Consider the following 93,251-nt stretch of genomic DNA (forward strand, 5'->3'; position numbering starts at 1 on the left):
TAATATTAACTGGTGCATCGCGTACAGCTAAGGCATTAATTACTACATCATTAGCCAAGAAAGTTAGTAATAAACTTCTAATAATTGTTCCAACTTTAGAAGAAGCAACAAGGTGGTTTCCATTAATTAAAGATTGTGGATGGTCTAAAACATGTTTATATCCAACTAGTGAGGTATCTCCATATGACTCTGTTAAGATAACATCAGAAATAATATGGGGTCAATTACAAGTTCTTAGCGATATATTAGAGTTAAATGATGATGATGATATAGCTATAATTGCCACTGAGAGATCACTACAACCTCATTTACCACCAATCGAATATCTAAAGTCTAAATGTATTAAATTAAAAGTAGGAGATGAAATTAATTTAGAATCTCTATCGTTAAAATTAAGTGAATGTGGTTATCAAAAAACAAATAACATAGATCAAGAAGGTACTTGGACCCGACGTGGAGATATTCTTGATATTTATCCAGTAAGTAGTGAACTTCCAATTAGATTAGAATTATTTGGTGACCAATTAGAGAAAATCAAAGAATTTGATCCACTTTCTCAAAGATCTTTAGACAAAATTGATAATGTATGTATTACTCCAACTGGATTTGATCCTATTATTCTTGACAGGCTTTTATCAATTAAAAATAAAGATATAAATAATATATTCTCTGAGCAAGAATATGATGAAATAACTAATTCAAAAACATTGTCTTCGGCAAAGAAATATCTAGGATTAGCATTTGAAAATCCGTCTTCCTTATTAAATTATTTAGATACTAATACCTTTATTGTAGTAGAAGAAAGAAATCAATCTATTTCTCACAGTAATGCTTGGAATAAAATTGTTAGTGAAAGTTTTGAAGAATCACTTAAATTACATAAAACCAAAGAATTTAAAAATATCAGATATGAACCAAATCTTCATAAAGATACGAAAACTCTTTTTGATAAACTAAATCTATATAAAGGTTTAGATACTTCTGATTTTGAAAACTATAGTTCGCAAAATAATATATTTAATCTTTCAAGTAAAACTCATAATTGGCTTCCTAATCAATACGGTAAAATCAGTTCAAATGTAAGGGAATATATTAATCAAAAATATTCAGTATGGATTATCTCGGCACAACCTACACGAGCCAAGTCACTATTAGATGAGCATGATTGTATTGCAAAATTTATCCCTGATAGTGATGATTTAAATGGTATAAAAAGCATTATAGATGACAATCTGCCAGTAGCTATTAAAAACAAGAATGATGGTGAAATAGAAGGGTTTCTTTTACAACCATGGAAAATAGCGTTGATTACCGATAAAGAATTTTTTGGTCAAATCAATATTACAACAACAGGTTATGTAAGAAGAAGAAAGCAAGCCATTAGTAAAAAGATCGACCCAAATAAAATGAAACCTGGTGATTATGTTGTTCATAGAAATCATGGAATAGGATTATTTCAAAAAATAGAAAAATTAAATATTAATGGTGAATCTCGTGATTATCTAGTAATAAAATATAGTGATGGAAAATTAAGTGTTGCAGCAGATCAATTAGGTAGTTTAGGCAGATATAGAAACTCAAATTCAAAGATACCCATAATAAACAAATTAGGAGGTAAAAACTGGAATAGAATTAAGGATAAAGCCAAAAAATCTGTTAAGAAAGTAGCTATAGATTTAATTAAGTTATATGCACAGAGATCTAAAGAGAAAGGATACAAATTTCCACATGATGGCCCCTGGCAAATAGAATTAGAAAATTCTTTTCCTTACGATTTAACCCCAGATCAAGCTAAAGCAACTAAACAGGTTAAATCAGATATGGAAAGTGATAAACCAATGGATAGATTAGTATGTGGAGATGTTGGCTTTGGTAAAACTGAAGTTGCAATAAGAGCAATATTTAAAGCTATTACTTCAGGCAAACAAATAGCTTTTTTAGCTCCAACCACAGTATTATCCCAACAACATTGGAGAACTATCTCTGATAGATTTGCACCATATCCAATTAAGGTTTCACTACTTAATAGATTTAAAACAAATAGCGAAAGAAAAGATATATTAAGTGGACTTAAAGAAGGAATAATTGATGCAGTTATTGGTACCCATCAACTTTTAAATAAAAATTTATCTTATAAGGATTTAGGGCTTTTAGTAATAGACGAAGAACAACGTTTTGGTGTTAATCAGAAAGAAAAAATCAAGGAATTAAAAAAAAGTGTTGATGTATTAACACTATCAGCTACACCAATACCACGAACTTTGTATATGAGTCTTTCTGGTGTTCGCGAAATGAGTTTAATAACTACACCACCGCCATTAAGAAGACCGATTAAAACACATTTAGCTCCACTCGATAATGAAATTATAAGAAGTGCAATTTCTCAAGAAATAGATAGAGGTGGACAGATTTTTTATATTGTTCCTCGCATAAAAGGTATAGAAGATGTAGCAGAAAAATTAAACATGATGATTCCAAATGTGAAATTACTTATTGCTCATGGTCAAATGGAGGAGGGTGTTCTAGAGAATGCAATGTTAGCTTTTAATGCTGGAGAGGCAGACATTTTACTCTGCACAACTATTGTTGAAAGTGGATTAGATATACCTAGAGTAAATACTATCTTAATTGAAGATTCTCACAAGTTTGGTTTATCTCAACTTTATCAATTAAGAGGAAGAGTCGGTAGAAGTGGGGTCCAAGCTCACGCATGGCTTTTTTATCCAAACAACGAAAAATTAAATGATGCCTCTAGGCAAAGATTAAAGGCTATTCAAGAATTCACCGACTTAGGTAGTGGTTATCAATTAGCAATGCGGGATATGGAAATCCGAGGAGTAGGAAATATTTTAGGAATTGAACAAAGCGGACAAATGGAAACAATAGGATTTGATTTATATATGGAACTATTGCAAGAAACTATTGCTGAGATTCAAGGACAAGACATACCATCTGTGGAAGACACTCAAATTGATTTACCAGTTACAGCCTTTATACCTGGTGATTGGATTACGGATCCAGATGAAAAAATAAATGCTTATAGACTTGCCACACAATGTGAAAGTAATGATGCTTTAGTTCAATTTGCTAGCAACTTAGTCGATAGATATGGAACATTACCTAAGGCGGTTGAGTCATTAATTGAAGTAATGAAGTTAAAAATAATCGCTAAAAAATGTGGTTTTTCAAGAATTAAGTTGAGCAAACCGAATATAGAGCTTGAAACGATAATGGATGAGCCAGCTTTTAAGTTATTACGAAAAGGTTTACCGAGCCATCTTCATGGCAGGTTTATATATAAGAAAGGTGATATGTATTCAACGGTAATTATTAGAGGTCTTGGTATTTTGGATAGCGATAAACTTCTAGATCAATTAATAGAATGGTTATCGACAATGAATTCTGAAATAAATAATCAATAAACGAAATTACAAATGAAGAATAAGAACACATGGCAATTTATCAATTGGTTGCTTGGTAAACCTCAAAAATAAATACTTGCTATAGTCTCCAAAATTTGGATTTTTTCAATTGGGAGAAGTAATAGAAATCAGCACAAACCAATATGGCCTAAGTTTATTTAGCGGATTTGTAAGTCTGTTAGCTCTAGGTGTATATACTCTATTAACCGTAGATACAGGGAATGATGATGATGACTCAGATTCAGGAAGTGGAGGTTTAATGCAACCTGTAAATTAATTAGCCCTTTAATCAGGTAATAATTTTGAAAGTCGCTCTCTATAATCACCTTTAGATATTCCCCCTTTCAGCTCACCGATAATTTCAAATTCCCCCTCAGGGTCGTTTACTAATAAATATGTTGGCCATCCCATCCCTTCTTTAGTGGGGTATTGCGTTAATAGTATTGGGCGATATTTTCTATAAACCAAAGTATCCTGAAGCTTCACACTAATAAATTCAAGACCTAATTCATTCGCAACTTTAGAATCAAAGAAGCTCATCCGGTGACAAGTGCCACAATCTTCAGAACTAAATTTAATTAGAGAATAGGTCATAAAAAAATAAAGTTATACACATATCCTAAATAAACAAATAAATAAAAACAACTTCAGTTGTTAGACTTATTGTTTCTAGCAACAACTGAGAAAAATGGATCACTCTCTGCATTATAAAAACCAAATAGCTTATTTACATATGTTTTTTCATTTAATACCTTTTCAATGTTCCATCCATTAGCATTTAGTACACTTTTTACATATTCGATTCTTTCCTCTTCTGATGAATTACACCAAATATTTGGAGCTTTTGACCAGAATGCACGATTAGTAAATGAAATAATTAATAAAGAGTGTGATTTAATAATTCTAGATAATTCTAGTGAAACTTTCTCTGGGTATTGAAGATATTGCCAACCAGCAACAATTAAACCTATATCAACTGATGAATCATCTAGAGGAATATTTTGTGATTGATTAAAATTTTGAACCCAAAAACAATCAAGTCTCTTATTAGCACTTAACTCGGATTTATTCATACCATGCCCGATGACTTTTTTAAATCTAATGTTGTATGGCAAATGACTAACCCAGCTACTCATTAAATCTAGAATAATATCTTCATTAGAGAGATATTCTGAATACAATTTTGTGAGCCTATTCCTAAATGGCTCACTAAGATGATGGACATATCTAGGATGTTGATAAAATATTTGATCATTATTAATATCCATTTTCATTCTATCAATACTTGAAAGTTGCATCTTAAAAAAATATTTTAATATATTTTATATGGTTATTGTCGGATATGAGAAATTCTATGAACTATAAAGTTATTAAAAAAATGTTTAGATTAACTATATATATTAGTAAATTTAATAAATTAAAATTACTAATAATGAATCGAATATATATTTAAGTCTTAGTTAATCTGTTCTGTTAAGCTAGATGAACTTTTTCTACCTTGCTCTGGTTCATAATTATTATTAATTGGAATCAATAGTAAAAGTGAACTACTTAATGTAAATATAATAAAAGCATATAATAAATTAAAGTTCTTCTTTACTTTGTTGGAATTATTTATGATAAACCTTTTCGTAAAAGGTCTATCAATATATATATCCCATTTAATACTCAATCTAGAATCAAATCTTAAAAGATCAAGGCATTGAGTAAGATCCGACAATTCTGAGTCATCTAAAAAAATTTCTAATGGCTTAACACCTTTTCTTGTACTTTTAAGTAATAGTTTATGGTTATTGCCACTAGGTGAAATTGAAACAATATTCTTTTCAGATACAAAAGTTTTTCGAATTCCAGAAATATAAGAACGGGAATATTGAAGAACAACTTGCATCAAGTTATCAAGATGAACTTTTTCTCCTTCCAATAAAGGTGAGCCAATAATTTTTAATGACCACGAAGATAAAATACCAATTGTAGTTGTTGAATCTCCATTAGAAACATCTGGCATACCAGAAATTTCTAACGAAGAAGAGTTCTGAGCAAATTTATAAGATAAATTAATCATTTATATAAACTAAGTTTGATAATACAAAGAAGCTTTTAAACGATCAGCTCCACCCTTTCCACATGATAGGGAGAGAATCAATAATAACTCTCTAAAAAATGTATTATTTTCATCACTCAAAAGTGATACAACATAACTTCTTTGCAAATTCATCCTTTCCCTAATAAGTGACTTAAGACGATTGCTAAACAAAAACCAACGTTCTTTATTCAGTGTCTCAGATTCTTTCGAAGAAAGAAGTTGTCTAATCAAGGGATAAAGATTATCAGCCATAGAAGAAATAAGTTTAACGAGCGAATCAATCTGATCAGTAGAAAGTGATGAAAATGCATAAGATTTTCTTAATGGGTTAGAACATCTTATTTTCCAGAATTCTACTCGACTGGAAAATTCATCTGATAATCCTATATTTTTTGCTTTCAAGAATAGAGTATCAGCGGCATTAATCTGTAGTGTTTCTATTACTAAAAACAAAAAATCAAGTTTTTTTGGCGTATCACTAGCTATTTCGCAATTTAAATAAGTAGTATCATCTACACGATTTACTAGAGAAGATTTTTTATTGTCGTTTTCTTTCTGGAAAGACACTAAAGAGTTGGATTTCATAAATTAAATAATGACAGGACTTTGAAGATTAGCTAGCTTTATTGTTGGTTTAATAAAATTGCACAACGCATAATTTGAATTTTTTATGGAAAATCTGAAAGATTATATACCTGAAATATACAATTTTCCCAATGAAGGGATAGTCTTTAAAGATATTAATCCGATATATAATCAGCCCAAATTATGGAATCAAATAACATTACCTATCCAAGAGCTAATAACTACTATCAAACCAGATTATATTGCTGGTGTAGAAGCTAGAGGATTTATAACTGCTTCAGCATTAGCCTTTAAAAATCAGATTGGTTTAATAACAATTAGAAAGCCTAATAAATTACCTGGAAAAGTAATAGGGGTTAACTATCAACTTGAGTATGGAGAAGATCGTTTGGAAATTCAGCAGGATTTAATAACTAAACAGAGCAAAATCCTCATAATTGACGACTTATTAGCTACTGGTGGAACAGCGTCTGCCGCAGGAGAATTAATAATTAAAGCTGGAGGTAACTTAATAGGATATGGATTTCTTGTTGAATTAACTAAACTAGAAGGGAGAAAAAGACTAGAAAATAACCTATATATTAAAAGTTCAGTTAAATATTAATGGTCTTTTTGCCAGGAAAGTATTATTTTTAATTGATCAAGATTAAGCAAACCATAACTCCACATAACTATTGGTAAGGGAGAATTTTCCAGAGAAGCCCTCTTAATTCCTAATTCCAAAGCGCTTCGACTTATTCCAAGTTTATGAATAATAAAATCGCAAAGTTCTTCTGAGGGAGGATTAATTTCTTTACTGCTGTTAATCATTTAAAATAATTAGATTCCATTTGTCATTATATTTATAATGATTTTTCTAGCAGTGATTGATTTTCGTAAAATAAAAAATATAAATAATCTAGGTATATAAAATAGATTACTATTTGATCTTGAATACCTAACTAGACAATCTGTTAAAATAGATATAGATAAGACATCAAATAGTCTTGATAATGAGTACATAATTGGAATAAGCCATTTATAATTAGTTAATATTGGAGACGAAGCTATTTTTGTGAGTGAATTTACATCTCGCCAGCATAAATTTAATCCTTGCCCTCCAACGGGATGAAATATATGAGATGTCTCGCCTAAGAAAATATATTTTCCAGAATGAAAAGAATAATTTAGTAGGAATTTTATTGGATAAGATTTAGTCTCATTAATAATCGTATCTGCAATTATACCGTCGGGTAGAATTGTTGATAAATAATCTAAAAATGATGATTTAGGAAGATTAAGAATTTGAGAAGCATTTTTTTTAGATTGACTACATATTATTTGAAATAAATCTCCTCCAAGAGGTAATACAGCAAATGGACCCTCAGAGCTTAATATCTCAAAGGCTTCGTTAGATTTGATACCTCTTAATAGAACCTTTGCAGTAATACATACTTGATCATAACTAAATTCAAAGGATGGTTTTTTTAAAATTTTTTTTGTAGTTGAATTAGAACCATCTGCCGCAACAATAAGATCATAGTTATTTTTATTAGGAATCACAGAGGTTGGGATTTTATTGATATTATCTAAAATTGAAATATAATCTAATATAGCTGACATTATTTTCTTATGATCTGCAATCCAACCTACTGCTATATACTTACTATCTTCAAGACTTAAGTCATCAGTTATAAATTGAACCTTATTATTTAGATCATAATCTATAACATTTAGATATTGAAAAGGAATTAAATGACTTACTATATTAGACCATATTCCATTTTTTTCTAAAATTTTTCTTGAAGAATGTGTAATAGCATAGCATCTATCTCTATCAACAAGTTCTTCGTAAGATAACCTCTCGTATAAATCAATATTGCAGCCCACTTTCGCTAATGAGATAGCAGCTAATGAACCAGTTAAACCAGAACCAATAATAGCTATATTCATTACTAAATTATATCATTTAATACATAAAAGAGTTAATTCAAAATTCTTCTATTTACAAATTCTTCAAAAGCTGGACGAAGAAGAAATGGATAAAAACCAACCCATAAATTAATTTCTGGACACCATGCATCGCTTATTGCCTGAATACTACTGAAATCTCTTCTATTACTAAAAACCACGCAATTAATTCTCATCCCTTTTGTTAGTATATTAAATTTGTTTTGTAATGGAAAACTTATATTGCCAATAAAACCGTCCTCATCTTCAATGTCTATGACTACCCAGGTCCTCTTTTTTTCTATAACCTGTAACCTACCATCCTTGTTTGCTTGCTCCTGTTGATTTTCCACTCTATCTTCTACATAAACATCTGAAATATAACCATCAACTAATGCTGAAAATGAATAACTTTTAAACTTAGAGTTCTTTCTACTAGCTTCAAGAATTGGCCCCCACAAAATGTATAAAAGGAAAATTACACCTAAAACCAACCACAAAGAATAAAACTGACTAGTGACCTGACTTTGACTAATTAGCAAAGTTATTACTCCTCCAATAGCTGAAATCATAATCCTTTGAAATATTTTCTGTGGATTACCTAAAGCCGAATTAAACTGCTTTCCAGTTGCTACAGATGGAATTAACTTATTAATTTCATTTTGCTTAATTGGAAATAACATTTTTATATAATTATAAAATTTTCTCTAATCCATAAACTAACTTGTTAAATAATCTGATTTTTTTTACAACTAAAAGCACTCCAGGCATGTAAGCGGATCTATCAATAGTGTTGTGAGACAATTCAAATGTTTCTCCATTAGATCCAAACATAACTTTTTGATGAGCAACAAGGCCAGGTAATCTAATTGAATGAAGTCTTAAACCACTAGATCTACATCCACCACGAGATCCTTTGATGAATTCTTCTTCGTTTACTAATGGTTTGTTAAAAGATGAGCGTTGTTCTTCAATCAATTCAGCAGTTTTAATACAAGTTCCACTAGGTGCATCAGCTTTTCTATTGTGATGCATTTCAGTTAATTCAGCGAACTCATAAAAACGAGCTGCAGCTGAAGCTGCTTGTTGCAATAACACCATCCCAACTGAAAAGTTTGGAATAATGGCTGAACCAAGACAAGCTTTTTCTGCAAATTTTGAGAGATCATCTAATTGTTCTGATGTTATTCCTGTAGTACCAATAACAGGGTGAACACCGTAAGCAATGGCTGTGCGGGTGTGGTTATAAGCAACCTTCGGATGTGTGAAATCAACTAAAACTGCGCCATTATTTGTTCCATCTTTAGGGACATTTTGACTAGCAGAACATAAAGAACCTTCGAAATCGCTTGAGATATAAACATCTAAAGGATCTAATCCAATAAGCGATCCTATATCTTGTCCCTCTTTGTCCTTCTGATTATCAATTGCGCCAACGAGTTGGTACTCATCGGAAGAATTAATTGCTCTAACAACTTCCGATCCCATTCGACCTAAGGCACCAGCGACCAAAACTGGTATTGGTTGATTATCAGAACTCATTGTTTTAGATTTTTTAGAATCATATTTGATATTCCTTGTAACAGGCATTAACTAAATAACACAGTAAAGGGCCAGAAAACACTAGGCTTGGTCGAATTCCGATAGAAGAAAAGATGTTTACACAGGTTCGCTCAGCCAATCGCAGAGTTTCACCTGTTGAGAATCACGAGCATAAGGCAGTGATGAAGGCTGTTTATGTGGTTCTTGAGCCTCAATACCAAAATGCTCTAACACAGGCTGCTAACTCATTAAATTCACAAAATGGTCCAATTGGAATCGAATTAAATGGATATCTAATTGAAGAACTTAGGGACAATGTTAATTATGAAAACTTTAAAAAAGATGTAGAAAATGCTGATTTATTTATTGCGTCATTGATTTTTATTGAAGATTTAGCTCAAAAAGTTGTTGAAGCAGTAGAGCCTCATAAAGAAAAACTCAAAGCAGCAGTAGTTTTTCCATCAATGCCAGAAGTGATGCGCTTGAACAAATTGGGTACATTCTCAATGTCTCAGTTAGGTCAAAGCAAAAGCATCATCGGTGATTTCATGAAGAAGAGAAAAGAGGCAGGAGGTGCTGGTTTTCAAGATTCAATGTTGAAGCTTCTTAATACTCTTCCCTCAATTCTTAAGTACTTGCCTGTTGATAAAGCTCAAGATGCAAGAAGCTTCATGCTTAGTTTTCAATATTGGTTAGGTGGAACCCCAGATAATCTTAAGAACTTTTTATTGATGCTTGGTGATAAATATGTTTTTCCCGAACTAAATAAAGAAGAAGAAAAAATTGAAGTCGCAGAGCCAGAAGTTTTTCCAGATTTAGGAATTTGGCACCCATTAGCGCCAAATATGTTTGAAGATAAAAAAGAATATTTAAATTGGACTGCTAGTAGGGATGATCTTTCAACTAAGGCAAAAGAAGGTCCTGTAATTGGACTTGTGCTCCAAAGGAGTCATATCGTGACAGGAGATGATGCACATTATGTAGCTGTAATTCAAGAGTTGGAATATAGGGGGGCAACAGTTATTCCAATTTTTTGTGGAGGATTAGATTTTTCAAAACCTGTAAACGAATATTATTACGACCCTATTGATCCTGAAAAACCAATTGTTGATGGGGTTGTATCTCTAACTGGATTTGCCCTTGTTGGTGGCCCAGCAAGACAAGATCATCCAAAAGCAATTGAGTCATTAAAGAAACTTAATCGACCTTATATGGTTGCTTTGCCATTAGTATTTCAAACAACTCAAGAATGGGAAGGGAGTGATTTAGGACTTCACCCTGTACAAGTAGCACTACAAATAGCTATCCCTGAATTAGATGGTGCAATAGAACCGATTGTTTTATCAGGTAGAGATGATGCAACAGGCAAAGCTCATACACTTCAGGATCGAGTAGATGCAATAGCGGAAAGAGCAATTAGATGGTCTTCTTTACGAATTAAAAAACGTGACCAAAAGAAATTGGCTATTACTGTATTTAGCTTTCCACCAGACAAAGGAAATGTTGGGACAGCTGCCTATTTAGATGTATTTGGTTCTATACATAGAGTTCTTGAAGAAATGAAAGATCAAGGGTACGAAATAAGGAATTTACCTAAGAATCCCAAAGAACTCATGGAGTCATTAATCAATGATCCAGAAGCTTTACAAGGGTCTCCAGAATTGTCGATAGCACATCGAATGAGTGTAAATGAATATGAAAAACTAACCCCATATTCTGAAAGATTAGAAGAGAACTGGGGCAAACCACCAGGGAATTTAAATAGTGATGGACAAAATCTTCTTATTTATGGAAAAGAATTTGGAAATGTATTTGTAGGAGTACAGCCAACTTTTGGATACGAAGGCGACCCTATGAGATTGCTTTATTCTAGAAGTGCAAGTCCTCACCATGGTTTTGCCGCTTATTACACTTATTTAGAAAAAGTTTGGAAAGCAGACGCAGTCTTACATTTTGGGACACATGGATCACTTGAATTCATGCCTGGCAAACAAATGGGTATGAGTGAGACTTGTTATCCGGATTCTTTAATAGGAGGGTTACCAAATCTCTATTACTACGCTGCAAATAACCCTTCGGAAGCAACAATCGCAAAAAGAAGAGGATATGCATCAACGATTAGCTATCTCACACCCCCTGCTGAAAATGCTGGACTTTATAAAGGCTTAAAGGAACTAGGAGAATTAGTCGGTTCTTATCAACAATTAAGGGAGAGTGGGCGAGGTATTCAAATTGTTAACGCAATTGTTGAAACATCTAAGAAATGTAATCTAGATGAGGATGTGAAACTTCCAAATCAAGATGCTTCTGAATTAGAAATAGATCAAAGAGATTTGATAGTTGGTAATGTTTACAAACAGTTAATGGAAATAGAAAGTAGATTATTGCCTTGTGGATTACATACTATCGGTAAGCCTGCTACGGCTGAAGAAGCAATAGCAACATTAGTAAGCATCGCATCGATAGAAAGAGAAGATGATGGAATACGATCTTTACCTGGCTTATTAGCTGAATCAAAAGGTAAAACAATAGAAGAAGTATACGAAGGAAATAACAAAGGAAAATTAGATGATGTTGAACTAAATAAGTTAATTACTGAAACATCTAGAGAAGCTGTTAGTTCAATGGTTAAGGCTTTAACTGGAAGAGATGGAAGAGTAAATATGAAGAAGAATATATGGACTTTATTTATTGAGTTCTTAAGAAGTATTGGTTTTTCTATTCCTTCTCCCTGGCTAGCTTCAGCTAAGAAAGCTGGTTTTAAAAATGTAAATTCAACTTCATTAGATAAATTATTTGATTATTTGAGATTTTGCTTAGAGCAAATATGTGCAGACAAGGAGATGGAGAGCCTGTTAAAAGCATTAGACGGTGACTATGTTCTACCAGGTCCTGGTGGAGATCCGATTAGAAACCCTGGAGTATTACCTAGTGGTAAAAATATTCATGCATTAGATCCTCAATCGATTCCAACTGTTGCTGCTGTGGCATCTGCTAAAGGTGTTGTTGACAAACTAATTGAAAGACAAAAAGAGGAGCAAGGTAAATGGCCTGAAACTATTGCATGTGTTCTATGGGGTACCGACAATATAAAAACTTATGGAGAATCATTAGCTCAAATTCTTTGGTTTGTAGGTGTAAAACCAAAGCCAGATTCAGTCGGTAGGGTGAATAAATTAGAACTAATACCACTTGAAGAATTAGGACGTCCAAGGATTGATGTTGTTGTTAACTGTTCAGGAGTTTTCAGGGACTTGTTTATAAATCAAATGGCATTAATTGATCAAGCAGTAAAAATGGCAGCTGAGGCAGAAGAGCCACTAGAGAAGAATTTCGTAAGAAAACATACACTTGAGCAAGCCGAAAAAGAAGGAAAAAGTATTAGAGAATCAGCTAGCAGAGTTTTCTCAAATGCAAGCGGAAGTTATAGCTCAAATGTAAATCTTGCTGTAGAAAATTCCACATGGGAGGAAGAAAACGAATTGCAAGAAATGTATCTATCAAGAAAAACATATGCATTCAATGCTGATAATCCTGGTGAGATGAATCAAAACAGAGATGTTTTTGAATCAGTTATGAAAACAGCTGACGTCACATTTCAAAATCTTGATTCTTCCGAAATATCCTTAACAGATGTAAGTCATTATTTCGATTCAGATCCAACAAACTTAATCAAGAACCTTAGAGATGATGGAAAAGCACCAAGTAGCTACATAGCTGATACAACTACAGCAAACGCACAGGTTAGATCATTAAGCGAAACTATCAGATTAGATTCAAGAACAAAATTACTTAATCCAAAGTGGTATGAAGGAATGCTCAAGTCTGGTTATGAAGGTGTAAGAGAGGTTTCTAATCGCCTTAATTACACATTAGGTTGGAGTGCTACAAGCGGACAAGTTGATAATTTTGTATACGAAGAGTCTAATGAAACATTTATAAACGATCCTGAAATGAGGAAAAGATTAATGGATTTAAATCCTCACAGCTTCAGAAGAATAGTTGGTACATTGCTAGAAGTTAATGGTAGAGGTTATTGGGAAACATCGGAAGAGAATATTGAGCAATTAAAAGAGCTATATCAAGAAGTAGAAGATAGAATCGAAGGAGTTAATACAGATAATTAGTAAGGTTTTTATATGATTGAATTAGTCATTTTTATAACTTGACTAATTTGTTTAACATCATGAACTCGTAGGAAATTAACACCAGCAATAACACATCTAGAGGCTATCGCCGCCATTCCAAATATACGTTTTATAGGATCAATTTCATTAATAACTGATCCTATAAATCTCTTCCTAGAAGCTCCAATTAATATTGGAAATTCCATTGAATCAAAAAGTTCTAAATTCCTAAGCAAAATTAAATTTTGCTCTACAGTCTTTGCGAATCCTATTCCTGGATCAATAATGATCTGTCTTCGATTAACACCTGAAGACAGAGCTGAATCAATTTGAATAGACAACTCATTTTTAACATCAATGACAATATTTTTGTAATTAGTCAAAGAATCCATTGTCTTACTATTTCCTCGACTATGCATCAAAATGTAAGGACAACTAAAGTCAGAGATGACTTTAAAAATTTCTGGATCATGACGACCACCACTAATATCATTAATGCAATCAGCACCAGCATTCAAAGCTTTTGATGCTACAGAATGATGATATGTATCAACAGAAATAGGAATATGAGGGTGCATTAATTTTAATTCCTTAATTAGTGGAATTAACCTATTAATCTCAACTTCAGCTCCAACCTCAGAGGCACCTGGCCTTGTACTTTGAGCTCCAATATCTAGGATTTGAGCACCTTTTTTGATACATAAACATGCGTGATTAATAGCAGATTCTAAATCGACAAAAAGTCCTCCATCACTAAAGGAATCATTAGTGATGTTTATAATAGCCATTACATTGGTATCTTTTTCCCAATATTCAGGCCAGTGAAAATTAGTTTGATTCGTAATTGGCAATTCTCGCAAAATTATTGGGATCTAATGAAGCACCTCCAACTAAAACACCATCTATATCTGACATAGACATAATTTCATCAATATTATTTGATTTAACTGAGCCACCATATTGAACAATCACGTCATCATAGCCAATCCATTTACGAATAAGTCCACAAATTCTATTTGCCTCATTAGCTTCGCAAGTTTTACCAGTTCCAATAGCCCAAATTGGTTCATAAGCGACTATTAACCTTTTAACATCAATACCTTCAAGTCCCTGATCAATCTGACGTCGTATAACTCTCTCTGCTTCGCCTAACTCTCTTTGCTGAAAAGTTTCACCAACACAAACGATTGGAATTAATTGATGGTCCTGGGCTGATTGTGCTCTTTTGTTAATTTGTTCATCACTTTCACTAAAGTATTTACGTGGTTCACTATGTCCAACAATTGCACATTTAATACAAAGTTCATTAAGCATTAGAGGAGAAACTTCTGCGGTATAAGCTCCACTGTCCTCCCAGTGGACATTTTGACTTGATAAAGAAAGATATTCACTTCTGCCCTTAATAAACTCAGAGAGAGGGTAGAGAGCTGTAAATGGAGGAGCAATAACTACCTCTCTGTCTTTAGGTATATCTTTTAATAATGGGATAAATACGCGCATGTACTCAATAGCTTCAGTACAAGTCATATTCATTTTCCAATTCCCTGCGATGACCGGTTTACGCACGCTAGTTCCTCATTTTTCGCTTCTTGCCAACTTACGGCCTAGAGGATCAGAATTTGGAACAATGTATGTTTCATTAGCAAAAATAATCTGATCTCCATTATTTAATTTCCTCCCTCTTCTAATCTCAATCATGCCATTTACTGATATTTTTCCTGACTTAATGATCATTTTGGCTTCTCCACCAGTTTGCACAACCCCAATAAACTTTAGAAATTGATCTAATTTCATTTACGTGCTTTTAAATTAAACATTGATAGTTTGATGGAATGAATCAAAAAAACAAAATTAATTTAAATTACCTCATAGGGAGGCTGAAGGGACATTTTGGAGTTTTGATGCTTGGTGGTATCAGCATGCTTGTTTACGTTAGTTGTTGGCCAATACTTGCTTGGTTAGCTGGGAAACTTATACCTGCTATTGGGCAAGGGAATACAAACAGAGTTTTATCAGTAATTGTTCTAGCTCTCTTTATTTTTATAATTCAAAAAACCGCTCAATACTTGCAAGACAGTTTGCTAGCAAAGCCAGCACTAGCACTAAGCCAAGATTTAAGAACAACCCTTTTCAGTAAACTTCAAAAGACAAATATTTTATTTATTGAAAAACTCTCCTCAGGAGATATTGCATATAGGCTCACGGAGGATGTAGACCGCGTAGGAGAAGTTATATATAAATCAATTCAAGATACAACACCATCAATATTTCAATTAATTGCAGTGCTTGGTTATATGATATTTATAGACTTGAATTTAGCGCTTGCAACTATAATACTAGCTCCTTTAATAGCATTATTAGTAAGTGATTTTGGTGGAAGAGTATTAAAAGCTGCAGACCAAAGTCAACACAAAATTAGTTCATTAGCAGGATTACTTTCAGAAGCAATACAAGGTCTTCCAATGGTTAAGGCATTTGCTGTTGAAGAATGGTTGCAAAAAGATTTTGATAAGCAAGTTAAATTACACAAAGAAGCTAAATATAAAATGCTTAGACTTGTAGCACTTCAGCATCCAATAGTCGGACTTATAGAAATAATTGGAATCTTAACTATTCTTACTATTGGAACGTTTAGAATACAAACAGGAGGAATTTCAAAAGAAGAGTTTGGAAGTTTTTTCACTGCATTAATTATGTTAATAGATCCGATAAGCCATATAACATCTAACTATAACGAATTAAAACAAGGACAAGCATCGCTAAGAAGATTAAACGAAATAACATCAAATCCCATAGAGTTCTCAAATTCAATTACAGGTATATCACCTAATAAAATCCTTGGAAAAATAATAATTAATAATTTATCTTTTTCATATAATGAAAACAATAGAGTACTAAACAATATCAATCTAAATATAGATAGTGGGAAAATTATGGCATTAGTTGGTCCTTCTGGAGCGGGTAAAACAACAATCTTCTCTTTAATTTTAAAATTTATAGAACCAAGCAATGGAAATATATTTATTGATGATTATAACTTAAACAAATTAGATACGAACTCATTCAGAAAGTTAATTGCTATCGTACCTCAGAAAACATTTATATTTTCTGGTACAATCTCACAAGCTATTAGTTTTGGAAGAAATGCATCAGCTAAAAAAATCATAAATGCAGCAAAAATAGCTAATGCTCATGATTTTATTGAACAACTTCCAAATGGTTACGATACACACATTGAAGAAAGAGGTGCAAATCTTTCAGGAGGACAATTACAACGAATATCTATAGCTAGAGCCCTATTAGGTGATCCTTCAATTTTGCTATTAGATGAAGCCACAAGTGCGCTTGATCCAGAAGCCGAAGAATCTGTTCAGAAGGGGCTAAAACAAGCTATGCATAAAAGAACGGTCTTAGTAATAGCTCACAGACTATCTACGGTTCAAAAAGCAGATAAAATAGCATTTATTGATAAAGGTAAAATATGCGAGGTCGGAAGCCACAATGAATTAATAGGAAAAGAAGGAAGGTATAGAGACTTTTGCAAAAAACAGTTAATAGAAACTATTTAATACCAAAACAATCAATGTTATAATAATAAATAACAAATACTAAATTAATGGGAAATACACCTTTAAATGAAAAGGAAGCAATTCTAACATTTGAGGATAAAAAATACGATCTAAAAAACTTACCAAAAGATATTCAGGAAATAATAAAAGGAATGCAAGTGGCAGATGCCCAGCTAAGAATGCACGAGGACACACTCAAAGTTTTAGCAGTAGGTCGCCAGCACCTTGCAATGCAACTCAAATCTAGACTAGAATCAATAAATCCTATAAATTAATTAATACATATAATTTATAAATTAATTTTATTAATTTTCTAGATAAATAACTAAGAATATATTTTCCAAATATATTCTTAGTTATTAAATGTAAATAGTAGAAGTACTCAATATCATAAAACATTAATTAATTACCTCAGATTTACAATTGAGCCCAATTCATGGGAAAATCTAAAGAAAAAATTAAGAGATGACAGCAAAAGGCTATTGGCTTAAGCAAGCCAAAATTGAAAGCACTGCTCAATTCATCGAATACGTGAAAACAGTTGTTCCATGGCTTAGGTCTGTAGGCGGAACAATTATCGCTAAAGACGTAAACCAAAATTCGGATCTAAACGAATGGGATGGAGGGCAGTTGGGAGTAATTGTAGAATTCGAATCAAAAGCAGCAGCTCAAAAAGCCTTTAACTCATCTGAATTTCAAGAATACATAAAATATAGTGGGATTGAAAACCAATTATCACTATCAATAATTGGTTAATCAAAAGCCAAAAATAAATAATAAATCAATAGATTTATGATTAAAGATTCTTCAACACTTAAAAAAGGTCAAAACCTAAAAATTGAAATAGAAGAGGTCAAGGATCGCCTTCCAAAAACTGTCGTAGAAATTATAAAGAAGGAGCCAATTGTAGAATTAGTTGGCTATAAAATGGTTGATGGAAATCAATTTGGTTTAGTAGTTAAACTAAAAAGTGGTGAAATAAATTGGTTTTTCGAAAAAGAGCTATCCGAAATAATGTGATTTATACCTATAATTGGCTATTGACTTATATAAATAAAAGATACATATAAAGATAACAAATGAATAATAGCCTATATTAAAAATATACCTTTCTAAAGATTATGCCTTACAATGAAACCACTGTAGTACTTGGAGGACTTATGCATGTTCCAGTCATTATAGTACTTCTAAGATTTATCGAAAATAGATTCAATAAGAATTCTGTTGAATATAAAAGCAATTAATTCAAATAAATAAAATTAAAGTAATTATTAATGATAAGCAAAAACTATAAATAGATTAATCTAAAAAGCAAACAATAATAATGAATATTATTATAATTACAGGACCAACATGCACTGGTAAAACAATTTTAAGTAATAAGATTGCTGAAATATTTAAAGATACAATTATAATTAAAACAGATTCATATTATAGAGATAATCTATATATAAAATTATTATCTACTTTCATAAATGACATCTATGATAGATTAATAAGTATTAAAAGTAGAGAACTAATGAATACAATAAACTCAATATATAATAAAAAAAAATCTGTTCTTTTCTATAATTATGACTTTAGAACAAGGCATTCAAGTATATTATCAAGGCCTATAACATATAACAATAAATCTAGATTTGTAATATTAGAAGGAGTTTTTGCACATAGGTTGAACCTAGATTATAAAAAAACAATAAATATTATTTGCAAAGAAAACAAAGAATTATGTTATCAAAGAAGGTTAAAAAGAGATAAAACAGAAAGAGCAAGAAATACTAAAGAAGTTAATAACAGATTTAGTAAATCGTGGTCTTTATATTTTAAAAATGTAAATAAATTTACAAATGATAATGAAATAATTTATATAAATCAATCCAAAAAAGAATCATTTAATAATCTTTTAAAAACATTAAAAACTATAAAAATAAAAAACTAAGGAAAATATATAAAATAATTTCCTTAGTTATATTATTTAGAATAAATTAGATTTTTTTACTTTTTAACCTCTGGAGCATTCATTCCTTCATAATCAGGACCGACCATTAAGCCAACAATTGCAAACAATGCGATTGAGGCTACTCCCACTAAAACAGCTGTTGGCGCGGGTGTGCTAGTAAGACCAGCAAATAACAAATTTCCCATTAATGATATATATAGCTAGTTATAAATAGCAGAAAAAGAATTAAATTTTTCACTAATTGACTACTTATAAAACAAAAACAATTATAAATGACGTATTGATACACGAATTAGAAGCTAATGTTCAGTTTAAAGTAAATATTCTATACAGGATATAAATTTCTTATGGAGTAGATAAATAAAGAAATTAAAAAGTGGGATGCTTCTAAAGAAGACATCCCACTAGAAAAAAATTTTATAAGTGATTTACTTAGATGTATTTGGATCATTAAAACCATCGTAATTAGGGCCAACAACGACAGCCATAATTCCAAATAGAGCCATAAAAGCTATACCAATGATTGGTGCAGTAGGAGCTGGTGTACTTAGAAGTCCAGCGAAAGTTAAAGGGAGCATGTTCTTTAGTAAGACTCAATATAAATACCAGTCATCAGGGAATATGACCATTGTTATTTTACTTTGTAACATTTTATTCATGCAAAATAAAGCTATGACAGGGTTTTGCAAAAGAATCATGAAGAAATCCTTATTTGAAATAAATTAGAAGATCGATCAGCAGATGGCTATTGGAGGTGAATCGTAAAACAGAATCAATGAAAAGTAGAAATTCTTAAAAAAACAATAAATGTGCAACGTCAGAAAAATTATTAGACAAATATAATGAAAAAAACTTGATTACTAGAGGATAATAAAAGATAATTTAAAAAAGTCTTATTATCGACAATATGCGTCCGATAACTCCTATAGATGAATTTGAAGAAGCATGCCTTAAAGCAAATTTAAATAATATAGAACAAAAAATAATTGATCATATTAGATACGTTGGAGTTTTTACTCAACCATCACTAACTAAAGATTTAAAACTAAATACAAAGCCACCTATATTATCAATATTATGTGATATTTGTAGAAAGATAGGTAAACATATGCCTGAACACTTTAAGAATGTAAGAAAATGGTCAAAAGAAATTAATGAGTATGATGTAAAATGGGACGGAGAATTGATCTGCTCACTTGCTTGGAACAAAGATGGAGAAAGATTATCCCCTGAAAATGGCACATGCCTTTACCACACATTTGCAGTGCACAAAGAATTATTCCAAGGTCTACAATGAATTGATACTTAAAAATATAAGATCAACCCTGACTTAAATACTCAAACAACACATTATTAAAACCTAATTCTTCAGCAGAATATTCAAGCATAGAATTATCAGATTCTATCTGAGAACGAAAAAATCTAACTTCATCTGATTCATCCCCAGATGGAGGGATACCATCGACGACATCAAAGATAATGTTTTGTCGATCCTTAACTGGAAGAACTTCATTTGCCATAATGATCAAATTAAGCACTTATAAATACATAGCCATTATTTGAAAACAAATAAAGTAAATAAAACAATCCTTTACGAAACAATAAGAGTTTCTAACAATAAGTTGATACAACAAAGAAAATAAATGCTTTAAACAAATATCATTTCTAAAAAACCGAGCAACTTTACATAAATTCATTTATAGTTTACATTGCTTAACCTGTAGACAGGTAATTGTGCTAGATCAAAAAGTAATTAATGCCTCTGATATCAAGGAAAAGCCTTTGGTTGCAGTAACAATGGCAACCAGTAGACAAGGTGTTGGCGTAGTCAAAGAGCTTAGTAAAGAGAATAAATATCAAATACGAGCAATTACAAGAAATATAAAATCAGCAATGGCTATCGAATTATCAAGGCTGAAAAACGTTGAATTAGTTAAAGGTGATTTGATGGATCCGGAGAGTCTAAACAAAGCTTTTAATGGCGTTAATGCAATTTTCGGAAACACCACTCCAACAAAGGGTTGGAAGATATTTAGAGGAAGTATTGTTAGAGAGTATGAAATACAACAGGGTTTGAATTTGGTAAATCAAGTAAAAATTGCGCATGAGCAAGGAAAGCTTAACCACTTCATTTTTAGTTCAATTAGCAAGTCAAAAGATCCATTAAAAAACGATCCAGCGCCAGGTCATTTCACGAGTAAATGGGACATAGAGGAATACATTAAGAAAATGGGTCTAAGAAAAATTACAACTGTACTTAGACCAGTTAGCTATTTTGAAAATTTTGAAAATAAACTGCCTGGTTACTCAATTTCAAAAAATATTTTTCCTGGAATAGTTGGCAAAAATTTCAAGTGGCAAACAATAGCGGTAGAGGATATCGGGAAGTGGGTAAGAGGTGTTCTGTCCAAATCAGATGAATATAAAGATCAAGACATAAATATTGCAGGTGAAGAATTAACAGGACTAGAAATGGCAATGACACTTCAAAGAATCGTATCTTCGCAGGGAATTAAAACTAATTATTTAATGCTACCGAGACTAGTGATAAAGCTATTGGAATACGATATCGGTGTTATGGCTGATTGGATAGAAAGGTCAGGATATGGGGCTGATATGAATAAATTAAAAAAGCTTCAAAAAGAATTGAACATAGTACCAACATCTTTAGAAGCTTGGCTAAAGTCTAAATTAGAAAATGAGAATAAAAATATTAAACCATGGTTATCACAATGGAAAGCATCGCAATGGAAATTACAATTGGATAAACAATAAAAAAATATATTAGATAATAGTTTACTTAAATATAATTATAAACCATTAAGCTCTATTGATTTTGCAATAGATCTAAGAAGTTCAACTATTTCATTATCATTACAACTTGTATCTTCTTTTAGTTCTACGCAAAGGTCTCGAATAGAAACATTAGTAGACCACCATATGCCGGATGTCTCCGAATCATCAAATTGAAATTGGGTCATAAAAATAGATACTTACGATAGTTTTTGCGGATCTGTAGATGAATTATCTAATTGCTTTAATTCATCTGGTAACTCTATATCTAAATTTTCTAAAAGATTCTTAAGGAGTATTTTATTATCTATATTGTTTTTATTAGACTTAAAGTTAAAAAATAAAAATAATAAAGAAAAAAAGGCTAGAGAAGATAAAATCAAATATAGATATGTATTGTTAATCATTAAAAAACATACCAGCTATTATATATTCATACCAAATTGGATAAAAATCAATAAAAATTAAAAAAATAATAATAAAATGGTCGAATAAACACAATCAGAAAACAGAAAGATAAAATGACTAAGTATATATAGCTATAGTTTTACATTCATTATGATTTTAATGGTTTTTAAAAGGATCAAGAGGGTAGGTGAATGATCATCAATAAAAATCAATCCGCTATGGTTTAACAAATAATACAAAAATTATTTATTATTAACTTTTAAATAGATAAAAACAAATAGATAAAATCATAATGTATTTTAAAAATTATTTACAAAATAATGATTACTAACATTAGTTATTTAGTTTTAATCTCATTAATTTTAATTATTGGTGGATGGGCATTTAAAGCCTTGATTGCAATAGCTCAAGGGAAACCTGTAGAAGTAAATCTCAGAAACCCACTTAATCTTAAAGCTAGATGGCCTAAGGATCCAAACAATAGTAAATAATTATGCAAGAACTAAAACATATAGATGCCAAGTTGAAATAAATGCTTTTATTCAATTAATATTATAAGAATTTTATAAGTTTAAATTAATTAAAAATGCTTGAATCATTAGATCCATTCCAACAGCTTCTTTTAGGCGTATCTAGTATAGGTGTATTAATGATAATTTTAGTTATTTTTCTAACAGCAAGTCCAAGTTTTGAAAATACAGACAGATTAAAAAAAATCCTAGATTTTTTTGAAAAGAAAAATTAGAAATCATTCCAATTTCGGCAAACACTGCAAGCAATCAAATAATCATTAATATTTACAAAAGATAACTTAGTTAGATTATTCTAAAAAATATAAGTAGTGTTATAAAAATAACTAATTTATTGATGCTTAAAGAATTATTTGACAGTAACAAATTCCTTATTTGTGCTGGTTTAAGTACTTTTTCTCTAATATTCTCAACAATTTCGATTATTTCAATATCTAAATCAACAAAAGAGGTTTCAAAAGCTCTTGAGCCAATTTCAATCTGGGCAGATTCTCAAAACGAATGCATAACTAAAACGTTCCGTATTAATGGGAAAAATACGCAAGGAATTCCCTCAAAAGTATGGAGTTGTAATGGAGGTGGAGAATAGATTTACAAAGGGTATCTTTTGATTAAGATTCACCCCATCTCTTACCAATATCAAATCCCCATTGGCTTGCTAGATCAACAACTTCTTGATGACTTTTGCATTTAATAAATAATTCATATTTTTCAGGCGAAGCTTTTATTAAATCAACTAATTTATTCAAATTTTCAATTTTTAATAAAAATCTTTCGAAGTCTTTTTTCGTCATTTTCTCTAACTATAAAATCGATAATCATTAATTAGTAAAATAATAATATAAAAAAATAAATTTATATAGTTTATAATTGCCTTAAGAATTAAAATTAAATTATTAGATATGCTTTGGTTGTTTCCAAACATACCTATCAATCTCATATTCTTTCTTTACAGCTACACAATTAGTGGCAATATGCCAAAGAGAGTTGTAGATAGGAGTGGGATTGAAAAGGTAAACTTTTGGAAACTTATTTTTTAATATACGAGTAGCAAGTCTTGCATGATAATGAGGAACTGTTGGTTCTATGTGATGTATTGCGTGAGTTGAACCAATAGAGTGATGGAGGAAGTCAAGAATTTTTCCATAAGGCCTATCAATTGATAAGAAAGCACCTCTCATATAAGTAAATTCACTTGCGCCAAGGTGTGGCACATCAGTATCAGTGTGATGTAGCCATGTATAAATTACCAACCAAATATTAACAACAATTAGGGGGCCTAAATAAAGACTAACCATTGAATAAATACCAAAATTTACTGTCCAGGAAATTAGGAAAATCAGCATTAAAGCAATTCCCCAATCTGATATCCAAACCTTTTTTGCCCAAACAGATGGCCAGAGTTTTTTAGAGAATGGTGACCTAGGCCAAAAATGATTACTGGTTCCATAGCGAGGTCCACCGGTTTTACCAGCAAGAAGATATGCAGGCCACCCAAGTATTAAATGAAGAAACAATTGATTCAAGCCATAAAAAAATTTACCCAAGAACAAAGAAGCCTCCATTTCATTCTCTCCTCCTTTTTTCTCGTTTTTACCATCACCAGATATCACAACAGGAACATGCGTCTCTCCATCAGTTATGTGATTAGTAAAGGCGTGATGAACTGAGTGAGACCTTTGCCATGAAAAATAGGGAACTAACAAAAACGAATGAAGAAAATAGCCAACAAATGTCTCTAGCTTGCGATTATCAGAAAATGCTCCATGGCCGCATTCATGGGCTAATACCCAAAGGCCCATTGAAGTCGTTCCTGAGAGAATTGCATAAAGAATCCATACAGGAATCATCTCTTTAGAAAGAGGGATAGTTAGACCAAGAAACACAACAAAAATCTGTATCACTAATGTCCTAAAAAGGAAAAAAAGCGAACTACTGGTCTGGCGACTAAAACAATGCTTAGGAATCGCTTCTCTAACCTCTTTTCTAGAAGGAATATCATCCAACGATATTTCTAAGGCTTTACCATTTAATCCCGATGGGAGAAAAGTCAGGTTGATATTGTCTTCATTGACTATTTCGAATTTAGTAAGCAATCTTTTTTTCAATTTTTTTAATATTTGAATTAATTTCCTATAAGACGTTACTCTTCAATAGTCCAATGAGGCTATAGGTAGATCTAACTTTCACAAAAGATACATTATTGAGATCATAAAAAACCAAACTTAATGAGTCTGCTCACAACATCTATTTCAAAAATGATAATGATAATTCATAAAAAAAAGATAGCTTTTATAATTTAATTTTTCCCACTATCAGGATACTCAACTGAACCATCTGGTTTCCTAACTGGCTTCGAATAAAGGACTCGAAGTAAACCTTTTGTATCCATATTTGGACTGGTTATAAAAAAACTTATTAAAAAGAAACCTCCAAATATTACTAATAAGATAATCAGAGGTAAGGTTAGTCCCATCTCTGCAAAAGTTAATAAAAAAAGAAACATGAATGGAAGTTATAAATAAGTATTTAGATAAAATTAATATACTATAAGTTGATATAAAATAAATTTTTAAATATCAATTCGTTAAATTCTACAATTGCAACCCAGGATATGGACATTTAATGATTTCATTGTTCTCAAGAAACATATTATATGAATTTTTATTTTTTTCAAAGCTAACATTTTTATATGGATTACCGTCTATAAAATGCAAAGCTGCGCCACCTTCAATTGAAATACAGCTATTAACTTCCTTTTCTGTAATTACTTTATTAACGAAAGGAATACGTGATGGTTCCTCATCGTAATGAGGACAACAAGTCCCTTTAATAAAGTCTAAACAAGGTAAAATCCTTAGTTGTTTATCCCATGAATCAGTTATGCCAGAAGTGAACCAACAAATGGCCCCAGCACTAACGCCACTCATTATTACCCCTTTATTATAAGCCTTTTTAAGAATCTCACTCATACCCCAATCACTCCAAACAGCGAGCATACTTTTAGTATTGCCACCTCCGACAAAAACAACATCTTGATTCATAATATGATCGCTTATATCTATAGTTCTTTTGAACAACTCAATATGTGTAGGTATACATTTTAAATGTGTAAAAACTGAATAAAAACGAACTATATAAGAATCATTGTCACCTGTAGCTGTTGGAAGAAAACAAATCCTAGGACAATCAATATTTGAAATACTAAGTATATATTTTTCAATTGAAGAAGAAGAGAGCTTTCTACCAAAACCTCCACCTCCTATCGCGATGATATGCTTACTCAAGATTTGAAAGAATAACTATCCCAATATAATACATCTTGATTATAAAATGTTATAAAAACAAAAAAATATTATAGAAATAAAATACTAAGTCTACCAAGGTATAACGGAATTATCCCAAGCGATAAATTTACCTGAATCAGTAGGTTTTTGTTCAGAAATAATATTAATCAAATATTCAGAAGCTTTAGCAGGAGTAAAAAGCCTATCTTTTAAAACACTCGATTGGAAAGGCTTAGAAAGCTTTGTATCACAGGTACCAGGATGCAATATAGTAACAACGGCATTAGGGAATTTACGGCGCCATTCAATGCTCAAAGTTTTTAAGAATTGATTCTGAGCAGCCTTAGAAGCCCTATATGAATACCATCCGCCTAAATTATTATCACCTATACTTCCTACTCTTGCACTTAAACTTGAAAATGAAAATGGGAGCTCAGGTCTAAGATAGTTTTCTATACTTTTGGCAATCAATATTGGTGCAATAGCATTAATAGAAAAGTTCTTATTTATATTAAGGCGATTAACATGTGAAAGTCTTTTTTCAGGTTTTATTTGATTAGAATGAAGGAAACCGCTTGTATTAATTACTAGTCTAAAAGGCTTATTAAATAAAGAAAGTTTTTTTTCAAAATAATTGAACGATTCATCACTCTCCAAGTCTAGATATATACCATTATTACTATTTAAATTACGACCACAGATGATAACATCCAATCTTGGTGCAATATTTGTCAAATAATCTGAAACATGATTCCCAATATCTCCTGATCCTATTATTAATGCAATACCTTCCCAATCTCGAATTTTCATAGTACATTAAAAAGTAGAATAATCTTAGACAATTAAAAACTAAAGTGAGTGATAATAAATCACTCACACAAAGAACTATTGAAGAAATTTAATATATCAGTATATAATAAATAAAGGTCCTACTTCTAACATGGAAAATGATTGGCTTTATGAATTTCAAAATTATATGAAAAAATTTGGAATTCTTATATTTGTAATCATTATTATATTTTTAGCAATATTTATTATTTATTGAAAAACCAATACTATCTAATAATTCTGTGCCACTAAGCAAACAAATATAAGTTATATTATAAGAAAATTCTAATGACAATAAAAGCTACCTATTACGGTGCAAATGGTTGGCTGATTGAATTTGATAAAATCAGAATTTTAATCGATCCATGGTTGAATGGTGATTTAACATTCCCCCCTGGAGACTGGCTTATTAAAGGTGAATTGCGTAAAGAACTCGATCCTCCTGATAATATAAATTTCTTATTGCTTACCCAAGGTCAACCAGATCATGCCCATCCACCAACACTCCAAAAAATAAATAAATCTATATCAGTGGTAGCTTCTCATGCAGCAAGCAAAGTAGTTAGCCGCTTGGGGTTTAAGAAGGTAACAACACTCAAGCCTGGAGATTGTTTCACGTATAAAAGCTTAAATATCAAAGCAACTTCGGGAGCATCAGTTCCAAATCTTGAAAATGGTTATATAATTGATAATGATTTAGATTCCATTTATATTGAGCCACATGGTTATCTTGATAAAAAAATCAAACCAAGAAATATTAATGTTTTAATAACACCAGTAATAGATTTCTCATTACCTTTCGCTGGTAAATTTATTAGGGGTAAAACTGTATTACCTGAACTTCTTAAATTATTTAATCCAAGTACAGTACTAGCAAGCACTACTGGAGGTGATATAACATTTACTGGAGTAATAAATAATTTAATTAAAGTAGATGGATCTGTTGATGATAATAAAATATTCAATGATCTTAATACAAATTTAATAAACCCTGAACCATTAAAACAATATATCTTCAGTAATAGTTAATATTTAAAAAATTATTTATTGTTTTTTTCATCTTGCAATATATAAAAGTCTGCTACATCTTTTAGCATTTTAATGACGACCTCATTGCTACACTTAGTTCTTTCTTGAAGTCTCATACAGGCTTCTTTGATATTAACAAAAGCATCCTCTGACATCTCAGAAAATTGATCCTCGCTATATTCAGTTTTATTCATTAGTTGTTTAAAGATTTTTTTTATACTAGTATATTGTGACTAAATTCAAACTAAGTATTAATTAAATCTGATAGTAATTTAATTTGCTTACGATACTTAACAAGGGTTTTCAGGTCTTGAAAACCATCACTAGTTAGTATTTTTAAAAAAGATTTATCCATTCCTAAAATTGATTGACTTGAATCCTTTTCATCATCAATTGAGAAAAATTGTTTTGTTTTCTCAAATAGGTTTTGATAAACATCTAAATCAGATTGATTTTGAAATACAGATCCATCATCAGCAATGAATGAATTTTTGTTAACACTCTTAAACAAAAATATTGATAGAAACACTATTGCCAGAATTATAAAAGATACAATTGAAAGAAATGTAATATCCATAAAGTTAGTTATTGCTACTATACATATTAGATGAAAAAGAATAAAAATGGCAATAAGTTAAAATATTAGTGAATTTACTCACTTAAGCCAGAAAGAATAAAAATAATATTTAATATTTTATTATATTTAATATATTGGATATAATAAAATATTAATGTTGTAAGCAAAAAATGAATTTATTATTCATTCTATTAATACTATCCATATTAATTTTTTGCGTCATTATTTATATAAAGAAGCAATCTAAGCGAATGACTTATCTTAAAGCCAGTAAAAAGTGGGAAAGTGTAGTAAAAGAATTAAGTAGAAGAAAATAGGATATTTAGTTATATTCTCCTGGTACGTCATTTTTTTGTACTGTCACTTTGCCAACTTTCTTACCAGAAAATCGTAGCAATTCATCGCCTGAGAACTCATAACCACGTCTCATGGCAATTAGAGCAACATCATCAGCAGTAGAAGACGAAATGACCTCATTTTTTAACGAATCGTCATTTTGCATTTCCTTTAAAAATCCTCTTAATTGATCTAATGACATTTAATGCTATAAATTTCTATACATTATATATTTGACAAGCTTAATTGAATATAAAAAAATAAAATAATAACTCAGTTAACTATTTTTTGATCATTAGAATAATAAAAGAGTATTATTAAATAAATTAATCTAAAACTAAATGAAGATTTTTTTAATTCTCATATTTTTAATGTTCTCCTTTGTAGAAAGTGCTACTTCATACCCTGAGAGTCAAATGGAGGACTGTATTTCAAGTGCATTAAGTAATCCAGCAACTAAGTCAATTTCAAAAGATTTAATAACTAATTATTGTGATTGTGCACTTAAAGCTATTTTTGATGAAAATAAAGACATAAGAGAATCCGGATATGAATGCGCTAAGAAAAATTTTAATTGAAAAGCGTTAAATCAAATACAAACTATTTAAGTAACTAGAAAATTTAAATCCCCAAATCAAATACAGCTAAAAAAAGTTAGAATCAGACTTCCCCCAATCATTTGGTAATGCTAAAACCCAATCATCTATAGATGATCCCATCCATTCCTTATACTCTTGAAATATACATCTTCTAGTCTTAGCCTCGCTAGCAGATTCCATTCTTAAGACAGCATTTGCGAGAACATGTTGAAGAGTTAACTTCAAATCATTATCTGTACTCATAAAATCTAGTTGATAACTTATATTTATACACATAGCAATAAATTAAAAAAAAACACATGTAGATCTTTCTACGAGCATAAAAATTATGGTTTTTCATACAGCTAAATTGAGAGTAAAAGAACTCGCAGAGGCTATGAGCGTTGATCCCCCAGAAATAATTGCAACATGTATTATTCTAAAAATACCAGCATCAAGCCCACTCTCATCATTAACAATTGAGCAAAGCAAAAAAATAATTGATTATTTAAAAAAAAATAAAATCTAAAACAACTGATACTCAAACCTAATTCAATCAATAATAATACATAAAAATATTAAAATGAATAAAAAAGGTTACAAATCATTTGCCTCTCTAAACAAGGCATCTTGGTAATCAGAATCTTTTTTTAAATTTTCCATCTTGACAGGGTCAAAGTGATTAATAAGTGACTTTCCAAAGTCAAATATTTCCATGTCAGATAAGCCTTTATCTCGTAATCCTGCAAGAATTGCTGATATATCTTGATAAGCATCCTCAAATAATTCTTTTTTGTCCTCAGAGCTAAGAAGATCCATATCAGATAATTAATAAATATGAATAAGATTGTATCTACTATAATTAAAAAATGAAGTCACTTCACTATTTAATTTAATCTATAAGATTAATAGCGGTACAAACTATGCATATAAATGCATAAAAGATTTATTACATTAATACTATACTATTATTATCATTTGAAGGGCATGATTTGAAGCTACTGAAAGGCAATAACTATAAAAGCTATTTAAAAGTATGGGCAGCTCCAATATCTTTACTGGTTTTATTGTTTTTTTTTGGCGCTATAGGTTATCGCATAACAGAAGGCTGGGATTGGGGAGATTGCTTATGGATGGTCTTAATTACAATTACAACTATTGGCTTTGGTGAAGTTGAGGTATTGAGTTCCTCTGGAAGAATAATAACTTTTCTAATTATTGGAGGCGGATTATTTGTAGTTCAATTAACTCTGCAAAGGTTTTTACAATTGTCTGAACTAGGATATTTCATAAAATTAGAAGAGCTAAGATTAAGGAGATTAATTAGAAGAATGAAAAATCATGTAATCGTATGTGGATATGGTCGAACAGGAAAAGAAATTGCTGATCAACTTAAATCTGAAAAAATATCAACAATAATAATAGAAAATAACCTTACAAGAAAAAACGAAGCAGAAGAAAAAGGTTTTAATGTCCTTATGGAAGATGCCACAATGGACGAAACACTATTGCTTGCAGGAATTAAAAATTGTCGAAGTTTAGTGGTTACCTTGCCAAATGACGCAGCAAATCTATATGTGGTACTAAGTGCTAAAGCTTTAAATAATAGTTGCAGATTAATAGCTAGAGCAGCTACAGAAGAAGCAGCCAATAAGTTAAAACTTGCCGGAGCAAATGCAGTTGTTAGTCCATATGTAGCAGCAGGTAGAACAATGGCAGCCTCTGCATTGAGACCAATAGCCGTAGATTTTATGGATTTATTGGCAGGCTCTGATTGTGAAATTGAGGAGTTTAAGTTAACGGAAAATATAGAAAAAATAGTTAATTTCACCACTCAAAGTGAAAAAGGGGTTGATTTTTCTAACCTTGACGGAGCCTTACTTTTAGCCACAAAGGTCTCTGGAAAGTTAAGTGGTAACCCAAAAGATAAGATCAACTTATCTCCAGGTATGATTTTAATATTCCTTGGAAGTCAAAAACAATTAGAGAACATCAGATACAAATTAAGTGAAATTTTGGTAAAAACAACTTAAATCTTCTCTTGGCTATCAGCCAATCGTGGGTTAACACTACAAAAAGGGAATAACAAAATGAATGATTTGTAGTTAGAACAATTAAGAATAAATCCTAGAGATGCAATTAGAAATTCAAAAAAAAAGAAAAATGATTGTCAAGAAATCTTGTGATCATACACAATTCAACGATCAACATTTTACGAGAGATTATGTTGACTTCTTAAACGAGGCAGGATGGAGATTAGAGAAGAAACTACCATCTAATAGTAATCATTATTCAGATCTGCTAGAAGACACAGAATGGAATTCTATTAATTCCAATATTAAGAAATTAAAGCACTATAGAAGGGATCTTGATGCCTTGAGTTGAGATAGTTATGTAAATAAAGCTTAAAATCTTTGATTATATATAATAGGTAGAATAATAAACATTAAGGATATCTAATGGAATCTACACAAAAAACAAGGAAGATATGGGTGTTTGTTATTTGCCTAAACTTAACAGCTATATTAGGCGCATTCTATTTGAGATCAATTGGAATTGATCTTTATGCATTTAGAGGTGGTTCGTAAGGTACCAAAAATCAATCACTATTGTTTAGCAAAACATTAAATTATTAAGCTATGGACGAGCAAAAAGAAAGCAATTGGAAAAAAATACTTGATAATGTATTGATTTATAATCTATACATATTAATAATAGGTGCGATATTTCTATTATTAAGTTTTATATTAAGCGTAAATGGAAATCCAAATCTATTCACTTTATTTCAAAGTCTATGGTATCCGATCTTTATTCCTTCATTAAGTCTATTTTTTACAGCAATATCTATTGAGGCACTCTTCAACCGATTAAATAATGGATAGCGCTAAAATAGATCCTCCGTGTTCAATTTGTTAACATATAAAAGGAAACAATTGCTATAAAAAAAAATATTATTATAAAATAGGAAAAATTAATAACAAAGATGAGGTTTAAAGTCAGTTTGATTGACCCTGTAGGCAAATTATTCGAAGAGACCATTATCGCTAATAATGAAAACGAAGCTAAAGCGCATGTTCAGACAATTAATCCAAACTCAAAGGTAGTTGATGCAAAATGGGTTTATAAATAAATACTAATCGAAGAAAATGGAAGAACTTAGCTACAAAGATCTAACACAAGCCGAATTAGATTCCCTTAAAGATATATATATATCAAATCGGGTAACCTCAATGACAGAGGCTGATCTAAGGAAATTTGTAAGAGAAATAATTATTGATCAAATTAAAGGCACTGTTGGACATGCTGAAGAAAAAGAGGCTTGGGCAGAAATTAAAGAATATTTCTCAGATGACTTCAGTAAAAAGATTCTTGAAGTTAAAGAGAAAAGCGCCAAAAACCCAAAAAACGATTTAAAAAGTCCGGAAGAGATTGAATTTAATAAAAGACTTAGTCTTCTTAAGCGACAACAAGAGGAAAAATCAAGCAAAGATATGTGGGAAGATTAATAATTCAGAGTAGCAGTATTTTTTAAAGTAAAAAAACCGAAGCAACCTTAAAGAATAAAGCAGATAGGAAAAATATAAATGTACTTGATAATCTATATTTTATTTCATTCCAAAAACTTAGATATTTATCCGATTTAAGAAATAAAGTAATAAAGGAAAAAAAATATGAAATCTTCTCCATTAGAGAAAGTGACCTATAAAGTATGTTTTCTAAATCATTAACAGTTAAATACATAAAAGTAAGTACAATAAAAAACATACATAGTAATAAGCAGCATGATTTTATTAAATTTTCTAAAATAACCCTTTTAGAATATTTGATTTTATTAATTCTCCGTTTAATCTCTCTAATATGTTTTTGATCTAGTCGAAAATACTCAGTTTGAGGGATCCTCACATTTTTATATCTTTGATGGAATTCCTTCTCTAATTTCTTAAATTGGTCTGAATATAATTTTGCAACAATATAATCTGGTTTTAATTGACGCATCCTATTATCAAGATTTTTAGTTATTCCAATCTTATATAAGTTACCATTTTTAATTAAATACAACCAACCACTCATATACATTAATAATTTAATAAAATTATATTATTAAAAAAGAAACTTTATAATAATATTTTTATAAATATATATTATTTAATTATGCTGCCTCAGTGTTGCTAATTAAGTTAAACTTCTCTCTCATAGTGGGGTTATTTCTAGTCAATCTCTTCACAGTGACATCTTGAGCTTTATCATTAGCCAAACGTAGATTTCTATCTGCACCAAGTAACGCATCTTTAGTTTTTTGCAAATGATTGATAGATTTATCTATTTCAATAATAGCGGATTCGAAACGTTTTGAAGCGAGTGAATAATTTTTACCAAAAGCATCTTTAAATAATTCAAGACTCTTTTCAAAATTAGTAATGTCTATATTTTGTTCTTTAATTAGTGCTAATTCGGCCTTATATTCTAGAGCTTTTATTGAGGTATTTCTTAATAAAGAAATAATAGGCATGAAACATTGTGGACGTACAACATACATTTTTGGATATCGATATGAAACATCAACAATACCAGAATTAAATAAATCATTATCAGATTCTAATAACGAAACTAAAACTGCGTATTCACAATTCTTTTCAATACGATCCTTATTTAACTGTTTAAAGAAATCCTCGTTTTTCTTCTTTGTAGATGTAGTATCACATTCATTTTTCATCTCAAACATAATGGATACGATTTCGTTTCCTTTATTATCGTTATCACGAAAAATATAGTCTCCTTTGGTTCCCTGGCTAGAATCATTATCTTTTTCAAAATATGCATTAGGAAAAGCGCTTGCACGCAAACGATTAAATTCATTTTCGCAATGTTGCTCCAGTGACTCACCTACCATTTTTGTAGAGAGTTTTATTTTCATATCTCGAAGACGTTCAATGAGATCATCACGTTCTTTTAACTTCATCTCATACTTCATTTTTATTGACCTTTCAGATAACTCTTTTTGTAATTCAACTTTATCTAGATTATTCTTAATCTTTTCATAGTCTTCTTTAAATTCAGTAATTGCACTAGAAACAGCTATTTTTTTATCATATTCATTATTTTCTTTAGTTTTATCCAACAAAAAAGCTAGAGAATCTCGTTCTTTTTCCAAAGCGTGTTTTATTTTGTTGACGGCCATGTTTTTCTCAGCATCAGCTGCAAACAACTGCGACTGAAGAGCCTGTAGTTTTTTTTCATATAAAAATGAAGCCTCTTGCATTTGAATGCGAATATTATTAACTGCAAGATCAATTGATTTATTTTTATCAGCTTCTAAGAGTTCTAATCTTTTGCTGATTTCTTCTTCAAACTCCTGATCTCTTACTTGCTTAATTATGTTGGAGTAACTATCTTCATCTATTCTTATGGAACTCCCACATTCAGGACATTTAATTTCATTCATATCCAATTAAAAAAAGAAAAAGCAGTTTAATAGATTCTTTTTATCTTCTTTATGCTTATCAAGCAACTAATATGTTAAACCCAAAAAGCAACAGATAACAAAGTTTTCAGAATAAAAATGTCTTCAATCGAGGCTTAAAATTAAAAATTATTTTTTGGAGCATGGGTAAATGCTTGACAAATCAGCTTTATTTTCCTTGATTGCATCGGCTTTCCATTTGAGCCATTTCCGATTTCGTGAAAACTCTTCTTCTTCCCAAATTTGATTTTGAAATATTAATATGCCACAAATTAAAAAAAAGATTATCGCGCCAAATAAAAAATACGTATCAATCTTTAATGATGCATTTGAATAGCGTATATAGGAGAGGATTATCAACATAATGTCCTTTATGAGCGAATAGCTTCCAAAAAACAAACGTAGTGTTAATACTAAAGAATTTTAGCGGTAAGTGAGGAATTATTAAAAACAAAACATCAAAAATATTTGAATCAATCAAAGACTTAACAAATATATGTCATATAGTATGTGAAATATATATAAAATTTCATTAATAACTTTTACTACATTATACAAACTTAGATACAAATTAACTTAATGTTGCTTCGTATTTATAGAAATGAAATGTCCTATCTAAACTTTGCTCTTGCCCACTCTGAGCTAGGTATAAGTCACTTCACTACTGATTTGATTCTAGTTCTTTCATTCGCTATAGTAACAGCACTTCCTATGTCATTATTACGACCACAGATACAAGAGGAAAACGTTAAGAGTAGTATATTTAAGAATACGAACTAAAATATATACTTATTTGTTATTTTAATTTTATAGAATTAGATTTAAAATCTATTGGAATAAGAAATAATAAATATTTTATTTACTAAATTGTATTCAAATACAGGTTCATAGCATTAAATATGATTATTTATTGAAAATGACTTATTACTTTAGAATTCAATCATTGTGGTCTATATTAAACAAGTTATATTTATAACAACTATAAGATTAGAAATAATTATCTATTTAAAATAAGATTTAAAGTTAATGGACTTTAGAACTATTTGATATAATCTATCATCTCTTGATTTTTTGAGATCACTAATAAAATCAATACCTATAAGCACGATTGCATTAACTCTATATGTAAGATGGTTTTAATCAAATATAACCATGTCCGATAAAAACTTATTTATATATGACGGTGAATGTCCTTTTTGCAATCACTTTGCTCAATTACTTGAGTTAAAAAGCAGTCTGCCATCGTTAAAAGTTTTAGACGGTAGAGAAAATCTCGATAAATTAACGGAACTGTATAAGCAAGGATATGATTTGAATAATGGAGCAATCCTTATAAGTAACGGAGATATCAAACATGGTGCTGAGGCTATAAACTGGATTTGCTCTGAGCTTAAAGATCCCAGTGACTCATTATTAGAAGTACTGAGGATTATTTTTACATCTAACAAAAGGACTAAAATTTTATTCCCTTTTCTTTTATGGGCGAGAAGATTGTCATTGTCACTAAAAGGCAAAGTTTGGCAACCAGTTAGCGAAAGCAACCAATACTATTGAATTAATCTAATATTAAACCGTAACACCGTTAGCAATTCTTGAAATGGGATTTTAGTTTGAATGACAGGTAACCCAGACTAGAAATTTACTATATGTAATGGGGGAGAGAACTAGTGCTGTAGATTTTTAATATTCCAAAAACTTATTTTTTAGACACCAGTAAATCACTACTTATCCTGTTATCAAACTAAAAGTTAATTATTCAAAGAATACTATCTAAAAAATCCGCTAGTTACATCAAAAATTTGTAACAGCAGTGTATATGAGAATAAATCTTATAGTTTGAGCGAGTTTAAATAGCTAAAATATAATTTAAATATCGGAAAAGATATGCTTTTAGAAATCCTAGGAAATAGCAGTTCATTGCTTGTTGTCCTTTTAATAGGTTTATCCATTTATTTCGGGATACAATCCAGGAGCAAAACAAAAAAATAATTTTAGGTATGGTAATCAATAAGTAAATATATTAAAAATTAAAAATCATTCATATAGTTTTTTTTTAAATCCTCGAGAGTATCACCTTCTCCCTTCTCAACAGATGAAATGGGAATCCAACTCCAATCAACAAACAATGTAAGCATCACAGCAGTAAAAATAGAAAGTGGCAAAACAAGCTCAATAAAAAAATGTCGAGTAAAAAAAACGATTAATTCCGAGGTATTAGTAACAAGCTCATCATATAGGGGATCAAACAAGAAATTAGGATTCACTCTACATAGAAAAATATAACAAAGTCAGATATTGAAATGTGAATATAAAAATACAAACGTAAATCAATAAAAGTACTTAACGTATCAATAAAATGAAGGGGCAGAAGGAAAGCGAGAAGCTTGACAACGATTTATCTAAAATGCTAACGATGAAGAAAAAGTAAGATCTAATTTATTGAGATGACAAGAAAATGACTGAAATTACAAAAAGATGATAGTTAAAAATCAATTGAAAGACTATGAGGACGCTATAAAAATCAATAATTTACTAATGAAATATGCATTTTTTTTAATAGGACACAAACAGGAAAACTAAAAAAAATGAAAGTCCTGCCTTTTTAAAAGGAATAAAGCTGAAGAGAAAAAACAATAAAAGATTTGAAAAGGATGCTGTAAATGTAGTCGAGTAAATAAAATATAGATGATTAAACAAGGCTATTTATCATGGATTATTTAGACAATAAAAAAGCCACGAAGCATATTTGCTTCGCGGCCATATCTAAATGATTTAGAAGAACTTTTAAGCGATTAACCGTCTCCTTCTGGAACCAAACGGAAACCTTTACGTCCCATCTTAATCTCAAAATTATCACCTGGTTTGAGATCTAAAAGAGCTGTATAGGCCTTTCCTATCAATAGGTTTCCATTTCCTTGAACAGTAGCCACGTAACTAAGTTTTCTTCCTCCCTTACCAATACCACCAGCACTTTCAGCGGCTAGGTTTACACCTTTAGCCTCAAGAAGTGCTTCATAAAAAGCAGTATAGTTAAGACGCTCTCCGCCTCCTTTCTTAGTGGATACATATCCACAAGCTTTAACAAGATCAGATTTTGAGACATCTCCCAAGTCTTTGACCTTGGCTAATAAATCCTTACCAGTGAGCATGATAAATAAATGGTTGTACTTATAATACTAACTTATAATTAACAAACTTACAATATTTATATTAGTCCAAGACATTAAAGCTAAAAGTTATGGGAACAGAAGCTACTAGATGAAACTCAGAAATTCAAGGTTATGTGGAAAATTATTCAGAGATCTGGGCATAGATTTATAGGAAAGGTCGTTTTTGGCAAACCTTAAGGTGAATGATTCAGCCAATCATTTATCTATTAGAAAACGCTCAATCGCCAGCAATAGCAAGAAAAAGTTTATAAAATAATAAAAGATCTGTAAATTTTAAAGACAGCTATGAACTCACCGAATAACTACTCCTATAAATCCGTTCAGTTTATAAAGCTTTACCCTTGAATAATCGATAAGAAATGAATCAGAATAAAATTACTTATTACAACAAAAAATGAATCTCTCTAAAATCCTAGCTTTTTTTATCGTATCTATATTCATCCTTTCAGCATTTGCTGGATTATTTGGAACTCTATTAAATTCCTAGTATCAAAAAGAAAAAATAACTTTCAACCATTCCTTGAGATTTATTATTTTCCTTAAATCTGACTAAGTACTCAAGAACATAATATTTTAAACATACTAGGAGGTGAAATCATCTGATTATAAAAGGCAAGCCTTTTAGATATATTCATCTTGATTATGGTTTAAAAGAGATCACCATTACATATCATCACAGATAAAACATCCTACTTTGATCATTCATAATCAAAATAGCTTTGCTTATCTCAATGTCTTAGATTTTTTAAAAGTAAGGATTGAAGCTAAAAGCTAGCTTAGGCAGAGAAAATAATTGGAAATATGTATTAATAGAAAATGGATATAGTCCAAAACATTTCGTGAGAGAACAAATCATTATCAAGCTAATATCGCTTTTCCATATAGGCGGTCAATTGTTATGGAGAGATGACCTTTAATACCACTTACAAATACAAAAACTTGTAATTAAATTGCGCCTGAATGATTACTGAAGCTTGATTAAATTGAATGAGTACAAATTAATATTGACTCAAATGCGAAATTTTAAATTTTAAATCAGTTCCACTTGCCAATTGCAAATTCAAGAAACCGATCCACATCAGCGTCAGGACAACCTGTACTACTTTTAAGCTCCTTGCATGCTTCCGAAATTTTTGTAAAGCAATCTTTGACATCCACATTTTTTTCTATTGCTTCAAACATTTGCTTATCAGTAAATGCCATATTAAGAAGATCATTATTTAAATAATATTTTCAATCAACTGTTTTGGCAATATTCATAAAAAAAAACAGAATAGGGATAGTTAAGAAAGAATTGAAATAGCAAGAAAAAGCACTAACAATCTCATCGGGTTAATGCTAATGCCCAATTTGGGGAGGAGGAACTGACACCTAAAATATTCTTTATCGAAGAAGAATTGCATTTAGCTACAATTCCGTTAGTAGGGAAATTTGAAAACAATTCCCTATTTATCCATTGAGAATGCCACCTTTTGACTTGTTTAGGATCATCAGTTCTTAGTGTAATAGGAACCTCAAATCCCCAATTCTGAAGTTGAGTCAAATCTGACAACTCATCACCATCGGAACAAAATATCTGCAAAGCTAAAAATAAAAGTTGATGCTGAGTATCATGCGTCTGATTTGAATTCGATAGCAATTGCTCTCGTAAATATTTGGAATTAGAAGTTGGAGAATATAAAATCCCCTCTAGCTCTACTTCAACTTTTAAAGAATCATCAATAGTCAATGGAATAGTATTGATAGTCCTTATATTTTCGATAATTTCTGTATTCTCGCGTGAATATGCATCTACTAATTGCCCATATTTATATCTCAAAGCTATTGCACACCCTTCAATTTTTGGTTGAACAACCATAGTTGTACCCTCTGGAAGTTTTGACCACCAGTTTGAAAAACAATCCTTATCGAGTCCGAGTAATCTCATATGTATATCATTACGAACAGGAAGAGCTAAGTAGCTTCAATAACTTTTTTTCTTAAGGAATCAAAAACAAATAAAAAATTAGAGAAGCAATTGATTAAAGAAAAACTAGGAAAATCAATTTTACTTCTGACAGTTTTAAGGAATTTTAAAAGAAAAATTCAATTTAAAAATAATAAATTCGGTTAGTATTATGAGAAAGGTTCATGAGTTATGTACTAACACTAATATTTATATATGTAAAATTAGTTAATATCTAAAGTTTTACGATATTTTATTGAGAATATCAGTCACTAAATAAGTCGTTATTCACAAGATCCAGTATTTATTCTCATGTCTACAACGATTAGATATAATAGTTTATGTAGGCATTAGGGATTATATGACAATACTAGAGAAATATCCTGAAGATATTCCATGGGATTTGAATATAAACCATAGTAACTACAAAACGATTCGATGGATGCTAACAAAATCAGATAACGTTTATACATTTACTAGAAGTCGTTTAAACGATAAATATGTATATATCCAAAAGAATGATGGAAAAAGGGAGGCCTTTAAAGAATATGAAGCAAGATTTACATATCAAAGATTGTTTGACGAAGGATATTCTTTAGCCGCCGTTTCCTGATTAAAGAATAATTCTTGACGTTGAAGATCATAAGTGTAGGCTAAAGATATAGTCACTTTCAATACATGCCAAGGGTTAAAAGAGAGAAGTATCCAGAGAAGGCTCCATGGGATTTAGGACCATTATCCGAACATAAATCTCTAGATTGTTGGAGACTGGTAAGAGGATCTGAAATTGTTATCTTTGCGAGAAAAGGTGAAGACAACCACTATTTCATTATGCAAAGAGACGATAAAGAGCCAATTGAGATTCTTGCATTTCAAGCAAGACTCACATACCAACAACTATTAGATAAAGGATTCAAACTTGAAGTTTCATAAATATTTTAAAAATAATTCAGTTCTTATAAAAATATTATGACTGAATTAGAAGAACTAGAAGACATAGTTGGTTCTTTAGAAAAGATAGAACCATTTGGCATAGAACCTGATTTCAGCTCACTGGGTTTAGAACCAGCAGATGTCTTAGGATTTAAAACAGAAGATGAGCTGGAACAAGCTATTGAACTTCTCACAATAGAACTAAATCAGAGTCAATTTTGCTCTATAGATTCAAACAACCAAAAGAAGGCAGCATAATTTATTTAATATTATTTACTCAAAACTATGGTTTAAAAAAAAACTTATACTAAATATTAATAACAGGTTTATAACATTCTAAGGCTCTACCTTCTCTACAAATCCGGGTTCTGGATTAATCACCGGCTCGGACCAAATAGTCCATAAGAAAAGAATCGTTAAAGGACAAAACATCATACCAAACAAGGGTGATAGATATTTAATCCATTGAATTTTTGTCGGAATCACTAATAAAAACAATTGAATTTTAAATTCGATAATTAACAAGATGTTAATTAAGAATTTATAAATTATTCACAACTGATGGTAAATAATTTATAAATTCAAGTTTAGTAAAAAATGCTGATTGTAAAACTGTATATATTAATACATAATTATCATTCTTGATCAAGGACTACTTATGAATAAAATTGAAGACCTTAAAGAAGAGGAAAAAAGGGACGCAATCGACACGTACTTCGAATGTGTTACTGCTTGCTCATTAGATGAAGAGACAATTGAATGTACAACAAAATGTGTTGAGGTTCATTTAAAAGGTGAAGATGTAAAAGTAATCTAATTTTGATTTTTTTGTAGCTTTATAAAACATTGCTTGCATAAAATTAAACCTTTTCTCCTCCAGTATGATTCAAAAAAACTTTGTTTACATAGTTGACAATTAAATGTAGTTTGCATTGTCGATATTTATCAACTAATTTTAAGCCCAGTCAGTATCTTCTAGAAGACATGAATATTCTGAGATGTCAAAAAAAGTGTCTTCATTAAGAAGATCGTCTACTTCTGCGCGAAGCCAATAACTTAAAGCCATTTGATTAAAAAATTGTTTTAAATAAAGCCAGGAATAATCCAGCCAGTAAATCCATAGTTAATAACAGCAGCTAATAAACCCATCATCGCGAGACGACCGTTCATCAATTCAGCTGTCTTCCAGTAATTGTTTTCCATCAAACAAATCCTGGAATAATTTGACCGGTAGTAAAATACGCGCCCATGAGAGCTGTGCATCCGAATAATGCTGCGTATCCATTCAACTTTTCAGCGATGACTTTTTCCGGGTCTATTTTTTGTAAGTTGATAATCTCATTTGTCATTAGACAATTCCAGGAATGATCTGACCTGTTGTTAGGTAAGCACCTATCAAGGCCCAGCATCCAATAAATGCTGCATATCCGTTGAGTCTTTCAGCAATAATTTTGCCTTCTTCAACTCTTACTGCTTGCTTAGTTTGTTTTTTCATTAAACGACACCAGGAATAAGTTGACCAGTAGTTAGATAGATACCTGTTAGAAGAACGAAAGCCATCATGGCAGGTCTGCCAATGCTTCGTTCTAATATTGTTTTGTTAGATGGTTGCATGGTTAAGTTATTTAGAAAATTCCAGGAATGATTTGACCGGTTGAGACGTATGCGCCTAAAAGGCTAATCATGCCAACCATGGCCCATCGACCATTTGTCTTTTCGGCTTCCTTGGGGTAATTGGTATAGTTCTCTACCAATTGAGGTGGAGTTTCGCGAGCAAATATATTTTGCTTGCCATACTCTGTAATTACTTGAGATGTAGAAGAGGACATTGCTGAAAAACTTAAAAAATGCCAGGAATGATTTGACCTGTTGTCGCATACGCACCGAAGGCTGCAACAAAGCCAAGCATCGCTGCCCATCCGTTAAACTTTTCTGCTTCAGGAGTCATAATAAAAAAATATTTATGTAAATAAATGTAACACTATTGTTAACCAATGTAAAGGTCGATCTGTACGGCTTGCCTCATCAATCGATCATTCAGAATCAAATAATACAAAAAGGCTTTTAATTGCAAAGAGTTATAGCTCAAGAAAACAATGTATAGAGCTTTAAGAACTAAATATAAAAAAACATTAGAATAAAAAAGGTGTGACACCTATTTATAATTTTCTCTTGGTAGCTTCGATTTTATTTGTAAAAGAATTCTATTTCTTTCGGTCTTAATCCATCCCAACCAGCATTAAGTAAACGTGTATTGAGAGTTTCTTGATCTAAATGTTTAGACCCGGTTTTAACAATTCGGTTACGCATCGATTTCTTAACTCCAGTCCTTTTTCGTGCATTTTCTTTATCCATTACTTCTTTATAAAGAAATAGCATTTCTGAAGGGATTGGACTTCCGTCAAGATCAAAACCAGCTTCAATAGCCTTATCAATTGCATCAGGGCCAGAAAAATCCACATTAAATATGAGCACTATATCTATTGTCCTATCTAATCAGCTCTATATTGAAATTTGAAGTCAAAAATAATGAAAGAGAGTCTTTTACTTTAAGCGAAATATCACAGAAACATTATTAGCTGGCATCTCAATTATTTTATCTAGTTCAAATCCATTCTCAGAGGCAATATTATTAACTCTGCTTAAAGGACGAATTCCCCAAAGTGGGTTTTGCATTTTTAATGATTGGTCAAAATTCAAATTACTCAGTGAAGTCTTTATACCCTTAATAAAAAATGGTCCATATAGAATCAAGAAATTATTTTTTTGCATATAATTTTTTGATTCCTCAAACAAAGCTTTCGTACAACTCCAAGGTGAAATATGAATCATGTTAATGCAAACAATTCCTTTTATTAAATCCCTGAGTTTATTCGTAATTGGCCAAGGTCTTTTTTCAACATCAATGTCCAATGGTTTTGGCATCTTTAAGGAAAGACCGTAATGATCAATCCAAGAAACAATGCTTTTACGATGTATTAATTCAGGATCACTAGTCTGCCAAATAATGGAAGGAAATGACTTTTGAAAAAACACACCATGTTCCCCACTTCCACTTGCAATTTCCAGAATCAATCCATTATCAGGAATGTAATTACTCAGTACACTCAAAATATATTCACGGTTCCTTAATGTTGCAGGAAAATTGAGTCGATCATCAAAACTTACAGGTTTCATTAATTACTTAAAACTCAAGCGAACTAAAGGTTCAGAATTAGTGGGAAACTCATCAGTATTAATTTCTTCAATAACAAAAAGAATCATTATTAGTAGAGGAGCCAGAAAAGCTGATGCAGCAACTAGACCAAAAATTTTTTTTGAATTTATTAATGGACTTTTTATCAACGGTTCGTCGCATTGACCACATATCAAAACACCGTCACGCCTAGTCTTTGTAAGTTGATAACGAGAAGAGCAGAAAGGACAATAATATCTACTCATTCTTGAATTGAGAAATAAAATTTGTATATTCTTATTAAGGCTACCATTAAAGAAAGTTTATTAGATCGAATGTGTAAGCACAAATCATGAATAAGAATAAAGGAAAATTTGATCACCTAATAAAGAATCTTGAAAGGATCTCATCTCAAAATTCGATATTTAATTACAAATCTGGACAAAGAGCATTTTTATCATTAGGAAAAGGAAATCTTCGAGAATGGTTAGATAAACTTCTTCCAAACACTAGACTAATTTTAGAGCCCAAAATCATTGGATTAAGTATTGGTATTCAATATATCGATGGATACATAAATAAAGCTATAAATAAAAGAAGTGAAGACATAACAGAAAAGGTTATGACACTAGAGAGTGTTCCTAAAAACATCGCAATAAAAAAAAGGTTAGAACTAAGAGGAGTTCTATACGAGCCTGAGAATTCATCTAATAAAAACAAAAAGATGGGCAACAAGTGGCTTCATCAATCACTAGCTATGAAAAAAGCACTTAACTTCTGTGCTTTTCAAATATTTCATTGCAATATTAATCACTTCCAAGCTCTTCAAGAATTAAAAAACCTTAATTTTGAAGTTCCACATACACAATTTACTAACTACATTTCAGATATTGAAATTTTTCGTCAATGCTGGAAGGATGGCAAAATATTTAAAAGCTATCCAACCAACGGAATTGTATTGAAAATAAATTCAAGAAAATTGCAAAAGAGGCTTGGAGAAAATAATCTGTCATCACATTGGGCATATGCCATAAACTAATGCTGTTAATAGCAACCAAAGATGTTTCACAAGTAATTGGAGGAGTAGACATATTTTCTCCAACAGGCTTGATGATCCTAATAATAGGAATACTATTTACAGTAGGTGTACCATTAACAATGATTTTAAAAGGGAGAAAAGATTAATCTTTTTTGCCAATCATTATGAATAACTTCAATTTGTTATTAGCTAAACAACCAACTACAAACTATGGTTTTATATTAAAATTCAATAAAATCAAAATTTAATTAAAGAAATATATGATTAAAAATAATCGAAGTTCAAGAACTAATTTCAATTATTTAAGAATTTTACTTCCATTTTCTTATAATAGATACATACTGTTATTTCTTTCAGGATTAATCTTGCTTCCAATTCAGCAAGCAAACTCAGAAGAACTATTCCTTAAATGTACTGGTAAATTTGAAATAAATAGAGGTCCATTAATAAAACCAGACTGGGAAACAAGCTACCTAACAATTAATCTTGTTGGACTAAAATCTACCATTAACAATAAAGGTTTAAAAAAAGAAGGTCGGACTTTGATTAGAAGAAATTCATACACTATTACGCTTAGAGACAAAAGTAATAGGATCAAAACGAAATATAAAATACATGGAACACTTGGAACCTACATAGTTGAATCTCCCATTAGAAATAGAACATTGATAGGGACATGTGAAAAAAGCAGGGGTTAATAATCTCTAAACATCAAAATATTCAGCGAAAAAACCTATAAAATTCCTTAGAGAAATTACAAAATCACTTGTTTGATTTAGGATCAAGACCTTGCGCCTCTCTATTTTGAGCTATACCACCCACACCTAACAACAGAAAGATCAAGTACAGAGATACCGTTGAAATAGCAATAATTATTACTATGTTGAATAAATTCATATAAGATATTTATTTGATTTAATTAATTTATTAAAATTATCAAATTACTGCATTTATGAAAATATCACAGTAACACTACTTATAAAAATACCAAAAGTAATCATAGCAATTGGTAAAACCTTGATTTTCTTACTTTCCATAGCTAATAGTTTTTTAAATTTTATGAAATAAAAAAAGCGGACGAGAGACAAAAAAGACCGGGATCTGAGTGATAACCGACCTAAATTAAATTTTGCATTAAAAAGCTCTCAATAAAAATCCTTTTTAGCTCAAAAATTACTAGCTAGTATTTGTAGATAAATCGTTATTTTTAAAATTAATATGTGGGTAAGTATAGACCTTTGCTTGGTTCCAATAGGAGTAGGTATCTCATTATCTCCATATATAAAGGCATGCTTATTAATTATTGAGGAGTATAAGCTTGATTATGAACTAGGTCCAAATGGAACTGCAATTGAAGGAGAGTGGGATCAAGTTTTTGAATGCGTAAAAAAATGCCATGAGGTCGTTCATAGCAAAGGTGCTCCTCGCGTTTACACAACCTTAAAAGTAAATACACGTATAGATAAGAAGCAATTATTTAAAGAAAAAGTACAAAGCGTAAGAGCCCGATAGAAAAAAAAAATTAAAAGCATTGAGCAAAAGTCTGAAAACCTAAAACAAAAGAAAGATCCCAACAATTACCCATGCATACTATTAGAAGTACTGATATAAAAGGGATAGCAGCACGGTAATTAATGACTATCTTTGCTCGTCTAAGCAGATCAGAAGTTATTCACGGAAGAGCAGCTATGTTTATCGTTGCTACCTGGTTATTCACAAACTATCTAATTCGTTAAGAATGGCTAACCCTATTAAGACATGGTTTTTTGAATTAATCGAAGATGCGATAGGAAGTAAAGCCATGGAGCGATTTAAAAAAGAAGAAGAAGAAAAAAAGAATCCAGAATCAAATAACGCGCCCAAAAAAGATTAGAAGTTAATAGGCTCCAGACTTTAAACTAACCACATAATTAATCCCATTCTGCTGCTACGGCTCTTAAGCCACTAGCAATGATCTCGTTAGGGCAATTAGTATCTTCTTTTAAGGCCTTGGCCGCAAGATGGACGTTCTCCCAAAATGTGGAAACTGCTCCTATTCTTTGATCATCAGAGAATTTAAATTGCTCAAAAGCTTTGGGCATTTTTCTATTTTATTTTATGTTCTAGCAAATAATTCATTCATCAACTTTTATTTTCACAGATTCAATGTAATTATCCTTGTTGTTCTCTGAAATTATTTTTAAGGTGATAAAGCCTACAAAGGTCGTTAAAAATATAAAACCAAAACTTTGAATTAGATCAATATAGGTCGCCAACAAATGGTTCATTGCAAACTTGATTTCTTAAAATGTAGAGAAAAAAAAATCAAATAACAAATTCAACAAAACATTGGTAAAAATATGTAACCTAATAATCTGTTGAAGTAAAATAACTATCACCCATCACAGTGCCTGTTCCTAAATCATAAACATTATCCAAATCAGATAGCAGTTCTTGTAATTCCTCACCACTTATTCTTTTGATTTCTTGGTAGGTTTCTTTAGACATAAAAAAATAATATCAAGCGTAAATTTAACCACTCCTAATCAGTCTCAGAGACCGTAAAGACCGATAGGGATAATTACTTTTCGGTATGTTCAACAAAAACATAACTCTGTATAAAATTTTCTTATCAAATCTCGATACCTAATAACTATGACTAAAAGGATTAGATGTTAAGTAATTATTCCTACACGGCTGATAGAGGTTTGTTCTTATATTTTTTGAACTTCTCAGGACAACCTTCTTTTTATACTGAGCTTTAGAAGGTTGTTTCTTTGAATAAGAAACGTCAGTGCTCCCCCCCAGAAGCCAATCAATTGATGACCAATGCAATTGATTGCCTGACGTACATTAATACTAAAATTCCCTTTTCTTCCTTGGTTCTGTAGGACCGTACGTCTTAGGTAGGGAAACCGTAGAAAGAATAAATCTCTGTTAATTAGACATTTAAAAAGGGCCCTAGGGGGCCCTTTTTCTTTACCGATTCTTTGCAGAAGCTTCTGGATATTGGTGGCCTGGGGCCAAGTGTCTAGTAGAAAGGCTTTTGTACTCCGTTAGGGCACCTAAACGATGCAGAGGAGCTTCGACTGAATTGACGCACCTATATCATTGATCCTTGTCGCATCAGACGAATAGCCTACTTATTCATTGAGAATGTTGGAGCAGGAACCAGAATTCAGTTCGCTTCTCTTAAATACTCAGGTGGAGTGTCGACCATTAATGGTGCCTCTGAGCTCAACAAACGTATCTTTGCTCTATTCGCACCTCAACGCAATCAGCCTTAATGCCCATTGCATTTCCACTTAACCTGATCAAAAATAGTAAGTTTGGGGTATAAGAATTTTATCTCAAATCAAAACATCAATATGTCGAGAGAACAAACAAGTAAACAAGACCAAATAAGCATTTTCGCAGAAATAGCTAAAGGATGTAGAACTGATCATCAAAAAATTGAATTTTTCGATTCATCTAAGGAAGCATTTTTTACTGATTCAGATGAATCAACAAGCTCGGTTAATGAAGATATCCCAAAAGACTTAGATGACGGGTTTTACGTATACGCAAATATGAAAAAACTTAGTGAAACGGAGCTTGAAGAGTTAATAAGTCTGCCATGGAAAGAATACCCAGAAAACTTTAAGATATTTTTATTCGATTTTTGCATCTTAAATGGTGATGCCTATTCAAAATACTTCCCCAATTCAAAGTAGTTTTAGCAATTTTCTAATACGATCCACTTAACGAATGAACGCGATAATTTGCTTGTGTGGCATAAGGAAAATTCCTCTAGCAAAGAATATTTAAAGACATCCGATAATATATTTATTGCAGTCAGGCCACAAATATGATGCGTTATTGCAAGCAAGGTAGGAGCTTTTAAATTGAAGAAATATCCTTATTTCTCACCTAATGCTTGAAACAACTGTATGTACATTTGATGTCAATGTACCTGACGATTTGGGTGAAAAAGTTTGACATCGACGAGGCTCCAGCCAGATCAGCAAAAGGAATAAAGGTGATTTTCAGAGGTGTCAGCAAAGATAATCCTGAAAAAGCGATCGTTGTAGTTCAAGCTTTAGAAGGTGTCTTAGGAAAACATATACAAGAGAACATTGAAATATTTGAAAAAAATGGTGCAGTCATGAGTACGGCAGAACCTAGTCTCTGGTCTTGAGGATCCAAATTGCTTAGGTATAAATAAAGAATCAAATCAAAAGATTAGTCTCAATTAAATCTGAACAATGATTAGAAATCTGTTTTTCTTAATTCTCGGAGCATTTAGCGGTCTTTGGTTTATATGGCCTCAAATCATTACGACCAAAGGTTGGGAATGCACAAAAGATGTTATTGCATCTTCTAATGAAGATTTAACAGATATTGAATCATTAGTTGAATCCTTGCCAAACAGAATCAAATTAGGCTTGGCTGTTTCCCCAAAAACATTGCTAAAGAGAGAGAACCTTACTCGTATCGAGAAGCTCAGAATTGTTGGAGATGCTTGCTTTAGATAAATTAAAAGGTACAAGGAAAATTATCATTATTAACATCAACAAAAAGTTGGCGTCTTAACTTATCAAAGCAATTGCTTCTTTTAATTCGTTCGCATGATTGATCTCATCTTGAGCAATTTCACGTATCCTCTGATCGTTTGGATTAACGGTTAGATACTTTGCATAAGTTTCATACGCATGCTCTTCAATTTTTATATTGATATCGTATGCATTTGATGGAGATAGCAAGTAATAAAAAACCATTACCCAGTAATAGAAGAGCACTAAATGCCTAGCAAGAAATCGATCAACCCAATATCTATTGCCGCTTCGTGATTCCATCTCTTCTAAATGCTCCGTCTCATTGATTGCTTGGTAAAAATGAGCCTTCATAAGCTTGTTGCTTAAAGGAGTCTTTAGGCCAAGCGACTCTTGTAAATGCAAAACTGATAAGAATGCAAAATAAGGTGCTCTAGCGATTACCTCAAGAACCCAAAAACGTTGAATCGGTCTACCTTCGTAGATTCGATCAAGAATACTTACACTGAAATCTAAAACAAATGAATTAAAACCTTTCATAATTCCTTAGCTAACTATTTAAGTATAAATACTCAGCAAAAAATTATGAGTTATAACTTATTTATTTAACTATCGATAGCTACTGAAGCTGAATATGGAAGTAGGCCGAAGATTAAATCTATCTTGCTCGGACAGGTTGGTAAGCAGGAATCATCTTTCCTCCACCAAAATCGTCATCATCGTCTGGAAGCGATCTTGAGATTAGTTCTACGAGAACTAGAGCAGCCATAGGATAGAAACACCATAAAACAGCTTTCCAGATGGGAAATGAGTCAACTAGCTGAAGCTCAGACATGTATCAGAAAATTGTTTGAACAAACCTAACTGATCTAAAAATATTTAGTGTTACGGTTAGCACGAAGTGAATGTATATCTAATCGATCCTTCTGTAAAAAAATTACTTCAAGCCGTCTAAGTTTTCCACAGCTTCAGAGTCACTAAATAACTCCAAGATCTAAATAAAAAGCAATTCCAATAAAAAAGACCCTAGGTATGGTGTCCTACGGGCCTGGGTGATGGGGATCTTATTTTTAACTGTTTTTCAAGCAAATTGCAACCCCTACCATATCTGGTGTTAGAAAGATTAAAAAAACAGAAAAAAAGACCCATATCTGGAATTATTAGCTTGCGTAATATGTACACAGCGAGTAGTATTTCGAAATTACTGGGTGATGGGGATCTCTCAGGATCTACTCCCTCAAATTTGAGGGTTTTTTTATGCCATGAATTTCTGCAGATAATTTCTAAGATGGATTAAGGCAAAATTAGTGAAAAACTGCTTTGATCCTTATTTTTTTCCCAAATCGAGAAGATGGAACAAGTAACTGATGCAATTGGTAATCCCACAGCACTCTTAGTAGAGAGAATTTTTTGGTTGGTGTTAGGTGCATTTTTAGGACTAGCAATAATTACTTCTTTACTAAGAGGATTAAAAGAAAGTAAAAACAAAACGACACCAATTTCACCTGATCAATTAGAAAATCTTGCAAAAAAAGCGATCCAACAAAACAGTGATAGCAATTGATATTGGTTATCAGATATTTTTATAGCCACAAACAAATTTACTTATGGTCGTTGGGGCGAGAACCGTACAATCAGCTACCACTGATTAGATGATGAGCATATATGCTTAATACATATTCACAAAAACAATGAAATTAGTTCCTTACATATTCATGGCTGTTGCTATCTTCTCAGAAGTTTCAACAATTGCTACGACTCCTATTATCTAATTGAATCTCATTAATTGAGTATTCAGACCTAACGCGTTCGGGTGAATACCGACGTTAGATTGTATATAACTGATTTGTATTCATGCTCAAAAAGATATTTAGGGCTGCTAGTTTTTTAGCTTTGTCTGTTTTTTTAACTTCGACAACTATTTTTTCAGGAATTATTCCTGCAGACGCCGCTCAAATGGGTTCTGATATGAACGAAGATAACTCTATGGGTATTGTGATCGAAGAGTCTAGTGATGCCTTGGATGGTTCGAAAACTAGTGCTGCCCCAGACCTCGGAGATGATCAAGCGTTTCCTTTTATCCCAGGTTTTGGTAAAAATTCCGGTAAAGACTGATTATCTTTTTATTGAAAAGTATTGATTGATAATAAATTACTAATTTTTTCGAAAGCTAGAAAAAATCCACAGTTATAAGAGCTAATTAGCTAAACCATTTTCATGGAAAAATGGGAATCAAAAATAATCATATTTGTTATGTTTGCAGTACTTGCAATTGGGTCAATCGCGCCATTGATCAGGATGATCAGTGATCGTATTTCTTAAGATTGAATTTGATTGGACAGGCTGAGATCATTGGAGTAATTATTTCTAACATGATTACTTTTGGCATTTTTAGCTGATTAATTTTTATTTTGCAAAAAATGAAAAAAATGGATTAAATGCTCAAATGGAACAAAAAAAAATCTAGAGAAAGATCTCTAGATTTATATGAAGATTGATTTGTTAAAGCTATTTAAAATATGCCAGGAATAATTTGTCCAGTAGTGATATAAGCGCCTAGTAAAGCAATCATTCCGATCATTGCCCAACGGCCATTGGTCTTTTCCGCTTCTTCAGGATAGCTGGAATAGTTTTCAACTAATTGAGTTTGTACTTGGGTAGCAAACATGTTTTGCTTGCCATATTCAGTAATGATCTGGTTAGAAGCAGAACTGTAAGCAGGGATTCCTGTTGGATCAACAGATTGTCCTTCTGATTGATTATCAGTTGGATCTATTGATTGATCAGAAACTGGGTTACTAGAAGTCATATAAGAACCTAAAAAATGCCTGGAATAATTTGACCAGTAGTTGCGTAAGCACCGAAAGCAGCAATAAAGCCGATCATTGCCATCCAACCATTAAACTTTTCTGCTTCTGGAGTCACGAGATTAAACTCAAATAATGCGCATGAATGTAAAGGAAAAGTAAAGGAATGTAAAGGGGTCACCCGTACACAGCAAAAGTTATCAGGGGTATTAGCTGAAGCAATATTTGTTATCCACGGTCTAAAGAACAATTCCACTAACTTTGTTGAACTTAATTCAACTAGATGGATTTAATACCTGGTGTAGTTCTTTTCTTTGGAGCCATTGGAACTGTGGCTTTACTTGGTTGGGATACTTTCCAAAATCGTAAGCCAATTACTAAAGCTGAAATGCAGCAGTCTCGTGGAACTAGAGCAGCTAAGCCACAACAAAAGAGAAGAGGGTTATTTAACAGAGGATAATTATGGGTGAAATTCAAACATACGCTTCAAACTCAGGAGATTTTAATTTCCTTTTCGTTCTAATTATTGTTGGGACTTATCTTCTTTATGAGGTTGGAAAGGCAATAATGGACAACAACGATGATGATGACATGGATGGAGGAATGACGATGCGTGTAGCAGATGGAGCACAGGCCTGAATTGACTACCAAAACAATATGTACTAATTGACAACAAAAATTTGTCGTCTTTAAACAGGTTTAGGGTGAATTGAATCTATAATTAGTCATCTATTTAATTAAAAATTTTGAGCGAAGAAAATATCAAAAGAAAAATAGATGCTTTATTAAAAGAACTTCAGGAGAAAACAGGAGTTTCGGATGAAGAGATGGACGAATTTAAAAAAATAATGGAACTAGCAGATTTTTCACAAGACCAAGAATAATTTATTTAAATGACGGGATGAATGAAGGTCTAGCGAGATGCGAGTTTTGACCAAATAAGTAGTACCAACACGTTAAGCAATGCATATCCAACAGCAATTTGAAGTTGATAAAAATATCCAACAATCGAAGAGGATCCCACAATAATCAAACTAGTAATAAAATATCTCTTGAAAAATTCACCTAAAAAAATCAAGCACTATAAATATTTAGATTGAAAATTAAATCATGAAAGTCTTATTTGATTTTCAATCGAATAAGCATTGCTTGTGCAGGCCTCATTGCCTGTAACTTGAGAAACAGCAATAACGAGAAGGCTTAGAGAACCAACTGCTAAAGAAATTGTTCTAATAGCACTGGCTTTCTTAGAGATTTTCTTGCTCATATCAAAAAATCTTGATGTAATAAGAATATGATAACTATCCAAGCATAAAAGAGTATCCATTGATACCTACTAGAAATAATTACCTAAAAATTATTAGAACAATTCTGAATAGAGCTAAATCAATTGGAAACTAGATTTAAATTAATTGCTTTATTTACAAACTTGCGATGGTTGTTGCGAGCTTTCTTTTAACAGTTCAATCCAATCTTGCAAAGAATTTAATGAGTCAATATTCAATTGGTAATAAACCCATCTACCAGTTTGCCTATCGGTAATCAAACCTGCGTCTTTTAAAACTTTTAAATGAAAAGATATTTTCGATTGCGCCAATCCAATTTCATTAATCAAATCACAAACACATCGCTCTCCTCCTGAAAGAGACTCAATGATTTGCAATCGCAATGGATCAGATAAAGCTTTTAGCAATTTCCTGGCCATTGCATTTTCAAGAACTACTTCGCTCTTTATCGCTGTGGCCATCACAGAAGGAAAAATATAATCACATGATAAAACAAACTTCAGAAAAGGCTTGCATCGACAAACCTCTATATATCAATATAAATTGATATGAGGAATCTTATCCTTTATTGATTCACTCAATCAACTCAATTACAGGTTATGCGAATCGGTATTAATGGTTTCGGTCGAATAGGACGACTTGTTCTTCGAGCGATCTGGGGTAGAGAAAAAATCGAGATTACACATATCAACGATCCATTGGGTGATGCAAAGGGAGCTGCGCATTTAGTTGAATTTGATTCAGTACATGGTCGATGGAACAAAGCAATAAGCAACGACCAAAACAACCTGAGTATTGAAGGTCAACCAATATCTTTTTCTCAAGAAAGTGATTTCACAAAAGTCCCATGGAAGGAAAAAGGAATAGAACTAATTCTCGAATGTTCAGGAAAATTCAAAACCCCTCAAACATTAAATCCATATTTCGATACTCTTGGAATGAAAAGAGTTGTCGTTGCATGTCCTGTTAAAGGTGAAATACAGGGAGAGGATGCTCTAAATATCGTCTACGGTATTAATCATGATTTATATGAGCCCAATAAACATCGCTTAGTAACAGCAGCATCCTGCACAACTAATTGCTTAGCTCCAGTCGTTAAGGTCGTTAATCAAACCTTTGGTATTAAGCATGGAAGCATCACTACACTCCATGACCTTACAAATACTCAGGTAATCGTTGATTCATTTAAGCCAGATTTAAGAAGAGCCAGAAGCGGATCACAAAGCTTAATTCCAACAACGACAGGATCAGCAAAAGCGATAGGGATGATATTCCCTGAATTACAAGGAAAATTAAATGGCCATGCAGTTCGAGTTCCTATCCTCAATGGATCTTTAACTGATGCTGTATTTGAATTAGAGAAAGAGGTAACGCAAGAAGAAGTCAATTATGTGTTCAAAGAAGCTTCAGAAGGAGAGCTAAAAGGAATACTTGGTTACGAAGAAAAGCCACTTGTATCAATCGATTATGTCAATGACTCGAGAAGTTCAATCATTGATGCTCTCTCAACCATGGTGGTCAATAAAACTCAACTGAAAGTCTATATTTGGTATGACAATGAATGGGGTTATAGCTGTCGAATGGCAGATCTCGTTTGCCATGTAATAAATCTCGAAAAAGGCTAAAAATAAAAACATGCGATTAACGGCATTGCAACAATATGGAATCGTAACGACCAACTATTGGGCATTCACACTGACAGATGGTGCTCTAAGAATGCTAGTGATTTTTCACTTTCATAGCCTTGGATATACAACATTAGAAATTGCATTCTTATTCCTTTTTTATGAGTTTTTTGGCGTCATCACTAATCTCTATGGAGGTTGGATAGGAGCAAGGTATGGATTACGTCTAACACTTTGGGTAGGAACCCTTTTACAAATCGGCGCCTTATTGATGTTGATACCCGTTTCAAGTGGTTGGTCGAAACTTTTGAGTGTCATTCATGTCATGGTTGCGCAAGCGATTAGTGGTATAGCAAAAGATCTCAATAAGATGAGTGCTAAAAGTGCCATCAAAACTGTCGTTCCAGACTCCTCAGAAGAAGATGGTGGAAATAATCAATTATTTAAATGGGTAGCCATCTTAACTGGTTCAAAAAATGCACTCAAAGGAGTTGGCTTCTTTCTTGGTGGACTTTTGCTTACAAGTTTTGGATTTAATAAAGCAGTTGAATTAATGGCTATCGGTTTAGGTCTGTCATTTCTAATGACATTAATTTTGCCTGGAGATATTGGACAGATGAAAAGCAAACCCATCTTAAAAGACTTATTCTCTAAATCTCAAGGGATCAACGTCCTATCTGTTGCACGTTTTTTTCTCTTTGGAGCAAGAGATGTATGGTTCGTCGTAGCACTTCCTGTTTTTCTTGAAACGTATCTAAATTGGAATTTTTCTGAGATTGGAGCGTTCCTAGGATTGTGGGTTATTGGTTATGGCTTTATCCAAGCTTTTGCACCGTCTTTAAGAAATTTATGGGGAAATAAAACAAGTCCAGGAGTCTCTTCTGTTCAATTTTGGAGTGCTGTCTTAACTGCGATACCTGCGCTAATAGCAATAGCACTATGGCGACAAAGCAATCCAGAAATAGCAATTACAGCTGGATTGATATTATTTGGGTTCATTTTTGCAATGAACTCATCAATACATTCATATATGGTTCTTGCTTATACGGACAAGGAAAACGTGAGTCTAAATGTAGGCTTCTATTACATGGCAAATGCGGCAGGAAGACTGATTGGTACTCTCCTATCAGGAGTTTTATTCATGCTTGGAACTAATGCCTCTATAGGAATGCAACTATGTTTATGGTGTTCAAGCCTATTTGTATTTATCTCATTGTTGACTAGTTTACGACTACCTCCAGTATCAAGGACAAAAGCTATAAAAAATTCCTAAGACCTTCAATTAAAAAAATTAAATATCAAGGGAAAGAAGGACTACTGAACCTCTGATTCTCTGTCATATTCAAGTCCAACTTCATTCATCCAAGCTGATTTCGTTTTACAGTTTTTACCATGCTCAGCTAGATGTAATCCCTCAATCGAAATAAATAAAACTAGTAGTGAAACTGGAATCCACCAGATGGGTGATCCAACTATTTCCTTCCAATTATTCATTGATTCTTTTTTTTTCATATTAAAGAGCTTTTTTAAGCTTAAGTTAAGAAGTTACTAGCAAGCAAAAAAAGACAAAAAAAAGGAGGCTATTGCCTCCTTTTTAATTTATAAGGAATTAATTCACTTACCAATACGCTTTACAGCAGCGCGAGACTTGGAAAGAATATCACCTTTTAGAGGAACAAAGCCAAGAGAAGGAGCCTTAGCCTGGGCTTTATCACTTAGCAAGTAGTTAAGTGATTCTTGGACGGCTTTAGTATTTCTACCATTACCAGTCTCGTAAGCAAGAATCCATGTAAGCGTAGCGATTGGATATGCACCCTTAGCTTTTGGGTTAGGATTTTTACCAGCTAAATTTTTATCTAGTTTTATACCATTAAGAGCTTTTGCTCCTGCTTCTGTTGTTGGCTTTAAAAACTCACCAGATAAATTTTGAAGAGCGGCAGGTTTAATTACACCTCTAATATATGACTGGTTTACATAACCAATTGCACCAGGAGTATTACGAATTACGCCTGCAACACCTGCGTTACCTTTTCCACCAACACCAGCAGGCCAAGCAATAGATTTACCTGTTCCTAAATTCCATGTCTTAGAGAAAGCTTGCATAGAGTTTGAAAAAGCCTTGGTTGTACCGGAGCCATCAGAGCGATGTGCCCATGTCATTTTTCCTGCAGGACAACCAACTTCTTTCCAATTTGAGATTTTACCCATAGCAACGCGAACAGCTTGCTCTTGAGTAAGTTTAAGATCGCAGTCATAGTTGTATCCAAAGGCAATTGTTCCACCAACCATTGGGATTTGGACTAATCCACGAGTAACTTTTGCAATATCTGTTGCTTTCATTGGATCATCAGAAGCACCGAAGTTAACGGTTTCATCAATGAAAGCTTTACGGCCAGAACCTGAACCAACAGCTTGATAGTTGACTCGAGGTCCACCTTCTTTAGCTAAATCAGAAAACCAACGAGTGTAGATTTTAGCGGGAAAGGATGCACCTGCTCCACTAAGACGACTAGCTGCATTTGCGGACATGCCTGCGCCCACTGCAAGCAAAGAAGTAAAGATGAGGGCCTTCTTAGCGAAGGTCATGAGGCCTAATAAAAAACTTGCTCTTATTTCATAGCATCTAATTGATCAAAATATTTGTCATTAGAAATCAAATTAGCAATTCATCAATTTTTCTTGATCTATTCTTAACCTTTCGATTAACCAAGATTAATTTACTTTTTAAAAAAGAATTAACTCAAAATAACGCGAATTTTCTAGTTGATATGTCCTAATGTGCCTTGATAGCCCTATCCAGTATGCAAATTAATTTTCGTAAGAAATTAATTAGAACAGTGGTTTTAACTTGCTCAATTATTTTTTGCATGGGTTACTATTTCGATCAATATCCAAACCATGAAATCCGGAAACAGATATCAACAGATGGATTATTAATGGATTAAATATAGGTATGGAGAAATAAAACGACTTAAAGATATTAGAGAAAGTATCAACTAAAATTATAAAAGTGCTAATTAATACCTCTACAAAGAAAGAAGATGAGATGGCCACCGAATGCAGCTTGGACCTCAGCCGTAAAAAGAGAAGGTTATCGACATTTTGAAGTTAAAAGCTATGGAGGCAAAAAAGATGAACGGTGGGTAGAACTATTTCCAGTTAACAACAACGAAATTCTTATAAGAGTTCCATGGTCGGAATTAAAAACATATTCAAAGTGGACGAGTGGATGGCTTCAGTTGCCAAAAGATGAAGATTGCGATGGCAACTAATCTTTAGAGAAAATAAAAAACAGCTATTTAAGTAATTATTCCTACACGGCTGACAGTGGTTTGTTCTTATATTTTTTGAACTTCTCAGGACAACCTTCTTTTTATACTGAGCTTTAGAAGGTTGTTTCTTTGAATAAAAAACGTCAGTGCTCCTCCCCAGAAGCCAATCAATCGATGACCAGTGCAATTGATTGCCTGACGTACATTCATCCTAGATTTTCCTTTTCATCAATAGTTCTGTAGGACCGTACGTCTTAGGTAGGGAAACCGTAGAAAGAATAAACCTCTTTTAATTAGACATTTAAAAAGGGCCCGAGGGGGCCCTTTTTCTTTACCGATTCTTTTGAAGCTTCTGGATATTGGTGGCCTGGGGCCAAGTGTCTAGTAGAAAGGCTTTTTTACTCCGTTAGGGCACCTAAACGATGCAGAGGAGTTTCGACTGATTTGACGCACCTATATCATTGATCCTTGTCGCATCAGACGAATAGCCCACTTATTCTTTGAGAATGTTGGAGCAGGAACCAGAATTCAGTTCGCTTCTCTTAAATACTCAGGTGGAGTGTCGACCATCAATGGTGCCTCTTAACTCAACACACGTATCTTTGCTCTATTCGCACCTCAACGCAATCAGCCTTAATGCCCATTGCTTTTCCACTACACCTGATCAAAAATAGTAAGTTTGGGGTCTAGCTAAGATCTAATCAATAAATCAAAAACATGAATCAGTCTCCAGAGAAAGAGAAGGGAATGAGCTTTATTAAAAAAGCTGGTAAATGGGCTCCATTAGTTGGAGGAGCATGGATTGTTCTAAATATTGTTGTTCCATTAGCTCTTCTTCGTATTCCTGCAGTCCAAAAATACTTAGTAGTACTGGAGGACAAACTCCCTTTTGACATTCCAGGTATTGGTTAGATGGCAACAGAGATTATTTGTTTTTTCTTGCTTGGTATTGCAGCACTGCTTCTAAATGCTGGACTCGACGCTCAAGTTCTTCCACTCTTTTGGCTAATTCTTCCATTAGTAATCAAATTAAGTTTCGACAATATAACCAGAAAGAAAGCACTCCTCATCAACAAAAAAACGAAATAAAGGCTAAGGTCTTGAAAAATTAGCCGAAAAGCTTTGAACGAGTTACAAGCATTGACGCTATCAGGAGCATTAGCTGTATTTGCTATTACCTGGCTATTTTTTGGTTTTGGGGATGATGATGATGATGGAGGCGGGATGATGAGACCTGTCAGACAAAATGCCGATTAAATATCAGTTGCGAATAAGAAAGAAAAAAGCCTCAATCTAAGAAAGACAATCTTAAAGGTATTTTTACAAGTCCTAAAGCTAATCAACCTTCTTATTAAGCATTAGGCTAAGTAATGAGAGCATGGTGATATGAAAAATTTTCTAATCAAATTAGCTTTATTCGTATTCATTGTTTTCTCTGGATTGAATAGTGCTGAGGCTGTAATACAAGGCTGGGTTCCACCAGAGGATTATGGAGAAGGTGACTCATATGAAATGGGAATGGAATCCGAAGAAGAAGCTGTAGGAATGGAGTCACAAAGTGAACAGTTGAGTATGGAGGATATTTTTGGAGATGAACAAGTTTTTCCTTTTCCACCTGGCCTAGGCAATTAATCAAAAGGCAAACATTCGCTTTAGTAAGGTAGATGCAGATAACTATCTAACTTTTAAGTTTGTTGAACTAATGGCAGCAATAAAAAAAGACTCAGAGCCTCTAGATAACTTATCCAGTCAAGAGATAGAGGATATTGTCAGATCAAACGAAATATTGGATCAAGAAAATGAAAGACTAATCAAAGAAGAAGAAATAGAGGCACAAAGATTCTCAAAGACAAAATCTACAAGAAGATTGCTTAGACGATTAAGAAGATCTCCACTTGAAGTGATAAATCGATCACTCTTTTTTGTATTCATTGGTAGTTTTATATTCTCCTTTGTCTCTGTTTACTCAATCAATAAATTGTGGTTTATCTTTTATGTCATAAGTGCCTTCTCATGTGTCTTATACACCCCCAATAGACAAGCCCTAAAGGAACTAATTGCAGCATGGCCAAATATCGAAGATCTTTTAAAAAAAAGAAGTCTATGGAAATAAATTATTGAAACTTATAGGCCATTGATTTGAAAATTATTTTTTGAGCTAAGTCTGATCTATCCTAAATTTATAATTAATTAAAAGGTAATGGATAAGAAAGGAGCCAAAGGGTACTGGATCTCAACTGCAAAGGTTATTAATCAAGAATTATTTAATGAATATGTTGAAAAAGTTGGGCCATGGCTCAAAGAAAATGGTGGGGAGGTATTTGCGAAAGATTCAGACCCAATAGGAAAAGAAAAAACTGAAGATTCAAACCTAGCCGTCATTTGTGAATTCCCATCAATGCGAATAGCAGTAGAAGCTTATGAATCCAGTGAATATCAAGAGCTATCAAAGCTACGTACAGCTGCGACAGTTAATTCTACTTTCACAATCATGGAGGGAATGGACGAGGCGACAAAACTTAGAAGAGCAATGGGAATGTAGATAATGGCATCAGCTACTTCACCATTCATTTCACATGGTTGGATGAATTGATCTAATTCCTTACCGCTTTAAAACTCAAGGAGGCATATTTTGATGAGTACTCAAAATAGAAGTGACGATCAAGAACTAGTCAGGAAAAACCTTGAATTAATTATTAGTTCGAACAATTACCAATTAGCCCATGAAGATAGAGAGTTACTCAATAGTGATGAAATGAGAGGAGTGCGAATGCTTCTAGAAATTAATAAACCAGAAAAAATCCTAGAAGAACAAAATATTTTATCAACAATCATCGTCTTTGGAGGAGCGAGCCTTACCGATAAAAGCTCTATAGATCACAGACTTGCACTAGCGAAGAATTCACTCACCAAAGATCCGAGCTCATCTAATTTACAGAGAGAAGTAACACGTCTAAAGAATTTACAATCGATATCTCATTACTACGATTCAGCCAGAGAATTCGCAAAGATTGTCTCCAGACAAAACCAAAAAGAACACTGCAATTCACATGTAATTGTCACTGGTGGCGGTCCTGGGATCATGGAGGCTGCGAATCGAGGTGCATTTGACGCCGACTGTAAATCCATAGGATTAAATATAAGTCTCCCAAACGAACAACATCCCAATTCATATATCACGCCAGGGCTTTGCTTTAAATTTAATTATTTCGCCTTACGAAAATTCCATTTTGTAATGAGATCAGTTGCAGCAGTGTTTTTCCCAGGAGGATTTGGAACATTTGATGAACTATTTGAATTACTCACTCTTCGACAAACAGGAATGAAAACACAAATTCCAATTATTCTATTTGGTCGAAATTATTGGTCGAAAGTTATCAACTTTCAATACCTTTCAGACCACGGACTTATCTCAGATGATCACATGAATCTCTTTCAATACGCCGATAGTGCTTCAGAAGCATGGGACATTATCAAACAATAGACGTATCATCTGATAATGGATTGGAAAACATCACTAGATTGGTATTGTTCAGGCAACATTCTCGAGAAAGAGGATCTTGAGCTTTTAGAAAAACATTATCAACAGGTAATCAAAGAAATAGATACGAATCTCTATCTTGAACTAGCTCCAAAACATATTTGTAATCAAACCAATATTCCAGAGGGGAGTTCTTGGTTAACAGCAGTAGCAGTTGTACTTGATAGATTAAATCCTGTTAAGACTGGCAAGCCAAGAAATTTAATCGTTGATCAATTAAGAAGAAAGCAAAGCAGTTAAGCCCTCTTTATACAAAAGAGTTGAACATAAAAGACCCGATGCCCAACAAAGTCCTCTAGCAGGGGGAATATCGCCAACATAAGCACCGATATAGATAAACCTCACAATTGGGTGAACCCATGCAGCTATTACGGCCACAGGAGAGACAACACCAGCAATCAGACATAGCAAACATGCAGGAGCATGAAGAGTTATGCTCTCCCAGCAATTTTGATGACACCAAACAGCTCTTTTACCAAAATCGGGGAGCTCGTCAAACAAAGCCCTTGGAGCACTCATATTCTCAGCCGAATATCCAGCTTTGACTCGGCCATAAGTTAGTGGCCCAATTGAAAGCAAAACAACAACGGCAGACAGGCAAAGGCTCCAAGCAAAAGCTGTTTCCATGGAATAAATAATTATATCTCGAGCCTAAGTGAGGCAGAGTCAAAATGAGGATCAAAGGTTGGTTTAAATTGATATGCCAAAAGTTAATACAAATAAAATTTTCAAAGAGAAGATAAAAACACAATATTTAGCTCATAAACTTGTTATCCTCTGGGAGTCATAAAGAGTTCTGCTCGACTAAATCACCAATTATTAAAGCAATCCAACCATGGACTGGGATTCTGCAAAACAACATTGCAACGAACGAAACTGGCAATGGTCATTGGAATTAATCAATCAGGCTCAAAAGGAGATGGAAGAGTTAGAAATGAAACTAAAAAAATGTGAGGATCAACAGAAAGCTAATCGTTTATATAACGCCTGTAATTACTAATGGAAGAAATGAGCGCAACAATAGTTCCATTGGGTTCACTTGCCCTTATATTTGCTGTGATTTCAATCCTTGTCTTCCTTAGGAAAGCAAGTATCGCAAGACAAGCTGATGAGTCTATAAAAAATAGAATGGAAGCAAAAAGGAATGAAAAGACCGAATCTCTTGAAGAACAAAAAAAACGCTTAGAAATTTTGCTTAGAAAATAAAAAGATACATACTTACAAATTATCGTCGCTTATTTTACCAATCCTTTTAATCGGATTTGACCCATCTCTGTGATTTGCTGGATCAAATGGAAAATTTGTATCTGGTCCTAAAAGATCATCAATACTTTTTGAATCCATTGAACTATGTTCATTTTCAATATCAACATCCGTTGTCATTATCACCAGCTGAGCTTCAACTGACTGGACGCAAACACTAATTACTAAAAATAGGGAAAGTAATAATCCAAAACAAGTTTTTATAACACTTTTCATTGAGAAGTAAAAGATTAACTATTTGCTCAAGGAAAGAATATTTCCTTATATCCTATCAACTACTAGTCATCAAAAATAAGACATGCAGGTGAGGAAGGATTTAAAGCACACTCTCTCTCCCAGTATGAAGCTATCGCTGTCATTCCTCTTTTGACTAACTCGTGCTTTCTACCTATGTCACCCATATTCTCTCTGGGGACGCTAAATGAAGTTTGAAGTTTCATAGATTTCCTCTTCAATTATTATCGGTATAAACCATCAAGAAGGCCTATGGCAAGTGAATTTATCCTCATCTTTCTCTTAAATTATTTTAGAGTCATCAATTAAAATATCTTTAGTCAGGGAAAATCAATTTTTGACATCTAATGAGCTGTATAAAAAGCAAAATCAACCCAAGCAATTAAGGGTTATAACAAGTGACTCCAACAATAATTTCAATAATGACATTAGGCATCGCCATTGCAGGAATTTCAGCTTGGTGGGTCAGAACAACCCTCAAAGAGGGTAACAAGGCACTTGAAGAAAGCCAAAAAAAGAATCTAGACAATTAACACTTTCATCAATTTAGGTACAAACAATGCTTTGAGAAAAATCATTTGAACATTTACAAAAAAAGCACCTCCACTTAAATAGTGGAGGTGCTAAGAAACACATTCTTCAGACCAACTAACAGCTACTTCTTATTAAGGGCAGCCTTAACCTTTGTGGGAGACAAAGCCTTAAGTTCCTCATTTATCTCATTTTGACGTTCATCAAGAACTTTAATACGAGCTTGATAGCTCTCTTCTAGTCTTTTTCTGGAGTCCTCGATGTTGTCGAGTTCCTCTGGACGTTGATTACGCTTAAGCTCTTCAAGCTGACTATCAGAAACTACATAAACAGTTCTGGTAGGTGCAATTAAAGAATCAGAGAAAAAAGTGTCGAAGAGTGAAGTGTACATAACTCTTCTTTAGGATACACAACTACTTTGTCCTAAACTAATTAAGTTATGGATGAGGCATACCGTAGAAATTGATTCGGTAAATACAACTCACTTCGTTTGTAAATACTAAGAAGTTAAGTTTGCAACCTCTAAATTTTTTCACAAAGCGTCTCATGAAAGAGATAAAAAAATAATGGCTACATATTCACTCTTGCTTGGAATCCTCGTGATAATCATTTCATGGAAATTTTACAATGACTGGGCTTCTGGTCTCGCAGGTTTTATTTATGGAGGAATCTTATTTGGAAGTATCAAATTATTTATTCAACTCATAAAAACTTTATTTAGATAAAAATTAATTTCTCTATTGAAATTAAATAAAACTACTGAAACCATGTTTTAAGCCCCAAAAGATAGTCACCAAAATTGCTGCCAAAGGTAGTGCGATGGCAAGTGTGATATTGATTGTTCTAAAAATCTTCCCAACTCCATTACTCGTATCTTTAGAAGGATCTACGATAAGTGGCATAGCGCATACGTATTTTTTTTATTTATAGGCGCAATTTCCATTCAATTGGTTAGATTGTCGTAATTATCGAGACAGTCTCATGTATTTATTAGGTCTTGGACTATTAGTTTTAAGCACATGGTATCTGATGAAGCTATACACAAATTTCAATAACGATCCTATAGCAAAGAAAGAAATCGACAATGCATGGCAAGAAGCAAAGAAAGAGGCAAAAGGTAAAAATCCTTTTGCACCAGGAAGAATTAAAGAGGCTCTCAATGCATATAAAGCTGATATGAATAAAAAAGACAACTAAAAGATAGAAAATCCAAAGAGATCAAAATATTTCTAAAAAGTAGTTAAATTAGTTTTTTGTAGATTTAGTAGTGACGCCCTCATTAGTTCTAATGGATTATGTAGACAGAAAGACATTGAATAACGAACAACTAGAATATCTCGAGCAAGTTTTAAAAGCATCAATTCAGAAATTGAAATTCACTGGTATCGAACCTGTAATTGCTAATAATGATATATGTGATGCAGCACTCATTTCCTGGGGTTCCTATGAAATAAGTTGTATTGCGTCCATACTTGATATGCTTCAACCAACAAAAAAACCAATGGAGCGTAAAACAAAAGTATTTAATGCTCTATGCAATGCAGGGTTAATCGTTACTGATTAAATAAAGAGGTCTACCTTTGCAGACATATCAATATATCAAAATAAAACCAGAGAGAGGCATTGAACCTCTCATGCCGCCTGACGGTCTGGAAAAGCCTTATTTAGCAGCCTCAGGTGCTTTTCTGGCTTTGCGTGCGCGTCTAGCAGGCCTACCAGCACTGGGCTTGACAACTGCAGAAACCTCAGTTTTAGCTTTAGCTGCAGCCTTTTTAGCTACAGGCTTTTTACCTACTGCTTTCTTTGCTGTTGCTTTTTTAGCAACTGTTTTTTTTACGGCAGCTTTTTTAGCTGTAGTTTTTTTAACTGCAGCAGCTTTTGGAGCAGAGCCTTTACGTGTGCGATGAGAAAGAATTAAAGCCCATTCATCAGCGCTAATATTTGCTGGCTTATTTCCATGAATCTCAGAAACTTTAGCTGCTTTTTCGATATCTTTAATTAGGTTTTTCCAAGAAGCTGCGTAACGTTTATCAGACTGAGATTTTGCTCCGCTTTCAACAAGGGTTTCGACGACTTGAGAAGCAGTCACCTTTTTACGACGTCTGTTAAAGATCTCCTTTTGCAAGGTAGCGATCAAGGCATCACCTTTAGCACTAACTTTGATGGATAACTGAGACATAACTCAATAATTACTTTCTTAATACATCTATCACATATAGGGTATTTAATTCAATAGTCAATGGTTAATCGTCTACTAAATGTTCATATATCTATCAATATCATTTAAAGAGACACTTTCAAATAATTCGATCTTGGCTATAAAGTGATATCAATTGGGCGAGTGAAAAACAAAAAACTAATATAAAAAAGAATGCTGATCAAAGATGGCATGGGAACTCTAATAAACAAATTGATCTATTCAAAGTGTCAGGCTACCTCTGGACACCAACCAATCTCTTTCTCTCGTAGCCGCCGCCAAAGAAGACAACGTGAAATCAAATGGTCTCCATGAGGAATAAGACGACGGTGAACATGACACGAAAGAATTGTTCTGCAATGCTTGTCGCTTGAATAATTGAAATGTTGACATGTCATGCAAACGCAAGCTGAACATGTTTTTTTGAGAATTCCTTTCTCAAGGAATTGACACTCTTCTTCTTGACCGAAGATCTGATCGGTACAAGCTTCTTTGGGGTGAGTCGTAGACATTGACCAATTCCAATAGGTTGGGCTACGGCAGATACCCATTCTTCTGCCTTAAAAACAGCATATGGGGAAGCAGATGGAGTCATTTACCTATAGCAGTACACATGTACTAGCAAGAATCAATAGGTAATGTCAAGTCATATATTTCAAAACATCTAAAATATGTCGTCTACAATACCAAAAATCGAACAAACAAGATTCTCAAACACAATGAATATTCAAGGATATAAAGACTAATTGAAATAATTAAACGGATAGGTCAACCACAAAACAAAAAAACAATAAAAAAGCCCTCATCTCATGAGGGCAAAATAAACTGCTGAAGGATCCCCATCACCCAGCTTTTCAAAAATAATAATCAAATCAATCAGATTAGGCAACATTAAAGCACCATATGTTTTATCTCGGGCTTAAATGAACACCATCTGTAGGGGGGGTTGATTTATATGGGAAATAGGGTTAGAAATAGTATCCCCATCACCCAGACCCGTAGGACACCATACCTAGGGTCTTTTTTATTTGAAAAGCTTTTATAGAGGGATTTCGTCAATATTAAGCATATAGGAACTGTGGAAAACTTTTGTTGTTTGAATGAATTAGCGAGCTATAAGAATATGTCCTTAGCTAAATCTTCGGAAAAATAGCTTATAAAGGTTTAGAGACGATTAATTGAAAAATCCTTCTCAATTAAGTAAAAAGGTTCTAAATCTCTTAATTGGTAGGAAAAAGACAATTGCGCGAAAGAAATTAAATCTATCTAATAAATCCAGTTGAAATCTTTATGTGATTACACAAAATGATTGATCTCAAAAGAAATAGCAAAAAAGAACCAATTGAAGCCACAGGCCTTCGAAGTCGTAAGTCTTCTCTCTATAAGCCAAATCAACAAGAAGATTTCAAAATTAGTAGAGGTCGTTTCTCAAATTTTCTGACGTGTCAAAGGTGCTTTTATCTCGATAGGGTACGAGGTCTTGATCCTCCAGGGACACCAGGTTGGACTCTCAATGAAACCACTGACCTATTACTAAAAAAAGAATTTGACGATTGCAGACAAAAGCAGGTTCCACACAGAATATTTGCATCTAATGGACTATCTCATGTTGTTCCATTTGATCATCCTGAAATAGATAACTGGAGAAACTCACTTCATCGGGGACTAATGCATCGTTACAAGGATACCGGAATAATTTTGACTGGAGGTGTAGACGATATTTGGCAAGACACTATTACAAGACAACTAATAATTGTGGATTACAAATCACAAGCTAAAAACGGACGAATTGATAAGAAAGATTATTTAGAGGATCCTTTTCACGAGGCCTATAAAATTCAAATGGACTTTTATGCTTACTTACTCTCGGGAATGGGTTTTAGTGTTCATCCAATATCATATTTTCTAGTATGCAATGCAAAAAGGGATGAAGATGAATTTAATAAGACCATGCGTTTTGATGAATATCTTGTTCCCTACAAATGGAGTAATGATTGGATAGAGAGTCGACTAGATGAAATGGTCACACTAATGAATCAATCAGAGATTCCAGAATCAAATCCTTCATGCAAGAACTGCGCCTATGCAGATCAATATTCGAAAATACTATTTTCAGGAAATTCAAGTAAAAAAGAAATTACACAAGGAACTTTGCCATTATTTTAAGAACGCTAATAGTTTTAAAAATGATTCTGATCAAAAAGCGTCTAAAGGATTAATGGGATGTGCGGAAGATATCAGCTATTAACAAAATTTATGAATTTACCAGATCTTTTAAAAAAAGATGTGCCAAGGGGATTGAGTCAAAATTATGAACCACAAATATTAATCAAACCAGGTTCTCCAATTCTTGTTCTTAAGAATGAAGGCAAGACACAAACATCCATAATGCTATGGGGGTTTATATCTGAGTGGAGTAAAGACCCTTTTGACAACACAAGGCCAAAGCCATTTAACGCGAGATCAGAAAGTGTTGAAGAGAAGAAACTTTTTCGTGCAAGCTGGAGGCATAAGAGATGTTTGATACCAGCCAGTGGTTTTCTAGAAAAAGGTCAGCTAATAGGTAGAAAAGATTCTCAAACTTTCTGGTTAGGAGGACTATGGAATCGATGGATGTCTAAAGAAGGATGTGAAATAGAGAGCTGTTGTGTGCTAACGACCGAACCAAATGATTTAGTCAAACAATTTCATAACCGTATGCCCGTTATTATTCCAAATGGACTAGAAGAAGAATGGATCTCTTCAGTGAAAAATGCTCAAGACCTTAAAGCTCTAAAACCGCTAATGACTAAATGGGACCCAGAAGAATGGACAGCCGAGCCAATATACAAACCTAATGCCGACCAATTATCCTTCCTATAAAATCAAGACAAAAAAAGGGCTTATGCAAGCCCTTTTATAGATTTTATAAGATCAGGACTTCAATGATCGTGATGCACTTCTGCCGAGCTAGGCATTTCATGGGCAGAAGACAATTTCTTCAATGATTGAGATCCACAAATAGCAGACAGAGCAATCACAACCAAGGATGCAGTGCTTAACAACTGAAGCACTATCGGGAGATGTGAATTAATTCTTTCTCTAAAGGTAGTCATTTGGGAAGTTAATTAACACTCTATTCAAACAAAAAGAATAAGCACCGTCCATAGCTTGAATATTATGAACTAAATAGCTAAAAGCAAAAAAATAAGCATAAATAAATTTAGTCCTACTGTTAAGAGTGATGTACTTGGTTTAAATTCATTAGCCAAAACTAGGGACTCACTCTCTTATTGATTTCTAATGATGACCTAAATATTTAAAAGTCTCATGAGATACATAATGAAAAATTAGATATTGAAAGAAAGCACATGAATAAATAAATGTACAAATAAGCCAATACTCAACTCAAAACTACTCATGGCTGAAAAATTAATAAAGCCTAAAAACCACTAGACGTCAGATATCTGATTAAAATTACCAAAACAAAATTAATTGTAATGGACGCAAATAAAATGGATCTTCCTTCTCTAGACAAACTTAAAGAATTAGAAAAAAGCGCAAGAGTAGATGGGAGTGGTATTGAATTTGACTCTCTGTTAGGACTGTGGAAATTTAATTCAGTATGGAAGCAGGGGTCAGATACAGAAGACACGATTTCAAGCACATTGCTACAGGTTCTTTCAGCCAATCTAGAGTTGAAGAAAGATACACAGAATCCAGAAGAAGAGAAATTTACTATCGCCAACGCAATTAAATTTGGATTACTAACCCTGATATTCAGTGGCTACGCAAATTTAGAAAGGAAGCAGCCATTATTACCCTTTTCTTTTGATTGCATTCAAATAAAATTAGCTTCATTAACTATTCTAAAGAGATCTCTACCGGCACCGGATCAAAAGAAGAGGCCTTTTTTTGCATTAATTGCTATCGACCCAAATGGTAAATGGTTGTCAGCAAGGGGGAAGGGTGGAGGACTTGCCCTATGGGTAAAAGATAAATAAGCTACCGTCTTTGAAATACCCTTAAATATTTTGTTCAGAAAATTCTTTTAAGAATATTTTTAATATCCAATATCTCCGTACATAAATAAATAAGCAAATGTTAGATAGACGTAGTGACATCAAGCGAGAACTTTATTTCTTAGAGAAATTCTATCAATAGAATTTGGATGCTCTCGAACAAATTTATTGAACTCAATAGCTAACTGTCTAGCTTCAAAAGCATCAATGGCATAAAAGCCTAACTCATGTCTTTTGTTAGCTAAATCTCTGTAGCTAACAGCATATCTTTTGCAGGATGTAATCGGTCTTGAAGACAATTTTTTAAATATCAATTAACTACATCCTAAAAACAACAAAATAGTTCTGAAAGAAATCTACCGAACAATTTGGGATAGGAAACCGAATATAAAAAGACATAATGCTTTTGACCAATTAGATGCCAAATAATATCTGAACTAAATTCTTAAGGCGATCGTCGTAACCAAATTTTAGCTAAATTGCATTTTTAAAATTGTATAAATTTTAAAAGACTTGAAAAATACTAAGCACTAAATATTCAAATATTAGAAAATCTAATTACATTAATAATTTTTACTTTATAGATTTGGTATTTCTCCCTACATACATACATTAAGTAAAAAGGTAACTTTAAAAAAATTATTCAATTAATTAAAGTTATGACTTTAGATATTTACAAAGCGATTGTCAAAGCCTCCGAGCAAGGGAATTTATGGGGACTCAAACGAACTGATTACTAACTATGTTTAAATTCACCAAATTTAAGTTTATTCAACTCATTATATTATGGAATCTACCAATCCTAATTTTATTTATAGGAATAATCTCAATACCCATGGAATTATCTGATTCAATTTCAATTTTTTAACAACTCAGATCTCTACACAAAAAAATTTCTTTTTGGTAGAGACATAATTAATCAATAAGTGTAATAATTAAAATCTAGATATGCACTATTTTTAAACAGCTTAAATGGCTAGAAATAGTAAAAATCTGGTATTTGATCTATGGCGATTCGATAAGTACACGACCCGTGTTTGATTAAGCAGCTTTAAACTGAACACTACTGTTGTCGGTCCATGTCCAAGCAGACTTCTCCATTGTAGATAGATCGACTCTGTGGCTCGCCATCCAGTCTCCATTGGCTTCTATAAATTTCTCAATATTCCCCTCTGGGTGCTGATGTATAACAATTATTTTTTGAGGGTCATCATCACTACACCCTCTGTACAAAGGCTGAATATTAAACTCTCTATGCCTTCTGGTAGCTTCTTTGCTGTCGAAGATTGCAGCCCACTCATCAAAGGTGCTTTCAACCTTAAAAGTAAAAACTGAGGTGACAGTAGAAGACATCTAAAATCTTTAATATGGGCAAACGATACCAAAACAAAACAAAACTAACTAACAGTTGTTGTAAAAACTAGATAAATAAGAAAACTTTCTGCTAGAAATAGCTGATGCAGATACCAAGAAAAACCCTCAAACGAATCATCAACTTAATTGTTGTTCTAATCTGTGCCATTGTTGGATTCATCAAAGTAAAGCACCCATTTAGTTATTTAATTGGAGTCCCTGTTACAAGTTGGGTCGTTTATCTTTTATGTAATGCTATGTGCACAGATATTCTTTTTGGAGAAACATTAGGTTGTTCAGAAAAAAGTATTAACAAGGAGAAATAAGCTAACTACGAATTAAAACTTTCTCAATCAGTGAAGAGAACCAGATATCCATAACATGAAAAGTACTTACAAAGACAAACTCAAGTTAAGATAACGAATTAATCATAAAATTAATCTTGACCACTCAACATAACAAAATGATATTCGCTTTACTAAGTTGGAAATAATCTTTCTTTTAGCTGAATTAATACCATGTCTTTTAATAGGTTATTTACTAGGACGATTTAAAAAAGATTTTTCCCTAACGATATCTCGTCCTTTAATGAACTATGGAATTCCTATCAGCCTGATGGGGATATTACTTAAGTCTGGCCTTGAATTCCCTTTGATACAATCTGCGGCTTTAGCACTCGTAGCTATTGGCTTTTTAATGACTCTATTAAATTGCCTTCCTGGTATAAAAAACTTAATCCCAAACAGATCTCTTCAACTAGGTAGTGCATTTGGAAATACAGGTTATTTCGGAATACCAGTTTCACTAGCACTGCTTCCAAATCATGCTTTGATTTACAGCATAGGTTTTGACCTTGGTGCGACATTAGTAATTTGGAGTATCGGTCCAATACTGCTAACAGACCCTTCAAAAGTTTTAAGTTCTAATAGATATTGGCAGAATTTCATAAAAGCAATCTTTAGAAGCCCTGCTGTAAAAGGACTGATTGGCGCATTAATTGTTCATTCATCACCATGGAATGAACAATTAACAGCCTTACTTTGGATACCTTCAAGGGTTGTAATTGTTTTAGCACTTGTAATCGTTGGAATGCGTTTAAGTTGGTTGAGGAAAGCAAATCTCTCAAGAATAAAAATCCAAATAGCATCCATAAAAAATGCTTTAATCATGAAACTGGTTGGATTGCCAGTCATTATGTTGATCATTTCCTCAGCGATCAGATTACCCAACGTCGTGCGAGAGGCTTTAGTACTTCAATCAGCTGCGCCAACAGCAATATCTGTCTTACTAATATCCCAAGCAGCGTCAAGAGATGAAGAGGATGCCACATCGCTTGTTGTCTTAAGTACAATCATCGCGCTCATATCAATCCCTGCTTGGTTGATGATTTTAAGATTGTAAAAAGTTAACAACTATCGCCTTTTAACTCAGTTTGTCTAAGTTGTAAGAAATACAATTTTTTTAATGACCTCAGCTACAGCAACAAAAGCGACAGCAAAGAAAACAGCGGCAGTAAAATCATCAACAGTAAAATCTCAATCAATTTATTCATCAACCCAATCAAGATTTGCCAGTTCAAAGCTAATTCAAAACCTAGGTTCATCAAATGATGGGGTTCAATTCGATTTTTCAAGTTCGTTAAGAACTGCATTTGGAAGGGACTAAAAGGATATGGACCTTTTAAAAACACTTTTTACAGTTGCTATATGTCTAGGTATTGGATGGGCAATCTCAAAAGGGATTATGTTTGGTTTGACTCATATTTAATATTCCTGAAAAATGGCATCCTACAAACGAAGAAATTGAAGTGATAGACAGTGCATGGATGCAAGTCAAGGTCGGATGTGAAAAAATAAAAGCGCAAACAACTGCAAATAAAAAATATGTTTCAAATATGCTTAACGAAATAGAAGATCATTATCAAGAAAATTAATGGCTAAAGAATGGGAACCAAAAGAAGAACATCAAGCAGTTATTGCAAGGAGTATAGAGTTTATTTCTGATGAATTAGCTGAGTTACAAGAGGCTTTACGGTGTCCAAATTCATTTATTGTTGAAATAGCTAATAGGGTAGTATCTGAATATAAAACAAACCAAATCATCATTAGAAGAGATGAAGAATAAATGGAATTTCTGCAATCACATGATTTAAACCAATTGGGGCTTTGGACCCCTCTTATTGGAGGTATTCTTCTTTACGTTGGCTTAAATCTAAAAATCACTGAAGTTGATCCTAATGAGTAATCAATACATGAAAAATGAGTACAAGGATAAGAAAAGGTTCGATTTATTAGAATAGTTTGGGATGAAACAAGGAACTCTTGAACTAATTTTTTTTGCTCTGATTTTCTTGAGTCTTCAATTTTGGTGGATAAGGATGACAATTAAAAATGGTCGAACTGGAGAAGTAGATAAATGGGGGCAAAAAACAAACCAAAAAAAACTAAATGAATTGGAGAAAGTGAAGCAAGATTTAGAAAAACTTTTTCGATCTTAGTTCTCAATACTACTAAAACTCCTTAAATAATGAACTATCAAATTTTGCTTGAAAGCTACGCTGCTGGTGAATGGATTAATAAAGACGAAATATCATTACTAGAATTAGAACTTGATTCTCAACTAGAATCTATTAGATTTTCTCGCACTCAAGGTTGCACAGAAAAAGCACCAAAGCACATTTGCGAGGCAGCTCAAGTTTGCGAAGGTAGTAGTTGGCTCACTTGCTTTGCTTCAATACTAGATAAGGTCAATCCCCTTTCTCTTGGGAATAAATCAAGAGGAGCAAAAGTCATTGATGCACTTCTAGATAACAATTATTTGATGAATTAAACTAGTAAAAACAATTATCAATTCATTATTAATAGACAAATTATTATTAACAAATCCAATGAGCAATAGTGAAAGTCGTGAAGAAAGGAAAAAACGTTTTAAAAATCTCTCAAGTGCAGAAAGAAAAATGTTGATTAGAAAGAAACTAGAATTACAAGGTTTAACAGAGGGAAGCGGTGTGAGGGGAAAAGATCAATCTTCTTACGAAAAAGAAGAAATGATAGATTTAATTCTATTAACAAGATGTTTTCAAAAGAATAAATTTCAATAACTCATCCAACCAAAATTTGTTTTACGAAGTTAGTCCCTGCAAAATGGGCATATGAATAAACCTATTAAAAATAAGAAAATCACCTTTGCAAGGTTTGCTGTTCGTACTCTTGCTATTTCTGCAAGCACCCTCGCTCTATTTGATTTTCTAAAAGGAGACTATCAAGCTGGAGGACTTCTAGCACTTGGATGGTTAACCATCGTGATCGGGGAGAAGAGGATGTTTAATGGGGAAAAGACAAATGAAGAAACCTAAGAAAATTTCCAACTGTTAACTATCAATAAATAGATCTAAAAAATACATTCAGCGTTTATTCTCTATGCCACCATAAAAGAGGTAACAGTATATAAGACTTTAAATATTGAGGCATTTTATTCCACCCCATTAGTTCTATGAGTGAGATAAAGAAAAATAAGAACTTCAATCTTACAGAAATGAAGTTCAAGTTTAATGATCTATTTACTGGTATTGCTTTGCTGTTGTGTGCATTTTTATGTGCGTTTAGCCTTGCACTAATTGCAATAAGATTAGGGCCAATAGCTAAATGGGCTAATTATCAGACTATTTGTGTTGAACAAGAAAGTTTAAAATCTCCAATCGAATGGGCGGTGCGTAAATGCAATGGAAGGTCAAAAGTTTATCAAGTTAAGTGAAGGCAACTCAATTAAAGTTGAGTTGAGGCTTTTAACTATTCAGATGATAACGTTTTTCTTAAGAAGCAAAAACATCAAATCAATTGTTTGTTTAGAGCCAAAACAATAGAAATCCTGCCAAAAATCCAGACATATGACCTAACAAACTAATTCCAGGCAAGAATGACCAAATAATTCCAATACCTGTGAGTACAGAAATAGATTTAAATAATCTTGGATCTTTCTTTAGGTCGCATCCAATGAATAAAAATCTTTTCTTTCCATAAATTGTAGTCATTAGAATAAACGCGTCGATACCAAATAAAACGCCACTAAATCCAATGGCTAGAGACATAGGATTTCTATAAACCAAAATATCTACGCACCAAAAAATGAACGCTTGGAGAGGCATTATCAATACAATAAAAGCCAGAAAGAAATAGTCACTTTGAAGGTTTAAAGATTTAAGAAAATATCTAGCTACGATGATTCCAGAGATATTTGCCAATAAATGATTAAAATCACCATGAAAAAAATGGGATGTAATAATCCTGTATGGTTCATAAAACAAACGTCCAGACCAATAAGCAATAGAAGTCTTATCAATTATTCCTAAGAAATCTGTTGCAAGAAAGCAAATAAAGCAAGCCAAAAAGGGGACAAAATATTGCCAATCATCTTTTGAAATTTTCTCAAGCATTCGTCAATAGATTTGCCAATAATCCAATCGTACTTGGTGTATGTAATCTATTGAAAAGCTAATAGGGTTAATTTCTAACTATGTGAATAAGCTAAAAATATTTACCTATCAAGAACTTCATCTATAAAGAAAAGAACTAAAGCCTAAGGTGAATAAATCTATTAATGATATAAATGAAGATTGATTTAAAAAAGAGACTAAATCTCAATAGTTATGAATGGTGGAGAAACCACAGAAGATTTGTAACCCTTGGATTATTTCTGGCTTTTTTTGCTAGCTATGTCAGAGGTCCTTCAGCGAAAGACTTCAAGGTTAATGATATTTGCGGACGCCTTAGCGCTGATTTAATTACAGGGGAAGAGGCTGCAAGAGAATTAAAATTAGGAAAGAAAAGAATCGAGGGGCTAAAGGGAGAGAAAGCTGACATTACTAGTCACTACTACCATGCCAAGTACTACTGCCAAGGCTACACAAAAGGCAATGTAGGATTGGGATACTAATTAACATCTTTACAAAAACAGCCAGAGAAAAGCATTGCACTTTTCACGCCGCTCTGACGGATCTGGCTTTTTAACTAAGCTTTTCCTGCTTTAGAACTAACTTTTCTTGCACGCCTTGCAGGTCTGCCTGCTACTGCCTTAGATGTTCTTTTAGAAACTGATTTAGCGGTTGAAGTTGCTTTTTTAGCTTGAGCAGAAGCTACTTTCTTAACTGCGGTCATAACCTTAGAAGTCTTAACTTTTGCTTTTAAAGCACTCTTAGCTGGAGCAGCATTAGTTACTGCTTTCTTTGCAGTTGCTTTTTTAGCTGCGGTTTTTTTGACTGCAGACTTTTTAGATACTGTTTTTTTAACGACAGTCTTTTTAGCGGAGGGCTTTGCTGAAACCTTCTTAGCACTTGAGGACTTACGAGTACGATGAGAGAGAATCAAAGCCCACTCATCAGCACTAACATTTGCAGGCTTATTACCATGGATCTCAGAAACTTTTGCAGCTTTCTCAATATCCTTTATTAAGTTTTTCCAAGAAGCAGCATAACGCTTATCAGATTGTGACTTAGCACCGCTCTCTACGAGAGTTTCAACAACTTGCGATGCTGTAACCTTTTTTCTTCTTCGATTAAAAATTTCCTTTTGAAGAGTAGCGATCATGGCTTCGCCTTTAGCGCTAACTTTGATACTTAATTGAGACATTGAATTAAGAATTACCTATATACAACATCTAGCACATTGTGGGTATCCAAACCGAACAATCTATTTACATGTAGATGTAAATATCATTTGCATCTTATTGATTTACATAAAAAACTATTCATAAAAAGGTATAAGGAGTTAAAAAAATAAGTCATAGTCTTGTTTAGAAAAGAAGAGAAGAAAAGTCTAACTTAAGGAGAAAATGACTATCAAGAAGAAATTAAAGGTTTATTCTCTCTCTAAAAAGGAAGCAATAATTGCCATAAAGCACAAAAACTCGACCATTCAACCTAGATATCTATTGTAAATGTTCTTTCTAATTTTGCTTTTATTTGCTTTAAAGATGGTTCTGAGACCTTGAGAATTTTTTTATAGAAGCCAATAAACTTAAGACACGCCAAGGGAACAAATATTGTAAGTAATAAGGTTTTAGTTGTAATCATTTGAATGTTATAAGCCAAATCAATGAGATACGCTCAAATATTACTTGTTAAACCTATATATAAACTCAAGGTCTTTAGGAAATTTTAGTTAAGGTCAAGGTATTAAAGACGAATTAACCAATTCAATAAAATGCAAGACAGGAAAGATCTCAAAGCCCTTATTTACCAGGTAGCAGCAGTAACAGATAGAGGTCAAAGGATGAACACGCTGATTGCTCCTATGTACCAAAACAAATTAGTAGAGATGAATAAACTAGTTGATGTTCTACAGCCCCTATCAGATGAAATAACTCAGAGTTCTATTGAAGGTGAATGGGAGCTTATTTACTCATCAGTTGAATTGTTTAGAAGCTCTCCATTTTTTTTAGCCATTGAAAAGGCTTTAAACGACAAATCAAAAAGCGATTTATTTTTCAAGCTTCATCTTTTACAGGTTGGATCATTTGGTTTATCAACAGTAGGAAGAGTCGGTCAATATCTCAATTTTAATAAAGGGGAAATGATCTCCACCTTTGATACCACAATCTTTGGACTTACAACCATCCCAATCCTTGGGTGGTTCAAGCTTTTGCCTACCTTTGGTGGTCGAGTCATAACTCTGGCTAAGGGGCTTCAACTAAAAGACAACATTCTTTCAATGGAGTTAGAGAAAACTAAAGTATCAGAGGTAGATGGACTGGGAAGAATTCCATTTATTGACAGTATTCTCATGGAAAGGTGGTACCCAGTAAAGACCGTATGGAACCTTTTGCCATGGAACAAAGAAAATCCAAATTGTGAGATTAGCGTGATCTATGTTGACGAAGATTTAAGAATCATTAGAGATATGCACGGAGCATTATTTGTTTACATACGTCCATCAATTCCTCTTCTAGACCAAACAAAAACTTAAGTAAACTCATTTCTTAAATACTGACTTCATTGAAGCAGTTCTGAAGAATTTGTAGTAGAAACTCTAAAGAAGAAAATTCTTTAATAACAAAATAAATGAAAAATCCAGAAGTAATTGTAATTGGAAGTGGTATAGGAGGATTATGTTGCGGAGGGTTACTCGCAAAAGCTGGCAAAAAAATCCTAATTCTTGAGGCTCACTCAAGACCAGGAGGAGCCGCTCATGGCTTTGAGAAAAATGGTTATAAATTTGAATCTGGTCCTTCTCTTTGGAGTGGACTAGGTACTTGGCCAACGACAAATCCTTTAGGTCAAGTACTTAAAGCTCTTAACCAAAAAGTTGAATTAATTAAATATCGGGAATGGAATGTTCAAATTCCTGAGGGTGACTACACGATTGGAGTTGGAGATAGACGATTCCTTGATCAGATCAATTCAATTAGCGGAAATGATGCCACTAAAGAATGGGAACATTTTATTCAAGTGATTAAACCAATTAGTGCAGCAGCTAATGCAATTCCCCTAATAGCACTAAATCAAAACAAGGAAACTATTTTTCAGCTCTTAAGACGTAGTAATACACTCCTTCCCCACTTGAAATCTATTAAATACCTAGGAGGTGCTTTTGGGAATTTAGTTGATGAACATCTTAAAGATCCATTTTTACGAAATTGGGTTAATTTACTTTGCTTTCTAATAAGTGGTTTATCCAAAGACGAAACAAATGCAGCTGCGATGGCAACCCTTTTTGATGATTGGTTTAAACCAGATGCCTACCTGGAATATCCAAAAGGAGGAAGTGAATCAATCGTTAAGGCTCTATTAAATGGAATTTACTCATTTGGAGGGAATCTTAGACTTAATTCAAAAGTAAAACAGATAATTATAAAAAGAAACAAAGCAATCGGAATTGAGTTGAAAAATGGTGAAAAAATTTTTGCAGATCATATTGTTAGCAATGCAGACATTTGGAATACCCTAGATTTAATACCAAAAGAAATATCTCAAAAATGGAGAGAGAAAAGGTCTATGACTCCAAAATGCAAGTCATTTCTTCATATACATCTTGGGTTTAATGCAGAAGGACTAGAAAATATTCCACTCCATTCAATATGGGTTGATGATTGGTCTAAAGGTATTACTGCTGAAAGAAATGTAGTAGTTCTCTCTATTCCATCTGCATTGGATCCAACAATGTCTCCCCCAAACAAACACATTCTTCACGGATATACGCCTGCTAATGAGCCATGGGAAAAATGGGAAAATCTGAAAATAGGTACTGAAGAATATGAAAAAACAAAAGAAGAGCGGTGCTCTGTCTTTTGGGAACCAATAAAAAAACTGATACCTGATATTGAGGAAAGAATCGAAATAAAAATGACAGGTACACCACTTACACATCAAAGATTTTTAAATGCAAAAAATGGAAGTTATGGTCCAGCCTTATCAGCGGCAGAGGGACTTTTCCCAGGGAATAAAACTGCAATTAAAAATCTATTATTGTGTGGCTCCAGTACATTCCCGGGGATCGGGATACCACCTGTAGCAGCCAGCGGTGCCATGGCCGCCAATACTATTCTTGGTTCCAAATTTCAAAGAGATCTAATCAAAGAGCTAGACATATAAAAAAACACCTATTGTTGATAGACAACATGAAAACACAAATCAAATGAGTAACTCACTCAATAAGGCTTTTACAGGAGTAATCGCTCTAGCTCTGATTGTGATAGCTGTAGGTCGTATCCCATTTTCAAGAGAGAAAGAGCTATCAAATTTATGCAGGGAATACTACACAATGTACCTTAATCAGAATGACTACTCACTAAAAGAAAAAAACACAAAGATCAAAGTGATTGCAAAGAAAACAGGTCTTAAAGCTGAGACAAATAATGTTGGTAATTTTTGTAATTCGTTCTATTTCAACCAAAGATAGATTTTAAATAAGAAAATAGAAAAGTTTCTCAATACATTTATTCAATTTCTAATAGGAACAAATACATCCGTAATTATATCGATAGATTTAATATCAATTTAGTAGTTAAATAAGGATAGTAACGAGGAAAAATCATGAAGAAAGAAACTTCATCAAATATCCTTGAAAAAATTGATGTCGCTAAAGAAAGAATCAAGGAATTAGAAACAATGATTAATCATTGGGAAGGTATCGAAGTTGAAGGCTTTTGGGATGCTGAATGCTATATAAATCCATCATCTCCGGCTTGCCTTCTCTTTAATAATTGACCTTCAATCGGTAAAGCTTTAAGCCAGCTCAAGAAAATCATCTCATCAACAGCTATTCTAATAGCCTTATTAGCGATTGAAAATTAACTCAAAGAAAAAGGATCACTTAACGAGACGCAAAGGTATTTTTCTTTAACTGGTGAAATCTACTTTTTAAACTCATGATTCACAAAAAAATTTTATAGAGTAAAAAAAATTGTAGATAAAAAATGACGGAGCCATCAAAAGTCGTGTCATCCAGTGACTTTGATGATTGGTTTTCTTTGAACGACACTGTTATGGGAGGTTCAAGTAAAGCAGTTTGCAGATCTTCCTCAAAAGGCCTCTCCTTGGAAGGTGTTGTAGTTGAGGAAAAAGGAGGTTTTGTTAGTTGCAAATCTCCAATATTTTCACCTGTTTTAAATTTATCAAATTATCAAGGTTTTGAATTAAAAATTGAAGGTAAAGGTCGAACTTTAAAATTTGGAGTGTCATGTAAATATGGAATTCTTGAATTAAGAGGATTTTTCTTAGACAAATCACCTGGTGGGCTCAGATGGGTAGCAGAAATAGAAACAAAAAGATTTGGGACAACAACTATCAAAGTACCTTTTGAAAGCCTTGAACCAACAGTTCTTGCAAAAAAAATTTCTATACCAATTATATTTAAATCAGAATCTATAACCCAATTTCAATTACTACATTCCAAATTTGGTAAACCAGGAGAATTGAATCCTGGGTTTAAGCCAGGCAAAATAAATTTTGTATTACAATCAATTTGTGTCTACTAGCACAATTTAAAAAATAAATTAATATAAATTTTTCTGATTTCATAGGTAATAAAAATAAAGAATAGTAAAAGTATTTCTCAAAGGAATGGACCGCATAACAAATTAAATCTATGAAAAACATTTTTTATTGAATAGACTTTAATTAATTCAGAAAACGACCTTTCAATGGGACTACTTTAAATATATAACCTCAATAAAATGAAGAACAAAGAGTTACCACCGATATGTGGTTTTGAATTTGAAATTAATAAGTTAGTAAATAAAGAAAGAGATAGTAGACAATTCGAAGAAAAGTCAAGGTTAGAGAATGTGAATTCAGGATTTGCATGTGCCCTCCATATGCATCAACCGACAATTCCAGCAGGTGAGAATGGAAAGCTCATTTCACATTTGCAATATATGTTTGAGCACACTTCAGAAGGAGATAATCACAATGCCGAACCATTTGCACAATGCTATAAACGTTTGGCTCAAATCATTCCAAGCCTGATAGATGAAGGATATGATCCCAAAATAATGCTTGATTACTCCGGTAATCTTCTTTGGGGAATCGAACAAATGGGTCGCGAGGATATTCTCAAATCATTAAAACTCCTAGCGTGTGATCAGACAGTTCAACCACATGTTGAATGGTTAGGAACCTTTTGGAGTCATGCTGTAGCCTCTTCGACTCCACCTTCTGACTTTAAATTACAGATAACAGCCTGGCAGCACCACTTCTCGTCTTTATTTGGAGAAGATGCATTGCGTCGAGTAAATGGTTTCTCTCTTCCTGAGATGCATCTTCCAAACCATCCGGATGTACTATTTCAGTTAATCAAAGCTCTTAAGGAATGTGGATATCGTTGGGTAATGGTTCAAGAACATAGTGTTCAAAATATAGATGGCTCTAATCTAAGAAACGATCAAAAATATATTCCCAATATGCTCAAAGCTCAAAGTAGTAATGGAGAGACCATCTCTATTCTTTCACTAATAAAAACTCAAGGATCAGATACAAAGCTTGTTGGGCAAATGCAACCTTATTACGAGGCAATAGGTCTAAATAAACAATATTTAGGTAAACATATTATCCCCTCGCTGGTTTCCCAAATTGCTGATGGAGAAAATGGCGGTGTAATGATGAACGAATTTCCCCAAGCTTATATACAGGCTTATAAAAGAATTGGTCAAAAAACCGACATAAGCTCCACAATTGCCATGAACGGATCTGAATACCTCGACTTCCTGGAGACTTTAGATATTGATGAAAATAATTATCCATTGATACAAGCAGTCGGTCAAGACAGAATATGGAAAAAAATCTCAGGGCCAATAACACCTACTTTGGTTAAAAAAGCAATTAATGAATTAAAAGAGGAAGATCAATCTTTTTCTTTAAGTGGAGCCAGCTGGACTAACGATTTGAGTTGGGAAGATGGATATATAAATGTTTTAGAGCCAATTACAAAACTTAGTTCGTATTTTCATGAAACATTTGACCATTTATTAGTTCAAAATCCATCGTTAACAAAAATCTATGACTATCAAGAAGCTCTCCTATACCTTTTGCTATTAGAAACTAGCTGCTTCCGTTATTGGGGACAGGGAAAATGGACTGAATATGCTAAAACAATCTTCAGAAAAGGTGAAGAGGTGATTAGAAACTTTGAAATTTCAGCAAAGAGCAGTTAATCAATTTTGTAAAGGCATCAATCAAGAAAAAGAAAAAACTAGCAAAAAATTATTTTTTGCGTTAAGGTCACCGACCAAAGCTTTAATAAAATGACTAGTACAAGTTTTGACAAAAATGGACTGGATAAAGCAGGTATTCATTGGATGCAATATCTTTCAATGACATCAATGTCATTGCTTATATTTCTCATAGCATTAGACAAAGCCGTTCCTAGCTTTCATCATTTTGTTTTAGTTTCAATGGCCAAAGCAGGAATTATTTGTAATGGGATAGCTGGATAATATCCTTTCACAGATCCACTGATCTCGCCAAAGAAAAAATATTAAACTATGAAAGGTAAAATCAATCCAGACAACGATGGTTACGATCCATCAGAGGAATACTTCAAAAAGAAAGGTGACGCATATGAAAATGAAACTGATGAATATTTCCCTGAAGAAACTTCTAAGCCACCCCATTATTAATGGCAACCAAGAAAGGGATGATGATAATTAAAATCAACTAATGATTATTATCTATCTATGTGAAATGTACGTACCTTCTGGATAGAGCCTTGAGATTGCATTAAATCGCTTTGATATTTGTCGTTCTTTGTCAATATTAACTTTACGATTAAGAACCAAAACGTTGTGAACCATCCATAGAAAAAAGCCAACAAGCCAATACCAAGATATGGGATGAGCCAAAATTTTTATATATCAACTAATTTTAAGATGGCAATTATGTCCTTTTTTTTCATAAGTATTTAAACCTTTTGTTATTGCCCCAACATCAAAATTAGATTTTTAAAAATAATTACTCAAGATTATTGCTCTTTTCACCACACAAACAGCTAAGTAGGACCAGGTAGAACAGCTCAAGTCATTTATTAAACATGAAGATATTTGGTATCAATCAAACGAATGTATATTATTCCTACTGGATTATTCTTAGATTTTTCGACCATTATTGCACGCTAGATAAGCTAGTGTATTTAGGTCTCTAATTTGAGATTGAGATTACAAAAGTTATTTGCATTATTAAAGAGCTGTAATTTTCTCTAGTTTTAATTTTTGGTGAATAAGTCTAAAAATATGAGCTTTTCAAATGCCTTTCCATACATATAGTTTGGCAATCGTTCTCTTCCGCACTGCTAGATATTGAACAATATGTTACACACTCAAGATAATCTTCAATTGGATCAACTTGGCCTTGAGACATTTTCTTAGCATCAATCGTATTCATAAAAGTCTCCTACAATAAGAGTTAATCTATCCTTTCTTTTTATTTTTTTCTATCGGTATTACTTACTAACTTATACGCATAAGAAAAACTGATATATGAATCATTTTTTAACTAAAACGTAATAGCGAAATAGGGATTAATCTTCATTAAAATTTCTCATATTAATAGTTATATAAAAAAATCGCGTAAAAAAAGAAAAGCTGTAAACAACTAACTCAAAATTAAAATAATTTTTATGCTATTTTCTCAATTTTATTCTTATTCCTATTCTTTCTCGAATAGCTTTTATCGGAATCATATCTTTCATTTGATCATCTATTTGCTTTCTAATTAAATTTCTAAATAATTTAGAAAGCAACACCAAACTAAAAAGAGATAAAATAATCGCCCCCAAAGCAATTAATGAATAAGTATCCATTTCAAAGTTCTCTATATATTGCCCATTCATCACCATCAGCAGTGACTTCAGAAAGTAACGCAACAGCTATGTCGGACTGATCAGAGCGTTTAACAATAATCTCTTTACCCCCCATATATGGATCATTGAACTCTGATTTTGAACGGCTAGCCTCTAGCTGTTCAGATGGTGTCAAAACTTCAAGAATTTTAATCCATATCTCATCATCTGAAGCGAAAGGTGGAACAGAAAATTTACTCGGACTACTTTCTTTTTTTTTATCCATATTATTTAATTTTTAGCTTTAATCTCTTTAACTTCATTAATTAACCGCTCTTGTCGTTCAGGGGTAATAAATCCAAGAGATCCACACTCAATAATTTCTTGAATTGGATCTAATAGTCCATCGTGTTTCTCTAGCCATCCTTCAGTGCATCCTTTACATGCTAATTCATTTAATTCATTAGCTAAAGACTTGGCTTTCAAGCTATCCATCAATAAAAATTTAATTACTTCTTTCTTACTACTCTACAGTCATTCGATAACTCAAGGGAAAAAAAATTAATAGCCTTATTCAACCAAATTGTAAAGTTAGATAATTCACACCCTATTAATAGATAAGTGGAATCATAGAAAATAAGAACCAAAACAATCTAGTTAGGAACTCATGCAGCTTCTTTTTTTAATTCCCGATAAATAGAAATGTCTATAGGTCTATTCACATCGGATTGAAAATCAACAATGTCTTGATAAATCTCATTAGGTAAAGGTTGCATTTCGCATCTTGAATAACATTTGCTGTAGTCATACTTTTTCACTGAAAACCTGTTGCTTAGGCGCTTAAAGATAGACAATGTAACAATGCAACTTGAGTTAGTTATATCGTTAGAAGCTGTAGATGCAATACGCAAAACTACTAGCCTTCTCTATTAATTGAGTAAGTAGTTATTACTAATATTACTTTTTAGTAGTAGTTGCCACTTCATATCGTTTTGTATAAAAAGAAAATTTAAAAAAGAGTATTAAAAAAAATGTCTTTATCTCCAAATGAGATGACTCCGTACATAAAAAAAATTCAACAGAAATTTGATGAAGCACAATTGTTTTTGGTGAAAAATGGTTTTCACCAAGCCACAAAAGGGCTTTTACAAGACATCGAAAACGCTAACGGTATAAATAAAAAAACTAACTAACATCCTCCAAGCCGATGGAAGCGAAAACAACAAAGTCTGTAGGGACAAAAGTAAAATGGTAAACATATACATCCTCTAATATTCACTAACCCTTTCCATGGCAACTGAAATCACTGTTTTAGACTTCAAGCTTAGTAATACTTTTTCAGAGTATTGCACTCATATGAATGCCCCAGAGCAGCAGGCGATGTTTAAAGAAATGGGTGTTAAAACTTTTTATATCGGTGAATGTATAGGAGACTCTAAAAGAGCAACTGTTATGTTTGAAGGACCAGAGAATGTTTTATATAACATTTTTATCAGTCCGGAAACAAAGCCTATTGTTGAGGCCTCTGGTCATATTTATGAAGAAACCAAAATCACAAGATGGATAAACAATTGTCCTAACTGCTAATTTTTACGTGTTGAAGTTCGTCAAGTAATTGTATCTGGAATCATAGGTATTGAATGTTTTTTGCCGTCTGGGCTTACATATATATTCTCTTTCCCATATTCTGTATCAATGATTTTTTCAAAATGAGTCCCCTTTGGAAGATGTAAAAAATATTTTTGTGCTCTGTTCATTTTATTTATACAGTTATTTAAAAATAACTAGCATTTTTCCCAACGACAACATATTGATTGTTTTATGAGAGTTTTGGTGGCTAACTATTTGATTTTTCTAAAGCAGTTAACAATTTGCCAACTCTAGTTCCATTAACTCCAAGATCGCCACCACCATATCTTGATGCGGATTTGATTTGAATCTTCTTATCGATTTTTAAAATCTCCAAGTCGTCTGGAAATCTGAAAATCAAACTACGACAAACCCCTTTCCAATATTTATCATTAACCTCTAAAACTTTGGTTCTAGGAATTTCCTGGGCAATCCTAATAAGTTGCTCAAAGGTCTTGTCAACATCTTCAAATTCTTTTTGAAAAAAAACGCAATTAAGCGGATTTAAACAGGGACAAAGACCTGATTTAGGATCTGGCATATTTTCTATGAGTTCACATATTGATCATGAGAAAAGTTTATCCCCCCTTTGGTCTTGTTTTTCAGAAATTTATTACTAAGTGATGTCTAGGTCTCCCTACCTAAAATGCCCGTGCAAAAACTATCCTTCGATTAAATTTGTAAAAACAATTTTTGAGCATGACACGATTAGATAAAACAGGGATGATGATGATTGTTTTCAGTGTGGCCTCAACACTTCCTTATCAGTTTCATTATCTCTCTTCTATGAGTTAAAACAGGTTAATCCCTCTCTCTATAGATAGTACTAATTAAAGGTCTATTGATTAAAGGCGGCTCATTTCCATATCCAATCCAAATAAAACCAATAATTTCCTCCTCACTTGAATTTATTTGTGCGATTTGATATGTATTAGGATCTTTAGTGATTTTGCCTGTTGACCACTTGCAACCAACATCATCGGCGACAAGTGAAAGCGACAGGTTTTGAATCGCGCAAGCACAAGCAGCATAATCTTCGAGTTTTTGAGCTTGATTATCAGTACATACTTGAGTGGCAATAAGCAAATGGGAAGGGTTAAGCATTTTTTCCTTTATTTTTTTTAAACTAGATTCATCTATTGACGTATCACCAAATTTCAGAGTCAGCTGTAATTGATATAGAAGTTCCCTTTTTTTTATCCCAATGTTGGTAAAACGCCATGGGAAAGTCCTTCTGTGGCAGGGTGCCTGATTAGCTGCAACTATTGATTTTTGAATTACTTCGCTAGGAACACTTTTTTTGGAAAAGATATGAATGGTCCTTCGTTTTTTAATTGCTTCAGCTATTTCCATAATTTTTTCTTGACGTTATTAACTACACTATTAGTCATAGTGTAAATTTCACAAAAAGTTTAGTTTAGAGACCTGTAGAAATAAAAGGCGTTTAAATCATCTCCAGCTTGAATCTCACATCTAAAAAAACATGATTAGTTGAAAATCACTTATTAAGCAACTTTGTCAAGAATTACATTTGATGGTTTTGAAAATAACGAGACGACTTGGCCCACGGGTGTCTTGAATACGCGTTCGACAATTTCTCCATTATTGATAATTACCCTCGTATTCAAGGAACCAGAAGGTAGATTTACAGATCTTTTTTTTAGAAGAATTTCTAGCTCTGGATAGTGATCATTAGGTTTAAGAACCTCTTTTAACTCAGGATGTAGATCTAAAATTGCGTCATCAAAGGCCTTAAACTTTTTCGTTAAAACCATACTTTGAGAAAGCTTTTACTTATGACTTGTAACCTACTGATCTCAAGACGTAAAGAGTATTTAAACTAAGATCGGGATAAACTTAATAAGACTTTAAATAAAGCTTCAATGAGCAATGAATAAATTCATATAATAAGTCTTACTGGTAGCTAAAAGTGAAAAATAGTCATTAATATCCAGTAGCATCAATCACTCGCTGTTCATGATGAGTAATAGACGTTACCTCAGTACTTCTGTCATTTAAAACTGACTGTGTAAAAACAGTAATAGCTGCAATACTTGGTGTAATAGGTAAAAACATGAACAATGTCAACACACTACTGTTAGGTTTAAATAATCTTTGCATTAATAAATAAAGGATTAAATTATTATTATCAATAACTTTTAGGTGAGTTGCGTGTTCGGTTTCCCTTGAATAAAGCTATTAGTTTGACCTGTAATACCATCTAAACACCTTTGGTCGTTTCCAGAGCATTGTATAAATAGCTTCAAGTGCCTTTTGAGTTTTAGGTAGCTTGCAACTAGGCCATGACTGTTGAGTAATCATTGTGATTATTTCGGAGTCATTATCATTTCTACATCGGATGCCACCTATAAAACCAGAGTAATAAAACTCAGGCAAAAATACATAGAGCCAAAACTATTACTCAGCTAGATATTTATCGGGCAAATAAGTATAAAAAAAAGAGGCAATTTATGCCCCTTTTAGATCACCTTTAAATTACTTTTGGTATGTATTACCTCTGTAAGTTAAGGATGCTTGCATCTGCTTTTTAGCTTCTGCCTGTCTAGATGTGTAGACGTTACTTCTGTAACTAAGTTCTACAACTTTTTTTGGAGTAGCTTCTTTATGTTGAAGGTACTCTTTGCCTCTGTAAGTAAGAACAGTCATTGCTCTTTCTCGTAGTGCTCAAGACCCCGTTCCATGTCTCGAGTCTTACTGCAGCTTGAAATTTAGCTGAACGTGTATCAAAAATACCAGAAATTATCTTTAAACGATGTTCCTCGTGATACATAAAACAGTGAATAAAGTAGTATTAACCGAAATAGTTGCATTTCTTACTAAAAAGCACCCTTAAATCACTAAAAAAGTTAATTATTTATCCTCTGCTTTTTCTTTCTTAAACTAAACCAACCTTCCCCTATCCCCTCTTCTTACATAAGTCATTAAAGCACAAAAAAAGGATCCTAATATGGCAAAAATTGTCAAAGTAATTAACGGATTAAAACCAGATGAAGCAATATTTAGAAAAATTGAATCAAATGCTTCCATAACACATCAAGAAGGTAAACCATTCAGTAACCACACAAAAGCCTCGTTATTTAATACCCAGTTTCTAAAAACTACTATCACTATTAAATTGATCAAAAGAACCATGAATAAACGAAGTTTTGGATCCTCTTTCCCCATAAATCTATTGTAATTTAGTTTTTGTTAGGCAAGGCCAGTTACAAAGATGTTAACAATTATGGGGCTACAGGAAGTTGGTAAGTAGTTAATAGAGTATGTATGATTATCAATCCGCTTTTAAACGCCTACCACCTTTACTTAAATAATCCATATATTTATCAGATTCTTTGAGGTAATAATTCCTGCTTTGACCAATATATCTAGCTTCAATTAAGAGATCCGTAACTTCAGGCCAAAAAGATTCAGGGACCAACTCAAGAGGGTTAATTGCACTTGGATTCCAATTTAACTCAGTCAAAAATAGAAACCAAATCGACTTGCACTTAATGAAATCAGATAAACAATCTGAATTAAAATTATTCATTTATAAATTGGACTGATTGAGCAGCTTTATCAGCTTTAATTTTTGCCTCATCGATGGTTTCTGCATTTGCTACAGCTACTCCCATTCGACGACCTTCAGTAGAGCTCGGCTTGCCAAATATAAATACACCTGTATTCGGTTGACTTAAGGCATCTTCAAGTCCCGTAAAAGCTATGTTTGAAGTTTTCTGGGAAGCCAAAATCACTCTGCTCGCAGAAGCTTCATGACAAACTATTTCTGGAATTGGGATACCTAAAACAGCCCTAAGGTGTAATTCAAACTCATTTAAATTTTGACTAATCAAAGTTACTAAGCCTGTGTCATGTGGTCTTGGTGACAGCTCTGAAAAAATCACCTCCTCACCCTTAATAAAAAATTCAACGCCAAACAAACCAACTCCACCAAGATTATCAGTGACACATTTGGCTATCTTTTTAGCCTTATCTAAAACACTTTCAGTTAATGTAGCTGGTTGCCAACTACATTGATAATCTCCATTCTTTTGCTCGTGTCCTATCGGTTCACAAAATAATGTTTTACCATTAAATTGTCTAATAGTTAATAAAGTAATTTCTAAATCAAAATCAATAAATTCCTCTAATATAATTTTATTTGATTTACCTCTTGATTTTTCAATAGCCAAATCCCAAGCCTGGACTAAATCATTTTTATTATTAACTAAGCTTTGTCCTTTACCTGAAGAACTCATAACTGGCTTAATTAATAAAGGATAACCAATCGCATCTGCACGAAAATTAAGCTCGGATTGATTCATCGCATAACTAAATTTTGCAGTTCTTATATTTAATTCGTTAGCAGCTAAATCTCTAATTTTATCTCTATTCATAGTTATCGCAGTAGCTCGAGCATTTGGTATTACTGTTATTTTTTGTTCGATTTCCTTTAATACATCTACTGCAAGAGCCTCAATTTCAGGAATAATTATATCAGGATTACATTTAGATATCACTTCTTTTAATTCACTACCATTATTCATATTTAATACTTCAACTTGATCAGCTATCTGCATGGCTGGCGCATCATTATATCTGTCACATGCAATAACATAACAACCTAATCTTTTTGCTGCGATTGCCACCTCTTTCCCTAACTCTCCGCTACCTAAAAGCATTATTTTCTTTGGAAAAATGTTCATAATCATATCTATAGGTCAAAAAATATAAATTAATATAATATCTCTTAAAGAGAATTGATAATAAAAAAAAGAAGTAGAAATTAACAGAGACACTGAAAGGGAAAAATTATTCTTAGTACAACAGAGCACTTTTTTTTGATGGATAAAATCAATTGATCATTCGCGATTGTTTTTCGACTCAATAAGATTGAAGAATGATATTTCCACCACAACAAGTAATTTTTGGATAACTACTTTTAATACTGCAATGGTATTGATTTTGGACATTAGGTAGAACCATTTTGAAAACAATGAAAACAAGCTTAAAAAAGCAATTCCTAATCCAAAAACCATATCTAATTTTTCACGTTAGTCCTATAAAGAGCTGATTAGCTACACAAGCTCTTTACGAGTGGAGAAAAGTTAGTTAAAAAACTAATAACTTCGACTTATTTATTGGAATGGTTGCCAAGAAGAAAATTAAAGACTTCAAGGATTTGGATCAGTTCCCAGATTTAAAAGAAGCTCTAGTACCAGCTATTAAGACATTGCCCTCAGGTTCAATGAATACTAAAGTAATCGTTACTGAAGGCGAAATTGTAGAGAGAGTTTATAAAACACCAAAAGGTGAAATTATATCTCTTTTCGCAAATGACTTATCGGAACAAGCTGCCTAAATTTTCTTGTTAAAATCAATTATTTTAGTATTTCTCCATAGAAAGGGTTGGATCATATTGTCAGCACAAGAAGAAAAGATGGCAAAGAAAACATCCAATATTGAGCAGATCTGTAATCCTAGTTTATTGTTTTTAATTGATCAATGTCTTCTAAAGAAGAAATCCTGTCCATCCTAGAAGCCTTTGCCTCAACAGAGAGAATGGGATCATTCTTTTTAGACAATGCAACCCCCGACTTTTTATTTATAAGACCAAGCGGAAATCCCATTGACGCGAAAGGTTTTCAAGAGATGTGGTCCTCAGGAGATCTTGTATTACAAAGCGCAGAAGTCACAAAGGTGCACAAATTTGAACTCTTAGGTTCAAATGCTGCAATGTGCGTTTTCACCCTAGGTTCAAAATTTACTTATAAAGGGACTCAAAATGATGACCTCCCTACAGTAACTTCTATTTTTAAAAAGATTGATGAGAAATGGAAAGTAGCTTGGATGCAAAGATCTTCAGGCCAGTCAGATATGACTTTGTGGAACGACTAATTTATATTTCCTTCTTAATGGTTAAGTATTCGTAAATTCTATTTATATCCTTACGTCTGAAGTAATCATTGAGCAAGATAGATAATTTAAAAGAGAAACAGTTAATAGTCATAATGCAAGAAAAGCCAAATGTTGAAGAGCTGATTGCAGATTCAATGACATTGCTCTTAATTAGAGCCCAAAAGCTCCTAAAAGGGAAAGACTAGCAATTGCTCAAGAGTTTAGAGAATGGCTTAATGGTAGTTGCAAAGAAGAAGATATATTGATCCTAGATACAAAAATCAAATAGTAATAACTACATCCAGTTGATAATCATCAATATTACTGAATTAATTGACATTGCGTTAATCACGCCCTAATCAAACAAAAAACCATTAAAAAAAGCCAATTCCGTAATGACAGAGAAGAGGCCTTTTTTTAGATATTAGATTTTAAAAATCAGAATTAAACAATTCCTGGAATGATCCAGCCTGTTATTCCGTAGTTAATGACTGCTGCAAAGAAGCCCATCATCGCAAGGCGACCGTTC

General features: G+C 32.7%; 157 protein-coding genes (1 of these 157 running past the window's edge). 83 read left to right on the forward strand and 74 right to left on the reverse strand.

The annotated features are described in order from the left end of the window. Both mfd and DNJ73_RS09825 read left to right on the forward strand, forming a co-directional pair. Positions 1 to 3,422, forward strand: partial view of a transcription-repair coupling factor gene (gene mfd, locus DNJ73_RS05125; protein WP_158466618.1) — the 3' portion only. 85 nt of this gene lie to the left of the window's left edge; the window shows 3,422 of its 3,507 coding nt (coding positions 86-3,507); the start codon falls outside the window, past its left edge; its stop codon occupies positions 3,420 to 3,422. Positions 3,423 to 3,531: 109 nt separating this feature from the next. Next, positions 3,532 to 3,699 carry a hypothetical protein gene (locus DNJ73_RS09825; RefSeq protein ID WP_187152563.1) on the forward strand — a complete coding sequence of 56 codons (168 nt, stop codon included), beginning with the start codon at positions 3,532 to 3,534 and terminating at the stop codon, positions 3,697 to 3,699. 8 nt (positions 3,700 to 3,707) lie between these two features. On the opposite strand, the gene DNJ73_RS05130 is transcribed toward DNJ73_RS09825, so the two are convergent. From DNJ73_RS05130 to DNJ73_RS05145, 4 genes are all read right to left on the reverse strand, one after another. Next, positions 3,708 to 4,016, reverse strand: a complete 309-nt coding sequence (locus tag DNJ73_RS05130; protein WP_158466619.1) for a TlpA family protein disulfide reductase — start codon at positions 4,014 to 4,016, stop codon at positions 3,708 to 3,710. Positions 4,017 to 4,069: 53 nt separating this feature from the next. Next, positions 4,070 to 4,720: a class I SAM-dependent methyltransferase gene (locus tag DNJ73_RS05135; RefSeq protein ID WP_158466620.1), complete on the reverse strand. Its 651-nt coding sequence runs from the start codon at positions 4,718 to 4,720 to the stop codon at positions 4,070 to 4,072. A 158-nt stretch (positions 4,721 to 4,878) separates the two neighbouring features. Then, a complete protein-coding gene (locus DNJ73_RS05140; RefSeq protein ID WP_158466621.1) occupies positions 4,879 to 5,487 on the reverse strand; it encodes a DUF4335 domain-containing protein in 609 nt (202 codons plus the stop codon). A 9-nt stretch (positions 5,488 to 5,496) separates the two neighbouring features. After that, complete coding sequence (locus tag DNJ73_RS05145; RefSeq protein ID WP_261792588.1) at positions 5,497 to 6,075, reverse strand: DUF3038 domain-containing protein; 579 nt, start codon at positions 6,073 to 6,075, stop codon at positions 5,497 to 5,499. 103 nt (positions 6,076 to 6,178) lie between these two features. Here DNJ73_RS05145 and DNJ73_RS05150 point away from each other — a divergent pair, with 103 nt between their 5' ends. After that, positions 6,179 to 6,697: an adenine phosphoribosyltransferase gene (locus DNJ73_RS05150; RefSeq protein WP_158466622.1), complete on the forward strand. Its 519-nt coding sequence runs from the start codon at positions 6,179 to 6,181 to the stop codon at positions 6,695 to 6,697. Here DNJ73_RS05150 and DNJ73_RS05155 read toward each other — a convergent pair. Genes DNJ73_RS05155 through dapB form a run of 4 tightly spaced genes read right to left on the reverse strand, consistent with a single transcriptional unit; the run spans position 6,694 to position 9,564 of the window. After that, positions 6,694 to 6,903, reverse strand: coding sequence for a DUF2949 domain-containing protein (locus tag DNJ73_RS05155; protein ID WP_158466623.1), 210 nt, complete (start codon positions 6,901 to 6,903; stop codon positions 6,694 to 6,696). The genes DNJ73_RS05150 and DNJ73_RS05155 overlap by 4 nt on opposite strands. A gap of 9 nt (positions 6,904 to 6,912) precedes the next feature. Beyond that, entirely contained in the window at positions 6,913 to 8,025 is a 1,113-nt protein-coding gene (locus tag DNJ73_RS05160; RefSeq protein ID WP_158466624.1) for an FAD-dependent monooxygenase, read from the reverse strand. A 32-nt stretch (positions 8,026 to 8,057) separates the two neighbouring features. Further along, positions 8,058 to 8,705 carry a hypothetical protein gene (locus DNJ73_RS05165; protein WP_158466625.1) on the reverse strand — a complete coding sequence of 216 codons (648 nt, stop codon included), beginning with the start codon at positions 8,703 to 8,705 and terminating at the stop codon, positions 8,058 to 8,060. Between the two features lie 10 nt (positions 8,706 to 8,715). Further along, on the reverse strand, positions 8,716 to 9,564 hold the full coding sequence (dapB, locus tag DNJ73_RS05170) for a 4-hydroxy-tetrahydrodipicolinate reductase (RefSeq protein ID WP_158466626.1): 849 nt from the start codon (positions 9,562 to 9,564) through the stop codon (positions 8,716 to 8,718). Between the two features lie 113 nt (positions 9,565 to 9,677). Between dapB and DNJ73_RS05175 the strand changes: the two genes are divergently transcribed. After that, complete coding sequence (locus DNJ73_RS05175; RefSeq protein WP_158466627.1) at positions 9,678 to 13,691, forward strand: magnesium chelatase subunit H; 4,014 nt, start codon at positions 9,678 to 9,680, stop codon at positions 13,689 to 13,691. Positions 13,692 to 13,699: 8 nt separating this feature from the next. Here DNJ73_RS05175 and folP read toward each other — a convergent pair whose 3' ends face one another. From folP to DNJ73_RS05190, 3 genes are read right to left on the reverse strand one after another with little or no spacing between them, the layout of a single operon-like run. Beyond that, entirely contained in the window at positions 13,700 to 14,479 is a 780-nt protein-coding gene (gene folP / locus DNJ73_RS05180) for a dihydropteroate synthase (protein ID WP_158466774.1), read from the reverse strand. A gap of 40 nt (positions 14,480 to 14,519) precedes the next feature. Continuing rightward, the gene (tpiA, locus tag DNJ73_RS05185) at positions 14,520 to 15,257 is read right to left on the reverse strand and encodes a triose-phosphate isomerase (protein ID WP_158466628.1); all 738 of its coding nucleotides are present in this window, start codon (positions 15,255 to 15,257) and stop codon (positions 14,520 to 14,522) included. A 9-nt stretch (positions 15,258 to 15,266) separates the two neighbouring features. Continuing rightward, on the reverse strand, positions 15,267 to 15,485 hold the full coding sequence (locus tag DNJ73_RS05190) for an RNA-binding S4 domain-containing protein (RefSeq protein ID WP_158466629.1): 219 nt from the start codon (positions 15,483 to 15,485) through the stop codon (positions 15,267 to 15,269). Between the two features lie 38 nt (positions 15,486 to 15,523). On the opposite strand from DNJ73_RS05190, the gene DNJ73_RS05195 reads away from it, so the two are divergent. From DNJ73_RS05195 to DNJ73_RS05215, 5 genes are all read left to right on the forward strand, one after another. Continuing rightward, positions 15,524 to 17,260 carry an ABC transporter ATP-binding protein gene (locus DNJ73_RS05195; protein ID WP_158466630.1) on the forward strand — a complete coding sequence of 579 codons (1,737 nt, stop codon included), beginning with the start codon at positions 15,524 to 15,526 and terminating at the stop codon, positions 17,258 to 17,260. Between the two features lie 47 nt (positions 17,261 to 17,307). Next, positions 17,308 to 17,535, forward strand: coding sequence for a DUF6447 family protein (locus DNJ73_RS05200; RefSeq protein ID WP_158466631.1), 228 nt, complete (start codon positions 17,308 to 17,310; stop codon positions 17,533 to 17,535). A 190-nt stretch (positions 17,536 to 17,725) separates the two neighbouring features. Further along, entirely contained in the window at positions 17,726 to 18,016 is a 291-nt protein-coding gene (locus tag DNJ73_RS05205) for a DUF1330 domain-containing protein (protein ID WP_158466632.1), read from the forward strand. Positions 18,017 to 18,052: 36 nt separating this feature from the next. After that, entirely contained in the window at positions 18,053 to 18,280 is a 228-nt protein-coding gene (locus DNJ73_RS05210; RefSeq protein ID WP_158466633.1) for a DUF2862 domain-containing protein, read from the forward strand. A 304-nt stretch (positions 18,281 to 18,584) separates the two neighbouring features. Beyond that, positions 18,585 to 19,199 (forward strand): uridine kinase, encoded by a 615-nt coding sequence (locus DNJ73_RS05215; RefSeq protein ID WP_158466634.1) that lies wholly within the window; start codon positions 18,585 to 18,587, stop codon positions 19,197 to 19,199. Between the two features lie 56 nt (positions 19,200 to 19,255). Here DNJ73_RS05215 and DNJ73_RS09830 read toward each other — a convergent pair whose 3' ends face one another. Together DNJ73_RS09830 and DNJ73_RS09835 are read right to left on the reverse strand one after the other, a co-directional pair. Then, positions 19,256 to 19,405 carry a hypothetical protein gene (locus DNJ73_RS09830; RefSeq protein ID WP_187152564.1) on the reverse strand — a complete coding sequence of 50 codons (150 nt, stop codon included), beginning with the start codon at positions 19,403 to 19,405 and terminating at the stop codon, positions 19,256 to 19,258. A gap of 243 nt (positions 19,406 to 19,648) precedes the next feature. Further along, positions 19,649 to 19,798, reverse strand: a complete 150-nt coding sequence (locus DNJ73_RS09835) for a hypothetical protein (protein ID WP_257473332.1) — start codon at positions 19,796 to 19,798, stop codon at positions 19,649 to 19,651. A gap of 329 nt (positions 19,799 to 20,127) precedes the next feature. Here DNJ73_RS09835 and DNJ73_RS05220 point away from each other — a divergent pair, with 329 nt between their 5' ends. Beyond that, entirely contained in the window at positions 20,128 to 20,517 is a 390-nt protein-coding gene (locus tag DNJ73_RS05220; protein WP_257473333.1) for a hypothetical protein, read from the forward strand. 22 nt (positions 20,518 to 20,539) lie between these two features. Here the strand turns inward: DNJ73_RS05220 and DNJ73_RS05225 are convergent, their stop codons facing one another. Then, complete coding sequence (locus tag DNJ73_RS05225) at positions 20,540 to 20,740, reverse strand: hypothetical protein (protein ID WP_158466636.1); 201 nt, start codon at positions 20,738 to 20,740, stop codon at positions 20,540 to 20,542. 214 nt (positions 20,741 to 20,954) lie between these two features. Here DNJ73_RS05225 and DNJ73_RS05230 point away from each other — a divergent pair, with 214 nt between their 5' ends. Continuing rightward, entirely contained in the window at positions 20,955 to 21,995 is a 1,041-nt protein-coding gene (locus tag DNJ73_RS05230) for an NmrA/HSCARG family protein (protein WP_158466637.1), read from the forward strand. Between the two features lie 35 nt (positions 21,996 to 22,030). On the opposite strand, the gene DNJ73_RS09840 is transcribed toward DNJ73_RS05230, so the two are convergent. Beyond that, complete coding sequence (locus DNJ73_RS09840) at positions 22,031 to 22,201, reverse strand: hypothetical protein (RefSeq protein WP_187152565.1); 171 nt, start codon at positions 22,199 to 22,201, stop codon at positions 22,031 to 22,033. Positions 22,202 to 22,741: 540 nt separating this feature from the next. On the opposite strand from DNJ73_RS09840, the gene DNJ73_RS09845 reads away from it, so the two are divergent. From DNJ73_RS09845 to DNJ73_RS05240, 3 genes are all read left to right on the forward strand, one after another. Beyond that, positions 22,742 to 22,912 (forward strand): hypothetical protein, encoded by a 171-nt coding sequence (locus tag DNJ73_RS09845; RefSeq protein ID WP_187152566.1) that lies wholly within the window; start codon positions 22,742 to 22,744, stop codon positions 22,910 to 22,912. A gap of 95 nt (positions 22,913 to 23,007) precedes the next feature. Next, the gene (locus DNJ73_RS09850; protein ID WP_187152567.1) at positions 23,008 to 23,166 is read left to right on the forward strand and encodes a hypothetical protein; all 159 of its coding nucleotides are present in this window, start codon (positions 23,008 to 23,010) and stop codon (positions 23,164 to 23,166) included. A gap of 122 nt (positions 23,167 to 23,288) precedes the next feature. Next, on the forward strand, positions 23,289 to 23,540 hold the full coding sequence (locus tag DNJ73_RS05240; protein ID WP_158466639.1) for a hypothetical protein: 252 nt from the start codon (positions 23,289 to 23,291) through the stop codon (positions 23,538 to 23,540). A 22-nt stretch (positions 23,541 to 23,562) separates the two neighbouring features. On the opposite strand, the gene DNJ73_RS05245 is transcribed toward DNJ73_RS05240, so the two are convergent. From DNJ73_RS05245 to DNJ73_RS05265, 5 genes are all read right to left on the reverse strand, one after another. Continuing rightward, positions 23,563 to 23,745 carry a Nif11 family protein gene (locus tag DNJ73_RS05245; RefSeq protein ID WP_158466640.1) on the reverse strand — a complete coding sequence of 61 codons (183 nt, stop codon included), beginning with the start codon at positions 23,743 to 23,745 and terminating at the stop codon, positions 23,563 to 23,565. A 102-nt stretch (positions 23,746 to 23,847) separates the two neighbouring features. Further along, on the reverse strand, positions 23,848 to 25,047 hold the full coding sequence (locus DNJ73_RS05250; protein WP_257473334.1) for a fatty acid desaturase: 1,200 nt from the start codon (positions 25,045 to 25,047) through the stop codon (positions 23,848 to 23,850). Between the two features lie 203 nt (positions 25,048 to 25,250). Further along, entirely contained in the window at positions 25,251 to 25,427 is a 177-nt protein-coding gene (locus tag DNJ73_RS05255; RefSeq protein WP_261792589.1) for a hypothetical protein, read from the reverse strand. A gap of 118 nt (positions 25,428 to 25,545) precedes the next feature. After that, the gene (locus tag DNJ73_RS05260) at positions 25,546 to 26,238 is read right to left on the reverse strand and encodes a peptidase E (RefSeq protein WP_158466643.1); all 693 of its coding nucleotides are present in this window, start codon (positions 26,236 to 26,238) and stop codon (positions 25,546 to 25,548) included. Positions 26,239 to 26,328: 90 nt separating this feature from the next. After that, positions 26,329 to 27,048: a short-chain dehydrogenase gene (locus tag DNJ73_RS05265; protein WP_158466644.1), complete on the reverse strand. Its 720-nt coding sequence runs from the start codon at positions 27,046 to 27,048 to the stop codon at positions 26,329 to 26,331. 306 nt (positions 27,049 to 27,354) lie between these two features. On the opposite strand from DNJ73_RS05265, the gene DNJ73_RS05270 reads away from it, so the two are divergent. Beyond that, positions 27,355 to 28,095, forward strand: a complete 741-nt coding sequence (locus tag DNJ73_RS05270; protein WP_158466645.1) for an MBL fold metallo-hydrolase — start codon at positions 27,355 to 27,357, stop codon at positions 28,093 to 28,095. A gap of 11 nt (positions 28,096 to 28,106) precedes the next feature. On the opposite strand, the gene DNJ73_RS05275 is transcribed toward DNJ73_RS05270, so the two are convergent. From DNJ73_RS05275 to DNJ73_RS05285, 3 genes are all read right to left on the reverse strand, one after another. After that, complete coding sequence (locus tag DNJ73_RS05275; RefSeq protein WP_158466646.1) at positions 28,107 to 28,289, reverse strand: hypothetical protein; 183 nt, start codon at positions 28,287 to 28,289, stop codon at positions 28,107 to 28,109. 50 nt (positions 28,290 to 28,339) lie between these two features. After that, a complete protein-coding gene (locus DNJ73_RS05280; protein WP_257473335.1) occupies positions 28,340 to 28,606 on the reverse strand; it encodes a hypothetical protein in 267 nt (88 codons plus the stop codon). 388 nt (positions 28,607 to 28,994) lie between these two features. Beyond that, positions 28,995 to 29,210: a Nif11-like leader peptide family natural product precursor gene (locus DNJ73_RS05285; RefSeq protein WP_158466648.1), complete on the reverse strand. Its 216-nt coding sequence runs from the start codon at positions 29,208 to 29,210 to the stop codon at positions 28,995 to 28,997. A gap of 139 nt (positions 29,211 to 29,349) precedes the next feature. On the opposite strand from DNJ73_RS05285, the gene DNJ73_RS05290 reads away from it, so the two are divergent. Beyond that, positions 29,350 to 29,586, forward strand: a complete 237-nt coding sequence (locus tag DNJ73_RS05290; protein WP_158466649.1) for a hypothetical protein — start codon at positions 29,350 to 29,352, stop codon at positions 29,584 to 29,586. Positions 29,587 to 29,652: 66 nt separating this feature from the next. Here the strand turns inward: DNJ73_RS05290 and DNJ73_RS05295 are convergent, their stop codons facing one another. Beyond that, entirely contained in the window at positions 29,653 to 29,850 is a 198-nt protein-coding gene (locus DNJ73_RS05295; RefSeq protein ID WP_158466650.1) for a hypothetical protein, read from the reverse strand. An 85-nt stretch (positions 29,851 to 29,935) separates the two neighbouring features. On the opposite strand from DNJ73_RS05295, the gene DNJ73_RS05300 reads away from it, so the two are divergent. Then, positions 29,936 to 30,115, forward strand: coding sequence for a translation initiation factor IF-2 N-terminal domain-containing protein (locus DNJ73_RS05300; protein ID WP_158466651.1), 180 nt, complete (start codon positions 29,936 to 29,938; stop codon positions 30,113 to 30,115). Between the two features lie 68 nt (positions 30,116 to 30,183). Here the strand turns inward: DNJ73_RS05300 and DNJ73_RS05305 are convergent, their stop codons facing one another. Continuing rightward, positions 30,184 to 30,405, reverse strand: coding sequence for a hypothetical protein (locus DNJ73_RS05305; RefSeq protein WP_158466652.1), 222 nt, complete (start codon positions 30,403 to 30,405; stop codon positions 30,184 to 30,186). Positions 30,406 to 30,578: 173 nt separating this feature from the next. Between DNJ73_RS05305 and DNJ73_RS05310 the strand changes: the two genes are divergently transcribed. The 4 genes from DNJ73_RS05310 (at position 30,579) to DNJ73_RS05325 (ending at position 33,092) form a co-directional block, all read left to right on the forward strand. Then, positions 30,579 to 31,619 carry a potassium channel family protein gene (locus DNJ73_RS05310; protein ID WP_158466653.1) on the forward strand — a complete coding sequence of 347 codons (1,041 nt, stop codon included), beginning with the start codon at positions 30,579 to 30,581 and terminating at the stop codon, positions 31,617 to 31,619. Positions 31,620 to 31,749: 130 nt separating this feature from the next. After that, a complete protein-coding gene (locus tag DNJ73_RS05315) occupies positions 31,750 to 31,971 on the forward strand; it encodes a hypothetical protein (protein WP_158466654.1) in 222 nt (73 codons plus the stop codon). A gap of 598 nt (positions 31,972 to 32,569) precedes the next feature. Further along, complete coding sequence (locus DNJ73_RS09855; protein ID WP_187152568.1) at positions 32,570 to 32,716, forward strand: hypothetical protein; 147 nt, start codon at positions 32,570 to 32,572, stop codon at positions 32,714 to 32,716. 16 nt (positions 32,717 to 32,732) lie between these two features. After that, positions 32,733 to 33,092, forward strand: a complete 360-nt coding sequence (locus DNJ73_RS05325; protein ID WP_158466656.1) for a hypothetical protein — start codon at positions 32,733 to 32,735, stop codon at positions 33,090 to 33,092. Between the two features lie 22 nt (positions 33,093 to 33,114). Here DNJ73_RS05325 and DNJ73_RS05330 read toward each other — a convergent pair whose 3' ends face one another. Continuing rightward, positions 33,115 to 33,663 carry a GIY-YIG nuclease family protein gene (locus DNJ73_RS05330; protein WP_307613572.1) on the reverse strand — a complete coding sequence of 183 codons (549 nt, stop codon included), beginning with the start codon at positions 33,661 to 33,663 and terminating at the stop codon, positions 33,115 to 33,117. Between the two features lie 73 nt (positions 33,664 to 33,736). Next, a complete protein-coding gene (locus tag DNJ73_RS05335; protein WP_158466658.1) occupies positions 33,737 to 35,029 on the reverse strand; it encodes a DUF2130 domain-containing protein in 1,293 nt (430 codons plus the stop codon). 1,170 nt (positions 35,030 to 36,199) lie between these two features. Between DNJ73_RS05335 and DNJ73_RS05345 the strand changes: the two genes are divergently transcribed. After that, the gene (locus DNJ73_RS05345) at positions 36,200 to 36,601 is read left to right on the forward strand and encodes a DCC1-like thiol-disulfide oxidoreductase family protein (RefSeq protein WP_158466660.1); all 402 of its coding nucleotides are present in this window, start codon (positions 36,200 to 36,202) and stop codon (positions 36,599 to 36,601) included. A gap of 473 nt (positions 36,602 to 37,074) precedes the next feature. On the opposite strand, the gene DNJ73_RS05350 is transcribed toward DNJ73_RS05345, so the two are convergent. The 4 genes from DNJ73_RS05350 to DNJ73_RS05360 form a co-directional block, all read right to left on the reverse strand. Then, positions 37,075 to 37,311, reverse strand: a complete 237-nt coding sequence (locus DNJ73_RS05350; protein WP_261792590.1) for a hypothetical protein — start codon at positions 37,309 to 37,311, stop codon at positions 37,075 to 37,077. 528 nt (positions 37,312 to 37,839) lie between these two features. Beyond that, the gene (locus DNJ73_RS05355; RefSeq protein ID WP_158466661.1) at positions 37,840 to 38,196 is read right to left on the reverse strand and encodes an AbrB family transcriptional regulator; all 357 of its coding nucleotides are present in this window, start codon (positions 38,194 to 38,196) and stop codon (positions 37,840 to 37,842) included. Between the two features lie 1,056 nt (positions 38,197 to 39,252). Then, positions 39,253 to 39,420 carry a hypothetical protein gene (locus tag DNJ73_RS09860; protein WP_187152569.1) on the reverse strand — a complete coding sequence of 56 codons (168 nt, stop codon included), beginning with the start codon at positions 39,418 to 39,420 and terminating at the stop codon, positions 39,253 to 39,255. 121 nt (positions 39,421 to 39,541) lie between these two features. Next, entirely contained in the window at positions 39,542 to 40,144 is a 603-nt protein-coding gene (locus tag DNJ73_RS05360) for an NAD-dependent DNA ligase (RefSeq protein ID WP_158466662.1), read from the reverse strand. 379 nt (positions 40,145 to 40,523) lie between these two features. On the opposite strand from DNJ73_RS05360, the gene DNJ73_RS05365 reads away from it, so the two are divergent. The 4 genes from DNJ73_RS05365 (at position 40,524) to DNJ73_RS09865 (ending at position 41,912) form a co-directional block, all read left to right on the forward strand. Then, a complete protein-coding gene (locus DNJ73_RS05365; protein WP_158466663.1) occupies positions 40,524 to 40,775 on the forward strand; it encodes a hypothetical protein in 252 nt (83 codons plus the stop codon). A gap of 65 nt (positions 40,776 to 40,840) precedes the next feature. Then, entirely contained in the window at positions 40,841 to 41,095 is a 255-nt protein-coding gene (locus DNJ73_RS05370; RefSeq protein WP_158466664.1) for a hypothetical protein, read from the forward strand. 36 nt (positions 41,096 to 41,131) lie between these two features. Beyond that, positions 41,132 to 41,353 carry a hypothetical protein gene (locus DNJ73_RS05375; RefSeq protein ID WP_158466665.1) on the forward strand — a complete coding sequence of 74 codons (222 nt, stop codon included), beginning with the start codon at positions 41,132 to 41,134 and terminating at the stop codon, positions 41,351 to 41,353. 400 nt (positions 41,354 to 41,753) lie between these two features. Continuing rightward, positions 41,754 to 41,912: a hypothetical protein gene (locus DNJ73_RS09865; RefSeq protein WP_187152570.1), complete on the forward strand. Its 159-nt coding sequence runs from the start codon at positions 41,754 to 41,756 to the stop codon at positions 41,910 to 41,912. 266 nt (positions 41,913 to 42,178) lie between these two features. Here DNJ73_RS09865 and DNJ73_RS05380 read toward each other — a convergent pair whose 3' ends face one another. From DNJ73_RS05380 to DNJ73_RS05420, 9 genes are all read right to left on the reverse strand, one after another. Continuing rightward, on the reverse strand, positions 42,179 to 42,298 hold the full coding sequence (locus tag DNJ73_RS05380) for a chlorophyll a/b-binding protein (protein ID WP_158466666.1): 120 nt from the start codon (positions 42,296 to 42,298) through the stop codon (positions 42,179 to 42,181). After that, positions 42,298 to 42,444 (reverse strand): high light inducible protein, encoded by a 147-nt coding sequence (locus tag DNJ73_RS05385; RefSeq protein WP_158466667.1) that lies wholly within the window; start codon positions 42,442 to 42,444, stop codon positions 42,298 to 42,300. The genes DNJ73_RS05380 and DNJ73_RS05385 overlap by 1 nt, the downstream gene beginning before the upstream one ends. Further along, the gene (locus DNJ73_RS05390; protein WP_158466668.1) at positions 42,444 to 42,590 is read right to left on the reverse strand and encodes a high light inducible protein; all 147 of its coding nucleotides are present in this window, start codon (positions 42,588 to 42,590) and stop codon (positions 42,444 to 42,446) included. The genes DNJ73_RS05385 and DNJ73_RS05390 overlap by 1 nt, the downstream gene beginning before the upstream one ends. Next, the gene (locus tag DNJ73_RS05395) at positions 42,590 to 42,709 is read right to left on the reverse strand and encodes a high light inducible protein (RefSeq protein ID WP_011294968.1); all 120 of its coding nucleotides are present in this window, start codon (positions 42,707 to 42,709) and stop codon (positions 42,590 to 42,592) included. Before DNJ73_RS05395 ends, DNJ73_RS05390 begins: the two co-directional genes overlap by 1 nt. A gap of 11 nt (positions 42,710 to 42,720) precedes the next feature. Next, positions 42,721 to 42,924, reverse strand: coding sequence for a high light inducible protein (locus tag DNJ73_RS05400; RefSeq protein WP_158466669.1), 204 nt, complete (start codon positions 42,922 to 42,924; stop codon positions 42,721 to 42,723). Positions 42,925 to 42,935: 11 nt separating this feature from the next. Then, positions 42,936 to 43,043: a high light inducible protein gene (locus tag DNJ73_RS05405; protein WP_011125327.1), complete on the reverse strand. Its 108-nt coding sequence runs from the start codon at positions 43,041 to 43,043 to the stop codon at positions 42,936 to 42,938. Between the two features lie 239 nt (positions 43,044 to 43,282). After that, complete coding sequence (locus DNJ73_RS05410; protein WP_158466670.1) at positions 43,283 to 43,555, reverse strand: DUF4090 family protein; 273 nt, start codon at positions 43,553 to 43,555, stop codon at positions 43,283 to 43,285. Between the two features lie 84 nt (positions 43,556 to 43,639). Next, positions 43,640 to 44,272, reverse strand: coding sequence for a DUF938 domain-containing protein (locus tag DNJ73_RS05415; protein ID WP_158466671.1), 633 nt, complete (start codon positions 44,270 to 44,272; stop codon positions 43,640 to 43,642). A 3-nt stretch (positions 44,273 to 44,275) separates the two neighbouring features. Then, positions 44,276 to 44,536, reverse strand: a complete 261-nt coding sequence (locus DNJ73_RS05420; protein WP_158466672.1) for a hypothetical protein — start codon at positions 44,534 to 44,536, stop codon at positions 44,276 to 44,278. An 86-nt stretch (positions 44,537 to 44,622) separates the two neighbouring features. On the opposite strand from DNJ73_RS05420, the gene DNJ73_RS05425 reads away from it, so the two are divergent. The 6 genes from DNJ73_RS05425 to DNJ73_RS10160 all read left to right on the forward strand — a co-directional run bounded on the left by DNJ73_RS05425 (position 44,623) and on the right by DNJ73_RS10160 (position 47,182). Next, positions 44,623 to 45,309 carry an NAD-dependent DNA ligase gene (locus DNJ73_RS05425; protein WP_158466673.1) on the forward strand — a complete coding sequence of 229 codons (687 nt, stop codon included), beginning with the start codon at positions 44,623 to 44,625 and terminating at the stop codon, positions 45,307 to 45,309. Continuing rightward, entirely contained in the window at positions 45,309 to 45,455 is a 147-nt protein-coding gene (locus DNJ73_RS09870) for a hypothetical protein (RefSeq protein WP_187152598.1), read from the forward strand. The genes DNJ73_RS05425 and DNJ73_RS09870 overlap by 1 nt, the downstream gene beginning before the upstream one ends. 114 nt (positions 45,456 to 45,569) lie before the next feature. Next, entirely contained in the window at positions 45,570 to 46,007 is a 438-nt protein-coding gene (locus DNJ73_RS05430; RefSeq protein ID WP_257473338.1) for a hypothetical protein, read from the forward strand. 520 nt (positions 46,008 to 46,527) lie between these two features. After that, a complete protein-coding gene (locus DNJ73_RS05435) occupies positions 46,528 to 46,821 on the forward strand; it encodes an MTH1187 family thiamine-binding protein (RefSeq protein WP_158466674.1) in 294 nt (97 codons plus the stop codon). Positions 46,822 to 46,943: 122 nt separating this feature from the next. Further along, positions 46,944 to 47,045, forward strand: coding sequence for a chlorophyll a/b-binding protein (locus DNJ73_RS05440; protein ID WP_158466675.1), 102 nt, complete (start codon positions 46,944 to 46,946; stop codon positions 47,043 to 47,045). A gap of 2 nt (positions 47,046 to 47,047) precedes the next feature. Next, complete coding sequence (locus tag DNJ73_RS10160) at positions 47,048 to 47,182, forward strand: hypothetical protein (protein WP_257473339.1); 135 nt, start codon at positions 47,048 to 47,050, stop codon at positions 47,180 to 47,182. A 37-nt stretch (positions 47,183 to 47,219) separates the two neighbouring features. Here the strand turns inward: DNJ73_RS10160 and DNJ73_RS09875 are convergent, their stop codons facing one another. Continuing rightward, on the reverse strand, positions 47,220 to 47,390 hold the full coding sequence (locus tag DNJ73_RS09875) for a hypothetical protein (RefSeq protein ID WP_187152571.1): 171 nt from the start codon (positions 47,388 to 47,390) through the stop codon (positions 47,220 to 47,222). 265 nt (positions 47,391 to 47,655) lie between these two features. After that, positions 47,656 to 47,796 (reverse strand): hypothetical protein, encoded by a 141-nt coding sequence (locus DNJ73_RS09880; protein WP_187152572.1) that lies wholly within the window; start codon positions 47,794 to 47,796, stop codon positions 47,656 to 47,658. 860 nt (positions 47,797 to 48,656) lie between these two features. Between DNJ73_RS09880 and DNJ73_RS05445 the strand changes: the two genes are divergently transcribed. From DNJ73_RS05445 to DNJ73_RS05455, 3 genes are all read left to right on the forward strand, one after another. Continuing rightward, on the forward strand, positions 48,657 to 49,001 hold the full coding sequence (locus DNJ73_RS05445; protein ID WP_158466676.1) for a hypothetical protein: 345 nt from the start codon (positions 48,657 to 48,659) through the stop codon (positions 48,999 to 49,001). Positions 49,002 to 49,252: 251 nt separating this feature from the next. Beyond that, positions 49,253 to 49,465 carry a DUF3764 family protein gene (locus DNJ73_RS05450; protein WP_187152573.1) on the forward strand — a complete coding sequence of 71 codons (213 nt, stop codon included), beginning with the start codon at positions 49,253 to 49,255 and terminating at the stop codon, positions 49,463 to 49,465. Positions 49,466 to 49,532: 67 nt separating this feature from the next. Then, the gene (locus DNJ73_RS05455; protein ID WP_011294527.1) at positions 49,533 to 49,802 is read left to right on the forward strand and encodes a hypothetical protein; all 270 of its coding nucleotides are present in this window, start codon (positions 49,533 to 49,535) and stop codon (positions 49,800 to 49,802) included. A 54-nt stretch (positions 49,803 to 49,856) separates the two neighbouring features. Here DNJ73_RS05455 and DNJ73_RS05460 read toward each other — a convergent pair whose 3' ends face one another. After that, positions 49,857 to 50,360, reverse strand: coding sequence for an alternative oxidase (locus DNJ73_RS05460; protein ID WP_158466678.1), 504 nt, complete (start codon positions 50,358 to 50,360; stop codon positions 49,857 to 49,859). Between the two features lie 118 nt (positions 50,361 to 50,478). Then, entirely contained in the window at positions 50,479 to 50,655 is a 177-nt protein-coding gene (locus tag DNJ73_RS09885) for a hypothetical protein (protein WP_187152574.1), read from the reverse strand. A 516-nt stretch (positions 50,656 to 51,171) separates the two neighbouring features. On the opposite strand from DNJ73_RS09885, the gene DNJ73_RS05465 reads away from it, so the two are divergent. Beyond that, entirely contained in the window at positions 51,172 to 51,384 is a 213-nt protein-coding gene (locus DNJ73_RS05465) for a hypothetical protein (protein ID WP_158466679.1), read from the forward strand. 290 nt (positions 51,385 to 51,674) lie between these two features. Further along, complete coding sequence (locus tag DNJ73_RS05470; RefSeq protein ID WP_158466680.1) at positions 51,675 to 51,935, forward strand: hypothetical protein; 261 nt, start codon at positions 51,675 to 51,677, stop codon at positions 51,933 to 51,935. A 397-nt stretch (positions 51,936 to 52,332) separates the two neighbouring features. Here DNJ73_RS05470 and DNJ73_RS09890 read toward each other — a convergent pair whose 3' ends face one another. Together DNJ73_RS09890 and DNJ73_RS05480 are read right to left on the reverse strand one after the other, a co-directional pair. Beyond that, positions 52,333 to 52,488 carry a high light inducible protein gene (locus tag DNJ73_RS09890; RefSeq protein WP_187152595.1) on the reverse strand — a complete coding sequence of 52 codons (156 nt, stop codon included), beginning with the start codon at positions 52,486 to 52,488 and terminating at the stop codon, positions 52,333 to 52,335. Positions 52,489 to 52,637: 149 nt separating this feature from the next. Continuing rightward, entirely contained in the window at positions 52,638 to 52,745 is a 108-nt protein-coding gene (locus DNJ73_RS05480) for a high light inducible protein (RefSeq protein ID WP_011294533.1), read from the reverse strand. Between the two features lie 165 nt (positions 52,746 to 52,910). Between DNJ73_RS05480 and DNJ73_RS09895 the strand changes: the two genes are divergently transcribed. The 3 genes from DNJ73_RS09895 (at position 52,911) to DNJ73_RS09905 (ending at position 53,511) form a co-directional block, all read left to right on the forward strand. After that, entirely contained in the window at positions 52,911 to 53,087 is a 177-nt protein-coding gene (locus tag DNJ73_RS09895) for a hypothetical protein (RefSeq protein WP_011295188.1), read from the forward strand. 2 nt (positions 53,088 to 53,089) lie between these two features. Then, a complete protein-coding gene (locus DNJ73_RS09900; protein ID WP_011294980.1) occupies positions 53,090 to 53,266 on the forward strand; it encodes a hypothetical protein in 177 nt (58 codons plus the stop codon). 107 nt (positions 53,267 to 53,373) lie between these two features. Continuing rightward, positions 53,374 to 53,511 (forward strand): hypothetical protein, encoded by a 138-nt coding sequence (locus DNJ73_RS09905; protein ID WP_011294966.1) that lies wholly within the window; start codon positions 53,374 to 53,376, stop codon positions 53,509 to 53,511. A 224-nt stretch (positions 53,512 to 53,735) separates the two neighbouring features. Here the strand turns inward: DNJ73_RS09905 and DNJ73_RS09910 are convergent, their stop codons facing one another. Then, positions 53,736 to 53,894, reverse strand: a complete 159-nt coding sequence (locus DNJ73_RS09910; protein WP_011823803.1) for a hypothetical protein — start codon at positions 53,892 to 53,894, stop codon at positions 53,736 to 53,738. Positions 53,895 to 54,044: 150 nt separating this feature from the next. Next, entirely contained in the window at positions 54,045 to 54,374 is a 330-nt protein-coding gene (locus tag DNJ73_RS05485; protein WP_158466681.1) for an ArsR/SmtB family transcription factor, read from the reverse strand. A gap of 138 nt (positions 54,375 to 54,512) precedes the next feature. Between DNJ73_RS05485 and DNJ73_RS05490 the strand changes: the two genes are divergently transcribed. Further along, on the forward strand, positions 54,513 to 55,538 hold the full coding sequence (locus DNJ73_RS05490) for an ArsJ-associated glyceraldehyde-3-phosphate dehydrogenase (protein ID WP_158466682.1): 1,026 nt from the start codon (positions 54,513 to 54,515) through the stop codon (positions 55,536 to 55,538). A gap of 10 nt (positions 55,539 to 55,548) precedes the next feature. Further along, the gene (arsJ, locus tag DNJ73_RS05495; RefSeq protein WP_158466683.1) at positions 55,549 to 56,811 is read left to right on the forward strand and encodes an organoarsenical effux MFS transporter ArsJ; all 1,263 of its coding nucleotides are present in this window, start codon (positions 55,549 to 55,551) and stop codon (positions 56,809 to 56,811) included. Between the two features lie 41 nt (positions 56,812 to 56,852). Here arsJ and DNJ73_RS05500 read toward each other — a convergent pair whose 3' ends face one another. Together DNJ73_RS05500 and pstS are read right to left on the reverse strand one after the other, a co-directional pair. Beyond that, entirely contained in the window at positions 56,853 to 57,050 is a 198-nt protein-coding gene (locus tag DNJ73_RS05500; protein ID WP_158466684.1) for a hypothetical protein, read from the reverse strand. Between the two features lie 102 nt (positions 57,051 to 57,152). Beyond that, positions 57,153 to 58,124 carry a phosphate ABC transporter substrate-binding protein PstS gene (gene pstS, locus DNJ73_RS05505; RefSeq protein ID WP_158466685.1) on the reverse strand — a complete coding sequence of 324 codons (972 nt, stop codon included), beginning with the start codon at positions 58,122 to 58,124 and terminating at the stop codon, positions 57,153 to 57,155. Between the two features lie 455 nt (positions 58,125 to 58,579). Here pstS and DNJ73_RS05510 point away from each other — a divergent pair, with 455 nt between their 5' ends. The 9 genes from DNJ73_RS05510 to DNJ73_RS05540 all read left to right on the forward strand — a co-directional run bounded on the left by DNJ73_RS05510 (position 58,580) and on the right by DNJ73_RS05540 (position 62,591). Then, positions 58,580 to 58,810 (forward strand): TIGR02450 family Trp-rich protein, encoded by a 231-nt coding sequence (locus tag DNJ73_RS05510; RefSeq protein WP_011823827.1) that lies wholly within the window; start codon positions 58,580 to 58,582, stop codon positions 58,808 to 58,810. A 717-nt stretch (positions 58,811 to 59,527) separates the two neighbouring features. Continuing rightward, positions 59,528 to 59,722 carry a hypothetical protein gene (locus DNJ73_RS05515; RefSeq protein WP_036904235.1) on the forward strand — a complete coding sequence of 65 codons (195 nt, stop codon included), beginning with the start codon at positions 59,528 to 59,530 and terminating at the stop codon, positions 59,720 to 59,722. After that, positions 59,723 to 59,899: a hypothetical protein gene (locus DNJ73_RS09915; protein ID WP_011294556.1), complete on the forward strand. Its 177-nt coding sequence runs from the start codon at positions 59,723 to 59,725 to the stop codon at positions 59,897 to 59,899. Between the two features lie 33 nt (positions 59,900 to 59,932). Beyond that, positions 59,933 to 60,067, forward strand: coding sequence for a hypothetical protein (locus tag DNJ73_RS10165; protein ID WP_011294994.1), 135 nt, complete (start codon positions 59,933 to 59,935; stop codon positions 60,065 to 60,067). 129 nt (positions 60,068 to 60,196) lie between these two features. Continuing rightward, a complete protein-coding gene (locus DNJ73_RS05520; RefSeq protein WP_158466686.1) occupies positions 60,197 to 60,442 on the forward strand; it encodes a hypothetical protein in 246 nt (81 codons plus the stop codon). Positions 60,443 to 60,512: 70 nt separating this feature from the next. Continuing rightward, entirely contained in the window at positions 60,513 to 60,923 is a 411-nt protein-coding gene (locus DNJ73_RS05525) for a DUP family protein (protein ID WP_158466687.1), read from the forward strand. Positions 60,924 to 61,010: 87 nt separating this feature from the next. Further along, positions 61,011 to 61,352 (forward strand): DUF1330 domain-containing protein, encoded by a 342-nt coding sequence (locus DNJ73_RS05530; protein ID WP_158466688.1) that lies wholly within the window; start codon positions 61,011 to 61,013, stop codon positions 61,350 to 61,352. 93 nt (positions 61,353 to 61,445) lie between these two features. Further along, entirely contained in the window at positions 61,446 to 62,294 is an 849-nt protein-coding gene (locus DNJ73_RS05535; RefSeq protein ID WP_158466689.1) for an LOG family protein, read from the forward strand. A 15-nt stretch (positions 62,295 to 62,309) separates the two neighbouring features. Next, complete coding sequence (locus DNJ73_RS05540; RefSeq protein ID WP_158466690.1) at positions 62,310 to 62,591, forward strand: hypothetical protein; 282 nt, start codon at positions 62,310 to 62,312, stop codon at positions 62,589 to 62,591. Here the strand turns inward: DNJ73_RS05540 and DNJ73_RS05545 are convergent. After that, positions 62,568 to 62,978, reverse strand: a complete 411-nt coding sequence (locus DNJ73_RS05545) for an MAPEG family protein (RefSeq protein ID WP_158466691.1) — start codon at positions 62,976 to 62,978, stop codon at positions 62,568 to 62,570. The genes DNJ73_RS05540 and DNJ73_RS05545 overlap by 24 nt on opposite strands. Before the next feature lie 208 nt (positions 62,979 to 63,186). Between DNJ73_RS05545 and DNJ73_RS09920 the strand changes: the two genes are divergently transcribed. Continuing rightward, complete coding sequence (locus DNJ73_RS09920; RefSeq protein WP_187152575.1) at positions 63,187 to 63,351, forward strand: hypothetical protein; 165 nt, start codon at positions 63,187 to 63,189, stop codon at positions 63,349 to 63,351. Continuing rightward, positions 63,351 to 63,557 (forward strand): hypothetical protein, encoded by a 207-nt coding sequence (locus DNJ73_RS05550; protein WP_158466692.1) that lies wholly within the window; start codon positions 63,351 to 63,353, stop codon positions 63,555 to 63,557. Before DNJ73_RS09920 ends, DNJ73_RS05550 begins: the two co-directional genes overlap by 1 nt. Before the next feature lie 12 nt (positions 63,558 to 63,569). Here DNJ73_RS05550 and DNJ73_RS05555 read toward each other — a convergent pair whose 3' ends face one another. Then, the gene (locus tag DNJ73_RS05555; RefSeq protein WP_158466693.1) at positions 63,570 to 63,830 is read right to left on the reverse strand and encodes a hypothetical protein; all 261 of its coding nucleotides are present in this window, start codon (positions 63,828 to 63,830) and stop codon (positions 63,570 to 63,572) included. Between the two features lie 62 nt (positions 63,831 to 63,892). Continuing rightward, complete coding sequence (locus tag DNJ73_RS09925) at positions 63,893 to 64,054, reverse strand: hypothetical protein (RefSeq protein ID WP_187152576.1); 162 nt, start codon at positions 64,052 to 64,054, stop codon at positions 63,893 to 63,895. A 192-nt stretch (positions 64,055 to 64,246) separates the two neighbouring features. Between DNJ73_RS09925 and DNJ73_RS10170 the strand changes: the two genes are divergently transcribed. Then, on the forward strand, positions 64,247 to 64,381 hold the full coding sequence (locus tag DNJ73_RS10170) for a hypothetical protein (RefSeq protein ID WP_257473356.1): 135 nt from the start codon (positions 64,247 to 64,249) through the stop codon (positions 64,379 to 64,381). 122 nt (positions 64,382 to 64,503) lie between these two features. Here the strand turns inward: DNJ73_RS10170 and DNJ73_RS05560 are convergent, their stop codons facing one another. After that, the gene (locus DNJ73_RS05560) at positions 64,504 to 64,770 is read right to left on the reverse strand and encodes a hypothetical protein (RefSeq protein WP_158466694.1); all 267 of its coding nucleotides are present in this window, start codon (positions 64,768 to 64,770) and stop codon (positions 64,504 to 64,506) included. Positions 64,771 to 64,945: 175 nt separating this feature from the next. On the opposite strand from DNJ73_RS05560, the gene DNJ73_RS09930 reads away from it, so the two are divergent. Further along, positions 64,946 to 65,104 carry a hypothetical protein gene (locus tag DNJ73_RS09930; RefSeq protein ID WP_187152577.1) on the forward strand — a complete coding sequence of 53 codons (159 nt, stop codon included), beginning with the start codon at positions 64,946 to 64,948 and terminating at the stop codon, positions 65,102 to 65,104. A 21-nt stretch (positions 65,105 to 65,125) separates the two neighbouring features. On the opposite strand, the gene DNJ73_RS09935 is transcribed toward DNJ73_RS09930, so the two are convergent. Further along, the gene (locus DNJ73_RS09935) at positions 65,126 to 65,281 is read right to left on the reverse strand and encodes a hypothetical protein (protein ID WP_187152578.1); all 156 of its coding nucleotides are present in this window, start codon (positions 65,279 to 65,281) and stop codon (positions 65,126 to 65,128) included. Positions 65,282 to 65,360: 79 nt separating this feature from the next. Between DNJ73_RS09935 and DNJ73_RS05565 the strand changes: the two genes are divergently transcribed. Then, the gene (locus tag DNJ73_RS05565) at positions 65,361 to 65,576 is read left to right on the forward strand and encodes a hypothetical protein (protein ID WP_158466695.1); all 216 of its coding nucleotides are present in this window, start codon (positions 65,361 to 65,363) and stop codon (positions 65,574 to 65,576) included. A 70-nt stretch (positions 65,577 to 65,646) separates the two neighbouring features. Then, on the forward strand, positions 65,647 to 65,943 hold the full coding sequence (locus DNJ73_RS05570; protein ID WP_158466696.1) for a hypothetical protein: 297 nt from the start codon (positions 65,647 to 65,649) through the stop codon (positions 65,941 to 65,943). A 96-nt stretch (positions 65,944 to 66,039) separates the two neighbouring features. Here DNJ73_RS05570 and DNJ73_RS05575 read toward each other — a convergent pair whose 3' ends face one another. Together DNJ73_RS05575 and DNJ73_RS05580 are read right to left on the reverse strand one after the other, a co-directional pair. Further along, a complete protein-coding gene (locus tag DNJ73_RS05575; protein WP_158466697.1) occupies positions 66,040 to 66,558 on the reverse strand; it encodes a hypothetical protein in 519 nt (172 codons plus the stop codon). A 248-nt stretch (positions 66,559 to 66,806) separates the two neighbouring features. Next, positions 66,807 to 67,088, reverse strand: a complete 282-nt coding sequence (locus DNJ73_RS05580; protein WP_257473359.1) for a galactose oxidase — start codon at positions 67,086 to 67,088, stop codon at positions 66,807 to 66,809. Positions 67,089 to 67,881: 793 nt separating this feature from the next. Here DNJ73_RS05580 and DNJ73_RS05585 point away from each other — a divergent pair. Next, complete coding sequence (locus DNJ73_RS05585; protein WP_158466699.1) at positions 67,882 to 68,742, forward strand: PD-(D/E)XK nuclease family protein; 861 nt, start codon at positions 67,882 to 67,884, stop codon at positions 68,740 to 68,742. A gap of 57 nt (positions 68,743 to 68,799) precedes the next feature. Continuing rightward, a complete protein-coding gene (locus DNJ73_RS05590) occupies positions 68,800 to 69,438 on the forward strand; it encodes an SOS response-associated peptidase (RefSeq protein WP_158466700.1) in 639 nt (212 codons plus the stop codon). Between the two features lie 59 nt (positions 69,439 to 69,497). Here DNJ73_RS05590 and DNJ73_RS09940 read toward each other — a convergent pair whose 3' ends face one another. Further along, a complete protein-coding gene (locus tag DNJ73_RS09940; protein ID WP_187152579.1) occupies positions 69,498 to 69,671 on the reverse strand; it encodes a hypothetical protein in 174 nt (57 codons plus the stop codon). A 384-nt stretch (positions 69,672 to 70,055) separates the two neighbouring features. On the opposite strand from DNJ73_RS09940, the gene DNJ73_RS05595 reads away from it, so the two are divergent. After that, positions 70,056 to 70,559 carry a hypothetical protein gene (locus DNJ73_RS05595; RefSeq protein WP_158466701.1) on the forward strand — a complete coding sequence of 168 codons (504 nt, stop codon included), beginning with the start codon at positions 70,056 to 70,058 and terminating at the stop codon, positions 70,557 to 70,559. A 119-nt stretch (positions 70,560 to 70,678) separates the two neighbouring features. Here DNJ73_RS05595 and DNJ73_RS05600 read toward each other — a convergent pair whose 3' ends face one another. Then, a complete protein-coding gene (locus tag DNJ73_RS05600) occupies positions 70,679 to 70,876 on the reverse strand; it encodes a hypothetical protein (RefSeq protein WP_158466702.1) in 198 nt (65 codons plus the stop codon). Positions 70,877 to 71,618: 742 nt separating this feature from the next. Next, positions 71,619 to 71,930: a DUF3764 family protein gene (locus DNJ73_RS05605; RefSeq protein WP_158466703.1), complete on the reverse strand. Its 312-nt coding sequence runs from the start codon at positions 71,928 to 71,930 to the stop codon at positions 71,619 to 71,621. A gap of 104 nt (positions 71,931 to 72,034) precedes the next feature. On the opposite strand from DNJ73_RS05605, the gene DNJ73_RS05610 reads away from it, so the two are divergent. The 9 genes from DNJ73_RS05610 to DNJ73_RS05650 all read left to right on the forward strand — a co-directional run bounded on the left by DNJ73_RS05610 (position 72,035) and on the right by DNJ73_RS05650 (position 75,683). Then, positions 72,035 to 72,256, forward strand: coding sequence for a hypothetical protein (locus tag DNJ73_RS05610; protein ID WP_158466704.1), 222 nt, complete (start codon positions 72,035 to 72,037; stop codon positions 72,254 to 72,256). Positions 72,257 to 72,413: 157 nt separating this feature from the next. Beyond that, entirely contained in the window at positions 72,414 to 73,331 is a 918-nt protein-coding gene (locus DNJ73_RS05615; protein ID WP_158466705.1) for an AEC family transporter, read from the forward strand. A gap of 63 nt (positions 73,332 to 73,394) precedes the next feature. Then, complete coding sequence (locus DNJ73_RS05620; protein WP_158466706.1) at positions 73,395 to 73,595, forward strand: hypothetical protein; 201 nt, start codon at positions 73,395 to 73,397, stop codon at positions 73,593 to 73,595. Positions 73,596 to 73,737: 142 nt separating this feature from the next. After that, the gene (locus DNJ73_RS10175; protein ID WP_257473360.1) at positions 73,738 to 73,863 is read left to right on the forward strand and encodes a hypothetical protein; all 126 of its coding nucleotides are present in this window, start codon (positions 73,738 to 73,740) and stop codon (positions 73,861 to 73,863) included. After that, complete coding sequence (locus DNJ73_RS05625) at positions 73,863 to 74,054, forward strand: hypothetical protein (protein WP_158466707.1); 192 nt, start codon at positions 73,863 to 73,865, stop codon at positions 74,052 to 74,054. The genes DNJ73_RS10175 and DNJ73_RS05625 overlap by 1 nt, the downstream gene beginning before the upstream one ends. A 402-nt stretch (positions 74,055 to 74,456) precedes the next feature. Then, a complete protein-coding gene (locus DNJ73_RS05635; protein WP_158466709.1) occupies positions 74,457 to 74,759 on the forward strand; it encodes a hypothetical protein in 303 nt (100 codons plus the stop codon). 58 nt (positions 74,760 to 74,817) lie between these two features. Beyond that, on the forward strand, positions 74,818 to 75,030 hold the full coding sequence (locus DNJ73_RS05640) for a hypothetical protein (protein WP_158466710.1): 213 nt from the start codon (positions 74,818 to 74,820) through the stop codon (positions 75,028 to 75,030). A gap of 51 nt (positions 75,031 to 75,081) precedes the next feature. Next, positions 75,082 to 75,285, forward strand: coding sequence for a hypothetical protein (locus DNJ73_RS05645; protein ID WP_158466711.1), 204 nt, complete (start codon positions 75,082 to 75,084; stop codon positions 75,283 to 75,285). A gap of 179 nt (positions 75,286 to 75,464) precedes the next feature. Next, a complete protein-coding gene (locus tag DNJ73_RS05650) occupies positions 75,465 to 75,683 on the forward strand; it encodes a hypothetical protein (RefSeq protein WP_374027162.1) in 219 nt (72 codons plus the stop codon). A 91-nt stretch (positions 75,684 to 75,774) separates the two neighbouring features. Here DNJ73_RS05650 and DNJ73_RS05655 read toward each other — a convergent pair whose 3' ends face one another. Further along, positions 75,775 to 76,362, reverse strand: a complete 588-nt coding sequence (locus DNJ73_RS05655) for a rhomboid family intramembrane serine protease (protein ID WP_158466713.1) — start codon at positions 76,360 to 76,362, stop codon at positions 75,775 to 75,777. Positions 76,363 to 76,535: 173 nt separating this feature from the next. Here DNJ73_RS05655 and DNJ73_RS05660 point away from each other — a divergent pair, with 173 nt between their 5' ends. Beyond that, the gene (locus tag DNJ73_RS05660; RefSeq protein ID WP_158466714.1) at positions 76,536 to 76,862 is read left to right on the forward strand and encodes a hypothetical protein; all 327 of its coding nucleotides are present in this window, start codon (positions 76,536 to 76,538) and stop codon (positions 76,860 to 76,862) included. Positions 76,863 to 76,936: 74 nt separating this feature from the next. On the opposite strand, the gene DNJ73_RS05665 is transcribed toward DNJ73_RS05660, so the two are convergent. Further along, a complete protein-coding gene (locus DNJ73_RS05665) occupies positions 76,937 to 77,554 on the reverse strand; it encodes a hypothetical protein (RefSeq protein ID WP_158466715.1) in 618 nt (205 codons plus the stop codon). A 573-nt stretch (positions 77,555 to 78,127) separates the two neighbouring features. On the opposite strand from DNJ73_RS05665, the gene DNJ73_RS05670 reads away from it, so the two are divergent. The 8 genes from DNJ73_RS05670 (at position 78,128) to DNJ73_RS10180 (ending at position 84,038) form a co-directional block, all read left to right on the forward strand. After that, positions 78,128 to 78,889, forward strand: coding sequence for a PAP/fibrillin family protein (locus DNJ73_RS05670; RefSeq protein ID WP_158466716.1), 762 nt, complete (start codon positions 78,128 to 78,130; stop codon positions 78,887 to 78,889). 95 nt (positions 78,890 to 78,984) lie between these two features. Beyond that, a complete protein-coding gene (locus DNJ73_RS05675) occupies positions 78,985 to 80,514 on the forward strand; it encodes a phytoene desaturase family protein (protein WP_158466717.1) in 1,530 nt (509 codons plus the stop codon). 43 nt (positions 80,515 to 80,557) lie between these two features. Continuing rightward, positions 80,558 to 80,821 (forward strand): hypothetical protein, encoded by a 264-nt coding sequence (locus tag DNJ73_RS05680; protein ID WP_158466718.1) that lies wholly within the window; start codon positions 80,558 to 80,560, stop codon positions 80,819 to 80,821. A gap of 134 nt (positions 80,822 to 80,955) precedes the next feature. Further along, complete coding sequence (locus DNJ73_RS09945) at positions 80,956 to 81,129, forward strand: hypothetical protein (protein ID WP_187152580.1); 174 nt, start codon at positions 80,956 to 80,958, stop codon at positions 81,127 to 81,129. Between the two features lie 209 nt (positions 81,130 to 81,338). Then, positions 81,339 to 81,899, forward strand: a complete 561-nt coding sequence (locus DNJ73_RS05685; protein ID WP_158466719.1) for a CIA30 family protein — start codon at positions 81,339 to 81,341, stop codon at positions 81,897 to 81,899. A 198-nt stretch (positions 81,900 to 82,097) separates the two neighbouring features. Then, complete coding sequence (locus DNJ73_RS05690) at positions 82,098 to 83,573, forward strand: glycosyl hydrolase family 57 (protein WP_158466720.1); 1,476 nt, start codon at positions 82,098 to 82,100, stop codon at positions 83,571 to 83,573. Between the two features lie 90 nt (positions 83,574 to 83,663). Then, the gene (locus tag DNJ73_RS05695; RefSeq protein WP_158466721.1) at positions 83,664 to 83,855 is read left to right on the forward strand and encodes a hypothetical protein; all 192 of its coding nucleotides are present in this window, start codon (positions 83,664 to 83,666) and stop codon (positions 83,853 to 83,855) included. A 48-nt stretch (positions 83,856 to 83,903) separates the two neighbouring features. After that, positions 83,904 to 84,038 (forward strand): hypothetical protein, encoded by a 135-nt coding sequence (locus DNJ73_RS10180; RefSeq protein ID WP_257473362.1) that lies wholly within the window; start codon positions 83,904 to 83,906, stop codon positions 84,036 to 84,038. Between the two features lie 51 nt (positions 84,039 to 84,089). Here DNJ73_RS10180 and DNJ73_RS09950 read toward each other — a convergent pair whose 3' ends face one another. The 4 genes from DNJ73_RS09950 to DNJ73_RS05715 all read right to left on the reverse strand — a co-directional run bounded on the left by DNJ73_RS09950 (position 84,090) and on the right by DNJ73_RS05715 (position 86,106). Further along, positions 84,090 to 84,260, reverse strand: a complete 171-nt coding sequence (locus tag DNJ73_RS09950; RefSeq protein WP_187152581.1) for a hypothetical protein — start codon at positions 84,258 to 84,260, stop codon at positions 84,090 to 84,092. 957 nt (positions 84,261 to 85,217) lie between these two features. Beyond that, on the reverse strand, positions 85,218 to 85,481 hold the full coding sequence (locus DNJ73_RS05705) for a hypothetical protein (protein ID WP_158466723.1): 264 nt from the start codon (positions 85,479 to 85,481) through the stop codon (positions 85,218 to 85,220). A gap of 5 nt (positions 85,482 to 85,486) precedes the next feature. Next, positions 85,487 to 85,690: a hypothetical protein gene (locus DNJ73_RS05710; protein ID WP_257473363.1), complete on the reverse strand. Its 204-nt coding sequence runs from the start codon at positions 85,688 to 85,690 to the stop codon at positions 85,487 to 85,489. A 170-nt stretch (positions 85,691 to 85,860) separates the two neighbouring features. Continuing rightward, positions 85,861 to 86,106, reverse strand: a complete 246-nt coding sequence (locus DNJ73_RS05715; RefSeq protein ID WP_158466725.1) for a hypothetical protein — start codon at positions 86,104 to 86,106, stop codon at positions 85,861 to 85,863. Between the two features lie 120 nt (positions 86,107 to 86,226). Here DNJ73_RS05715 and DNJ73_RS09955 point away from each other — a divergent pair, with 120 nt between their 5' ends. Further along, positions 86,227 to 86,388, forward strand: coding sequence for a hypothetical protein (locus tag DNJ73_RS09955; RefSeq protein ID WP_187152582.1), 162 nt, complete (start codon positions 86,227 to 86,229; stop codon positions 86,386 to 86,388). Between the two features lie 97 nt (positions 86,389 to 86,485). Continuing rightward, positions 86,486 to 86,782, forward strand: coding sequence for a DUF3764 family protein (locus tag DNJ73_RS05720; protein WP_158466726.1), 297 nt, complete (start codon positions 86,486 to 86,488; stop codon positions 86,780 to 86,782). A gap of 20 nt (positions 86,783 to 86,802) precedes the next feature. Here DNJ73_RS05720 and DNJ73_RS09960 read toward each other — a convergent pair whose 3' ends face one another. The 6 genes from DNJ73_RS09960 to DNJ73_RS05745 form a co-directional block, all read right to left on the reverse strand. Then, on the reverse strand, positions 86,803 to 86,952 hold the full coding sequence (locus tag DNJ73_RS09960) for a hypothetical protein (RefSeq protein ID WP_187152583.1): 150 nt from the start codon (positions 86,950 to 86,952) through the stop codon (positions 86,803 to 86,805). Between the two features lie 80 nt (positions 86,953 to 87,032). Next, positions 87,033 to 87,365 carry a DUF1499 domain-containing protein gene (locus tag DNJ73_RS05725; protein ID WP_158466727.1) on the reverse strand — a complete coding sequence of 111 codons (333 nt, stop codon included), beginning with the start codon at positions 87,363 to 87,365 and terminating at the stop codon, positions 87,033 to 87,035. Between the two features lie 260 nt (positions 87,366 to 87,625). Beyond that, positions 87,626 to 88,177 carry a nitroreductase family protein gene (locus tag DNJ73_RS05730; RefSeq protein ID WP_158466728.1) on the reverse strand — a complete coding sequence of 184 codons (552 nt, stop codon included), beginning with the start codon at positions 88,175 to 88,177 and terminating at the stop codon, positions 87,626 to 87,628. Between the two features lie 152 nt (positions 88,178 to 88,329). Then, positions 88,330 to 88,599, reverse strand: a complete 270-nt coding sequence (locus tag DNJ73_RS05735; protein WP_158466729.1) for a hypothetical protein — start codon at positions 88,597 to 88,599, stop codon at positions 88,330 to 88,332. A gap of 169 nt (positions 88,600 to 88,768) precedes the next feature. Then, a complete protein-coding gene (locus DNJ73_RS10185) occupies positions 88,769 to 88,900 on the reverse strand; it encodes a hypothetical protein (RefSeq protein ID WP_261792591.1) in 132 nt (43 codons plus the stop codon). A 420-nt stretch (positions 88,901 to 89,320) separates the two neighbouring features. Beyond that, complete coding sequence (locus tag DNJ73_RS05745; protein ID WP_158466730.1) at positions 89,321 to 89,491, reverse strand: DUF4278 domain-containing protein; 171 nt, start codon at positions 89,489 to 89,491, stop codon at positions 89,321 to 89,323. 301 nt (positions 89,492 to 89,792) lie between these two features. Between DNJ73_RS05745 and DNJ73_RS05750 the strand changes: the two genes are divergently transcribed. Beyond that, entirely contained in the window at positions 89,793 to 90,023 is a 231-nt protein-coding gene (locus DNJ73_RS05750; protein ID WP_158466731.1) for a hypothetical protein, read from the forward strand. A gap of 93 nt (positions 90,024 to 90,116) precedes the next feature. Here the strand turns inward: DNJ73_RS05750 and DNJ73_RS05755 are convergent, their stop codons facing one another. Then, positions 90,117 to 90,374, reverse strand: a complete 258-nt coding sequence (locus DNJ73_RS05755; RefSeq protein WP_158466732.1) for a hypothetical protein — start codon at positions 90,372 to 90,374, stop codon at positions 90,117 to 90,119. Continuing rightward, positions 90,367 to 91,530, reverse strand: a complete 1,164-nt coding sequence (gene purT / locus DNJ73_RS05760) for a formate-dependent phosphoribosylglycinamide formyltransferase (protein WP_158466733.1) — start codon at positions 91,528 to 91,530, stop codon at positions 90,367 to 90,369. The genes DNJ73_RS05755 and purT overlap by 8 nt, the downstream gene beginning before the upstream one ends. Positions 91,531 to 91,970: 440 nt before the next feature. Between purT and DNJ73_RS05765 the strand changes: the two genes are divergently transcribed. Together DNJ73_RS05765 and DNJ73_RS05770 are read left to right on the forward strand one after the other, a co-directional pair. Then, positions 91,971 to 92,186 (forward strand): hypothetical protein, encoded by a 216-nt coding sequence (locus DNJ73_RS05765; RefSeq protein WP_158466734.1) that lies wholly within the window; start codon positions 91,971 to 91,973, stop codon positions 92,184 to 92,186. A gap of 143 nt (positions 92,187 to 92,329) precedes the next feature. Beyond that, positions 92,330 to 92,722, forward strand: a complete 393-nt coding sequence (locus tag DNJ73_RS05770) for a DUF3804 family protein (RefSeq protein WP_158466735.1) — start codon at positions 92,330 to 92,332, stop codon at positions 92,720 to 92,722. Positions 92,723 to 93,251: the final 529 nt, after the last annotated feature.

It is taken from the genome of Prochlorococcus marinus XMU1408, assembly GCF_003208055.1.
GTDB lineage: Bacteria > Cyanobacteriota > Cyanobacteriia > PCC-6307 > Cyanobiaceae > Prochlorococcus_B > Prochlorococcus_B marinus_A.

Bases quoted from the DNA above. Each gene is read 5' to 3' on its own strand.
- DNJ73_RS05675 (WP_158466717.1), top strand. From the start codon at position 78,985: ATGAAAAATCCAGAAGTAATTGTAATTGGAAGTGGTATAGGAGGATTA.
- folP (WP_158466774.1), bottom strand. From the start codon at position 14,479: ATGGCTATTATAAACATCACTAATGATTCCTTTAGTGATGGAGGACTT.
- pstS (WP_158466685.1), bottom strand. From the start codon at position 58,124: ATGACCTTCGCTAAGAAGGCCCTCATCTTTACTTCTTTGCTTGCAGTG.
- DNJ73_RS05225 (WP_158466636.1), bottom strand. From the start codon at position 20,740: ATGGCAAATGAAGTTCTTCCAGTTAAGGATCGACAAAACATTATCTTT.
- DNJ73_RS05210 (WP_158466633.1), top strand. From the start codon at position 18,053: ATGATTAAAGATTCTTCAACACTTAAAAAAGGTCAAAACCTAAAAATT.
- DNJ73_RS09860 (WP_187152569.1), bottom strand. From the start codon at position 39,420: ATGGCATTTACTGATAAGCAAATGTTTGAAGCAATAGAAAAAAATGTG.
- DNJ73_RS05275 (WP_158466646.1), bottom strand. From the start codon at position 28,289: ATGAATAAAACTGAATATAGCGAGGATCAATTTTCTGAGATGTCAGAG.
- DNJ73_RS09900 (WP_011294980.1), top strand. From the start codon at position 53,090: ATGGGTGAAATTCAAACATACGCTTCAAACTCAGGAGATTTTAATTTC.
- DNJ73_RS05585 (WP_158466699.1), top strand. From the start codon at position 67,882: ATGATTGATCTCAAAAGAAATAGCAAAAAAGAACCAATTGAAGCCACA.
- DNJ73_RS09955 (WP_187152582.1), top strand. From the start codon at position 86,227: ATGTCTTTATCTCCAAATGAGATGACTCCGTACATAAAAAAAATTCAA.
- DNJ73_RS05330 (WP_307613572.1), bottom strand. From the start codon at position 33,663: ATGTATATGAGTGGTTGGTTGTATTTAATTAAAAATGGTAACTTATAT.
- DNJ73_RS05385 (WP_158466667.1), bottom strand. From the start codon at position 42,444: ATGACAAATGAGATTATCAACTTACAAAAAATAGACCCGGAAAAAGTC.
- DNJ73_RS09945 (WP_187152580.1), top strand. From the start codon at position 80,956: ATGAAGAAAGAAACTTCATCAAATATCCTTGAAAAAATTGATGTCGCT.
- DNJ73_RS05435 (WP_158466674.1), top strand. From the start codon at position 46,528: ATGTGGGTAAGTATAGACCTTTGCTTGGTTCCAATAGGAGTAGGTATC.
- DNJ73_RS05440 (WP_158466675.1), top strand. From the start codon at position 46,944: ATGACTATCTTTGCTCGTCTAAGCAGATCAGAAGTTATTCACGGAAGA.
- DNJ73_RS09920 (WP_187152575.1), top strand. From the start codon at position 63,187: ATGGACTGGGATTCTGCAAAACAACATTGCAACGAACGAAACTGGCAA.
- DNJ73_RS09845 (WP_187152566.1), top strand. From the start codon at position 22,742: ATGATTACTAACATTAGTTATTTAGTTTTAATCTCATTAATTTTAATT.
- DNJ73_RS09885 (WP_187152574.1), bottom strand. From the start codon at position 50,655: ATGTCTGAGCTTCAGCTAGTTGACTCATTTCCCATCTGGAAAGCTGTT.
- DNJ73_RS05670 (WP_158466716.1), top strand. From the start codon at position 78,128: ATGCAAGACAGGAAAGATCTCAAAGCCCTTATTTACCAGGTAGCAGCA.
- DNJ73_RS09840 (WP_187152565.1), bottom strand. From the start codon at position 22,201: ATGACCCAATTTCAATTTGATGATTCGGAGACATCCGGCATATGGTGG.
- DNJ73_RS05150 (WP_158466622.1), top strand. From the start codon at position 6,179: ATGGAAAATCTGAAAGATTATATACCTGAAATATACAATTTTCCCAAT.
- DNJ73_RS05680 (WP_158466718.1), top strand. From the start codon at position 80,558: ATGAGTAACTCACTCAATAAGGCTTTTACAGGAGTAATCGCTCTAGCT.
- DNJ73_RS05765 (WP_158466734.1), top strand. From the start codon at position 91,971: ATGGTTGCCAAGAAGAAAATTAAAGACTTCAAGGATTTGGATCAGTTC.
- DNJ73_RS09935 (WP_187152578.1), bottom strand. From the start codon at position 65,281: ATGCCACTTATCGTAGATCCTTCTAAAGATACGAGTAATGGAGTTGGG.
- DNJ73_RS05245 (WP_158466640.1), bottom strand. From the start codon at position 23,745: ATGACGAAAAAAGACTTCGAAAGATTTTTATTAAAAATTGAAAATTTG.
- purT (WP_158466733.1), bottom strand. From the start codon at position 91,530: ATGAACATTTTTCCAAAGAAAATAATGCTTTTAGGTAGCGGAGAGTTA.
- DNJ73_RS05370 (WP_158466664.1), top strand. From the start codon at position 40,841: ATGCCAAGGGTTAAAAGAGAGAAGTATCCAGAGAAGGCTCCATGGGAT.
- DNJ73_RS05725 (WP_158466727.1), bottom strand. From the start codon at position 87,365: ATGCCAGATCCTAAATCAGGTCTTTGTCCCTGTTTAAATCCGCTTAAT.
- DNJ73_RS05545 (WP_158466691.1), bottom strand. From the start codon at position 62,978: ATGGAAACAGCTTTTGCTTGGAGCCTTTGCCTGTCTGCCGTTGTTGTT.
- DNJ73_RS05205 (WP_158466632.1), top strand. From the start codon at position 17,726: ATGACAGCAAAAGGCTATTGGCTTAAGCAAGCCAAAATTGAAAGCACT.
- DNJ73_RS09875 (WP_187152571.1), bottom strand. From the start codon at position 47,390: ATGCCCAAAGCTTTTGAGCAATTTAAATTCTCTGATGATCAAAGAATA.
- DNJ73_RS05755 (WP_158466732.1), bottom strand. From the start codon at position 90,374: ATGAATAATTTTAATTCAGATTGTTTATCTGATTTCATTAAGTGCAAG.
- DNJ73_RS09940 (WP_187152579.1), bottom strand. From the start codon at position 69,671: ATGACTACCTTTAGAGAAAGAATTAATTCACATCTCCCGATAGTGCTT.
- DNJ73_RS05525 (WP_158466687.1), top strand. From the start codon at position 60,513: ATGGCAGCAATAAAAAAAGACTCAGAGCCTCTAGATAACTTATCCAGT.
- DNJ73_RS05695 (WP_158466721.1), top strand. From the start codon at position 83,664: ATGACTAGTACAAGTTTTGACAAAAATGGACTGGATAAAGCAGGTATT.
- DNJ73_RS05215 (WP_158466634.1), top strand. From the start codon at position 18,585: ATGAATATTATTATAATTACAGGACCAACATGCACTGGTAAAACAATT.
- DNJ73_RS05345 (WP_158466660.1), top strand. From the start codon at position 36,200: ATGTCCGATAAAAACTTATTTATATATGACGGTGAATGTCCTTTTTGC.
- DNJ73_RS05640 (WP_158466710.1), top strand. From the start codon at position 74,818: ATGAGCAATAGTGAAAGTCGTGAAGAAAGGAAAAAACGTTTTAAAAAT.
- DNJ73_RS05400 (WP_158466669.1), bottom strand. From the start codon at position 42,924: ATGTCCTCTTCTACATCTCAAGTAATTACAGAGTATGGCAAGCAAAAT.
- DNJ73_RS05645 (WP_158466711.1), top strand. From the start codon at position 75,082: ATGAATAAACCTATTAAAAATAAGAAAATCACCTTTGCAAGGTTTGCT.
- arsJ (WP_158466683.1), top strand. From the start codon at position 55,549: ATGCGATTAACGGCATTGCAACAATATGGAATCGTAACGACCAACTAT.
- DNJ73_RS05735 (WP_158466729.1), bottom strand. From the start codon at position 88,599: ATGGTTTTAACGAAAAAGTTTAAGGCCTTTGATGACGCAATTTTAGAT.
- DNJ73_RS05490 (WP_158466682.1), top strand. From the start codon at position 54,513: ATGCGAATCGGTATTAATGGTTTCGGTCGAATAGGACGACTTGTTCTT.
- DNJ73_RS05535 (WP_158466689.1), top strand. From the start codon at position 61,446: ATGAGTACTCAAAATAGAAGTGACGATCAAGAACTAGTCAGGAAAAAC.
- DNJ73_RS05425 (WP_158466673.1), top strand. From the start codon at position 44,623: ATGAATAAGAATAAAGGAAAATTTGATCACCTAATAAAGAATCTTGAA.
- DNJ73_RS05390 (WP_158466668.1), bottom strand. From the start codon at position 42,590: ATGAAAAAACAAACTAAGCAAGCAGTAAGAGTTGAAGAAGGCAAAATT.
- DNJ73_RS05580 (WP_257473359.1), bottom strand. From the start codon at position 67,088: ATGTCTACGACTCACCCCAAAGAAGCTTGTACCGATCAGATCTTCGGT.
- DNJ73_RS05575 (WP_158466697.1), bottom strand. From the start codon at position 66,558: ATGTCTCAGTTATCCATCAAAGTTAGTGCTAAAGGTGATGCCTTGATC.
- DNJ73_RS05445 (WP_158466676.1), top strand. From the start codon at position 48,657: ATGTCGAGAGAACAAACAAGTAAACAAGACCAAATAAGCATTTTCGCA.
- DNJ73_RS05240 (WP_158466639.1), top strand. From the start codon at position 23,289: ATGCTTAAAGAATTATTTGACAGTAACAAATTCCTTATTTGTGCTGGT.
- DNJ73_RS05190 (WP_158466629.1), bottom strand. From the start codon at position 15,485: ATGAAATTAGATCAATTTCTAAAGTTTATTGGGGTTGTGCAAACTGGT.
- DNJ73_RS09870 (WP_187152598.1), top strand. From the start codon at position 45,309: ATGCTGTTAATAGCAACCAAAGATGTTTCACAAGTAATTGGAGGAGTA.
- DNJ73_RS05380 (WP_158466666.1), bottom strand. From the start codon at position 42,298: ATGGAAAACAATTACTGGAAGACAGCTGAATTGATGAACGGTCGTCTC.
- DNJ73_RS05655 (WP_158466713.1), bottom strand. From the start codon at position 76,362: ATGCTTGAGAAAATTTCAAAAGATGATTGGCAATATTTTGTCCCCTTT.
- DNJ73_RS05135 (WP_158466620.1), bottom strand. From the start codon at position 4,720: ATGCAACTTTCAAGTATTGATAGAATGAAAATGGATATTAATAATGAT.
- DNJ73_RS05550 (WP_158466692.1), top strand. From the start codon at position 63,351: ATGGAAGAAATGAGCGCAACAATAGTTCCATTGGGTTCACTTGCCCTT.
- DNJ73_RS05720 (WP_158466726.1), top strand. From the start codon at position 86,486: ATGGCAACTGAAATCACTGTTTTAGACTTCAAGCTTAGTAATACTTTT.
- DNJ73_RS05500 (WP_158466684.1), bottom strand. From the start codon at position 57,050: ATGAAAAAAAAAGAATCAATGAATAATTGGAAGGAAATAGTTGGATCA.
- DNJ73_RS05290 (WP_158466649.1), top strand. From the start codon at position 29,350: ATGAAGATTTTTTTAATTCTCATATTTTTAATGTTCTCCTTTGTAGAA.
- DNJ73_RS05555 (WP_158466693.1), bottom strand. From the start codon at position 63,830: ATGAAAAGTGTTATAAAAACTTGTTTTGGATTATTACTTTCCCTATTT.
- DNJ73_RS05705 (WP_158466723.1), bottom strand. From the start codon at position 85,481: ATGGATAAAAAAAAAGAAAGTAGTCCGAGTAAATTTTCTGTTCCACCT.
- DNJ73_RS05270 (WP_158466645.1), top strand. From the start codon at position 27,355: ATGACAATAAAAGCTACCTATTACGGTGCAAATGGTTGGCTGATTGAA.
- DNJ73_RS09930 (WP_187152577.1), top strand. From the start codon at position 64,946: ATGGCTACATATTCACTCTTGCTTGGAATCCTCGTGATAATCATTTCA.
- DNJ73_RS05220 (WP_257473333.1), top strand. From the start codon at position 20,128: ATGCGTCCGATAACTCCTATAGATGAATTTGAAGAAGCATGCCTTAAA.
- DNJ73_RS05325 (WP_158466656.1), top strand. From the start codon at position 32,733: ATGGAAGAACTTAGCTACAAAGATCTAACACAAGCCGAATTAGATTCC.
- DNJ73_RS05750 (WP_158466731.1), top strand. From the start codon at position 89,793: ATGGCAAAAATTGTCAAAGTAATTAACGGATTAAAACCAGATGAAGCA.
- DNJ73_RS05485 (WP_158466681.1), bottom strand. From the start codon at position 54,374: ATGGCCACAGCGATAAAGAGCGAAGTAGTTCTTGAAAATGCAATGGCC.
- DNJ73_RS05465 (WP_158466679.1), top strand. From the start codon at position 51,172: ATGGAACAAGTAACTGATGCAATTGGTAATCCCACAGCACTCTTAGTA.
- DNJ73_RS05130 (WP_158466619.1), bottom strand. From the start codon at position 4,016: ATGACCTATTCTCTAATTAAATTTAGTTCTGAAGATTGTGGCACTTGT.
- DNJ73_RS05685 (WP_158466719.1), top strand. From the start codon at position 81,339: ATGACGGAGCCATCAAAAGTCGTGTCATCCAGTGACTTTGATGATTGG.
- DNJ73_RS05255 (WP_261792589.1), bottom strand. From the start codon at position 25,427: ATGGGACTAACCTTACCTCTGATTATCTTATTAGTAATATTTGGAGGT.
- dapB (WP_158466626.1), bottom strand. From the start codon at position 9,564: ATGAGTTCTGATAATCAACCAATACCAGTTTTGGTCGCTGGTGCCTTA.
- DNJ73_RS05285 (WP_158466648.1), bottom strand. From the start codon at position 29,210: ATGTCATTAGATCAATTAAGAGGATTTTTAAAGGAAATGCAAAATGAC.
- DNJ73_RS09850 (WP_187152567.1), top strand. From the start codon at position 23,008: ATGCTTGAATCATTAGATCCATTCCAACAGCTTCTTTTAGGCGTATCT.
- DNJ73_RS05515 (WP_036904235.1), top strand. From the start codon at position 59,528: ATGAATCAGTCTCCAGAGAAAGAGAAGGGAATGAGCTTTATTAAAAAA.
- DNJ73_RS05415 (WP_158466671.1), bottom strand. From the start codon at position 44,272: ATGAAACCTGTAAGTTTTGATGATCGACTCAATTTTCCTGCAACATTA.
- DNJ73_RS05625 (WP_158466707.1), top strand. From the start codon at position 73,863: ATGGCTAAAGAATGGGAACCAAAAGAAGAACATCAAGCAGTTATTGCA.
- DNJ73_RS09855 (WP_187152568.1), top strand. From the start codon at position 32,570: ATGAGGTTTAAAGTCAGTTTGATTGACCCTGTAGGCAAATTATTCGAA.
- DNJ73_RS05565 (WP_158466695.1), top strand. From the start codon at position 65,361: ATGTATTTATTAGGTCTTGGACTATTAGTTTTAAGCACATGGTATCTG.
- DNJ73_RS05315 (WP_158466654.1), top strand. From the start codon at position 31,750: ATGATTGTCAAGAAATCTTGTGATCATACACAATTCAACGATCAACAT.
- DNJ73_RS05620 (WP_158466706.1), top strand. From the start codon at position 73,395: ATGACCTCAGCTACAGCAACAAAAGCGACAGCAAAGAAAACAGCGGCA.
- DNJ73_RS05610 (WP_158466704.1), top strand. From the start codon at position 72,035: ATGCAGATACCAAGAAAAACCCTCAAACGAATCATCAACTTAATTGTT.
- DNJ73_RS05375 (WP_158466665.1), top strand. From the start codon at position 41,132: ATGACTGAATTAGAAGAACTAGAAGACATAGTTGGTTCTTTAGAAAAG.
- DNJ73_RS05430 (WP_257473338.1), top strand. From the start codon at position 45,570: ATGATTAAAAATAATCGAAGTTCAAGAACTAATTTCAATTATTTAAGA.
- DNJ73_RS05365 (WP_158466663.1), top strand. From the start codon at position 40,524: ATGACAATACTAGAGAAATATCCTGAAGATATTCCATGGGATTTGAAT.
- DNJ73_RS05590 (WP_158466700.1), top strand. From the start codon at position 68,800: ATGTGCGGAAGATATCAGCTATTAACAAAATTTATGAATTTACCAGAT.
- DNJ73_RS09895 (WP_011295188.1), top strand. From the start codon at position 52,911: ATGGATTTAATACCTGGTGTAGTTCTTTTCTTTGGAGCCATTGGAACT.
- DNJ73_RS05335 (WP_158466658.1), bottom strand. From the start codon at position 35,029: ATGAATGAAATTAAATGTCCTGAATGTGGGAGTTCCATAAGAATAGAT.
- DNJ73_RS05420 (WP_158466672.1), bottom strand. From the start codon at position 44,536: ATGAGTAGATATTATTGTCCTTTCTGCTCTTCTCGTTATCAACTTACA.
- DNJ73_RS05770 (WP_158466735.1), top strand. From the start codon at position 92,330: ATGTCTTCTAAAGAAGAAATCCTGTCCATCCTAGAAGCCTTTGCCTCA.
- DNJ73_RS05295 (WP_158466650.1), bottom strand. From the start codon at position 29,850: ATGAGTACAGATAATGATTTGAAGTTAACTCTTCAACATGTTCTCGCA.
- DNJ73_RS05710 (WP_257473363.1), bottom strand. From the start codon at position 85,690: ATGGATAGCTTGAAAGCCAAGTCTTTAGCTAATGAATTAAATGAATTA.
- DNJ73_RS05605 (WP_158466703.1), bottom strand. From the start codon at position 71,930: ATGTCTTCTACTGTCACCTCAGTTTTTACTTTTAAGGTTGAAAGCACC.
- DNJ73_RS05140 (WP_158466621.1), bottom strand. From the start codon at position 5,487: ATGATTAATTTATCTTATAAATTTGCTCAGAACTCTTCTTCGTTAGAA.
- DNJ73_RS05470 (WP_158466680.1), top strand. From the start codon at position 51,675: ATGCTCAAAAAGATATTTAGGGCTGCTAGTTTTTTAGCTTTGTCTGTT.
- DNJ73_RS09830 (WP_187152564.1), bottom strand. From the start codon at position 19,405: ATGGGAAATTTGTTATTTGCTGGTCTTACTAGCACACCCGCGCCAACA.
- DNJ73_RS05200 (WP_158466631.1), top strand. From the start codon at position 17,308: ATGGGAAATACACCTTTAAATGAAAAGGAAGCAATTCTAACATTTGAG.
- DNJ73_RS05730 (WP_158466728.1), bottom strand. From the start codon at position 88,177: ATGGAAATAGCTGAAGCAATTAAAAAACGAAGGACCATTCATATCTTT.
- DNJ73_RS10160 (WP_257473339.1), top strand. From the start codon at position 47,048: ATGGCTAACCCTATTAAGACATGGTTTTTTGAATTAATCGAAGATGCG.
- DNJ73_RS05665 (WP_158466715.1), bottom strand. From the start codon at position 77,554: ATGTCTCAATTAAGTATCAAAGTTAGCGCTAAAGGCGAAGCCATGATC.
- DNJ73_RS05300 (WP_158466651.1), top strand. From the start codon at position 29,936: ATGGTTTTTCATACAGCTAAATTGAGAGTAAAAGAACTCGCAGAGGCT.
- DNJ73_RS10185 (WP_261792591.1), bottom strand. From the start codon at position 88,900: ATGTTTTTACCTATTACACCAAGTATTGCAGCTATTACTGTTTTTACA.
- DNJ73_RS09960 (WP_187152583.1), bottom strand. From the start codon at position 86,952: ATGAACAGAGCACAAAAATATTTTTTACATCTTCCAAAGGGGACTCAT.
- DNJ73_RS05530 (WP_158466688.1), top strand. From the start codon at position 61,011: ATGGATAAGAAAGGAGCCAAAGGGTACTGGATCTCAACTGCAAAGGTT.
- DNJ73_RS05305 (WP_158466652.1), bottom strand. From the start codon at position 30,405: ATGGATCTTCTTAGCTCTGAGGACAAAAAAGAATTATTTGAGGATGCT.
- DNJ73_RS05355 (WP_158466661.1), bottom strand. From the start codon at position 38,196: ATGCTCACTGGTAAGGATTTATTAGCCAAGGTCAAAGACTTGGGAGAT.
- DNJ73_RS05745 (WP_158466730.1), bottom strand. From the start codon at position 89,491: ATGACTGTTCTTACTTACAGAGGCAAAGAGTACCTTCAACATAAAGAA.
- DNJ73_RS10180 (WP_257473362.1), top strand. From the start codon at position 83,904: ATGAAAGGTAAAATCAATCCAGACAACGATGGTTACGATCCATCAGAG.
- DNJ73_RS05165 (WP_158466625.1), bottom strand. From the start codon at position 8,705: ATGTTATTTCCAATTAAGCAAAATGAAATTAATAAGTTAATTCCATCT.
- DNJ73_RS05160 (WP_158466624.1), bottom strand. From the start codon at position 8,025: ATGAATATAGCTATTATTGGTTCTGGTTTAACTGGTTCATTAGCTGCT.
- DNJ73_RS05540 (WP_158466690.1), top strand. From the start codon at position 62,310: ATGGATTGGAAAACATCACTAGATTGGTATTGTTCAGGCAACATTCTC.
- DNJ73_RS05175 (WP_158466627.1), top strand. From the start codon at position 9,678: ATGTTTACACAGGTTCGCTCAGCCAATCGCAGAGTTTCACCTGTTGAG.
- DNJ73_RS05155 (WP_158466623.1), bottom strand. From the start codon at position 6,903: ATGATTAACAGCAGTAAAGAAATTAATCCTCCCTCAGAAGAACTTTGC.
- DNJ73_RS05395 (WP_011294968.1), bottom strand. From the start codon at position 42,709: ATGCAACCATCTAACAAAACAATATTAGAACGAAGCATTGGCAGACCT.
- DNJ73_RS05405 (WP_011125327.1), bottom strand. From the start codon at position 43,043: ATGACTCCTGAAGCAGAAAAGTTTAACGGATGGGCAGCGATGCTTGGC.
- DNJ73_RS05360 (WP_158466662.1), bottom strand. From the start codon at position 40,144: ATGAGATTACTCGGACTCGATAAGGATTGTTTTTCAAACTGGTGGTCA.
- DNJ73_RS05650 (WP_374027162.1), top strand. From the start codon at position 75,465: ATGAAGTTCAAGTTTAATGATCTATTTACTGGTATTGCTTTGCTGTTG.
- DNJ73_RS09865 (WP_187152570.1), top strand. From the start codon at position 41,754: ATGAATAAAATTGAAGACCTTAAAGAAGAGGAAAAAAGGGACGCAATC.
- DNJ73_RS05690 (WP_158466720.1), top strand. From the start codon at position 82,098: ATGAAGAACAAAGAGTTACCACCGATATGTGGTTTTGAATTTGAAATT.
- DNJ73_RS05560 (WP_158466694.1), bottom strand. From the start codon at position 64,770: ATGTACACTTCACTCTTCGACACTTTTTTCTCTGATTCTTTAATTGCA.
- DNJ73_RS09835 (WP_257473332.1), bottom strand. From the start codon at position 19,798: ATGCTCCCTTTAACTTTCGCTGGACTTCTAAGTACACCAGCTCCTACT.
- DNJ73_RS05455 (WP_011294527.1), top strand. From the start codon at position 49,533: ATGATTAGAAATCTGTTTTTCTTAATTCTCGGAGCATTTAGCGGTCTT.
- DNJ73_RS05195 (WP_158466630.1), top strand. From the start codon at position 15,524: ATGAATCAAAAAAACAAAATTAATTTAAATTACCTCATAGGGAGGCTG.
- DNJ73_RS09880 (WP_187152572.1), bottom strand. From the start codon at position 47,796: ATGTCTAAAGAAACCTACCAAGAAATCAAAAGAATAAGTGGTGAGGAA.
- DNJ73_RS05520 (WP_158466686.1), top strand. From the start codon at position 60,197: ATGAAAAATTTTCTAATCAAATTAGCTTTATTCGTATTCATTGTTTTC.
- DNJ73_RS09925 (WP_187152576.1), bottom strand. From the start codon at position 64,054: ATGAAACTTCAAACTTCATTTAGCGTCCCCAGAGAGAATATGGGTGAC.
- DNJ73_RS09915 (WP_011294556.1), top strand. From the start codon at position 59,723: ATGGCAACAGAGATTATTTGTTTTTTCTTGCTTGGTATTGCAGCACTG.
- DNJ73_RS05660 (WP_158466714.1), top strand. From the start codon at position 76,536: ATGAAGATTGATTTAAAAAAGAGACTAAATCTCAATAGTTATGAATGG.
- DNJ73_RS05265 (WP_158466644.1), bottom strand. From the start codon at position 27,048: ATGAAAATTCGAGATTGGGAAGGTATTGCATTAATAATAGGATCAGGA.
- DNJ73_RS05460 (WP_158466678.1), bottom strand. From the start codon at position 50,360: ATGAAAGGTTTTAATTCATTTGTTTTAGATTTCAGTGTAAGTATTCTT.
- DNJ73_RS05635 (WP_158466709.1), top strand. From the start codon at position 74,457: ATGAACTATCAAATTTTGCTTGAAAGCTACGCTGCTGGTGAATGGATT.
- DNJ73_RS09890 (WP_187152595.1), bottom strand. From the start codon at position 52,488: ATGTTTGCTACCCAAGTACAAACTCAATTAGTTGAAAACTATTCCAGC.
- DNJ73_RS05595 (WP_158466701.1), top strand. From the start codon at position 70,056: ATGGACGCAAATAAAATGGATCTTCCTTCTCTAGACAAACTTAAAGAA.
- DNJ73_RS09910 (WP_011823803.1), bottom strand. From the start codon at position 53,894: ATGAGCAAGAAAATCTCTAAGAAAGCCAGTGCTATTAGAACAATTTCT.
- DNJ73_RS05510 (WP_011823827.1), top strand. From the start codon at position 58,580: ATGAGATGGCCACCGAATGCAGCTTGGACCTCAGCCGTAAAAAGAGAA.